Below are 113,429 nucleotides of genomic sequence, written 5' to 3' on the forward strand. Positions count from 1 at the left end.
GGAGAGGGTCAACCAACCGCTCCCTCTCCCCCTGGGGAGAGGGCTGGGGAGAGGGGTATCGGCACAAGGCCAGACTTCCCTCTCCCGGTCCTTCGGACCACCCTCTCCCTGAAGGGAGAGGGTCAACCAACCGCTCCCTCTCCCCCTGGGGAGAGGGCTGGGGAGAGGGGTATCGGCGCAAGGCCAGACTTCCCTCTCCCGGTCCTTCGGACCACCCTCTCCCTGAAGGGAGAGGGTCATCAGATGCGCCTCTGCTGAGGCGCGCTTTTAAAGAGATGCGTATTTCTTGCGCAGGCGCTGACGGATCAGCTCGGCCAGGGTGTTCATGATGAAGGTGAAGGTCAGCAGTACCAGGGCCGAGAGGAACAGCACACGGTAGTGGGTACCACCGACTTCCGACTCGGGCATTTCCACCGCCACGTTGGCGGCCAGGGTGCGCATGCCTTCGAAGATGTTCACTTCCATCACCGGGGTGTTGCCGGTGGCCATCAGCACGATCATGGTCTCGCCCACGGCGCGGCCGAGGCCGATCATCAGGGCCGAGAAGATGCCCGGGCTGGCGGTGAGCAGGACCACGCGGGTCATGGTCTGCCAAGGCGTGGCGCCCAGGGCCAGGGAGCCGTAGGTGAGGCTGCGGGGTACGCTGAACACGGCGTCTTCGGCGATGGAGAAGATGTTCGGGATCACCGCGAAGCCCATGGCCAGGCCGACGATCAGGGCGTTGCGCTGGTCGTAGGTGATGCCGAGGTCATTGCTGATCCACAGGCGCATGTCGCCGCCGAAGAACCAGCTCTCCAGCATCGGGCTCATGCCCAGGGCGATCCAGCCCACCAGACCCACGACCGGAATCAGGATGGCCGCTTCCCAGCCGTCCGGCACGCGCAGGCGGATGGACTCGGGCAGGCGGCTCCAGATGAAGCCGGCCAGCAGGATACCGATGGGGGTCAGCAGCAGCAGGCTGAAGATGCCGGGCAGGTGGCCTTCTACATAGGGCGCCAGGAACAGGCCGGCGAAGAAGCCGAGGATCACCGTCGGCAGTGCTTCCATCAGCTCGATCACCGGTTTGACCTTGCGGCGCATCGACGGCGCCATGAAGTAAGCGGTGTAGATGGCCGCGGCGATGGCCAGCGGAGCGGCCAGCAGCATGGCGTAGAAAGCTGCCTTGAGGGTACCGAAGGTCATCGGCGCCAGGCTCAGCTTGGGCTCGAAGTCGGTGTTGGCGGCGGTGGACTGCCAGACGTACTTCGGCTCGTCATAGCTCTCGTACCAGACCTTGCCCCAGAGCGCGCTCCAGGACACTTCCGGGTGCGGGTTGCTGAGGCGGAAAGGCATCAGCTGACCACCTTCCTCGACCACGACGCGGTTGGCGCGCGGCGACAGGGCCAACAGGCCGGAACCATCGGTCACCGGTTCCACCAGCAGGGTGCGGTTGGCGGTGCTGTGGAACACACCGAGGTGGCCGGTAGCGTCCAGGGCGACGAAGCCCTTGCGGCGCTCTTCGGCGGTGATCTGCACCACCGGGGCGGTGCCCAGCTGGAAGTCGCGGATGTGCTTGAGGCGCGAGGAGCCGTCCGGGTCGCGGGCCATGAACCACTGGGCGATGCCGCCCTTGGAGTCGCCCACGATCAGGGAGATGCCGCCCAGCAGCATGTTGCTGGCGGTGACTTCGCGCTCGCCGTCTTCCAGCAGCTTGTAGCGGCCGTTCAGGGCGTGCTCGCGCAGGCTGAAGACGTCGGCCTGGGCACGGCCATTGAGCACGTAGAGCCACTGGTGGCGCGGATCGATGTAGATGGCCTTGATTGGTTCGACCATCTGCGGCAGCTCGACGCTGCTCTGCTCCTGGGTGGTCTCGCCGGTCAGCATGTTCTCTTCGCTGACCACCTGCTGCACGTGCAGCTGGTTGCCGGTGGAGCCGGCCAGCACCAGGGTCTCGTCATTGATGCTGAGGGCGATGTGCTCCAGGGCGCGGCCCTGGGCGTCCAGCGCCATGGGCGCATCACCGTAGGGGAAGCTGACCTGGGGCTCGATGGTCTTCTTGTTGTCCGGGTAGGTGACCTTGTAGCTGTGCTTGAAGATCAGCGCCTGGCCGTTGGACAGGCCCAGCACCACCAGCGGGCTGCCAGGCTGGTCCTGGCCGATGGACGCCACGCTGACGCCGGCCGGCAGCGGCAGTTGCTGGCGTTTCAATAGGCTGCCGTCCTTCACCGAGAAGAACTGCACTTCGCCCTTGTCGGCGACGCGCATGCCCACCATGTTCTGTTCTTCGAGCGCCAGCAGCAGCGGTTTGCCGGCGTCCTGCTGCAGCCAGGCCGGATTCTGCACCTTCCGCGCCGTCAGTTCGCCGCCCTGGAACAGCGGCACCACCACATAGGCCAGGTAGAAGAAGATCAGGGTGATGGCCCCGAGCACGGCGAGGCCGCCAACCAGCACGTACCAGTGGGTCAGGCGGTCCATCAGCGCGCGCATCTTGCGCTTGCGCTGCATCGCCGGCGTGTTGAAGTCAATGCGGGCGGGAGGGTTCTTCGAAGTTGTGAGGGAGTTGGCCAGGTCAGTCATGGATTCGGGCTCTTGCCACAGTCAGCGCGCGGGCTTTTACGATGGGCGCACAGCCTACGGTCTTCGTGTGACAGAAAGATTACAGCGAGTTGACGTGGCGAAGCCCGCCCGGAGGAGGCCTCGGGCGGGCTTCTGCGACGGGGGTCTCCCGTCACCCTTGCGTCCTTGCGGAGCGGCGCGCACCTGGCCGCCGCTCCCTTATCCGGCCTGGATTACAGGCCCAGTTCCTTCAGGGTCTTCTCGGCGACTTTCGCCGGGACCGGGATGTAACCGTCCTTGACGACGATTTCCTGGCCCTGCTTGGACAGCACCATCTTCACGAACTCGGCTTCCAGGGGAGCCAGCGGCTTGTTCGGCGCCTTGTTCACGTAGACGAACAGGAAGCGGGACAGCGGGTAGCTGCCGTTCAGGGCGTTCTGCTCGTTGTCTTCAACGAACTCGCCGCCTTCCTTCTTGGCCAGGGGCACAGTCTTCACGCTGGAAGTCTTGTAGCCGATGCCGGAGTAGCCGATGCCATTGAGCGACTGGCTGATGGACTGCACCACGGAAGCCGAACCCGGCTGCTCGTTGACGTTGCCCTTGAAGTCGCCTTTGCACAGGGCTTCTTCCTTGAAGTAGCCGTAGGTGCCGGATACCGAGTTACGACCGAACAGCTGGATCGGCTGGCTGGCCAGATCGCCGGTCACGCCCAGCTCACCCCAGGTCTTGATGTTGCTGGTGCCACCGCACAGGCGGTTGGCGGAGAAGATCGCGTCGACCTGCTGCATGGTCAGGCCTTTGATCGGGTTGTCCTTGTGCACGAAGATCGCCAGGGCGTCGACGGCCACCGGAACGGCGGTCGGCTTGTAGCCGTACTTCTCTTCGAAGGCCTGCAGCTCGACGTCCTTCATCTTGCGGCTCATCGGGCCCAGGTTGGCGGTGCCTTCGGTCAGAGCCGGCGGCGCGGTGGAAGAACCGGCGGCCTGGATCTGGATGTTCACGTTCGGGTACTCGCGCTTGTACGCCTCGGCCCACAGGGTCATCAGGTTGGCCAGGGTGTCGGAACCTACGCTGGAGAGGTTGCCGGACACGCCAGTGGTTTTCTGGTAGGCCGGGATGGACGGGTCGACAGCGGCGACCGCGCTGGCGGTGGCAACGCCGGCGGCGACGAAGGTCAGGGCCGCCATCAAACGCTTCAGTTTCATGCCTTGCTCCTAAGCAGGACGAGGGGGTTGAATGCTACGGGGGCCAGTATCGAGAGGCCGTATGACCACTCTATGAATTGATTGTGACAATTGGATGAATGGCCACCATCGCTTGTCCAAGGGTGGATCAAGCTCGAAAAACCACCTGGAGACATCCCCATGAAGCGCCACCCCCTGCTGCCCATCGCCCTCCTGGCGCTGTGCACAGCGTGCAGCGAACAGGCCACGCTGCGGGTCGAGGACGGTATCGGACCCAATCCGCAACTGCCCGCACCGAACAAGACCTTCATCCCCACGGTCAATGTCGCCCCCGTCGTCGGCTGGGCGCCGGGCACCATGCCAGTGGCCGCCGCCGGCACCCGGGTGAATGCCTTCGCCGAGGGCCTGCAGCATCCGCGCTGGCTCTACGTGCTGCCCAATGGCGACGTGCTGGTGGCCGAAAGCGCCGCGCCGGGCACCGACAAGCCGGCCGGCATCAAGAGCTGGGCGGCGGGATTCCTCATGAAGCGTGCCGGCTCCCAGGTGCCCAGCGCCAACCGCATTTCCCTGCTGCGGGATATCAATGGCGATAGCGTGGCCGACCTGCGCAGCACCTTCCTCAAGGGCCTCAACTCACCCTTCGGCATGGTGCTGGTGGGCAAGGACCTCTATGTCGCCAACGCCGACGCCCTGATGCGCTTTCCTTATGTAAAAGGCACCACTGAAATCAACGAGCCGGGGACCAAGGTCACCGACCTGCCCGCCGGCCTCAATCACCACTGGACCAAGAACGTCATCGCCAGCCGTGATGGCCGCAAGCTCTATATCACCGTCGGCTCCAACAGCAACGTCGGCGAGAACGGCATGGAGGCCGAGGAAGGCCGCGCCGCCATCTGGGAACTGGACCGCGCCAGCGGCAACAAGCGTCTGTTCGCCACCGGCCTGCGCAACCCCAACGGCCTGGCCTGGGAACCCCAGACCGGCAAGCTGTGGACGGCGGTGAACGAACGCGACGAACTGGGCAGCGACCTGGTGCCGGACTACATCACCTCGGTCAAGGATGGCGGCTTCTATGGCTGGCCCTACAGTTACTTTGGCCAGCACGTCGACGATCGGGTCCAGCCGCAACGCCCGGACCTGGTGGCCAAGGCCCTGGTGCCCGATTACGCCCTGGGCCCGCACACCGCGTCCCTCGGCATCGCCTTCGCCAAGGGCAGCAAGCTGCCGAACTTCAGGAACGGTCTCTTCGTCGGCCAGCATGGTTCCTGGAACCGCAGGCCCCACAGTGGCTACAAGGTGATCTTCGTGCCCTTCAAGGGCGGCAAGCCCAACGGCGAGCCGGTGGACGTGCTGACCGGTTTCCTCGACGAACAAGGCAACGCCCAGGGCCGGCCCGTGGACGTGAAGCTGGACAGCAAGGGCGCCCTGCTGGTGACCGACGATGTGGGCAACAAGGTCTGGCGGGTGAGTGCGGCGAAGAAGTGAGCCGCCGTAGGTTGGGCTGAGCCAAGCGAAGCCCAACGCAGGGCTGCCGGTTGTTGTGCGGGCATGAAACTGTAGGAGCGAGCTTGCTCGCGAAGCACTGCGCGGAGCTGTTCGCGAGCAAGCTCGCTCCTACGTCCGCTCGCCGATCAGCGCTTCTTCCCGATCAGGAATAACCCGATCAGCATCGCCACACCGCACAGCGTGCCGACGTAGTACGCCGGCCCGAGGCTGTCCCACTTCATCAGCAGCGACACCACCATGGGCGTCAGGCCGCCGAAGATGGCGTAGGCCAGGTTGTAGGAGAACGACAGCCCGGAGAAGCGCACCACCGCCGGGAAGGCCCTGACCATCACATAGGGCACCGCGCCTATGGTGCCGACGAACAGGCCGGTCAGCGCATAGAGCGGGAACAGCCAGTCCGGGTTGGCCTTGAGGCTGGTGTAGAAGGTCCAGGAGCTGGCCGCCAGCAGCAGGCCGCCGATCAGCAGGACACGCCCGGCGCCGAAGCGGTCGGACAGCACGCCCGCGGCGACGCAGCCGATGGACAGCAGGACAATGGCCAGGCTGTTGGCTTTGAGCGCGGTCGCGGCCTCGAAGCCGTAAACCGTCTGCAGCAGGGTCGGGGTCATCAGGATCACCACCACAATGGCGGCGGACAGCACCCAGGTCAGCAACATGGACAGCACGACGGCACCGCGATGACCGCGCAGCACGGTCTTCAACGGCACCTCGTCGGCCAGTGCCTTGCGCTGCTGCAGCTCGGCGAACACCGGGGTCTCATGCAGCCACTGGCGCAGGTAGACGGCGAAAAACCCGAATACGCCGCCCACCAGGAAGGGCAAGCGCCAGGCCCAGTCCAGCACTTCGGCGGGGGTATAGAGGCTGTTGATCAGGGTCGCCATCAGCGAACCCAGCAGGATGCCGGCGGTGAGGCCCGAGGTCAGGGTGCCGCAGGCGTAGCCGATATACCGCGTCGGCACGTGCTCGGAAACGAAGACCCAGGCACCCGGCACTTCGCCGCCGATGGCCGCGCCCTGCACGACGCGCATCAACAGCAGCGCGATCGGCGCCCAGATGCCGATCTGCGCGTAGGTGGGCAGGAGCCCCATCACCAGGGTGGGCACCGCCATCAGGAAGATGCTCAGGGTGAACATGCGCTTGCGCCCCAGCAGGTCGCCGAAGTGCGCCATGACGATGCCGCCCAGGGGACGCGCCAGGTAACCGGCGGCGAAGATGCCGAAGGTCTGCAGCTGGCGCAGCCATTCCGGCATCTCGGCAGGGAAGAACAGCTTGCCCACCACCGCGGCGAAGAACACGAAGATGATGAAGTCGTAGAACTCCAAGGCGCCGCCGAGGGCGGATAGCGACAGGGTCTTGTAGTCGCTGCGGGTCAGCGGACGCGAGGCGGGCGCCTCGGAGGCGAGCACGGAAGCCATGTTAGGGAATCTCGTCTGGGGCGGGCAGGACGTTTGCCGCTACGTGGGCGGAAAATCGCTTGGCAACATAGCAAAAAGCGTTAAATGTACACAGTGTCAGCCACAAAACCGCCGGCGGCGCGCTGCGGCGGTCGTCTCGTGGCGCCCGGTGGCTATATACTGCGCGCTGTTCAGCGCAGGTCGGCATGCAGTGGGTCGGCTGGCGCACAGGGAGGAGCGGGGCATCGCCCCTTTCCAGGCATCGGCGCCACACACACGAAACAGGCAGTCCCGGCATGATCGACATAGAAGAAGAAAACCTCACCCCGCAAGGCGACCTGGCCCTGCAGCTCACCGCGCTCCCGCGGGAAACCAACGGCTTCGGTGATATCTACGGCGGCTGGCTGGTATCCCAGATGGACCTGGCGGGCACCGCCATGGCCAGCAAGGTAGCCGCGGGCCGCGTGGCCACGGTGGCCATCGACCGCATGGCCTTCCTGGTGCCGGTGGCCGTGGGCGCCCAGCTCTCCTTCTATACCCAGACCCTGGAGATCGGCCGCAGCTCGATCCAGATGCTGGTGGAAGTCTGGAGCGACGACCCGCTCTCCAGCGAATGGCGCAAGGTTACCGAGGCGGTGTTCGTCTTCGTCGCCATCGACGGCAGCGGCCGCACCCGCCCGGTCCCGCAGCGGCGCGGCTGAGGGTTTTTTCACAGGGGCCGCTACGCGCCCCTTTGGCGATTTGATTCGCTCCCGAAACCCTGACCCGGATCTCGTTTCGTAGGTTGGGCAGAGCGAAGCGAAGCCCAACGCGGAGCCCGGAGACGCATTCGTTGGGCTTCGTCGAACTCAGCCCAACCTACGAAAGACCTCTACTCCAGCCGCAGCGCATCCACCGGATGCAGCTTCGCCGCGCGCCGCGCCGGCGCCAGCCCAGCGCCTATTCCCACCAATGCCGAGAGCAGCAGCGCCAGCAGCACCAGCAGCGGGCTCAGGCTCAGGGGTAGCCCCGGCACCAGCCAGTGCAGCAGCACCAGCAGCACGCCGACCACCAGCAGGCCGAGCAGGCCGCCCAGCAGCGAGAGCAGCGTCGCCTCCGCGAGGAACAGCGCCAGCACCTGGCGCGGCGCGGCACCCACCGCTCGGAGCAGGCCGATCTCGGCAGTCCGCTCGCCGACCGTGGTGGTCATGATGGTGAGGATGCCCACCGCCCCCACCAGCAATGAAATGCCACCCAGGGCGGTGATGCCCAGGGTGAGGGTGGCAAGTATCCGGTTGAGGCTGCCCAGCAGGTCGCTCTGGGAGGTCAGGCGGAAGTCCTCGCGACCATGCCGCTGCACCAGCAGCCGGCGCACCTGCCCGGCGAAAGCCTCGGCCGGGGTGCTCTGGTCGAACAGCACATGGATCTTCACCAGGCCAACGCGATTGAACAGGCTCTCCGCCCAATCGACGGGTATGTAGGCGATATCGTCGAGATCGAAACCCAGCAGGTTGCCCTTGCTCGCCATCACCCCGATCACCCGGAAGCTCATGCCCCCCACCCGCACGCGCTGGCCCACGGGGTTGGCCTTCCCGAACAGTTCCTCTCCCAACTTCGAGCCCAGCACTACATAAGGTGGCGTACGGCCGTCCCGCGAGGGCGGCAGGAACTGCCCCTGGGCCATGCGCACGCGCCAGGCGGCGGCCAGTTGCGAGCCGCTGCCGAGTATGTCCACCCGCCGCTTGCGGGCACCGGCCTGGATATCGCCATTGCCCTGGATGATGGGCACCACGGACTCCGCGTGGGGCAGGCGGCCGAGGGCATCGGCGTCGGCGATGGACAGCGGCCGCGCACTGGCGAGGATGCCGCCGATACCGCCGGTGGGCAGGGTGCCGGGACGCACCGTGACCACCCGCGTGCCGAACTGGGCGAAGCTGTCCAGCACCCGATCACGCAGGCCTTCGCCCATGGCCGTGAGCAGCGCCACCGCGGCGATGCCGATGGCCACCCCGAGCAGGGTCAGCAGACTGCGCAGGGGCTGGCTGGTGAGGGCCGAGCCGCACAGCGCGAGGCCGTCGCGCCAGCGCATCAGCGGCCGCCCTGCGGGCGCAGCGCCTGCACCGGTGCCTGGGCCGCAGCGTGGTTGGCCGGCAGCCAGGCGAACAACAGCGCCGCGCCCAGGGCCAAGGCCGGTGCGCCCAGGCGCGCCCACCAGGGCGCATACAGCGGCAGGTCGCTGGCCAGCCTTCCGACCCAGAGCAGCAACTCACCCAGCCCCAGCCCCAGCCCGGCGCCGAGCAGCGCCAGCAGCGCCGCCTCACCGAGGAACAGCAGGCGCACCTGGGCCGAGCTGGCGCCTATGGCCTTGAGCAGGCCGATCTCGGCGGTGCGCTGTAGCACGGCGATCCAGGTGACGTTCATGATCAGGATGCCGGACACCAGCAGGCTGATGGCGGCGATGCCGGCCAGCGCCAGGGTCAGGCCGTCGAGGATGCCGTCGAAGGCGGCGAGCATCGAATCCTGGCTGAGCAGGGTGACGTCTTCCTCACCCTGGTGCCGCTCCGTGAGGGTCGCCAGTACCTGCCGCCGGGCGCTGGCCATGTAGCTGGGGCCACGCACTTCGACGAAGACGCGGAACAACCCATCGCGGTCGAACAACACCTCGGCGCTGGCCACCGGGATGATCAGCGCCTCGGAGAAATCCATGCCCAGGGATTCGCCGCGCTCATCCAGCACCCCCACCACCCGGAAGCGCCGGTCGCCGGCACGCAGCCACTGGCCCAGAGCCGGAGCATTGCCGAACAGGTCGCGGCGCAGGCGGCTGCCGATCACGCAGACCTCCTCCGCCTGCCCCGGCTCCAGCTCCGGCAGCGCGCGCCCCTGGGCGAGATGCAGTTGGCGGATGGCGAAGAAGGCGCGGGTGGTGCCCAGGGCCAAGATCTCGCGGTTGCGGTTGTCGCGGCTGACCTCCAGTTGCCCGGCATGCAGCGGCGCCACCCGGCGCACCGCCGGCAGGCGGCCGAGCGCCGCGGCGTCGGCCTGGGTCAGGGACCGTGGAGCCATGCCGGTGATGGGCGGCATGCCGCCGGTGGTCTCGTTACGCCCCGGCAGGACGATGAGGATGTCGCGCCCGAGCAGGGAAAACTCCCCCAGCACATAGGCCCGTGCACCCTGCCCCAGGCCACCCAGCAGGGTCACGGCGAACACGCCGATGGCGATGGCCAGCAAGAGCATGGCGCTGCGCGATCGGTGTCCACGCAGGGCGCCGAACCAGAGCTGGCAGGCGTCCAGCGGATCCATCAGGCCGCACCCTGGCGGCGATCACAGAAGATGCGCCCGTCGCGCATCTGCACTTGGCGGCGGGCGCGGGCGGCATGCTGGGCGTCGTGGGTGACCAGGATCAGGGTCAGCCCCTCGGCGTTCAGCTCCTCCAGCAGGTCCACCACCTCGGCGCCGGACTGGCTGTCGAGGTTTCCGGTGGGCTCGTCGGCCAGCAGCAGCCGAGGCTGCATCACCATGGCGCGGGCGATGGCCACCCGCTGGCGCTGGCCGCCGGACAGCTCGGCCGGATGGTGCCGCAGGCGCTCGCCCAGCCCCAGGCGCTCGGCCAGATGCAGGCCGCGCCGGCGCCGTTCGGCGGGATCGATGCCGGCCAGGAGCATGGGCAGCTCGATATTCTCGAAGGCGGTCAGCCGCGGGATCAGGTGGAAGGACTGAAAGACGAAGCCGATCAGGCGGCTGCGCAGGGCGGCACGGCGTTCCTCGCCGAGGCAGGCGGTTGCTTCCTCGTCCAGCCAGAACTCGCCACTGTCCGGCGCATCCAGCAGGCCGAGGATATTCAGCAGAGTGGACTTGCCGGAACCGGAAACGCCGGTGACGGCGAGGTACTCGCCATCAGCCACCTCCAGGTCGAGGCAATCGACGCCCCGCACCCGCTGCTCGCCCAGCTGGAAGCAACGACTGATCTGGTGCATGAGGATCACGGCGCGCGCTCCGCGGATTCGCCGCTGGGGCTGACCACGCTGCCATCGACCAGGCCTTCGTGCTCCAGGCTGGGGATGATCCGATCGCCGGCTGCCAGGCCACCCTTGACCTCGCTCCAGCGCCAGTTGGCCAGGCCGATTTCCACTTTCTGCTCATGCAAGTGGCCGTTGCTGGGGTCATAACGCAGCACTTTGCCGCCCTCCAGCAGGCTCTCGGTCGGCACCCGCAGTGCCTGCTTGCGCTGCGCCAGGAGGATTTCCACATCGGCGCTGTAACCGCTGAGCAACATCAGGTCCCGAGGCACCCGCTCGAACTTCACTTCGATGTCGACGGTGCGCGCCTGCTTCTCCAGCTCGCGGACGAAGGGCGCGATGCGGCTGACCCGGCCCTCGAAGCTGCGTCCGCGGAAGGCGTCGAGAGTGATGCGCACAGGCATGCCGGGCCGCACCAGGGCGGCGTCCACTTCATCGATGGGCGCTTCGACATAGAGGCACTGGTCGTCGATCAGGTCCACCGCCGCCGGCGTCGGTATGCCCGGCGGCGACGGGGTGACCACTTCGCCCAGTTCGCCGTTGATTTCCGCCACTATGCCGGCGAAGGGCGCCCGCAGGGTGGCCTGGTCCAGCTGTGCCCGCTGCAGGTCCAGACTGGCTTCGGCTTCGCGGATCTTCGCTTCGCCGCTACTGCACAAGAGCTGCGACAGACGCGCGCGGGTGGCGCTCTGGTCGAGCACGTCCTGGGCGGCCAGCTTGCGTTCGGCCAGGCGATCGAGACGCTGCAGGTCGCGCTGGTCCTGGCTGGCCTGGCTGCAGCTCTGCTCGCGCAGGTTGCGCTGCGCGTCGAGGCGCGCGCGGGCTTCTTCGACCCGCGCCTCCAGGTCGTCCTGACGCAGGCGCATGAGCACGTCGCCGGCCTGCACCCGTTGTCCGGCGTGGATCAGCAGTTCGCTGACCTGGCCGCCGGTCTTGAAGGAAAGGTGGGCACGCCTGCACGCCTTCACGGTACCGGCACGGGTATTGGCCACCAGGGTTTCCACCGCACCATTGGCCACTTCCACCAGTTGCACGGGAATCGGGTCGGGGCGCACCCAGAATCCCGCCAGCAGCATCAGAGGGACAAAAATAGGAATAATTATCAGTAGCTTGCGCATGGAACCGCTCCACTTGTGAGTGGCTAAGTAGAGTCTAGGTCGGTCGCTATGGCTGCTTTCGGCACCAACGTCCCGCTGTCTCCGGCCCCTTCCCAAGGAACGCCCTTAAATCACGACCTTAGCGACACCTCGCAACTGGGCCTGGAAATTGGCCTCCTGACCATCAATGTCAAAATGCCGACAAGTGGCCTCGCACTTGCGAGCGCCAAATGAGAACGCGTCAAAATCAGGTCGCTCGCAACCTGGAAACCGGTACTTGGTCGAATGCTGTGAAAGCCCTTGCCGCGTCTGCCATGCTGGTTCGAAATAGCAGATGGCGCCCCGGCGACTCGAAAGCACAGCAAGCGGAGACTGCGATGTACAACGAAACCCTGCCCACCGTGGAACAGCTGGTAGTGGATGAACTGGTCTGCTGGCGAGTGCACACCCGCCACGCCGAACTGCTGGTGGCCCAGCAAGGTGCACAGGTGCTGAGCTATCAGCCCCATGGTGAGGAGCCGGTGATCTGGCTGAGCGGCCAGGCCGGCTATCAAAAGGGCAAGGCGGTGCGCGGCGGCGTGCCGGTGTGCTGGCCCTGGTTCGGCGACCTGCGACGCAATCCGGCGCAGGTCCAAGGCATGCACCAGGGTGGACCGATCTGCCCGGCCCACGGCCTGGTACGCGAACTCGAATGGGAACTGCTGAACATCGACACCGACGGCCCCGCCGTCCACCTGGCCTTCACCCTCGACAGCCGCAGCCCGCTGCTGCCCGGCTGGCCCCATGCCGCGAAGCTGCGCCTGGACATCCGCCTGGGCGAGCAACTGCAACTGACGCTCTCCACCCATAACCTGGGCGACTCGCCCCTGGCCCTGAGCCAGGCGCTGCACAGCTATTTCGCGATCAGCGACATCCGCGAAGTGGAAGTGGAGGGCCTGGACGGCTGCCGCTACATCGAGACCCTGGAGGACTGGCAGCAACGCAAGCAGCAGGGAAATATCAGGTTCAGCGGCGAAACCGACCGCATCTACCTGGATACGCCCCGGCGCATGAGCATCCTCGACCGCACCTGGAAGCGTCGCATCGAGCTGGACGTCAGCGGCTCATCCTCGGCCGTGGTATGGAACCCCTGGATCGACAAGTCCCGGCGCCTCAGCCAGTTCGACGGGGACGCCTGGCAGGGCATGCTCTGCATCGAGACCGCGCGGGTGATGGATGATTTCCTGGTGCTCAAACCGGGCGACGAGCACCGCATGGAGCTGAAGGTCAGCAGCAAACCGCTGTGAACAGGGCACGCCAGGGGCAGGCTTTTCTGTAGGGGCGAATTCATTCGCCAAGCAGGCCGGAGGCCTGCCCTTGAAGTCCGAGCAAGACTGGAACATCCCTCACCCCAGCCTCTCTCGGAGCGAGAGGGGCTAAAGCTGCGGGAAAGATTGAAGGATCACAGGTCCTCCTCCTCCACCAGCCTCACCTGCCCCGCATCCAGGGCATAGGCGGCGTCCGCCAGGTCATTGCTGACCTGCTCGACCTTCAGTTTGCCGTCCACCCAGATGGGCGCGTAGATGTCGTCCAGGGCGATGCCCTTGGGGTAGCGCACCAGCACTATCTGGTTCGGCGGCGGCGGCGGGACATGGATGCAGGCGCCGGGATAAGGCACCAGGAAGAACAGGGTGCTACGGCCCTTGGCATCGCTTTCCAGGGGTACCGGATAGCCGCCTATATGGATCTCCTTGCCATTCAGGGCGGCCACCGTCCGGGTCGAATACATCACCGCCGGCAGGTCCTTCTGCTGCCTGAGCCCACCCTTCTGGCTGAAGGAGCCGTCGGCCTCGGGGCTGTCGTGGCTGATTTCAGGCATTTCCTCGAGGGCCTTGCGGTCCTCGGGCGGCATCAGTTCAAGCCAGTCGGTTTCGGGGAGTTCGGCGCGGGCGAGGGAGCAGCAGAACAGCAGGAGCAGGCAGGCAAGACGGTGCATGGAATGACTCGTGGAAGCGGGGCAGGAACGTCTGGTGCCAAGATTAACCGCGCGCCCGAGTGGTTCCCAGCCCCACTGGGCGGCGCCTAGCTTTTCCTGACGAGGCCGTAGATCACCAGCAACACCACAGCGCCTATCACCGCGCCGATGAAGCCCGCGGCCTGCCCGGCCTGGTAAATACCCAGGGCCTGGCCGCCATAGGTGGCCGCCAGCGAACCGCCGATGCCGAGCAGGATGGTCATGATCCAGCCCATGCTGTCGTCGCCAGGTTTGATGAAGCGAGCGACCAGACCGACGATCAGGCCGATGATGATGGTGCCGATGATGCCCATGACATTCCCTCCGAGGTGGTTGGGGTATGCCTGAGCCTAGTAGTGCGGGGTCTTTCGTGCCATCGGCCGCCCTCCCGAAGGAAGGCGGCCGGCGGACGGTCAGTCCTTGGCGATCAGCGCTTCCACGGCCGCGATCTGGCGATCGAGGGTGGCGCGGTCGGCGCAGCGCAACGTGGCGTGGCCCACCTTGCGGCCGGCCTTGAAGGCCTTGCCGTAGTGATGCAGGTGACAGTCGGCGACAGTAACGACCTTATCCACAGCCGGCACTTCGCCGATGAAGTTGAGCATGGCGCTCTCGCCCAGCTTGGCAGTGGAGCCCAGCGGCAGGCCGGCAACGGCGCGCAGGTGGTTCTCGAACTGACTGCACTCGGCGCCTTCGATGGTCCAGTGGCCGGAGTTGTGCACGCGCGGGGCAATTTCGTTGGCCTTCAGGCCACCGTCCACTTCGAAGAACTCGAAGGCCAGCACGCCGACGTAGTCGAGCTTGGTCAGCACACGGCCAACGTAGTCCTCGGCCAGCGCCTGCAGCGGATGCTCGGTGCTGGCGATGGACAGGCGCAGGATGCCGTTCTCGTGGGTGTTGTGCACCAGCGGATAGAAGCGGGTCTCGCCATCACGGGCACGCACCGCCACCAGGGACACTTCGCCAGTGAAGGGCACGAAACCTTCGAGGATGCAGGGCACGCTGCCCAGCTCGGCGAAGGCGCCGGCCACGTCCTCGGGCTTGCGCAGGACTTTCTGGCCCTTGCCGTCGTAACCCAGGGTGCGGGTCTTGAGCACGGCCGGCAGGCCGATGCTGGCGGCCGCGGCGTCGAGGTCGGCCTGGGACTGGATGTCGGCGAAATCCGGGGTCGGAATGCCCAGGTCCTTGAACATGGACTTCTCGAACCAGCGGTCGCGGGCGATGCGCAGGGATTCGGCGCTCGGGTAGACCGGCACGAACTGGGAGAGGAAGGCTACGGTCTCGGCCGGAACGTTCTCGAATTCGAAGGTCACCAGGTCCACTTCATCGGCCAGCTGGCGCAGGTGATCCGGGTCGCCGTAATCGGCGCGGATGTGCTCACCCAAGGCGGCGGCGCAGGCGTCCGGTGCCGGGTCGAGGAAGGCGAAGTTCATGCCCAACGGGGTGCCCGCCAGGGCCATCATGCGGCCGAGCTGGCCGCCACCGATTACGCCGATCTTCATGACTCAGGCCTCACGCGGGTCCGGGTTGTCCAGGACCATGTCGGTCTGCTCGCGGCGGAAGTCCTTCAGCGCCACGTGGTATTTGGGGTACTTGCCGCCGAGGATGCTGGCGGCCAGCAAGGCGGCGTTGATCGCACCGGCCTTGCCGATGGCCAGGGTGGCGACCGGGATGCCGGCAGGCATCTGCACGATGGACAGCAGGGAATCGACGCCCGAGAGCATGGACGACTGCACCGGCACGCCGAGCACCGGCAGGTGGGTCTTGGCGGCGCACATGCCCGGCAGGTGGGCGGCACCACCGGCACCGGCGATGATCACCTCGATGCCACGGCCTTCGGCCTCTTCGGCGTATTGGAACAGCAGGTCCGGAGTGCGGTGGGCGGAAACCACCTTCACTTCATAGGGAATGCCCAGCTTTTCCAGCATGTCGGCGGTGTGGCTGAGGGTGCTCCAGTCGGACTTGGAGCCCATGATCACGCCTACCAGTGCGCTCATCGTCGTGCCTCTCGTGGTGCGCCTGACGGCGCGTCAAAAACCAACAAGCCACGCAATGGCGTGGCTTGTCTGCGATGGGGGCCTGGCTGCGGGGCGCGCTGCCGGCCGAAGGCCGCGCAGTATAACGCAAAGCCGCGCCCGGCGTGCAGTTGCGCTTACCGCTCGTCCAGTGCCCTGCTCCAAGGCTCGCGGACGCGGCCAAACTTTGCTCCAGCGCAATGCTCGCAAGAGGTAGCGGCGCAGAATCGTAAACCTCTTCCAAGGAGGTGCTAGCCATGAACCAAACCATGAAAGCTGCGGTTGTCCACGCCTTCGGCGAGCCGCTACGGATCGAGGAAGTGAAGGTTCCCCTGCCCGGCCCCGGGCAGATTCTGGTGAAGATCGAAGCCTCGGGCGTGTGCCACACCGACCTCCACGCCGCCGAAGGCGACTGGCCGGTGAAGCCCAGCCTGCCCTTCATCCCCGGCCATGAGGGTGTGGGCTACGTGGCGGCGGTGGGTGCCGGTGTCACACGGGTCAAGGAAGGCGACCGCGTCGGCGTGCCCTGGCTCTACACCGCCTGCGGCTGCTGCGAGCATTGCCTCACCGGCTGGGAAACCCTCTGCGAGAGCCAGCAGAACACCGGCTACTCGGTGAACGGCGGCTATGCCGAATATGTGCTGGCCGACCCTAACTTCGTCGGAGTTCTGCCGAAAAACGTCGAATTCGCCGAGATCGCGCCAATCCTTTGCGCGGGCGTCACCGTCTACAAAGGCCTCAAGGTGACTGGCGCGCGGCCCGGCCAGTGGGTAGCCATTTCCGGCATCGGCGGCCTCGGCCATGTGGCGGTGCAATACGCCCGCGCCATGGGCCTGCACGTGGCCGCCATCGATGTGGACGACACCAAGCTGGAGCTGGCCCGCAAGCTTGGCGCCGGCATCACCATCAACGCCCGCGACGAAGACCCCGCAGCAGTCATCCAGCGGGACATCGGCGGCGCGCACGGGGTGCTGGTGACGGCGGTGTCCAACAGCGCCTTCGGCCAGGCCATTGGCATGGCGCGACGTGGTGGCACCGTGGCCCTGGTGGGGCTTCCGCCGGGGGACTTCCCGACGCCGATCTTCGATGTGGTGCTCAAGGCCATCAGCATCACCGGCTCCATCGTCGGCACCCGCGCCGACCTGCAAGAAGCCCTGGACTTCGCCGAGGAAGGCCTGGTGAAAGCCACCATCCACCGCGACAAGCTGGACAACATCAACGGCATCTTCGACCAGATGCGCGCCGGCAAGATCGAAGGCCGTATCGTCGTGGAAATCTAGGCAACCCGGAACCCGTAGGAGCCAGCTTGCTGGCGAACAGCCCTCCCCCCTTCGCCAGCACGCTGGCTCCTACAAGATTTGCGGTTTCCCGTGGCGATGCCCCCTTTCAAGCTTGCGCGCCCGAGCGCGTCGGTCTCCGAGCGAGTTCCCTTACAAACATTCAAGCAACATCCCACAAAGGGACTGCTGGCATCCCAAACCCCTATCCCGCCTGGCCCACTAGAATGTGGGCCCAATTGAAACAGCCAATCTGCCCAACGCCATCAGCCCTTCCGGGACATTTTCTGTCTGCCTGCGGGAAGTGCCGTCACGGGCGAAGGCAGGATATGGACGGTTCAACGGCGATGGCAAACCAGACTCCAAACCCTTTATCCAATCCAGAACGCCCACGGCGTTTTACCGCGCCTGCGCCGGCTACAGCGCTCGAACGGGCGCCGAGAGGGCGAGGCTGCACAGCCAGGTGCCTCCTCGCGACTGTCGCCTGCATCCTGCTGGTGTTGACGATCAGCGCCAACGCATGGGCCGATATCAGCTTCGATGGCCCCACCCGCTTCATCTTCGAGGGCGACCAGGAGCAACTGACGGTGGTTATCGTCAACGAAGGCGATGAAGTCGCTCTGGTTCAAGTGACGCTCGGCTGGGGGGATGGACGCGACTCAGCCGAACTGCCCATGGCCATTTCCCGGCCACTGCTGACGATCCCCGCCCATGGCAAAGCCTCGGTGGACATCCTCTACCAGGGTCAGGGGCTTCCCGTTGACCGGGAGTCCTACTTCTTGCTCAGTGTGCTGGAAGTCCCCAGACAAGCATCGGCAAAAAACGTCATCCAGATCGCCCTGAAACACAGCCTGAAGCTGTTTTATCGCCCCAAGCTGCCAGGTACGCCGTTGGCAGCATCGGAATCGCTTCGCTGGACCCGTGCAACTGGAGCCGGATCCGCCCGGCTGAAGGCTCACAACGACTCCCCGTATTACATGACCCTGACCGACATCGACCTACAGGACGGGCAGGGCAACGCCTGCGGAACCCAGACAAAACACCTGATGATCGCCCCGTTCTCCACCCTCGACCTGTCCGTTCCCGATTGCTGGGAAGCAGTGACCACGCTGACTTACAGCTACATCGACGACGGCAACATTGCCCACCCGCACCACGCGCCCATCAATGCACATTGATATTTGCCGAGGCCGCTTTCAATGAGACTCACGTTATTCGCCATCACCGCATTGTTCGCCTGCTGGTACACCCCTGAAAGCCATGCATATCCATGGTCCCCGTACACCTGTGACACCTCCTGGGGTAGTTGGAATGTCCAGGAACTGGGCATTGATGACAGCGTCCTCGTTCCCAAATCCGTTCCGGCCGGCACCATCTTCTGGCGTTCACCTGAACAACGCCTCGATTACAACTGCTGGCTTGGCCCCACAAGTTTCGCGGTCTACTTCTTCCTCAATCCAAACAACACGAACCTTGGCCCCGATGTTGATGTGGGCGTCACCCTCGATGGCAGGGATTACCTCACCTCCAGCAAGCAAAAGGTGCATTCATACACTTTTTCAGCCAACAATAGCCTTCCTGGCCAGATCAGTCACAACGACGGCAGGTCCTACACCGTTTCCGTGTATCTGGTGAAGAAATCAGCGGCCGGCTTGCCGGAGAAAGACACAAAGGTCTCACTCAGCAATTTCACGCTGTTTCGGATCGGCAAAGAAGACAGGCCGATTGCCCAATCGCTTTCCGTGAAGCCCGGGCGGTTGGACACAGGCGTCATCCCTTGCCAATCCACGGTCAGCATCAGCCCTACGACGATCGATTTCGGTAGCGTCAGCTCGTCCAACGCAACGGCGGGACAAGAAATCGCTCGAAGAACCTTTCGCATCGCCGAGCAGCGAACCTGCACCAGCCCGACCATTTATGGCCTCAATGGCATGCTGACGCCGACGGGCAATGCCACCCTGGCGGATAACCAGGGCACTCTGGTGCCGAACGACAATAGCTCGGTGGGCATCTCCATCTTCGATCAGGAAAGCCAGAACCCGATTCCTTTCCAGCGCCAGTTCACGATCACCCCGAGCGTGGATACCGCCGGTAATGTCCGCGAATTCGACGCCAGCCTGAAATGGCGCACCAGCACGCCCAAGCTGGGCGAATTCAACGCGGGTGCAGTGCTCGAAGTGTTTTACCGCTAACTCAGTCCTCGCTGCCCAGACCCGCCTCCAGCTTGCGCCAAAGCAGGCGCACAGCCGCCTTGCGCACCAGGGCGCAACGGTACATGCGGATTTCCAGTGGCACATGCCACTGGCTGCCGCCGCACACCACCAGGTCTCCGCGACACGCTGGACAACATCAACGGGCATCTTCGACCAGATGCGCGCCGGCAAGATCGAAGGCCGTATCGTGCTGGAATTCTGATCCCTCCCCCTCTCGATAACGCCATGCAGCGAGCGACGCAGTCGCCCGCTGTATTGGCGCGACTTCGTAACCTTTGTCCGAGATAAGTGCGAGCACCCCCTCTGGACAGGCTGCATCTTACATTTTTATCGGAATCGACTTACCCCCACGAAATATGACTTCCGATTTAAGCATTTAATTAAACAACTAATATATTCCCCGGCCACACACCGGACATTCAGCGTCAAATAGCTGCATCAGCCACCAGGCAATTAATTGAAATCGAAAATGATCAATTAATTGCGCGCCCGAATGTATATCTCCTCGGAATCATTGAGCATCAACACTCAATAACTCAAATTCCAGAAAACCCCAAAGCGCGAAAAATGAAACTTACAACTGTTTTCTCGAAATTGGCCGTCGTCCTGATCACGTTTTTGAGCAGCAATGTTTGGGCGGACATCAATTTCGACGGTTATACACGTTTCATCTTCGAAAGCAGCCAGAAGCAACTGACTTTCAATGTCGTCAATGAAGGCAATGAGGTGGCGCTGGTGCAAGTGACACTCGATTGGGGAGACAAGAGAAGTTCGGCATATATGCCCATGGCCGTGTCCCGACCATTGCTGAAGATTCCTGCCAACGGCAAAGCATCCGTGGACGTTCTCTATCAGGGCACCGGCCTGCCCGACGACCAGGAGTCATTCTTCCGATTGAGCGTGCTGGAAGTACCGAAAAAGCCAACAGAGGGGAATGTTGCCCAGATTGCCCTGCAACATAACCTGAAGTTTTTCTATCGACCGAAGCTGCCTGGCAACCCACAGAAGGCAGTCGAGGAATTGCATTGGACCGGAGCGATTGTCGCCGGATCGATGCAACTCAAGGCCCATAACAACTCGCCTTATTACCTGACCCTTACGGAAGTTCGCCTGCTAGACCGGCAGGGCCTGGCCTGCGGCGCCCAGGCCGAGCATCTGATGGTTGCACCCTATTCCACCTACAACCTGAACGTGCCCGGTTGTGGAAAACAGGCCACCCAAATTGCCTACACCTTCATCAGCGACGGCGGATTTGGCCACCCGCATATCACTGATGTAAGCACTCATTGAAAAAGTTGAGGATTGAAAAATGAAACAAAAGATACTCGCAATAATTGGCCTGGCGCACATTTTTATTCCTCTAGAAAGCTCTGCGGGACAGTGGTCCGACCCTAAGGCAAACTATTGCAAAAGCTCATTGAGCGATTCTCTTGCAGATACTATTACGATAGATACGATTGTCATTCCTCCCTCCCTCCCTGCGGGAAGCATTGTCTGGCGGCAGCCGGAACAGGAGTTTAGCTATAGCTGCAGGAGAGGCCCCGGCATGTTTTGGCCCGAAATGTTCATCAGTCAACTTAGCATCGTTCAATCTCCCGATCTGGAGTTGGGAATTATCTATAATGGCAAAGAATATATCCCATCTGCGATGAACCCCAACGGCTTTCGGTACCCTACAGGGCACTCTATACCGCCCCAGCCGGCCGAGATTGAAGAGACTATTATAGAGACAAGAAAATTTACATTATCAGTGTTCTTGAAAACGCGAGCACGTGCCAACCCTGGGGAGGCAAAGCTACCCTCAATATTCACCGCCCTCACGATAGGCGGCATGGCTCCTGGACAAGCCTATGATACGTATCGAATAGATTTAGTAGGAATGAATAATATTAGTCAACTCCCCTGCGCATCGACCGTCAGCATAATCCCCAGCACAATTGACTTCGGCAGTATCAGCTCTTCTGATGCCCATGCCGACAAAGAAATAAAGCGCATTCCATTCAGCATTGTCGACCAACGAACCTGCGAGAAACCCACCCCTTACAGCCTCAAGGGCTACCTCAGACCGCTGGATAATTCAGCTGTGATAGACAGTCGTTACACCCTCGTTCCATTAGATAACTATTCCGTAGGCATCAACATCTTCGAAACTGAAGGAAACAAGAGCGTCCTTTTCAACGAAGAGTTCGAAATCTCCCCGAAGGTAAACTTACCGATCTACATCAAACCATTCGAAGCCCGCCTGAAATGGCGAACCAGCACGCCCAAATTCGGCAAGTTCAATGCCGGCGCCATTCTCGACATCGATTACAAGTAACCTGTAGATCGCAGCGGCAATCAGCCCTCGCCACTGCCCATCCGGCCTTCCAGCTTGCGCCAGAGCAGGCGCACCGCCGCTTTGCGCACCAGGGCGCAGCGGTACATGCGAATTTCCAGTGGCACATGCCACTGGCTGCCGCCGCACACCACCAGGTCACCGCGCGCCAACTCGGCCTGGGCACTGAAACGTGGCACCCAAGCCACCCCCAGGCCTTGCAGGGCCATGCTCTTCAAGCTGTCGGCCATGGCCGTCTCGTAGACGGTGGTGGAGCGCAGCGCCCGCTGGCGCAGCAGGAGGTTTACCGACCGGCCGAGGAAGGCGCCGGCGCTGTAGGCCAGCAGCGGCACGCTCTGCCCGCTGTCCAGTTCGTAGAGCGGCTTGCCATCCGGGCCCACGGCGCAGACCGGCAGCATCTCGGTGCGCCCCAGGTGCATCGACGGGAAGATTTCCGGGTCCATCTGCAGGGCCGCATCCGGGTCGTAGAAGGCCAGGATCAGGTCGCAACCGCCTTCCCGCAGAGAGTGCACCGCTTCACCGACGTTGGTGGCGATCAGTCGGCTGGCAATGTTCAGCCCTTCGGCGCGCAACTGTGCAATCCACTGCGGGAAAAACCCCAGCGCCAGGGAGTGCGCGGCGGCGAACTGCAACACCTCACCCTGCTGGCCTTCCACGTGATGCAGGTGGCGCACCACCTCACCAAGCTGTTCCACCATGCTGCGCGCGGTGACGAGGAACAGTTGGCCCGACTCGGTGAGTTCTACCGGCGTGCGGGAGCGGTTCACCAGGGTCAGCCCCAGCGCCGCCTCCAGGCTGCGGATGCGTCGGCTGAAGGCCGGCTGGGTGACGAAGCGCCGCTCGGCGGCCTGGGAAAAGCTGCGGGTGTTGGCCAGGGCGACGAAGTCTTCCAGCCATTTGGTTTCCAGGTTCATGGGAAATTTCCGGACTGCTCGATTTTGGTGCACACGTTCGCAGGCGAACCCGCGTCACTCGGACATTATGCCGATTGTGCATAGCCCAGCGAATAACAGCATTGGCCGACAAATGGCCAGAGGCCTAGATTATTGGGCATCGCGGCACTGGCCGTGTTCCCCCAGAGATGAATTACATCATGTCCTCCGCTGCATCCTCTCGCATCGAAAAAGACCTGCTCGGCACCCTCGAAGTCCCCGCCGAGGCCTATTACGGCATCCAGACCCTGCGCGCAGTCCACAACTTCCGCCTCTCCGGTGTGCCGCTGTCGCACTACCCGAAGCTGGTCGTCGCCCTGGCCATGGTCAAGCAGGCTGCCGCCGATGCGAACAAGCAGCTCGGCCACCTCAGCGCCGAAAAACACGCCGCCATCAGCGAAGCCTGCGCTCGCCTGATCCGCGGTGACTTCCACGACCAGTTCGTGGTGGACATGATCCAGGGGGGCGCAGGTACCTCCACCAACATGAACGCCAACGAGGTGATTGCCAACATCGCCCTCGAGGCCATGGGCAAGCAGAAGGGTGAGTACAAGTACCTGCACCCGAACAATGACGTGAACATGGCGCAGTCCACCAACGACGCCTACCCCACCGCCATTCGCCTCGGTCTGCTGCTGGGCCACGATGCCCTGCTGGCCAGCCTCGACAGCCTGATCCAGGCCCTGGCTGCCAAGGGTGAAGAATTCGGCCACGTACTGAAAATGGGCCGCACCCAGCTGCAGGACGCGGTGCCCATGACCCTGGGCCAGGAATTCCGCGCCTTCGCCACAACCCTGGGCGAAGACCTTGACCGCCTGCGCCGTCTGGCACCCGAGCTGCTCACCGAAGTGAACCTGGGCGGCACCGCCATCGGCACCGGCATCAACGCCGACCCGGGCTACCAGCACCTGGCCGTTGAGCGCCTCGCCGCCATCAGTGGCCAGCCAGTCGTACCGGCCGCCGACCTGATCGAAGCCACCTCCGACATGGGCGCCTTCGTGCTGTTCTCCGGCATGCTCAAGCGCACCGCCGTGAAGCTGTCGAAGATCTGTAACGACCTGCGCCTGCTCTCCAGCGGCCCGCGTACCGGCATCAACGAGATCAACCTGCCGCCGCGTCAGCCGGGCAGCTCGATCATGCCGGGCAAGGTCAACCCCGTTATCCCGGAAGCCGTCAACCAGGTGGCCTTCGAAGTCATCGGCAACGACCTGGCCCTGACCCTGGCGGCCGAAGGTGGCCAGCTGCAGCTGAACGTGATGGAGCCGCTGATCGCCTACAAGATCTTCGACTCGATCCGCCTGCTGCAACGCGCCATGGACATGCTGCGCGAGCACTGCATCGTCGGCATCACCGCCAACGAAGCGCACTGCCGCGCCCTAATGGAGAACTCCATCGGCCTGATCACCGCGCTGAACCCCTACATCGGCTACGAGAACGCCACCCGCATCGCCAAGCTGGCCCTGGAAAGCGGCCGCGGCGTGCTGGAACTGGTCCGCGAGGAGAAGCTGCTGGACGAATCCATGCTGGCCGACATCCTCCGCCCGGAGAACATGATCGCCCCGCGCCTCGTACCGCTGAAGGCCTGATCACGCAACGAACTCACCAGGAGGGGCTTCGCCCCTTCATCCTTCGAGGATGGCGCCAGCCATCCTTTTTTTTTGCCTGCGGAAAGGAGTTCAGCCCCGCACGGAGCGATCGTAGGTTGGGCAGAGCTACGCGAAGCCCAACGAATTGAGCCTGGGGCTTGTTGGGCTTCGCTTCGCTCAACCGCAACCTACAGGAGCCAGGCCTTCCTGAGCGCCCGGATCGCCTCGGCGATCTGCGCCTCCGGCACGGCGGCGAAGCCCAGCACCAGCCCGGCGCGGTTATCCACAGGCTCGGCGCTTTCGTCCAGCCAGTATTCACTGAGGCCGTTGAGCTCCACGCCCACGGCGCGGGCGCTGGCCAGCAGCTCCTGTTCGCGGGCCAGGCTCTCCACCCGCACGCAGAGGTGCAGCCCGGCATCCACCTGCGGCATCGGCGAGCAGCCGGGAATCGCCTCCGGCCAGTCCTGCAGCAGGGCGTCGCGGCGCGTCCGGGCGGCCAGGCGCATGCGCCGCACATGGCGCTGGAAGTGGCCGGCGGCGATGAACTCTGCCATCACCGCCTGGGTGCCGATCTCCGAATGGCGCATGTCCAGCGCACGCCGCTGGGCAAAGGACTCAGCCAGCGCCGGCGGGAGCACCATGTAGCCCAGGCGCAGGGCTGGGAAGGTGATCTTGCAGAAGGTGCCGACATAGATCACCCGCCCCTGCCGGTCCAGCGCCGCCAGGGGCGCCAGCGGGGTGCCGCTGTAGCGGTACTCGCCGTCGTAGTCGTCTTCGACGATCCAGCCATCGCGGCGCTCGGCCCACTCCAGCAGCTCCAGGCGCCGCGCCAGGGACAAGGTGACACCCGTCGGGTACTGGTGCGAGGGCGTGACATAGACCAGCCGGCAGTCCTCCAGCCGCGCCAGCGCCGCGCTGTCCAGGCCATCGTTATCCACAGGCACGCCGCACAGCTGCGCGCCGGCTACCGCGAAGGCATGGCCGGCGGCGCGATAGCCCGGGTTCTCGATGGCGACCCGGTCGCCGGGCTGCACCAGCAACTGGGCGCAGAGGCTGATGGCCTGCTGCGCGCCGCAGGTGATCACCACCTGCGCCGGGTCACAGGCCAGTCCCCGGCTGCTGCGCAGGTAGGCGGCCACCAGTTCGCGCAAGGTCCAGTCCCCCGCCGGGTCGCCGTAGCCCAGGCGCGCCGGCGAAGGCTTGCGCCAGAAACGCGCCTGCAGCCGCGCCCAGGTGTCGAAGGGGAAGAGGTCGAAGGCCGGCACACCGATGCGGAAGGCCCGTGGCGCTCCAGTCACCGGCGGCGGCAGGTGATGGCTGCGCAGCCGCTGCAGCGCCGGGCCCGGGGCCGGGCCGGCGGGTGGCTGGGGCACGGGCCGCGCTGTGGATAACTCGGCCACGTAGGTGCCATCGCCCACCCGCCCTTCCACATAACCCTCGGCGTAGAGCTGGTCGAAGGCGCGGGTCACGGTATTGCGGGATATCCCCAGCAGCGCCGCCAGGTCGCGGGTTGCCGGCAGACGCGTGCGGCTGCCCAGGCGACCGTCGAGGATGCGCTCGCGCAGGGCCTGGTAGAGCTGGCGCGCCAGGCCCTGTTGCGGGTCCAGGCGGATGCCGGAAAGGTCGACGGGAAGAGGGGGCGTGGCTGGCATCTTCGGACCCTGATTGGCTCTATCAAACTGGCGGTAAATGGATCTTACGGAAGGCCAATATCCTGCCTAGCATGGAACCATTCCGCCAGGAGCACCACCATGTACCTGCCCTCCTCCTTCCGCCAGGACGACCTCACCCAGCTCCATGCCCAGATGCAGGCCACCGGCCTCGCCGTGCTGACCAGCGCCGGCACCCAAGGCCTCATGGCCAGCCACCTGCCCCTGCTTCTGGAACCCGGCGAGGGCGAGTTCGGCACGCTTTACGGCCACTTCGCCCGCGCCAATCCGCACTGGCGCGAACTGGCCAACGGCGCCGAGACCCTGGTGGTGTTTTCCGGCCCGGATGCCTATGTCAGCCCTGCCTGGTACCCGGCCAAGGCCGAGCACGGCAAGGTGGTGCCCACCTGGAACTACATCGCCGTTCATGCCTATGGCCAAGCCGAGGTGTTCGACGACCCGGAGCGCCTGCTCCGCCTGGTCAGTCGTCTCAGCGATCGCCACGAAGCCGGCCGCGCACAGCCCTGGTCAGTGGACGAAGCACCCCGCGACTACCTCGACAGCATGCTCCGCGCCATCGTCGGCTTCGCTCTGCCGATCCGTCGCCTGGAAGGCAAATGGAAGCTCGGGCAGAACCGCTCCGCCGCCGACCGGACCGGGGTACGCGAGGGCCTGAGTGCCTCCGCCAACCCACGCGACCACGAACTGGCCGCACGCATGACCGCTATCGACTGACCCACCACAGGAAGGTACCCATGTCCGCCGCATCGCTCGAAATCCGCCCGGTCAGCGCCGCTGACCACGCCGCCTGGCTGCCCCTCTGGCACGGCTACCAGCGCTTCTACAAGACCGAGATAGCCGAGGCGACCACTGCCGTCACCTGGCAGCGTTTCCTCGATCCGGCCGAGCCGATGTACGCGGCGCTCGCCTGGCAGGACGGCGCGGCCTTGGGGATGGTGCACTACATTTTCCACCGCAGCTGCTGGACCACCGGCGACTACGTCTACCTGCAGGACCTCTATGTCGAAGAAGGCCTGCGCGGCGGCGGCATCGGCCGCCGTCTGATCGAGCACGTCTATGAACAGGCCCGCGCCGCCGGCGCCTCGCGGGTGCACTGGCTGACCCATGAGACCAATACCGATGCCATGCAGCTCTACGATCGGATCTCCGATCGTTCCGGCTTCGTCCAGTACCGCAAGATTCTCTGACCGGAGTGCGCCATGACCGCCCAAGACCTGAGCCACTGGCAGCCCCGCCCTGCCCCCGCCCATACCCCGCTGCCGGGCCGTTTCGTGCGTCTGGAAGCACTGGATGCCGCGCGCCACGGCGATGACCTCTGGCATGCGCTGCAAGGACCTGACCCGGCACTCTGGGACTACCTGGCCTACGGCCCCTTCGCCAGCCGCGAGCCCTTCGACGCGTGGCTGGCCGGCAATGCTGCCAGCGCCGACCCGCTGTTCTATACGGTGATCGACCTCGCCAGCGGCCGGGCCGTTGGAGTTCTCAGCTACCTGCGCATCACGCCGAAGGACGGCGTCATCGAAATCGGCCATATCGCCTTCGGCAAGGCCATGCAGCGCACGCCGGGCTCCACCGAGGCGGTCTGGCTGCTGGCCCGCCACGCCTTCGACGACCTCGGCTACCGCCGCCTGGAGTGGAAGTGCAACGCACAGAACGCCCGCTCCATGCGCGCCGCCGAGCGCCTGGGCTTCAGCTACGAAGGGCTGTTCCGCCAGCACATGATCGTAAAGGGCCGGAACCGCGACACCGCCTGGTTTTCCATCATCGATGGCGAATGGCCGAAGTGCCGCGATGCCTTCGAGCGCTGGCTGGCTGTGGATAACTTCGATGGTGAGGGACGGCAGAAGCGGCGACTGGAGGAGCTCAGGGGCTAAACGGGGTTTTCTCCGGGGCACATGTTGCCTGTGGGGGTGAATTCATTCGCCAAGGGCGGCGCAGCTGCCCCCAGTGGGATCACTCCGTAGGGTGGATGGCGCTCTTCCATCCACCAACGAAGTCCAGCCGGCCCCCGATGGTGGACCGGTGGAGCGTGGTCCACCCTACAAAGGTAACGGACACCTTCACTCGATCTCGAACAACCCGTTCTTCAGCGGGGCGACATCCAGGCGCTGGCGCACGTCGTCGTCGATGCGCGGATCATCCGGGCGGTAGAGCTTTACCTGACGGTAGGCGGCGACGCGGTTGATCTCCGGACCGAGGAATTCCCAAACCACGCGGGTGCAGGCCGGGTTACGCCGGTCGCCGCTGGAGACGCCGGTCTTCAAGCCGTTGAGGCGGGTGATGCGGCTCTTGTAGCTGGGAATGAGGATGGTCTGGCTCATCTCGTTGAGCGTGAGCGACTCGTAGTCCACCAGGAACAGCCGGTCCTGCAACTGGAAGGCCGCGCCCCGGTAGCAGCAGCGCACCCAATCCTCGGCCTCCACGTTGGTGCTGCTGGATCGCTCCTGCCGCTCCTGGCGCTCGAAGAGGAAGTTGCCGTCGTCTTCCCACAGGCGCACGAGGGACAGCAGGACGGTGCCAGGCACCGACATGCAGTTGGAGTATTCGAAGTAGAAGCCGCAGTAACGCGACAGGTCGCCGGATTGTTCGCGCAGCGGAGCGAGCAGCTCCAGCAGCGGGTCGCTACGGCTGGAGGAATCCTGGCCCGGAGCGCGCGTTCCCAGCAGGCGGGCGAACGGCTCCGGCGGCAGCGCCAGTTCGTAGTCCTCGACGCCGAAGAAATCGCAGATGCGCTTGAGGTTGTAGGTGGTCGGCCGGCTTTGCCCGTTCAGGTACTTGTTGAACTGGGCACGATTGATTCCGAGTTTGCGACAAACTTCCGCGATCGAGCGGTAATGGCTGCAAAGCAGCTTGAGATTGTTGCCGAGATACTCCGCCATGCCACCGTCCTGCCTGATGCGAGTGGCGCGACTATAGCATCAACTCGCGCCACGTCGAATAAAGCCGCGAAATTGTCTGATATGTCGTATTCGCCCACCCTGCGCGACCACGGCCGAGCCCTGCCCGCTCGAAGCCGTTCGTCCATCACGCGAACAATAAGAATCGAGGTCTCACTCATGCTTGAAGTGATCAACGATTTCCTCTCGGGGAAAGTGCTCATCGTGCTCATCGTTGGGCTCGGCACCTATTTCACCCTCCGCTCCCGCTTCGTCCAGTTCCGCCACTTCGGCCACATGTTCGGCGTGTTCAAGGAATCCATCCGTGGCCAGGCCGGCCAACTGAGCTCCTTCCAGGCCTTGATGTTGAGCCTCGCCGGCCGCGTCGGCGCCGGCAACATCGCCGGTGTGGGCATTGCCGTGACCCTGGGTGGCCCGGGCGCGGTGTTCTGGATGTGGGTGACTGCCCTGGTCGGCATGTCCAGCAGCTTCTTCGAGTGCACCCTGGCCCAGGTCTACAAGCGCGCCGACGGTGACGGCCTGTACCGCGGCGGCCCGGCCTACTACATCCAGCACGGCCTGAAGCTGCGCTGGATGGCCATGGTCTTCGCGGTATTGCTGCTGGTGACCTACGGCTTCGCCTTCAACGGCCTGCAGTCCTTCACCGTGACCCACTCCCTGGAAAACGCCTTCGGCCTCCCGGTGCAGTACACCGGCATCGGCCTGGCCGTACTCCTGGGCCTGGTATTCATCGGCGGCATCAAGCGCATCGCTTCGGTGTCCGACCTGCTGGTACCGGTCAAGACCCTGGCCTACATCGGCGTCACCCTGTACGTGATCGCCACCCAGATCGAGTTGGTCCCCGGCATGCTGGTGACCATCGTCAAGAGCGCCTTCGGCCTCGAACCTGCCTTCGCCGGCCTGCTCGGCAGCGCCATCGTGATGGGCGTGAAACGTGGCGTGTTCGCCAACGAAGCGGGCCTGGGCAGTGCGCCCAACGTCGCCGCCGTTGCTGCCGTCAAGCACCCGGCCTCCCAGGGCGTGGTACAGGCCTTCAGCGTGTTCCTCGACACCTTCGTGATCTGCACCTGCACCGCGCTGCTGATCCTGCTGTCCGGCTTCTACACCCCGGGCTTCGAAGGCGACGGCATCGTGCTGACGCAGAACTCCCTGGCCGCCGTGGTCGGTGACTGGGGCCGGATCTTCGTCAGCGTGGCGCTGAGCCTCTTCGTCTTCACCTGCATCCTCTACAACTACTACCTCGGTGAGAACGCCCTGCAGTTCCTCGCCGGCCGCAGCCGCGCCGCTCTGCTGGGCTATCGCGGCCTGGTCCTGGCGCTGATCTGCTGGGGTTCGATGCAGAACCTGGGCACCGTGTTCGCCTTCGCCGACATCACCATGACCTGCCTGGCCTTCGTCAACCTGGTGGCCCTGGCCCTGCTGATCAAGGTCGGCCTGCGGGTGATGCGCGACTACGACGAGCAGCGCCAGGCCGGCATCGAGCAGCCGGTGTTCGACGCCGCCAAGTTCGCCGACCTGGACCTGGACCGCGCCGCCTGGCCGACCAACCCGGCCCCTGAGGCGCCCGCCTCCATCCACGCCACAGGCCTGGCGCAAAGCCATCGCTGATCGCGCTATCCGGTAGTACCTGGTGCCGCTCCACCGCTGATGCGGGGAGCGGCACCGTCGTTTCTGCACCTGAATTTCCTGAGTTATCCACACCCATGAATGCTGTGAAGAACCTCTTCGTGCTCTACACCGGCGGCACCATCGGCATGCTGCAGACCTCCGAAGGCCTGGCTCCGGCCAGCGGCTTCGAGGCCCGCATGCGCGAGCAGCTGGACGGCCAGGGAATGGCACTGGATTGGCACTTCCAGGAACTGCTGCCGCTGATCGACAGCGCCAACATGCGCCAGGCCAACTGGCTGGCCATGCGTGACGCCATAGTCGAAGCGGTGGCGCGTGGTCACGACGGCGTGCTGCTGCTGCACGGTACCGATACCCTGGCCTACAGCGCCGCCGCCCTGAGCTTCCTGCTGCTCGGCCTGCCGGTGCCCGTGGTGCTGACCGGCGCCATGCTGCCGGCGGGCGCCGAGGGCAGCGATGCCTGGCCCAACCTCTGCGGCGCCATCGAGGCCCTGCGCCAGGGTGTCGCGCCGGGCGTGCGTCTCTTCTTCAACGACCAGCTGTTGCATGGCGCCCGCGCCAGCAAGCTGCGCTCGGAGGCCTTCGACGCTTTCGCCGAACTGCCGCGCCCGCGGGGCGGCGAACGCGCCACGGCCATCCCCGTCGGCCTCGACTACCGCACCCCGCGCCAGCCGGTGAACCTCGCCGTACTGCCGTTCTTCCCCGGTATCCAGGCCAGCCAGGTGCAGGCGCTGCTGGACAGCGGCGTGCGCGGCCTGCTGCTGGAGTGCTACGGCAGCGGCACCGGCCCGGCGGACGACACGGCCTTGCTGGACATTCTTCGCGCCGCCCACCAGCGCGGCGTGGTGCTGGCCGCCAGCAGCCAGTGCCCGGCCGGCCATGTGCAGGCCGGTGTCTACGCTGCCGGCAGCCAATTGCTGGCCACCGGCCTGGTGCCCGCTGGCGGCATGACCCGCGAGGCGGCCCTGGGCAAGCTGTTCGCCCTGCTCGGCGCAGGGCTGCGGCAGGAAGAGGTGGAGCAGTGGTTTGCGGTCGATCTGTGTGGGGAGCTGGTGGACTGAGCGCCTGCTACGAATCCTCCAGTGGGGGCTTTTCTTGTGGGGGCGAATTCATTCGCTTAGGGCAGCAAAGCTGCCCCCCTCGAGGGTCCGACGGGCACGCCTTCGGCCTGCTTAGCGAATAAATTCGCCCCCACAGTTACCGCAGCCCGCCGATCGGACAGCCATGCGGACATAAAAAAGGGGAGCCTTGCGGCTCCCCACAGGGACTATCGCCGGAGCAATCAGGCGATTTCGATCAGCACTTCGCTCGGGTTCACCCGGTCGCCCTTGGCGACGTGGATGGCCTTGACGGTGCCGGCGATGGGCGCCTGGACCTCGGTCTCCATCTTCATCGCCTCGGTGATCAGCACGGCCTGGCCAGCCTTGACCTGGTCGCCTTCCTTCACCAGCACGTCGACGATGTTGCCCGGCATGGTGGTGCTGACGTCGCCCGGCGCGCTGGCGCTCTTGCGCTTGCTGCCCGAACCCGCGACGAACTCGTTGAGGGGCTCGAACACCACTTCTTCCGGCATGCCGTCGATGGACAGGTAGAAGTGACGCTTGCCGTCGGTCTTCACGCCAACGCCGGTGATGTCGACGCGGTAGCTCTCGCCATGTACGTCCACCACGAACTCGGTGGGTACGCCTTCACCGCCGGCTGCGGCGACGCCGTTACCGGTGGGGATCGGCAGCAGTTCTTCGGGTTTCAGGGTGCCGGCGGCACGCTCTTCGAGGAACTTGCGGCCGATGTCCGGGAACATGGCGTAGGTCAGCACGTCCTCTTCGGACTTGGCCAGGTTGCCGATATCGGCGCGCAGCTTGTCCAGCTCGGGCTTGATCAGGTCGGCCGGGCGAACGTCGATCACTTCCTCGTTGCCGATGGCCTGGCGACGCAGCTGTTCGTTGATCTCGCCGGCGGCCTTGCCGTAACGACCTTGCAGGTAGAGCTTCACCTCATTGGTGATGGTCTTGTAGCGCTCGCCGGCCAGCACGTTGAAGAAGGCCTGGGTACCGACGATCTGCGAGGTCGGGGTCACCAGGGGCGGGAAGCCGAGGTCGGCGCGCACGCGCGGGATCTCTTCCAGCACTTCGTTCATGCGGTTGAGCGCGCCCTGCTCCTTGAGCTGGTTGGCCAGGTTGGAAATCATGCCCCCCGGTACCTGGTTGACCTGCACGCGAGTGTCGACGCCGGTGAAGGCGCTCTCGAACTGGTGGTACTTCTTGCGCACGGCGTAGAAGTAGAGGCCGATTTCCTGGATCAGCTCCAGGTCCAGGCCGGTGTCATAGGGCGTGCCGCGCAGGGCCGCGACCATGGACTCGGTGCCCGGGTGGCTGGTGCCCCAGGCCATGCTGGAGATGGCGGTGTCGATGTTGTCGGCGCCATTCTCAACGCCCTTCAGCTGGCACATGCTGGCCACGCCGGCGGTGTCATGGGAGTGGATGAACACCGGCAGGCTCAGCTCGGCCTTCAGCGCCTTCACCAGTTCGCCGGTGGCGAAGGGGGTCAGCAGACCCGCCATGTCCTTGATGGCGATGGAGTCGACGCCCATGGCGGCCATGGCCTTGGCCTGGGCGACGAAGGCGTCGATGGTGTGCACCGGGCTGGTGGTATAGCAGATGGTGCCCTGGGCATGCTTGCCGGCGGCCTTCACCGCTTCGATGGAGACGCGCAGGTTACGCACGTCGTTCATGGCGTCGAAGATGCGGAACACGTCGATGCCGTTGACCGCCGCCTTGGCGACGAAGGCGCGCACCACGTCATCGCTGTAGTGGCGGTAGCCGAGCAGGTTCTGCCCGCGCAGGAGCATCTGCAGGCGGGTGTTGGGCAGGGCGGCCTTGAGCTGGCGCAGGCGCTCCCAGGGGTCTTCCTTGAGGAAGCGCACGCAGGCGTCGAAGGTGGCGCCGCCCCAGACTTCCAGCGACCAGTAGCCGACTTTGTCGAGTTTGTCGCAGATCGGCAGCATGTCTTCCAGGCGCATGCGGGTGGCCAGCAGGGACTGGTGCGCGTCGCGCAGGATGGTGTCGGTGACGCCGATTTTCTTCGCTTCGATGGTATTGCTCATGTTCTGAATCCTTCCCCTACAGGCCGGCGTGGGCGGCGATGGCGGTGGCGATGGCGATGGCCAGGTGCGACGGGTTGCGCTTGATCGAGTACTGGGTCAGCTCCGGATGGCTCTCGACGAAGCTGGTGTTGAACTCGGCGCTGCGGAACTCGGGGTCGCGGAGGATTTCCTGGTAATAGGCGGCGGTGGTCTTCACCCCTTGCACGCGCATGTCATCCAGGGCGCGCAGGCCACGGTCCAGGGCCTCTTCCCAGGTCAGTGCCCAGACGATCAGCTTCAGGCACATGGAGTCGTAGTACGGCGGGATGGTGTAGCCGGTGTAGATCGCGGTATCGGTGCGAACGCCGGGGCCGCCGGGAGCGTAGTAACGGGTGATCTTGCCGAAGGACGGCAGGAAGTTGTTCTTCGGGTCCTCGGCGTTGATGCGGAACTGCAGGGCGAAGCCGCGATGGATGATGTCGTCCTGCTTGATCGAGAGCTCCAGGCCCGAGGCGATGCGGATCTGCTCGCGGACGATGTCGATCCCGGTGATTTCCTCGGTGATGGTGTGCTCCACCTGGACCCGGGTGTTCATCTCCATGAAGTACACCTCGCCCTCGGCGAGGAGGAACTCCACGGTACCGGCGTTCTCGTAGCCCACGGCCTTGGCCGCGCGCACCGCGAGGTCGCCGATGTAGGCGCGCTGCTCGGGGGTAAGCTGCGGGCTGGGGGCGATCTCGATGAGCTTCTGGTTGCGGCGCTGGATCGAGCAGTCGCGCTCGAACAGGTGCACGGTGTTGCCGAAGCTGTCGGCCAGCACCTGGGCCTCGATGTGCTTGGGATTGACGATGCACTTCTCGAGGAAGACTTCTGCCGAGCCGAAGGCCTTGGTGGCTTCGGAAATCACCCGGGGGTAGGCCTGCTCCAGTTCCTCGCGGCTGTTGCAGCGACGGATGCCGCGACCGCCACCGCCGGAGGTGGCCTTGAGCATCACCGGGTAGCCGATGCGCTCAGCTTCGCGCAGCGCTTCGGCGAGGTCGGCGACGTTGCCCTCGGTGCCGGGGGTGACCGGCACGCCGGCCTTGATCATGCTGCGGCGGGCTTCGGTCTTGTCGCCCATGCGGCGGATCACTTCGGCGCTGGGTCCGATGAACTTGATCCCGCGCTCGGCGCAGATATCCGCCAGCTCGGCGTTTTCGGAAAGGAAACCGTAGCCCGGATGCAGGGCGTCGCAGCCGGTCTCGACCGCCAGGTTCACCAGTTTGCGCGGGTTCAGGTAGCCGGCCAGGGGCTCGGCGCCGATGCTGTGGGCTTCGTCGGCACGTTTGACGTGCAGGGCGTGCCGGTCGGCATCGGAGTAGATGGCCACCGAGCGGATGCCCATCTCGGCGCAAGCGCGCACGATGCGGACGGCAATCTCACCACGGTTGGCGATCAGGATTTTCTTGATCACGAGTTGTCCCTCGGCCAAGTGAACAGGCGAACGGCTGGGCCGGTCGTTGGGTGACCGCTGATCGTGTTGCGGTCGCGTCATTACCCTACGCCGCGAGCTGGAATAACCCCAATCAATAATTATTGGGGTATCCATTAGGATCAGCTTATAGTCAGCAACCGCCCCCCATTCCACGAGACCAAAAACGATGCGCAAAACCCTGCTGCGCATGACCCTGCGCCAGCTCCAGGTGTTCCGCGCCGTGTTCGAAAGCCGCTCGTACAGCCGCGCGGCAGAGGAAATGGCGCTGACCCAACCGGCCGTCAGCCTGCAGATCCGCCAGCTCGAAGAACTGGTGGGTCAACCCTTGTTCGAGTACGTCGGCAAGAAGCTCTACGTGACCGATGCCGCCGAGGCGCTGATGCGCGCCAGCAGCGATATTTTCCAGCGCCTGGCCAGCCTCGACATGCAGCTGTCGGACCTGCAGGGTTCGCTGCAGGGCCAGCTGAACCTGGCGGTGGAATCCAGCGCCAAGTACTTCGTGCCGCACCTGTTCGCCGCATTCCGCGAGCAGCATCCGGACGTCAGCCTGCACCTGGCGGTGGTCAACCGCGCCCAGGTGATCAAACGCCTGTCGGACAACCGCGATGACCTGGTGATCATGTCCCTGGTGCCCCAGGACATGGCCCTGGAGTTTCTGCCCTTCCTGAACAACCCCATAGTCGCCGTGGCGCCGCCCAGCCATTCGCTGTGCAAGGCCGCCAAGCTGGCGCTGAAGGACCTGGAGCCCTATCCGCTGCTGGTGCGCGAAGCCGGTTCCGGCACCCGCAAGGCCTGCGAGGAATACTTCCAGCAGAAGCGCGCGCACTTCGCCCAGGCCATGGAAGTGGCCTCGCTGGATGCGCAGAAGGAATGCGTGGTCGCCGGCCTCGGCCTGGCCTTGCTGCCGCGCCATGCGGTGAGCCTGGAGCTGGCCACCGGGCTGCTGCGGGAACTGCCGGTGGAAGAGCTGCCGCTCTATCGCAGCTGGTGCGCGGTGCACGCCAAGGGCAAGCGGCTGTCTCCGGTCGCCCAGGCGTTTCTAGCCTTTATCCGCGAAGAACGTGCACAGATCAGCGCACTTTCCCACCGCTTTTCCGGCGCACTGCCTTTGACGACAACAGGTAGTTAGCGGCGATCAGCTCGGGGTAGTCCGACATTTCCAGCTGCAGGCGGCGCTGCTCGCAGTGGTCCTCTATCGCGCGGCGGAACTGCATGCGCCGCTGGTCTTCCAGTTTGCGCCGGGTCTTGCTGTCCAGATGGGTGGTTTCATCGTGAAAGCGCTGCATGGCATGTCTCCCTGGGTCGGGTGCGGTAGCCGCAGCATCGCCCGGGGCTGTGACGCTTTCGCGGCAGCTCGATGAATCTGTGGTGAAGACGGGGTTTCAGGGTATTGCAGCCAGGGCGGCTGCAGCAGGCGCCATGGCCTGTGGCGTTCTTGTAGGAGCGAGCTTGCTTGCGAGAGCAAGCCCGCTCCTACGGGAGGATGGCCCTCGGATGGCTCAATCCTCGGCGGCCTTCACCGACTTGGGCGACAGGCGCAGGCTGCGCAAGCTGCGCTTCACGCTCTTCAAGTGGTTGACCAGGGTCGGCCCGCGGGCCATCGCCACGCCCATGGCCAGCACGTCGATCACCACCAGGTGGGCGATGCGCGAGGTCAGCGGGGTGTAGATCTCGGTGTCTTCCTGCACGTCGATGGCCAGGTTCACCGTGGCGAGGTCAGCCAGCGGGGTCTGGCTTGGGCAGAGGGTGATCAGGGTGGCGCCGGCTTCACGCACCAGGTTGGCGGTGATCAGCAGGTCCTTGGAACGACCGGACTGGGAAATACAGATGGCGACGTCCGAGGGCTTCAGGGTCACTGCCGACATCGCCTGCATGTGCGGGTCGGAATAGGCCGCCGCGGTGAGCAGCAGGCGGAAGAACTTGTGCTGGGCATCGGCTGCCACAGCGCCGGAGGCGCCGAAGCCGTAGAACTCCACCCGCTGGGCCTGGGCGCAGGCTCCAATGGCGCGCTGCAGGGCTTCCGGGTCGAGCTTCTCGCGCACTTCCATCAGGGTGTGCAGGGTGGTGTCGAAGATCTTCAGGCTGAAGTCCGCCACCGAGTCGTCCTCGTGGATGGCGAACTGGCCGAAGCTGGCACCGGCGGCCAGGCTCTGCGCCAGTTTCAGCTTGAGATCCTGGAACCCGCCGCAGCCGATGGCGCGGCAGAAGCGCACGATGGTCGGCTCGCTGACGCCGACGCCCTGGGCCAGGTCGGCCATGGAACTGTGCATGACCGCGGCGGGATCGAGCAGGACGTGGTCGGCGACTTTCAGTTCCGACTTGCGCAGCAGATGGCGCGACTGGGCGATATGTTGCAGCAGATTCACAGGGCAGGCTCTGTCTGAAAAGGGGGTTTCGCCGGCGTCTTCCGTCATGCGCCGAGCCTTGACTCGGTTATGATCGGGGCACCCTGGCTGTAGTGACCTTGTAGTTATACTACATGAGCCGCTTTTCCGCCCAGTTGAACCACCCAATATCAGACTGCAAGGAAGGAGAGCGCCCTTGACCAGCTCCTGCGACATGCTCGTCTTCGGCGGCACCGGTGATCTCGCGCTGCACAAGCTGCTCCCGGCCCTCTATCACCTCCACCGCGAAGGACGCCTGCATCCGCAGATGCGCATCCTCGCCCTGGCCCGCAACACCCTCGACCGCGATGGCTACCGCGCGCTGGCCGAGCGCCGCTGCCGGGCACAAGTGGCCCGTGCCGACTTCACCCTCGAGGCCTGGCGCGGCTTTTCAGAACGCCTCGACTTCTTCGCCATGGACGTCTCCCAGAGCGCCGACTTCGGCCGCCTGGCGCGCCACCTGGGGCCCGATCCGGGCTGCGGACGGGTGCACTACCTGGCCACCGCGCCGGACCTGTTCGAGGACATCGCCGCCAACCTGGCCATTGCCGGGCTGTCCGGCCCGCAGTCGCGCATCGTGGTGGAGAAGCCCATCGGCCATTCGCTGGAGTCGGCCCAGGCGATCAACGCCGCGATCGGCAAGGTGTTCGACGAATCCCAGGTGTTTCGCATCGACCACTACCTGGGCAAGGAAACCGTGCAGAACCTCATGGCCCTGCGTTTCGCCAACGGCCTGTTCGAGCCGATCTGGCGCGCCGGGCACGTCGACCATGTACAGATCAGCGTCTGCGAGACCCTGGGCGTGGAAAACCGTGGCGCCTACTACGACCGCTCCGGCGCCATGCGCGACATGGTGCAGAACCACCTGCTGCAGCTACTCTGCCTGGTGGCGATGGAAGCGCCGGTACGCTTCGACGCCGAAGCGGTGCGTAACGAGAAGGTGAAGATCCTCGAGGCACTGAAACCCATCTCCGGGCAGGACGTGCGCGACAAGACGGTGCGCGGCCAGTACAGCGCCGGCAAGATCGGTGGCCACGACGTGACGGCCTACTACTTCGAAAAGAACGTCGACAACGACAGCGACACCGAAACCTTCGTCGCCGTGCAGGCGGAGATCGACAACTGGCGCTGGGCCGGCGTGCCCTTCTACCTGCGCACCGGCAAGCGCCTGGCGCGCAAGTACTCGGAAATCGTCATCCAGTTCAAGCCGGTGCCCCACCGCTTGTTCGCCGACGGCGAAGCCAACCGCCTGCTGATCCGCCTGCAGCCGGAGGAGCGCATCAGCCTGCAGCTGATGGCCAAGTCCCCGGGCAAGGGCATGCGCCTGGAGCCAGTGGAGCTGGATCTCAACCTGGCCCAGGCCTTCAGTCACCAGCGTCGCTGGGACGCCTACGAGCGCCTGCTGCTGGACGTGATCGAAGGCGACTCGACGCTGTTCATGCGCCGCGACGAGGTGGAAGCGGCCTGGCGCTGGGTCGACCCGATCCTCGCCGGCTGGCACGAGCACTACCTGAGCCCACGCCCCTATCCCGCCGGTTCCACCGGACCTGAGCAGGCCCACAGCCTGCTGGAGCTGCACGGGCGACAGTGGCACGAGTAAACATGCCATCAGCCCACCGTTCATAACCCAGCTGGGCTCCGATGGTGGATGTAAAAAGCGACATCCACCCTTGCGAGGCCAGCCCGTTCCGTAGGGTGGACCACGCTTCACCGGTCCACCATTCGTGGCCCGGCAAGGCTCCGATATTGCTCCAGCTCAATACCTCGCCAAGGCGGCCTCCCTAGAATCGCGCGTCCATCGCCTACCCCCGCGAGCCGCGCCATGCACCGTCCCGAATTGCTCTCCCCCGCCGGCACCCTCAAGGCCATGCGCTACGCCTTCGCCTATGGCGCCGATGCGGTCTACGCCGGCCAGCCACGCTACAGCCTGCGGGTACGCAACAACGAGTTCGACCACGCCAACCTGGCCCTCGGCATCGCGGAAGCCCACGCCGCCGGCAAGTCCTTCTATGTGGTGGTGAACATCGCTCCGCACAACGCCAAGCTGCGCACCTTCCTCAAGGACCTGGAACCGGTGGTAGCCATGGGGCCGGATGCCCTGATCATGTCCGACCCTGGCCTGATCATGCTGGTGCGCGAGCACTTCCCCGAGATGCCGATCCACCTCTCGGTGCAGGCCAACGCAGTGAACTGGGCCAGCGTGAAGTTCTGGCAGCAGCAGGGGCTCAGTCGGGTGATCCTGTCCCGCGAGCTGTCCCTGGACGAGATCGGCGAAATCCGCCAGCAGGTGCCGGGCATGGAGCTGGAAGTCTTCGTCCACGGCGCACTGTGCATGGCCTATTCCGGGCGCTGCCTGCTGTCCGGCTACCTCAACCACCGCGACCCCAACCAGGGCACCTGCACCAACGCCTGCCGCTGGCAGTACGGTGCGAAACCGGCGCAGCAGGACGAGCTGGGCCACCTGGTGCCCACCCTGGGCTGCGGCGCGCCCAGCGGACGGCTGTTCCTGCTGGAGGAGGCCAATCGCCCCGGCGAGCTGATGTCCGCCTGGGAGGACGAGCACGGCACCTACATCATGAACTCCAAGGACCTGCGCGCCGTGCACCATGTCGAGCGGTTGCTGCGCATGGGCGTGCACTCGCTGAAGATAGAGGGCCGCACCAAATCCCACTTCTACGTGGCGCGCACTGCCCAGGCCTATCGCAGGGCCATCGACGACGCCCAGGCCGGGCGCCCCTTCGACCGCTCGCTGATGGACGACCTGGAGTCACTGGCCAACCGTGGCTACACCGAGGGCTTCCTGCGCCGCCACGTGCATGACGAGTACCAGAACTACGAGCACGGTTACTCCCTGGCCGAGCGCCAGCAGTTCGTCGGCGAGCTGACCGGGGTGGTGCGCCAGGGCCTGGCGGAGGTACGGGTGAAGAACCACTTCGCGGTGGGCGACCGCCTGCAGCTGATGACGCCGAAGGGCAACCTGGACTTCCGCCTGGAAGCCCTGGAAAACCGCTTCGGCGAACGCAAGGTGATCGCGCCGGGGGACGGCCATGTCCTCTACCTGCCTGTGCCGACGGACCTTCCCCTGGAGAACGCCCTGCTGCTGCGCTGGTTCAGCACCGGAAACAGCCGGACGACGGCAAGCGCCTGAGGGGAGCCCCGGGCCGCCGCTTCGCGTTTTCTCCCGTAGGGTGGACCACGCTTTACCGGTCCACCAGCGGAGTCATGCTGAGCAGCGTTGGTGGATCAGAAAAGCGCGATCCACCCTACCAGAGCCAGCCACTTTCATCGCCAAAGCGCCGTGGCCTGCTCCTCGAGCAGGCGAGCGAACTGCGGCGCCTCCACCGGCGGGCTGATCAGGTAGCCCTGGATCTCGTCGCAACGCTGGCTGCGCAGGAAGTTCAGCTGCTCCTGGTTCTCCACGCCCTCGGCCACCACCTTCAGCTCCAGGCTGTGGGCCATGGCGATGATGGCGCGGGTGATGGCGGCGTCCTCGCTGCCGGCGGAGAGGTCACGGATGAAGGTCTGGTCGATCTTCACGTAATCCACCGGGAAGCGCTTGAGGTAGCTCAGGGACGAATAGCCGGTGCCGAAGTCGTCGATCGCCAGCTTCACCCCCAGTTGGCGCAGCTGGTGGAAGGTGGCGATGACGTTCTCGACGTTTTCCAGCAGGTGGCTTTCGGTCAGTTCCAGTTCCAGCAGGCGCGCCGCCAGGCCGGACTCCTCCAGCACCTGGCGCACCAGGCTGACCAGGTTGCCCTGGCGCAGCTGGTGCATCGACAGGTTCACCGAGACGCGGATGTCCGCCAGGCCCTGGCGCTGCCATTCGCGGGCCTGCTGGCAGGCCTGGCGCAGCACGAACTCGCCGATGGGGGCAATTAGACCGGTCTCCTCGGCCAGGCCGATGAAGTCCCCCGGCGGCACCAGTCCCTGCTGCGGATGGCGCCAGCGCACCAGCGCCTCGGCGGCGTTCAGGCCGTTGTCGGCCAGGCCCAGCTTGGGCTGGTAGAAGACTTCCAGCTGGCCTTCCTCGATCGCCTTGCGCAGCTGGTTCTCCAGCTGCAGGCGCTCCAGGGTGCAGGCCTGGAGGTTGTCGGTGAAGAACTGGAAGGTGTTGCCGCCCAGGTGCTTGGCATGCTGCATGGCCATGTTGGCCTGGCTGATCAGCGCGGTGATGTCGCGGGCGTTGTCCGGCAGCAGGCTGATGCCCAGGGAGCCGCCGATCACCAGCTCGTGGCCGCCCACGGTCATGGGCATGCGCAACTTGCCAAGCAGGCGGCTGGCCTGGCGCGCCAGACTGGCGAGGCTGCCATAGGCGTCGAGGATCAGGGCGAACTCGTCGCCGGCCAGGCGCGCGATGGTGTCGGCTTCCGGCACCGCCTGGGTCAGGCGGCGGCTGACCTGGCGCAGCAGCTGATCGGCCACTTCATGGCCGAGGCTGTCATTGAGCACCTTGAAGCGGTCCAGGTCGATGTGCAGCAGCGCCAGGCTGCGACCGCTCTGCCGCGCGCGCTGGCTGGCCTCGTGCAGGCGGTCCTTGAACAGGGTGCGGTTGGCCAGGCCCGTGAGCTCGTCGTAGCTGGAGAGGTAGCGCAGGCGCTCCTCGGCCTCGCGGCGCGCGGTGAGGTCAGCGAAGAAACCGACTATGTGGCTGACCTGGCCCCGCGAATCTCGCACCACATTGAGCTGCAGCCACTGCGGGTAGAGCTCGCCGTTCTTGCGCGTGTCCATCAGCTCGCCCTGCCAGCTGCCGCTCTGTTCCAGTTCTTCGCGGATCAGGTGGTAGCGCCGACGGGCCTCGCGATTGCCGAGCAGGGTGGCGACGCTGCGCCCCATGACTTCGTCCTGGCGGTAGCCAGTGACCTGGCTGAAGGCCGCGTTGATCTGGATCACCCGGTATTCCGGGTCGAGGATGACAATGCCTTCGCTGGCCGCCTCGAACACCGTGGCCGCCAGCCGCTGCTCCTCGTCCCGGGCCTTGCGCGCAGTGATGTCGCGACGGGTGCCGAGCATGCGCAGCACCTTGCCCTGCTCGTCGCGCTCCACCACCCGGCCGCGGTCTTCCACCCAAACCCAGTGGCCGTCGTTGTGGCGCACCCGGTAGTCGATGGAATAGCCGTCGGTACGGCCCTTGAGGTGTTCCACCAGGGCGCGGCGCAGCAGGGGCAGGTCGTCCGGGTGCAGGCGCGGCTTGAGGTCACTGAGCACGCGGGTAATGTCCTCGGCCTCGATACCGAAGATCGCCTTGAGCTGGGAGTGATGCACCTCGTCGGATTCCAGGTTCCAGTCCCACAGCCCCAGCTCGCTGGCCTCCAGAGCCAGTGCCAGGCGCGCCTCGCTCTTGGAGAGAGCGTGGCTCGCGTCGGCCAGCTCCAGGGTGCGCTGGGCCACGCGCATCTCCAGTTCGCCGTGGGCCCGGCGCAGTTCGCGTTCGGCGCGGCGGCGCTGTTCGACCTCGCGCTCCAGCTCTTCGTTGAGGCCTTCGGTGCGGCCCTTGGCCTGTTCGAGATGGCTGATCAGCGCCTGGTTCTGGAAGCGCTGCAACAGGCTGCGCTGCACCAGCCGGTTGACCTGCCAGGCCACCACCATGAGCGAGACCAGCAGGATCAGGCCGAGTACGCCCCAACCCTGCAACAGGGTCGTGTCGCTTAGTAGCAGGTAGGTGATGGAGGGCAGCAGACAGGGCAAGGCAAAGGTGAGGAAGGCTGAAAGGCTGACTGCGTAGGCGACACTGGCGGAGAGGATGGCGGCGGCGATCAGGCCGTAGACCAGCGCCTGCTGCAGGAAGGCATCCGGCGGCACCAGGGCCACGGCGGCAAAGGCCAGGGTCAGGCCGGATGCCCCAGCGCCGAAGAGGAAAGCCCGGCGCCAGCGCGGGCAGGCCTGTTGCGACGGCTCGGCGTGCTTGAAGGCGGCCACCTGGGTCAGGCGCAAGACCGCCAGCAGCACCAGCCAGGCGAGCCAGCCGCCGAGCAGCAGACTGTTGCCCGGCCCCCAGAGCAAGTAGGCGCAGGCCAGGCCGTTGAGCAGCATGAACAGGGTGGGAACCTGCGAACCCTGGTAAAGCAGGCGGGTGCGTTCGGCGGCGATGTCGGTGGCGAACAGGTGGCGGATCTCGCGGCTGTCGGCAAGCGAGAGGGTCCGGCCGACGGGCGTGGAATTGGCGGTCATAGGCGCTTTTTTGTATTGGTCTGCCTAAGCGAGCCCGGAGCTTACCCGAGCGGAAGTGGCTGTCCATAGCTTTATGTGCGAGGTTCCGGACAAGCGCGCCCCTACTTTCGGAGGGTCTCTGACGCGGGGATCGGCAACCGTCCGGCCGACCAGCCGGTCGTCGGTTTGCCCTCCCCAACCCGCGCCCCTAGAATGCCGCGATGCGCGACGATCTCTCCCTCCTCCTGAACTCCCTCAACGACGCTCAACGCCAGGCCGTAGCGGCCCCGCTGGGGCGTCAACTGGTGCTTGCCGGCGCCGGTTCCGGCAAAACCCGCGTGCTGGTGCACCGCATCGCCTGGCTGATCCAGGTGGAGCAGGCCTCGCCCCACTCGATTCTGTCGGTGACCTTCACCAACAAGGCCGCCGCCGAGATGCGCCAGCGCATCGAGCAGCTGCTGGGCATCAACCCGGCGGGCATGTGGGTCGGCACCTTCCACGGCCTGGCGCACCGCCTGCTGCGGGCCCATTGGCAGGAAGCCGGCCTGGCCGAGAACTTCCAGATCCTCGACGGCGACGACCAGCAGCGCCTGGTCAAGCGGGTGATCCGCGAACTCGGCCTCGACGAGCAGCGCTGGCCGGCGCGCCAGGCCCAGTGGTTCATCAACGGCCAGAAGGACGAGGGCATCCGCCCACAGCACATCCAGGCCGGCGGCGACCTGTTCCTCGGCACCATGCTGAAGATCTACGAAGCCTACGAAGCCGCCTGCGCGCGCACCGGGGTGATCGATTTCTCCGAGCTGCTGCTGCGCGCCCTTGACCTCTGGCGCGACAGACCGAGCCTGCTGGAGCACTACCAGCGGCGCTTCCGCCATGTACTGGTGGACGAGTTCCAGGACACCAACGCCGTGCAGTACGCCTGGCTGCGCCTGCTCGCCAAGGGCGGCCAGAGCCTGATGGTGGTGGGCGACGACGACCAGTCCATCTATGGCTGGCGCGGCGCGCGGATCGAGAATATCCAGCAGTTCTCCAGCGATTTCCCCGACACCGAGGTGATCCGCCTGGAGCAGAACTACCGCTCCACCGCGGGAATTCTCAAGGCCGCCAACGCCCTGATCGCCAATAACCAGGGCCGCCTCGGCAAGGAACTCTGGACCGAAGGCGAAGACGGAGAGCCCATCGGCCTCTACGCCGCCTTCAACGAGCACGACGAAGCCCGCTACGTGGTGGAAAGCATCGAGAGCGCCCTGAAGGACGGCATGGCACGCAGCGAGATCGCCATCCTCTACCGCTCCAACGCCCAGTCGCGGGTGCTGGAAGAGGCCCTGCTGCGGGAGAAGATTCCCTACCGCATCTACGGCGGCCAGCGCTTCTTCGAGCGCGCCGAGATCAAGAACGCCATGGCCTATCTGCGCCTGCTCGACGGCCGCGGCAACGACGCGGCGCTGGAGCGGGTGATCAACGTGCCGCCGCGCGGCATCGGCGAGAAGACGGTGGAGAACATCCGCGAGTTCGCCCGCGTCAACGAAGTCGCCATGTGGGAAGCGATGCGCCTGATGATCGCCAACAAGGCCCTGGCCGGCCGCGCCTCCAGCGCCCTGGCGGCCTTCATGGAGCTGATCGAGAACCTCGCCGCCAAGGTGCTGGACATGCCGCTGCACCTGATGACCCAGACCGTGATCGAGCAGAGCGGCCTGGTGGCCTATCACAAGGACGAAAAGGGCGAGAAAGGCCAGGCCCGGGTGGAGAACCTGGAAGAACTGGTCAGCGCCGCCCGCGCCTTCGAGAACGAAGAAAGCGAGGAAGACCTCACGCCGCTGCAGGCCTTCCTCAGCCATGCCTCGCTGGAAGCCGGCGAGACCCAGGCCGACGCCTTCGAAGACAGCGTGCAGCTGATGACCCTGCACAGCGCCAAGGGCCTGGAATTCCCCCTGGTGTTCCTGGTGGGCATGGAAGAAGGCCTGTTCCCCCACAAGATGAGCATGGAAGACCCGACCCGCCTGGAGGAAGAACGCCGCCTGGCCTATGTCGGCGTCACCCGCGCCATGCAGCGCCTGGTGCTGACCTACGCCGAGACCCGCCGGCTCTACGGCAGCGAGACCTACAACAAGGTCTCGCGCTTCGTCCGCGAAGTGCCGCCGCAGCTGATCCGCGAAGTGCGCCTGAACAACAGCATCAGCCGCCCCATGGGCGCCGGCAGCCGGCACGGCTCGATCTTCGATGGTGCCGCCGTGCCGGAAACGCCCTTCTCCCTCGGCCAGCGTGTGCAGCACTCGTTGTTCGGCGAGGGCACCATCCTCAACTTCGAAGGCGCCGGCGCCCAGGCGCGGGTGCAGGTGAAGTTCGAGAACGAAGGCAGCAAGTGGCTGATGCTGGCCTACGCCAAGCTGCAGCCACTGTAGGGGCGAATTCATTCGCCAAGGTCAGCGCAGCTGCCCCAAGCACGCCTGAAGGGCGAACCTGCGGTTCGCCTGGCGATTGAAATCGCCCCTACAACAGCACAGCCGGCGGGCTCGCATCGTTCCGCCCGTCCGATCCACCTGTCACTCGCGCAAGCTTGGCCATACTGACTGGCGGAGGTAAGTCCATGCCCCGCTCGCCCAGCGCCCAGCAGATACTCGATTGCGCCCTGAACCTCGCCGATACCTGCGGCTGGGAAAGGCTGCACCTGTTCGAGGTGGCCAAGGAACTCGGCGTCGATCTCGACGCCATCGCCAAGCACTACAAGCAGAAGGACGACTTGGTGGAAGCCTGGTTCGACCGTGCCGACCAGGCCATGCTGGCCCGTGGCCGGGGCGGCGACCTGGAAGCCCTGAGCGCCGAGAAACGCCTGGAGGAACTGCTGATGGCCTGGCTCGCCGGCCTGTCGGCACACCGCTCGGTAACCGGGCAGATGCTGCTCTACAAGCTGGAGCCCGGCCATTTCCACCTGCAGGTGCTGGGCCTGTTGCGGGTCAGCCGCACCGTGCAGTGGTGGCGCGAGGCGGCGCAGCGGGAAACCCTGCACCTGCGCCGCATCGCCGAAGAAAGCCTGCTCACCGGCGCCTACCTGCGTACCTTCATCCACTGGCTGCGCCACCCGATGGAAGACGAGGCCGACCTGCGTGCCGTGCTGCGCCAGCAGTTGCGTTGCGGGCCGCTGGTATTCCTGCTGCGCAGATGAACGGCATGCTCGGATAAGGCCGGCGGACCTGTCCGACAAAATCCCGAAACACTCTCCCCCTAGCTATAGTCGGCGCGACTGTGCAGCATGGCGCGCGTAGATTCATAACCAAGAGAAGCCTCTGATGCGCCGATTCCTCAGTATTGCCCTGGCCCTCTGCGTCGGCCTGACGCTCAGCCTGGATGTCAACGCCGCCAAGCGTATGGGCGGCGGCAAGTCCTTTGGCTCCGCGCCGACCCACCAGACCCGCCAGGCTGCCCCCGCCCAGCAAACTCCGAACACCGCCGCCCCTGCCACCGCCGGCAAACCGGCCGCCGCAAGCGGCGCCTCCCGTTGGCTCGGCCCGCTGGCCGGTATCGCCGCCGGTGGCCTGCTCGCCTCCATGTTCATGGGCGACGGCTTCGACGGCATGCAGATCTTCGACTTCCTGATCATCGGCCTGATCGCCTTCCTGATCTTCCGCTTCCTGGCCGCACGCAAGCGCGCCCAGCACCAGGGCCAGCCGGCCGTGGCCGGCCACGCGCCCTTCCAGCGTGAAATGCCGCAGCAGCAGGCGCCGATCTTCGGCAGTGCCGCTCCGGCGGCAGTCCAGCCGGCCATCAATGCCCCGAGCTGGTTCAACGAGCAGCGCTTCATCGAAGCCGGCCGCGAGCACTTCATGGCCCTGCAGCAGCACTGGGATGCGGCCGAGATGGACAAGATCGCCGAGTTCGTCACCCCGCAGATGCTCAGCTTCCTCAAGGAAGAACGCGCCAGCCTGGGCGATGCCTACCAGTCCACCTACATCGACAACCTGCAGGTGCAGCTGGACGGCATCGACGAACTGGCCGACAAGACAGTCGCCACCCTGACCTTCAACGGCGTTTCCAAGTCCTCGCGCTTCGACCAGGGCGAGGCGTTCAGCGAAAGCTGGCGCATGGAGCGCGTGCATGGCGACAACCAGCCCTGGCTGGTGGCGGGCATCCGTCAGAACTGATCGACCCCGTAATGAAAAACCCCGGGCTTGCCCGGGGTTTTTCATTGGCGCCGACCGCCACCCCGCCGCCAGCGGCGGCGGGCGATGGAACGGCGGAACCAGAAGGGTGGCGGCTGCGGCAGCCGCGCGGGCCCCTTAGTGGCAGAGCTCGCAGACTTCGGCATCGGGCACCAGCTTGAGGTATTGGTCCATGCGCATGTGCACCAGGTTCTCGTGGTCCCCGGCTTCCAGGTAGATATCCCGCTGCCGCGTCAGCTGCGGGTCGACCAGCATCTTCATTCCGTAGGACTGGCCCAGCGCCGGCAGCGCGCCGAGTTCACAGTCTTTGAACAGGCCGGCGAGGGTCGCTTCGTTGGTGAGCTGCCAGTCCTTGGCATCCTTGCGCACCTTGCCCACATCCAGGTGGCGGCTGGCGGGCACCACCGCCATGAGGAAATGGCCTTCGCGGTCATCGAGTATCACCGGCTTGGCCAGGCGTTCCGCCGACACGTTGGCCACCCGCGCAGCCTCCAGGCTGGTGGCCGAGTGCGGGTGCGGGACCAGGTCGTACTGGGCATGCGCGCTTTCCAGACTGCGCTGCAGGGTTGCTGCCATTCTCATGATGCACCTCCCAAGGAGTGCGTGATTTCGGACTGCTCTGAGCAGAAACGTCAGTGCTCAAAGTTTAGACAGCGCAAAGGGTCCGGGCTGAAGCACTTGGTGCTGAAAAAGCGCCGCCACTGCCAGGACGGGCTTAAGCCAGGGCAGTCTGGGCCCCGCTCTTGCCCGCGCATCTACCCATGCTTTTTTCTTCCCGCCTCAGGCTACTGTATAAAGCGCATCCCAATGCATGAGGGCCTGCCGCCATGGAAGAAGTCATCGAACAGCTGCGCGAACTCAACGAACCGGTGCCGGTTCCCTTGGAGCTGCCCGACGAGGAGCTGCTGGTGGAGATCGAAGAGCAGCTGCTGATCAACCTGCCCTTCGAGCTGCGCGAGTTCCTGCTCAAGGTCAGCGACGTGGTGTATGGCCGCCTGGAGCCGGTGACCGTCACCGACCCGCAGTCCCATACCTACCTGCCGGAAGTCGCCGCCGTCGCCTGGGATCTGGGTGTGCCGCGCGACCTGGTGCCGCTCTGCCAGGACGGCCGCGACTACTACCTGGTGGATGGCGAAGGCGAAGTGCTGCTCTGGTCCGGCGACGAGGAAGAGCTCACCGACGAAAGCTGGGACTCGGTCTGGCACTGGGCACGGGACGTCTGGCTGACCAGCTGAACCCCATTGAACCCGGGAGGCGAGAGCAACGTCGTTGCCCGGTAGGGTACGCCATGCGCACCAGCGATTGAACACCGCGCCAGAGCCGATTCCGCAGGCGGTGCGCGCAGCGTACCCTACGGCGTGCGTCTCGCGTCGTCCCTCAGCGGTGATCATCCTGGCCCTGCTCCAGGGTCTCCATCAGGGCGATCTGCATTCGCGAATGCACGCGGATCAGCCAGCGCCAGAGCAATGCGCTGACGCCCGCCGCCAGCAGGGCGATGAGCACCAGCAGTTCCAGCGTGGGCAGGATGCTCGCCGACAGCGCCATCAGCAGTAGCATGATGCCCAGCAGCGAGAGCAGCGGGATCACCTCGGCTATCACCTTGCGCACCCGCTCGGTGTGGCGCCCGGCTTTGTCCGGGCTCACGCCCATCTCCGCCAGCAGCATGGACAGGGCCTTGAGCTTGCGGTAGGCAGCGATCAGGAAGGGCAGCGAAAGCAGCAGCGCGCCACCCCAGATCAGTGCCTTCTGCAGGTTGGGCGAAGCCACCCAGTCGCTCAGGTAACCGGCCAGGGTGCCGGCGAAATAGGCGCTGCCAAGGAAGATCGCCACCACCAGTGCCAGGTTCACCAGCACCTGCAGCAGGATCTTGCGGATCATCTTCGCCAGTACCGCGCTCTGGCCCTGGGGCTGGATGCTGCGCAGCCACTCGCCGTAGAGGCCGAACACACGCGACAACGGACGCGGCATCGCCTGTGCCAGCGTGATGGAAAGTGGGTCGGCGGCGCGGATCAGGTAGGGCGTCAGCAGGGTGGTGATGGCCGATACGGCGACTGCCACCGGATAGAGGAAGTCGCTGGTGACCTGCAGGGTGATGCCCAAGGCGGCGATGATGAAAGAGAACTCGCCGATCTGCGACAGGCCCATGCCGACCCGCAGCGAGGTGCGGCCGTCATTGCCGGCGATGAAGGCGCCGAGGCCGCAGGAAACCATCTTGCCCAGCACCACCGCGACCGTGATGACCGCGATCGGCCAGGCGTATTCCACCAGCACCTTGGGGTCGATCAACAGGCCGATGGCGACGAAGAAGATCGCGCTGAACATGTCGCGCACCGGCTCGATCAGCCGCTCGATCTGCACCAATTGGCGCGACTCGGCCATGATCGCGCCGATCAGGAAGGCCCCCAGCACCATGCTGTACTCCAGCTTCACCACCAGCAGGCAGAAGCCGAAGCACAGGCCGAGCACGGTCACCAGCAGCATCTCGTTGCTCTCGAACCTGGCCACGTAGGCCAGCAGGCGCGGCACCAGCAGGATGCCGACGACCAGGGCGACGATCATGAACAGGCTGAGCTTGCCCACGGTGGCGAACACTTCGCCGGTCTCCACCGAACCGCTCACGGCGATGCCCGACAGCAGCGCGATGATGCCGATGCCGAGGATGTCCTCGACTATCAGCACGCCGAAGATCAGTTGGGCGAAGCGCTCGTTCTTCATCTTCAGGTCGCCGAGCGCCTTGACGATGATGGTGGTGGAAGAAATCGCCAAGATCGCACCGAGGAACAGCGAATCCATGGTGCTCCAGCCGAAGTAGCTGCCAATCTCGTAGCCGATCCAGATCATCAGGATGATTTCCAGGAAGGCGGCAATGAAAGCGGTGGCCCCGACCCGGAACAGCTTGGCCAGGCTGAACTCGAGCCCCAGGCAGAACATCAGGAAGATCACCCCCAGCTCGGCGAGGATCTTGATGGTTTCCTCGTCGTGGATCAGCTCGAAGGGCGGCGTGTGCGGACCGATGATGAAGCCGGCGACTATGTAGCCCAGCACCACCGGCTGTTTAAAGCGGTGGAAAAGGATGGTCACCATGCCCGCGACCAGCATGATCACGGCGAGATCCTGGATGAAAGCGATGGCATGCATGGCGCGGACTCCTTTTCTGCAATGCGCGGCGCGGCGGGCCCGCGCGCGGGCTTCTCGCTCGGTTCCTGTGGAACCATGTAGGAAATAGGGAAGTTGAAGCTAAGAACTTTCGCAGGTTATCACTGCGCCTGGCAGCGCCAGACGGGCGCAACATACCGAAACATTTGCCGGCGGCCTGCAGCAGCGGGCACGGCTCGCTGCTGCAGGCACAGCGCCCCGCTCAGCCGCTGCTGCGGGCCTGGGCGAAGTCCAGTTCCAGGAGATTGAGGAGGAACTGGCCGAAGTAGCTCAGGTCCTGCTCGATGGCGAAGCGCGCGGCCTTGCCGTCACCGGCCAGCAGCGCCTTGAAGGCGTCCTCGTGGAAGTCGTTGAGACGCAAGGAGAGATCCGCCTCGGTAAACAGTCGGTTGAAGAAGGGGCCGACCTGTAGCCAGAGGGTCTCGATAGTGCGCAGCAGGATGGGATTGCCGCAGGCACGGTAAAGGGTCAGGTGGAACAGGCTGTTATCGGTCAGGTAACCCTGGACGTCACGCTGCAGGATGGCGGCGTCCATGCGTTCCATGCAGCCGCGCAGGTCGTCCAGGTCAGCTGTGGATAACTTGCCCGCTGCCGCTTCCACCGCCATGCCTTCCAGCGCCATGCGCACCTGGAAGATCTGCTTGAAGCGCTCGCGGGTCATGGGCGGCACACGCACCGAGCGCTGCGGCTCGCCCTCCAGTGCGCCTTCGGCCACCAGGCGCTGCAAGGCGGCACGCACCGGCATCGGGCTGGTGCCCCAGGCGGCCGCGAGATCACGGATCTTCAAGCGCTCGCCGGGTTTGAACTGGCCTGCCAACAGGCCCTCGCGTAGTCGTAGGTAAAGCTGTTCCTGCAGGTTCTCGGCCATGGGCATGTCACCGTGCAAGGGCCGGCGGCGCCGGCAGTTGGTTCAGGGTCAGGCTGCAGTTATGCATGGTTGGGTCGCCTTGTTCTCGAAAATATTGTCCGGGCTGGCGCCTACGCTTTCATGGGCGTGAGCGGCGGCGGAGTGTATCGCGGCGCCCGGCTCCGGTTCCGCTGTGCTTTCGGCTTACGCGGAGGGGCGCCACAGGCCCGTGCTGGACCAGCGGAACCGTTCCACCTGGCCACTCACTCGATCCTGTGATCACAAATACGGTTCCAAGTTAATTTTCAGCGGCTTTTTTCGCAAGCCTTGACAGAATTGTGATCACAAAACAGGATGTGCAAAAAAACGAACGAGGTGTTCAGACATGACTTCCAGTGGCATCGCCGAAAGCGCCGTGGCAACCCTGGCCGCCCGCGAGCGCGAGCGCTTTGTGCAGCAGAATCCGAAGTCCATCGCCCTGGCCGAGCGCGCCCGCCATTCGCTATTCGGCGGCGTGCCCATGCACTGGATGAGCGACTGGTCCACGCCCAGCCCGCTGTTCGTGAACCGCGCCAAAGGCGCACGCTTCCATGACGTGGACGGCCACGAATACGTGGACTTCTGCCTGGGCGACACCGGCAGCATGTTCGGCCACTCCCCCGAGCCCATCGCCCGCGCCATCGCCGAACAGGGCGCCAACGGCCTGACCACCATGCTTCCCGGCGAAGACGCCGTGGTCGCCGGCGAGCTGCTGGCCGAGCGTTTCGGCCTGCCCTACTGGCAGGTAGCGACCACCGCCACCGACGCCAACCGTTTCGTGCTGCGCTGGGCCCGCGCCATCACCGGGCGCAAGGTGCTGCTGGTGTTCGACGGCTGCTACCACGGCACGGTGGACGACGTCATGGTGCGCTACCGCGAAGGCCGCACCGTGCACCGCTCCGGCCTGATCGGCCAGGCCTACGACCTGACCCGCTACAGCCGCTCGGTCCCCTTCAACGACCTCGCCGCGCTGGAAGCGGCCCTGGCCCAGGGCGACGTCGCCGCAGTGCTTTGCGAGCCGGCGATGACCAATATCGGCATGGTCCTGCCCGAGCCCGGCTACATGGAGCGCCTGCGCGAACTGACCCGCAAGCACGGTAGCCTGCTGATCATCGACGAGACCCACACCATCTCCACCGGCCCCGGCGGCTGCACCCGCAGCTGGAACCTGGAACCGGACTTCATCACCCTCGGCAAGCCCATCGCCGGCGGCGTACCCTGCTCGGTCTACGGCTGCAGCGCGGAAATGGCCCAGGCCATGCAAAGCGTCCGCCGCCATGCCAGCGAGAACAGCCATGGCCACGGCCACAGCGGCATGGGCACCACCCTCTCGGCAAACGCTCTGGCCATGCATTGCATGCGCGCCCACCTGGAGTCGGTGATGACCGAGGCCGCCTACGCCCACATGCTGCCGCTGGCCACACGCCTGGCCGATGGCTTCCGCGGACTTATCCACAAGCACCGCCTGAACTGGTCGGTGACCGAGCTGGGCGCACGCTGCGAATTCCAGTTCTGCGCCACGCCGCCGAAGACTGGCGCCGAGGCCGAGGCGGCCTTCCACGACAGCCTGCAGATGGCCCTGCACCTCTACCTGATCAACCGCGGCATCCTGATCACCCCGTTCCACAACATGACCCTGTGCTGCCCGGACACCTCGGCGGCCGACGTCGACCGTCTGATCGCGACCCTCGACGACGCCCTCACCGAGCTGCTGGCCATCCCCGGCGCTCGTCAATGACATATGACCTGTAGGAGCGAGCTTGCTCGCGAACCTTCGGGCTATTCGCGAGCAAGCGCCTACAGGGACGATGCCAACATTCCGCGCCGCAAAAGGCGGCCCAGAGGTTCACCATGCGATTCGCCGATATCCAGGAAGCCCGTGACTTCCTCGAACACCACCCTGAGGTGCGCAGCCTCGAACTCTTCCTCATCGACGCCAACGGCGTGCCGCGCGGCAAGCTGCTGCACCGTGACGAGCTGCTGGCCATCTACGAGAACGGCCGGCCCCTGCCCAGCTCCATCCTCGCGCTGACCATCCAGGGCGAAGACGTGGAAGGCACCGGGCTGGTCTGGGAGGTGGCCGACGCCGACTGCTGGACCTATCCCCTGCCCGGCAGCCTGACCCTGCAACCCTGGCGCGCGACGCCCACCGGCCAGTTGCAGGTCAGCATGCACCCCAGCCAGGGCCTACCGGCCACCCCGGCCGACCCGCGTCACGCCCTGGTGCGGGTGATCGACCGCCTCAAGGCCGACGGCTTCCACCCGGTGATGGCGGTGGAGCTGGAGTTCTACCTGCTGGACAAGCAGCGCGATGCCAGCGGCCGCCCGCAGCCGGCCCTGCAGATGAATGGCGTCCGCCCGGAAGCACCACAGGTCTACGGGGTCTATGAGCTGGAGCAGCTGCAACCCTTCCTCGACGACCTCTACGCCGCCTGCGAAGTCCAGGGCCTGCCGGTGCGCACGGCGATCTCCGAGTACGCGCCGGGCCAGGTCGAGCTGACCCTGGAACACCGCTTCGACGCGCTCCAGGCGGTGGACGAAGGCGTGCGCTACAAGCGCCTGGTCAAGGGCGTGGCGAACCGGCACGGGCTGCAGGCCTGCTTCATGGCCAAGCCCTTCGGCGACCGCGCCGGCAGTGGACTGCACATGCACGTCAGCCTCGCCGACGCCGAGGGCAACAACCTGTACGCCAGCAAAGACCCCCACGGCACGCCGCTGCTGCGCCACTCCATCGGCGGCATGATGACTACCCTGCTGGATTCCCTCGCCATCTTCTGCCCCAACGCCAACTCCTTCCGCCGTTTCCAGGCCAACAGCTACGCGCCGCTGGCCAAGAGCTGGGGAGTGAACAACCGCACCGTGTCCTTCCGCGTGCCGGGCGGGCCGGCGAAAAGCCGGCACATCGAGCACCGCATCTGCGGCGCCGACGCCAACCCCTACCTGGCTGCCGCAGCGATACTCGCCGGCATCCACCACGGCATCCGCGAGCAGATCGACCCGGGCGTGCCTATCAGCGGCAACGGTTATGCACAGGCCAAGGAGTTTCTTCCCACCGACTGGCTCAGCGCCCTGCGCGCGCTGGAAGAGTCGACCTGGGCCCGCGACGCCCTCGGCGAGGATTTCCTCCGGGTGTTCCTGGCGATCAAGCAGGAGGAATACCGCCAGTTCATGGGCGAGGTGGGCGAGCAGGACTGGCGCTGGTACCTGACCCACGCCTGAGGATCGGCTAGGCTCAGTGGCAAAGCCCCTCTCCCGCCAGGCCCTCCCGATGAAGGCTGCCATCCTTGCGCTGCTGCTGTCTTTCCTCAGCGTTTGCGAAGCGGAGCTGTTGCGTGTGGGCCTGGAAAGCCAGGACTACCTGCCCTACTACCGCGCCCTCCCTGGGCGCCCCGCCGAAGGCTATGCCATCGACTTGCTGCAGCGCTTCGCCAGCAGCCAAGGCATGTCCCTGGAGCTCGAAGCGCTGCCGATCAACCGGCTGCACCGCAACCTGCAGACCACCGACCGGCTGATGCTGGTATTTCCGGACAATCCCGCCTGGTCGCGCCAGCTCAAGGGCGACGTTCGCATACACTACAGCCGCCCGGCGGTCCGTATCGTCGACGGTAGCCTGGTGCTGCGCGAACACCTGGGACGCGGCATGGCTGCGGTGCGCCGACTCGGTACGATACGCGGCTTCACTCCCGAGGCCTGGCTCCAGCGCCTGCAGGGCGGCCAGGTGCAACTGGTGGAGGCCAGCGATATCGGCAGCCTGGTGCGCATGCTGCTACGCCAGCGCATCGATGCCCTCTATGCCAACCCGGAAGTGCTGCGTTACTACCTGATCGAACACACTGACCTGGGTGGCGACCGCCTCCAGCTGGACCCTGAACTGCCCCAGGCTCAGACCGCCTTCCATGCCAGCAGCCTGAACCACCCGGAATTGCTCGAAGCCTTCGACCGCTTTCTCGCCGATCAGGCCGCGGAGCTGGCTCAGCTCCGCCGCGAGTATGGCCTGGCCTGCGGGCCCAGTGACCGGGTGGAGGCCCTGCCGGCCTGCAACCAGGCAGCCGGGGCCCCCTGACGCCAAGTTACCCACAGGGCCGCGTTCGTCGATTGCATGGGGCCGCCACTGTGGCGCCCCGCCTCCAGCCTGCGTCTACCCCAGACAGACCCCATACCGACGAGGCCAGCATGGAACCCGGAACCGCACAATTGTCGATGACCGTACTCATGACCCCTGACATGGCCAACTTCTCGGGCAATGTCCATGGCGGAACCTTGCTCAAGTACCTGGACGAAGTGGCATACGCGTGCGCCAGCCGCTATGCCGGTCGATACGTAGTGACCCTCTCGGTGGACCAGGTGATCTTCCGCGAGCCCATCCATGTCGGCGAGCTGGTCACCTTCCTCGCCTCGGTGAACTACACCGGCAACACCTCCATGGAAGTGGGCATAAAGGTCGTCACCGAAAACATCCGCGAACGCTCGGTGCGCCATACCAACAGCTGCTTCTTCACCATGGTCGCCCTCGATGACGAGCGCCGCCCCGCGCAGGTGCCGCCCCTGCAGCCGCAGAGCGCCGACGAGAAGCGCCGCTATGCCCAGGCCCAGCAGCGTCGACAGATCCGCCAGGAACTGGAACAGCGCTACCAGGAAATGCGCGAGGGCAGCTGAGCCCTCGCTTCCACTTTGCTCCTAGATTCAGTGGATGGTGCTGTGGGTAACTTGTAGAGCAAGTACTACAGCCCAGCCCCCATGCGTCCGCCCGCCTTTCGAGCATTTTCTGAACGACTTCAGGCACTTGGGCTTTGCATTGCGCACAGATACTGTGTAGCCAACTGTGGATAAACTGTGCAGCTACAGCTGTATGCCTTGCCAGCTGTGGCTTTCATAGAACTGATCACTTTCTATCCAGCTCGCCTTAGCGACCTCTCGCTTTGCATAAGCCAATGCACCTCCGAGCCCGTGGAGCGAATTCATTCGCGAATGGCCCGTGTCCGTAGGTTGGCGCAGAGCGAAACGAAGCCCAACAGCGCCGGCCCAACATACGATCAACACGCACCTGGCAGATCTGTTCACAGCCTGGACGTATGCTCCCGTTCTTTTACCCAAATCCCGTGGACGCATCTGTGGATAAGCTGTAGTTCGAAGGCTGCAGCCAAGACCGGACGCGGATCTATGCCACTTGTACATTTTTCGTTCTACTTCAACTACTTACGAGCGAACTTCCGCACATAATCTGTGCAGCCAACTGTGGATAAACTGTGAGGCCACGGCTGCAGGCCTTGATAGTCGCGGCACCCACGGAATTGATCATTTTCCATCCAGCGTAATCGAGCGGTCCTTGCGCTGTGCATAACCCTCCGATCCGTCGGACCGAATTCATTTGCGCAAGGCCAAGCCTGTAGGGTGGATCACGCTTAACCGATCCACCATGGCGTGCATCCGGCCCTCGATGGTGGAAATGAAGAGCGATTTCCACCCTGCATCGCCCCCGGATCAGTGCACACGAGGCTGATCTGTTCACAACCGGAGCCTACGCTCCCGTGCTTTTACCCAAATCCCGTGGACGCATCTGTGGATAAGCTGTAGTTCGAAGGCTGCAGCCAAGACCAGCCGTGTATCTTCGTCACTTGTGCATTTTTCGTTCTATTTCAAGCACTTGTGAGCGCACTTCCGCACATTATCTGTGCAGCCATCTGTGGACAACCTGTGCGACCAATGCTGCAAGGCCCGCCGACCGTGGTTTTCAGTGAACTGATCACTTTCCATCCAACCCAGTAACGCAGCCAGCTCCCTGTGCACAACCTGAGCGACCTCTCCCCCCCGTGGGGCCAATTCACTGGCGAAAGACTACTCAGCCCTGCAGCGCCGACCAAGTAACCCACAGGCCGTGACCGTTTATTCCCGCCTTGTGCCCAATAATAGTGGAAGACCTTGTGGATAAATTGTCCATGAATGGCCAGGGGCCAGAGAAGCCGCGGGCTGCGGGATTCTGGGTGTTTTTCGAGCAAATTCAACAAGATAGTCTGCCTGCTGCACACAGAATCTGTGCAGCAGGCTGTGGACAAACTGTGCGGTCAACGCTGCAGGCCAGGGATGGCGGGGCCTTTGCCAGACTGGTCAGTTTCTGCGCAGCCGCTGTAGCCTGTGGTTATCCACCGCAACAACCGCAGACGGACATGGTCCCCGGTTCTGTGGTCTTCCAGTTCCCATTCCAGCCACCCTGGCTGTTGCAGACTTTCGGGCAGACTTCGGCGGCCTGGGTATTGTTGAAAATGGGCCCGGCCTGCACGTCGGAGGGCGAGCTGCACTGGCCCTTCATCACGTCGTCGAAGATGTGGCTGAGCGAAGCCCAGGGAATGGTGTTGCTCTTCCCGCTGCCGTTGAAGTTGTGGCACCCGAAGCAGTTGGAGATGAAGGACTGGGTCGGATCCACATACTGGAAGGTGGTTTCCATCACCGAGTTGGCCAGGCGCATGGACCCGCGCTGGTTGGAAAAGGTGGAAGAGGGCTGGGTGACATCGTTCTCCCAGAGGGCGCCGACGTTCATATAGTTCTGCCAGACGGCCATGGGGCTGTCGCCCGGCAGCGCGGTCAGGAAGCCCTGCAGCTGGCTGTTCAGGCTGTCGATATCGGCGATGTTGTCGGCCGCCTCGTGATCGGAGGGGTCGGTGCCGTCGTGGTAGACCCGGCAGATTTCCGAAGGCGTGCCGGTCAGGTTGGGACTGGGCGCGGCCTTGTTGATATTGCAGGTGGATGGCGGGTTATCCACAGCACAGGTGGCGCTGGTAAAGGACCAGCCGCTGGGCGGCGCGGTACCTGGGTTGCTGCATTCCGGCACATTACTGCGGTGCTCGAAGGTGGCCCAGATGAACTCCGGATGCAGTGCCGTGGCGATCGCCATGTGGAAGCCGACCAGACCGAGCAGTTCGGTGCCCGGCACGCCGTCCACATCCGCTTCTATCCAGAAATAACTGGGCTGCTCGGCCTGGGTGATGATGCGCCAGGCGGTCTTCAGCTCGGTGGTGCCGGCCGGAAAGTTAAGTGCGCTCTGGATCTGCGGCACATTGCACAGGCTCTGGCTGAAGCGGATCTCGTAGAACACCACGTTGCCGGCCTGATCGAAGATGGTGTCACCGCCGCCGGCCTGGCCCGTGCGGTCCGGCAGGGTGAAAGGCGTATCGGCGGCGGGGGATTTCTCCCGACGGACGAACATCACTTCGGCCTGCTTGGCGGGGTCGCAGGAATTGGTGCCAGTAGCCTGTAGCACCGGGTAGTTGGAGTTGACCTGGAAGTTGCGCAGGCTCGGGTCGCTCTGCGATGGGCTGACCAGTTGGAAGAACCATTGCCAGGCGAACTGATAGAAGTCGCAGAAGTCGGCGTTGCTGCCTTCGGGTATTTCGCTGGGTGGGGCGGGGCTGCTGATCCAGTTCTGCTCGGCCATACAGGCGGGCGTAGCCGCATGCGCCTGCCCGGAAGGCAGCAGCGGGCCGGCGAGGAGCAGCGACAACAGGAACAACCAGGCGACGCGGAATGTCCTTGAACCCTTCATCTTCCCTCTCCTTGTCTCATCAGGGCGCGGGCCATCCGGGCTCCACGGCATGCGGAAAGCCCTTGGCCCGATGCTGCGCATCGTCAAGAAACAGAGGGGCAGATGATTGATTCGCGGGGACGGGCTTCCTGCCGGCGGGTGCTCCTTGCGATGGATTGAGGCTAGAAGACCCGGTAATCACCGGCAAACCGGGCCGCCGAACGGCCATTGTGGATAACATGCTCCTACCGTCAGCGGACGAAGCAGGCAGAACTCGGCCGCGAAAGCGCCGGCCGAGTCCTGTGCATAACCTCAGTGTTGGTGCTCATTGGCGCCGCCTGGCGCCTGCTTCTGCACATGGATTTCCACTTCCAGGTCACCGGCCTTCTGGAAATGCAGGGTCAGGGGGAACTTGTCGCCATCGTTCAGCGGCTGCTTGAGGCCGAACATCATCAGGTGATAGCCGCCCTGCTCCAGCCGCACCTCGCCACCGGCGGGGATGTCCAGGCCACCTTCGACCTGCTGCATCTTCATCAGGCCGTCCTTGTGCAAATGCTCGTGGATCTCGGTCTTGCCAGCGCGGGCGGTGTTGGCGCCAAGCAGCTTGTCGGCCTGCTCGCCCTTGTTGTGGATAACCAGGTAGGCGGCGCCATTGGGCGACACCGCGGGTACCGCCATCGCCCAGGGATGCTCGATGTGCAGCGAGCCGAGGTTGTTGTCATGGGCGGCCAGGGTGCCGGAACAGCTCAGCAGGGCCCCCAGGGCCAGCAGTGTCTTGCGCATATGTGAACTCCATTCGTTCGATTGTCTGGCGCCCACTCCCGGCAGGCGCCGATTGCTCTCCATTTGCGAGCTAGCCCGCAACCACCTTGCTGCCGCCGATGCGCGACAGCACCAGCCAGTCCAACGCCCAGACCGCCAGCAGGGACATTCCCACCAGCGGGAAGGCGATGCCGAGGCCGATCATGATCACCACCGCGGTTTTCCACAACGGCAGGTCGTGCCGCAGCGGCGGCACACCGAGGCTGCCCTGCGGGCGGCGCTTCCACCACATCACCAGGCCGCTCACGGCACTGAGCAGGATCAGCAGGCAGACGCCGAACATCAGCAGCTGGTTGAGCAGGCCGAAGAATTTGCCTTCGTGCAGCACCACGCCCATTTCCACGCTTTTGGCCACCAGGCCGTAGTCCTGCCAGCGGATGTCGGCCAGCACCTTGCCGCTGTACTGGTCCAGGTGCAGGGTGGCGTCGTTGCGCGGGTCGTCGGCGAACACGGCGATGCTGAAGACACCCTTCTCGTCGGCCGGCAGGGTGATGCTGTAACCCGGCACCACCCCACGTTCACGGGCCGTGTCCACCACCTGCTGCAAGCTCATCTGGCTGGCGCTCGCGGTCATGGCCGAAGTGCCGTGGCCCTTGTGCGCGGCATGCGGGTCGGACACCGGCAACGGCGTGTTTTCCACAGCCCAGGCCACGGTCTGGTCGGCGGCAGTGTTGAGGCTGCGGGCCTGTTGCTCGGACTTGGGCACCTCGTTCCACATGGCGGCCGGAAAGCGGTTCCAGACATCGGCGAATTTCTCGCCCCAGAAGCCCGTCCAGGTCATGCCGGTGAGCAACATGAACAGCAGCAGCAGCGACCCCCAGAAGCCGGTCACCGCATGCAGGTCGCGCCAGAACAGACGCCCGCGATTGGCCAGGCGCGGCCAGAAAACGCCGCGCATGGACTGGCCGCTCGGCCACCAGAGGTAGAGCCCGGAGACCACCAGGACAATGGCCCAACCGGCGGCCAGCTCGATCAGGCGGTCGCCAACTGTGCCGATCAGCAGCGTGCCATGCAGCGAACGAGAGATCGCCTGCAGATTGTTCTCCGCATCCTGGGTGCCCAGCACCTGGCCGCTGTAGGGGTCGAGGAAGAGGTTGGTCTTGCGGCCGTCGAGGCTGACCACGAACTGCGCGCTGCGCCCTGCATCCGCCGGTGGCAGGTACTGGCTGACGGCCGCTTGCGGGTAGGCCTGGCGGACCTTTTCCAGCTGCTGGTCAGCCGTGAGCGCCCGGGTGCTGGGGCGAACCTGCATCAGGTCGCTGTAGAGCAGGTTGTCCAACTGTGGCTTGAACAGGTAGATGCTGCCGGTGACCGCCAGCATGATCATGAAGGGGATGACGAAGAGTCCGGCGTAGAAGTGCCAGCGCCACGCCAGGTTGTAGAAGGAGACAGTGCTCTTGGACATTGTCGTGCTCCCTGATGAGCCAATGATCCGCGCACGCGCGCGGCGGAATCGGCCGGCGCTATGCAAGATGCGGAAGGGAAATTGCGTGGGATCAGGAAAGCGCGGTGGGGGGCGCGCGGGTCAGGGCGCCGGGAAACACCGTCTGCGCGGCATGGCCGGCCTGTGGCGCGGGTGCCGCTTGCGGGCTGGCGAGGTCGCCAAGGGCCAGTCCGTGCAGCGCGGCCGGGCTCAGGGCGGGCGAGTTGAACAGCAGGGTGCAGTAGCCGCACTTCGCCCAGGACAGCTCGTGACCGGGCATGGCCGGTTGCAGGCTAGAGGCACCGTCTTCCGTGGAGCAGGCCAACTCGCCCATCCAGGCCGGCACACCGGGTTGCCCTATGCCCTGGGCCTGGGAAACCAGGGGGCCGACAAACAGCAGCAGCATGGCCATTAGGCCAAGCCAGGCGCCGCGTTGTCGTGCTCTGCCGTAGATCACAGGAGGGGTCCGGGTCGGTGGAACGAAGGGCGCCTATGCTAGCCAGACGCCTGCTTGGGTAGAAGCCTAGCCGCTGGGACAGAAGGCCGCAGGGCCGGAAACACCGGTTTTCGCACCGTTCGGTAACGGGACGGAGGCGGGGCCGTCAGTCTGTGCGAATCCGCGTCTATCCGGCCAGCTGAAATCCTCTGCGGATGGGTTAAGCTTGGTCCTATGTTTCCGGAGTCATCATGCTGAGCCTGGCTGACGTTTTCCTGCTGATGTTGTTCGCCACCGGTGCGGCCTGGTTGTGGCGCGGCCATGGTGTGCGCGAGCGCGCCCTGGCGCTGGCCAAGCAGCACTGCGCGCGCCTCGATGTGGAGTTGCTGGATGGCAACGTCGCGTTTCGCCGCCTGGCCCTGGTACGGGATGGCAAGGGCAATCGCCGCCTGGCGCGCATCTACGACTTCGAATTCACCGTCACCGGCGAGCAGCGCCTGACCGGCAGCATCCAGATGTTCGGCAACTACCTCGGCCGCATCGACCTCGAAGCCCACCCCTTCCAGGCCCAGCCCCAACATGAGGGCAAGGTTATCCACATGACCGAGTGGCGGCGTAACCATCCGAAGCCGGATGAACAGCGCCGGGTGGACTGAACCCGCTCTGCCGCTTTCCGGCGACCAGCCTGTTCAAATGCCTTTCTCGCGCAAGAGTCGAACTTTGTGGATAACCGCTGGCGTGCAGTGGCTTCGCCAGGTGGTCGAGGCTCGCGCCATCCAGCTTGCAATCCAGCCAGAGCTCGGAAAGCGCCAGCCAGACGGCTTCGCGACCCGATGGCTCACGCCCGGCGCAGCAGGAAGTCTGCCGTGCGCTCGGCGCTGACCTGGGGAAATTCCTGCATGAAACAGTGACCGCCCTCCACCACCTGGGCGCTGACATGGCCGTTGAGGGCAGTCAGGCGCGCCACCGACTTGGCGACGAAGGGGTAACTGTGCTGGCCGTGGAGGATCAGGGTCGAGGCGGTGATCCGCCCAAGGGATGGCCACAGACGCTTGGGAAAGGAACTGAAGATCTCCGCCTCGCGGCTCGGCCGGCACTTGAGCTCGACACCGTTATCCACAGTCTTGAGGGCATGGTCCACGTAGGCCTGCAAGGCTTCCTCGGTCCACCCCTTGAAGATGCCGCGGCCATGCAGGCCGTTCCAGACAGCTTGACGGTCGGCCCAGTGATTGCGCCGGGCCCGCGCCCGAGTGGCCATGGTCGTGCGCCGGTGCAGGCCGAGCACCTCGGAGAAGGCCATCACGCCCACCATGGCCGGGGTGAAGATCACCGGATCGAGCAATACGGCGCGGCTGAACAACTCTGGATGCCGGGCCAGGACCAGGCTGGTCAGGACCCCACCGAAGCTGTGGCCGACGGCCAGCCGTGGCACCCCGCCGAACTGCCCACGCCCCACTTCGAATGCCTCCACCGCCAGCTCGGCGTTGCGGTTCCAGCCGAGGAAGCGGCCGCCATGGTCGCTGTCGCCGTGGCCCTGGACGTCGCACAGCCAGAGATCGAAATCCTCAGCCAGCCGCTGCAGCAACGGCGTATAGGCGCGGCCGCAGAAGCCGTTGCCATGGAGGAAGTGCAGCAAGGGTTTGCCGGAGGCCGGGCTATGCCAGCCGCGCAGGGTAAAACCGGCGGAAGTCGAGTGGGACCAGGGAATCAATTGCATCGAACGTGCCTCGAAAAGACTGGGCGCAGTGTATCTGCTGCCATGCCTCCAGAGCAGGGGGGCCGGGCCAGCCGTGCTATCGTCGACGCCTTCGAACCACGGATTTCACGCCTTGATTCCCCGCCCGCTGCGCATCGTCCTGCTGATCCTGCTGCTGCTCGCCGGGCTGTTCCTGGCGATGCACCTGTCCGGCCGCCAGGCCGAGCGCCAGGCCCTGCGCGACGAAGGCGAGCAGGCCCGCGAGCAGCTGACGCTCTACGCCGGCAGCTTGCGCACCCTGATCGACCGCTTCCGTGCCCTTCCCGCCGTGCTGGCGCTGGACCCGGAAGTGCGCGCCACCCTCCAGGGGTCTGTGGATAACAGCGAGCAGACACAGCTCAACCTCAAGCTGGAGCAGATGAACCGCGCCGCCGGCTCCACCACCCTCGAGCTTCTGGACCGCGATGGCCTGGCGGTGGCCGCCAGCAACTGGCGCTTACCCACCAGCTTCGTCGGCCACAATTACGGCTTCCGCCCCTACTTCGCCGAAGCCCGCAGCCACGGTAGCGGACGCTTCTATGCGGTAGGCGTGACCAGCGGCATTCCCGGCTACTTCCTCGCTAGCGCAGTGCGCGGCGGGAAGGACGAGTTCATCGGCGCCATCGTGGTGAAGCTAGAGTTCCCCGAGCTGGAGCAGGAATGGGGCCAGCGCCCGGATATCATCCTGGTCAGCGACGCCCGCGGCGTGGTGTTCATCGCCAACCAGCCGGGCTGGCGCTACCGTGAACTTCAGCCCATCTCCGCCGAGGGGCGCGCCGAGATGGCCGCCACCCGCCAATACGACAAGCAGCCCCTGGCGCCACTTATCCACAGCACACTGCAGGATTTTGGCGAGGGCAGCAGGCTGGCCCGGGTCGAGGGGCCCGGCGGCCGCGCCGACTACCTCTGGGAAAGCCTTCCCCTGCCCAGCGAAGGCTGGACGCTGCACCTGCTGCGCGCCCCACAAGAGGCCGCCAGCAGCGCGCGCAACGCCAGCCTGGCCGCCGCCGGCGCCTGGCTGGCGCTGTTCTTCCTCGCCCTGTTCCTGCACCAGCGCTGGCGGCTGGCGCGCATTCGCCAGCGCAGTCGGGAGGAACTGGAGCAATTGGTCGAGCAACGTACTGCCGCCTTGCGCACAGCCCAGGACGGGTTGATCCAGGCCGCCAAGCTAGCCGCCCTGGGGCAGATGTCCGCCGCCCTGGCCCACGAGATCAACCAGCCATTGACCGCCCTGCAGATGCACCTGGCCAGCCTGCGGCTGATGCTCGACAACGGCCAGCTGGAGCAGGCGCGCAAGGCCCTCTCGCGGCATGACGAACTGCTGCAGCGCATGGCGGCTCTCACCGGCCACCTCAAGACCTATGCGCGCAAGACCCCCGGCGGGCTGCGCGAATGCCTGGAGCTCGGCAGCGTTGTGGATAAATCCCTGCAACTGCTGGCGCCCAACCTGCGCGACGCGAAAGTCGAAATCAGCCAGGAGCTCTGTATACCCGCCTGGGTCTCGGGGGATGCCATCCGCCTGGAACAGGTGCTGGTCAACCTGCTGCGCAATGCCCTGGATGCCGTGGCGGACAAGCCGGCTCCGCGCTTGTGGATAACCCTGCAGAGGGAGGCTGGCCACTGGCTGCTGAGTGTCGCCGACAATGGCGGAGGCATCGCCGAAGAGGACCTGCCGCGGGTCTTCGATCCCTTCTTCACCACCAAGCCGGCGGGTGCCGGCCTGGGGATCGGACTGGCGGTGTCCTACGCCATCGTCCATGAACTGGGTGGTAGCCTTGCCGCCGCCAACCAGGGCGAAGGCGCCGTATTCAGCCTGCGCCTGCCCGTGGACAAAGCCAGAGAGGAATAGCCATGACAGCCCAGGTGATCTTCGTCGACGACGAGGCGGCCATCCGCGAAGCCGTACGCGAGTGGCTTGAGCTTTCCGGCTTCGAGGTGCAGGTGGAATCCAGCGCCGAAGGCTGCCTGAAGCGCCTCGACGCCGACTTCCCGGGCGTGGTCATCAGCGACCTGCGCATGCCCGGCATGGATGGGATGGCCCTGCTCCAGGCCGTGCAGGCCATCGACCGCGAGCTGCCCTTCCTGATGGTTACCGGCCACGGTGACGTGCCGCAGGCAGTGGAGGCCATGCGCCTGGGCGCCTATGACTTCATCGAAAAGCCCTTCACCGCCGAGCGGCTACTGGACAGCCTGCGCCGCGCCCTGGAAAAACGCCGCCTGGTACAGGAGAACCGCCGCCTGCGGGTCCAGGTCGACCTCAAGGACCAGCTCGACGGCCGCCTGCTTGGCGTCTCCCGGCCCATGCTGCAATTGCGCCGCCAGGTCCTGGAGCTGGCCCGCACCCCGGTGAATACCCTGCTGCGCGGGGAAACCGGCAGCGGCAAGGAAATGGTCGCGCGCTGCCTGCACGACTTCGGCCCGCGCGCGGAAAGGCCCTTCGTGGCACTGAACTGCGCGGCCATTCCGGAGAATCTCTTCGAGAGCGAGCTGTTCGGCCATGAAAGCGGAGCCTTCACCGGCGCCCAGGGCAAACGAATCGGCAAGATCGAACACGCCCACGGCGGCACCCTGTTCCTCGACGAAATCGAAAGCATGCCCCTCGCACAGCAGGTGAAGCTGTTGCGTGTGCTGCAGGAACAGCGCCTGGAGCGTCTCGGCTCGAACCAGAGCATCACCGTGGATATCCGCGTGGTCGCCGCCACCAAGCCGGACCTGCGCGAGGAGGTGCGCGCCGGACGCTTCCGCGAGGACCTGCTCTACCGGCTGAACGTGGCCGAGCTGCAGCTGCCGGCCCTGCGCGAGCGGCGCGAGGACATCCCGCTGCTGTTCGAGCATTTCGCTCGGCAAGCCAGCGAGCGCCTGGGCCGGCCGCAGCCTTCCCTGACCCCCGCCGAACTGGCGCAGCTGCTGGCCCACGGTTGGCCGGGCAACGTCCGCGAGCTGGCCAATGCCGCCGAGCGCCATGTGCTGGGGTTATCCACAAGTGCGGCGGAACGGGGCGAAGGCGAGCCCTCGCTGGCCGAACTGATGGAAGCCTACGAGGCGCAATGCCTGCGCCAGGCCCTGGCGCGCAGCCAGGGCGATATCAAGGCGGTGATGACCCTGTTGCAACTGCCGCGCCGCACCCTCAACGAGAAGATGCAGCGCCATGGCCTGGCGCGCAGCGAATTCCTGCGCGGCGAGGATGATTGAGTTCGCAAACGCTGTCGTAGGTTGGCGCTGAGCGAAGCGAAGCCCAACAATCCCGGCATAGGTTCATCGTTGGGCCTCGCAGGCTCGGCACCAACCTACAGAAGCGCCCGGCATCAGCGGAATCTTGCTCATCGCCTGTCCGGCATCGGCAGGATTCCGCGCATATTTCCTACGTGATTCCAACGTAACCCCTCTATTCCGCGCCTTTCCTCCCCTGGCACAGCTCCTGCTATGTGCGTGGTGCACAAGCGCAGCCTCAAAGCCGCGCCCACAACAACAACTACGCGTCGAGGAAAGATGATGGATAGCTCCAGCACCCTGACTGCCTCTGCAGCACCCCGCACGACATCGCAACGCATCAAGTCCATTTTCAGTGGCTCGGTCGGCAACCTGGTGGAGTGGTACGACTGGTACGTATACGCCGCCTTCTCGCTGTACTTCGCCAAGGCCTTCTTCCCCCAGGGCGACATGACTGCCCAGTTGCTCAACACCGCTGCGATCTTCGCCGTGGGCTTCCTGATGCGCCCCATCGGCGGCTGGCTGATGGGCATCTACGCCGACCGCAAGGGCCGCAAGGCGGCTCTGCTGGCCTCGGTCCTGCTGATGTGCTTCGGCTCGCTGATCATCGCCCTGACCCCCAGCTACGAGACCATCGGCGTCGCCGCGCCGGTAATGCTGGTGGTAGCGCGTCTGCTGCAGGGTCTCTCGGTCGGCGGTGAATACGGCACCTCCGCCACCTACCTGTCGGAGATGGCGACCAAGGAGCAACGCGGCTTCTTCTCCAGCTTCCAGTACGTGACCCTGATCTCCGGCCAGCTCATCGCCCTGGCGGTACTGATCGTCCTGCAGCAGACCCTGACCACCGAGCAGCTGGAAAGCTGGGGCTGGCGTGTACCCTTCGTGATCGGCGCCCTGTGCGCGGTGGTTGCCATGTTCCTGCGTCGCGGCATGGAAGAAACCGATTCCTTCACCAAGAAGAAGGACAAGCCCAAGGAAAGCCTGCTGCGCACCCTGATGCGCCATCCCAAGGAAGTGTTCACCGTGGTCGGCCTGACCATGGGCGGCACCCTGGCCTTCTACACCTACACCACCTACATGCAGAAGTACCTGGTGAACACCGTGGGCATGAGCAAGGGCGACTCGACCATGATCTCGGCCGCCACCCTGTTCCTCTTCATGCTGCTGCAGCCCATTGTCGGCGCGCTTTCCGACAAGATCGGCCGGCGCCCGATCCTGATCGCCTTCGGCGTGATGGGCACCCTGTTCACCTACCCGATCCTCAGCACCCTGCATAGCATCGAGACCTGGTGGGGCGCGTTCTTCCTGATCATGGCGGCGCTGATCATCGTCAGCGGCTACACCTCGATCAATGCCGTGGTGAAGGCCGAGCTCTTCCCCACCGAGATCCGCGCCCTGGGCGTGGGCCTGCCCTACGCACTGACCGTATCCATTTTCGGCGGCACCGCCGAGTACGTGGCGCTGTGGTTCAAGAGCATCGGCATGGAAAGCGGCTTCTACTGGTACGTCACCGCCTGCATCGCCTGCTCGCTGCTGGTGTACGTGTTCATGAAGGACACCCGCACCCATTCGCGGATGAACCAGGAATGATCGAGCGCTGAACCGCGCCTTCATTACAACGGGCCCTTCAGGGCCCGTTTTCGTTGGTGGGTAGATTGGATCGGCGCGAGGGAACAGCCCTTGTAGGGGCGATTTCAATCGCCAAGCGGACCGCAGGTTCGCCCTTCACCCTGTCAGGGGGCAGCTCCGCCGCCCTTGGCGAATGAATTCGCCCCTACAGGAAAGCACGCACCTCCAGCCCCGACGTAGCCGTTCGGCCAACGTTCTGAATGAGTTCGCCCCTGCGCGCGTCGCAGCATCAGCCGGGAAGCCGGAGTCGCTCCTCTCACTCCAGCCGGCAGGCTTCCATCCCCGCCGTCAGCGCGGCTTCGTCCTGAGGCCCGGCGAAGATCAGCTCCAGACGCGAATCCTTGCGCCATTCGCTGGCCTGCCAATGGATCGGCGCGCCATCCAGGGCATTGCCCGAGAGCCAGCCGGCATTGGTCCGCAGCACCAGCTTGGCGCGGCGCCAGGGCAAGCCGGCGAGCCACAGCTGCACGCGCACCAGCTCGAGCTGCTGGCTCGGATGCCAACGCCAACCGATGCTCCAACCTTCGTTACCGGCCTGAATTTGGCAGATCGGTTCAGCCGGATTCCTCCACAGAGCCGGATGTTTATCCACACCTGTTGGTAACTTGTCGATATCAACAGTTTTTCCAGAGTGTGAATGAATGCCTGGAAGCTTCTCGATATCGAGCCTGCCCTGTGTCGTCCACAGCACGTTGGAGGCAGGCAATTGCGCGGAAAGTTGTTCACATGTGGACAAATCGAGGTTTTCCGACTTATTCAGTAGCACAAGGCCAGCACCAGAAAGTGCCTCCCGCTGGCTGTCCGGCAGGGGCTGGCCCGTAGCCAGCGCCGCCGCGTCCAGCACCACGACGCTTGGCTGTAGCGCCAAAACGCCCTCCCAGGGCGGTTCGCGGAGCTGTCGCAGTAGCTCGACCGGATGTCCGAGTCCGGAGGGCTCAATCAGTAGCCGGTCCGGCCGCGCCTTGCGCAGTAGACGGGCCAGGCCGACCTGGAAGGGCGCGCCGTTGACGCAGCAAACGCAGCCGCCCGCCACTTCGGCGAGGCTGATGCCGTCGTCACTACTGGTCAGCAGGGCGGCGTCCAAGCCGATCTGGCCAAATTCGTTGATCAGCACCGCCCAGCGTTCATGGTCGGGCCGCTGCGCCAGCAGCTGGCGGATCAGGCTGGTCTTGCCGGCGCCCAGGGGCCCGGCGATCAGATGGGTAGGGATATGAGTAAGCATGGACCTATGGTGCTGCTTCACAGCCGGCCAGGAAAGCGCCGTGCTAGAGTCGCGTCCTTCATTGCCTGGAGACCTCCCATGCGTGCCTGGTTACTACCCGCGCTGCTGTTGCTGTCCGTCGAAGCCCACGCCGAAGCCTGCGTGGTGCACAGCCAGGGCGAACGTCTGGAAGTGAAGCTCTGCCAGGAAAACCGTAGCATTCCGACGCAGCTGTTTCGCGAAGGTTTCTGCCAGCCGCAGATGCAGGGGCAGAAGGTGGAAGTGGCTTTTGTGGATAACTGCCCAGCCGGCGCCTTCGGCGTCTGCCGCAACGCCAAGGTCAGCAACCAGCCCTATCGCCAGGATATCCACTACTACGGCGTGGCCAGCGATGCGCGTTACCTCAAACCCTTCTGCGAGGCACAGAGCCAGGGCAAGTGGGAGTAGCGCCCCCACAGGACAGCTTCCCGTCAGCCCAACCAGTCCAGCGTCAGCAGCAGCCGGCCTTCTCCCGGTGCGGGCTGCGGCGACCTGTGGATAATGCCCCGGCCTTCATTCCCCAGCCATTTCTCGCCCTTGAACAGGGCCACATGCCCGGCCGCCAGCTGCTGGTTATCCACAACCACGCCCGGTTCCACGGTCCAATCGCCCAGACGCGCTCGCGGCATCTGGCCTTCCTGCAGCCACTGGCTGCCTACGCCGGCGTAGGTGGTGATCAGCCGCAGCGGCACATGGTCGACGTGAAAGCGCGGGCACATGGCCTTGTCCAGGCGCCGCAGGCGCAGGCCGATACGCCGGGCGTCCAACAAGCAGGCAAAGGCGCGGACCAGCCAGCCGACATCGGCGATGAAGCCCTGGTAACCCTCCAGGTCGGCGAAGCCGGACGCCAGGCCCTCGAGTTCCGGTTCGGAATCGGCACCAGTCAACTCCAGGGTCAGGGATTCGCTCAGCGGATCACCCAAGGCCAGCAGGCTGTTGGCGAAGCCTTCGATGTGCAACGGCAGGCGCCGTTGCCAGACCGCCAGATTGACCCCATCGCGCAGGGCCTCGGCCAGTACCTCCGGGCTGTCGCCCCGGACCTGGCGGGGCGCAAGTTCCACTTGCGGCGCCAGCATCAGGCCGCCACCTCTTCTTCATGCCAGGGTCCGAAGGGGTCGGGGAGCTGCGCCCAGGCGTCTGGCCCCTGAGCCATCTCGGCGTCGTCCAGCAGGCAGGCATCCAGCTCGCTGCGAAGCAGGGCGAAGTCGATGTCCTGGCCGATGAACACCAGTTCCTGGCGGCAGTCACCGACCTCGGCCGTCCAGTGCCGCATGACGGCCTGCTGGCCCTCCGGGTCCTGGGGCCATTGCTCGCGAGGGACGAAGCGCCACCAGCGACCGGCCAGTCCGTGGCGCATCAGGCCACCGGCCTGGGACCAGTTGCCGGCTTCCCTGGGCTTGCTGGCCAGCCAGAAGAAGCCCTTGGAGCGCAGCAGCCGGCCATTGGTCCACTCGCGGTCGAGGAAGCTGAAGAAGCGCTGGGGATGGAAGGGCCGCCGGGCGCGATAGGCCGTCGAAGCGATGCCGTAGGTATCGGTCTCCGGCGCATGCTCGCCGCGCAGTTCCTTGAGCCAACCGGGGGCTCGGGAAGCGCGTTCGAAGTCGAAGCGTCCGGTGTCGAGTATCTGCTCGAGCTCGACCTGGCCCATGACCATGGGCAGGATGCGCGCTTCCGGATTGAGCCGCTGGAGGATGGCGGACAGTTCTTCGCGCTCACTTGCTTCGATCAGATCGACCTTGCTAACCAGCAGGACATCGGCGAACTCCACCTGTTCGATCAGCAGTTCGCTGATGCTGCGCTGGTCATCGCTCCCCAGGGATTCCCCATGGCTGGCCAGGTCTTCCGCGGCCTGGTAGTCGCGCAGGAAGTTCACGCCGTCGACCACTGTGACCAGGGTGTCCAACCGCGCCAGATCGGCAAGGCTCTGACCCTGCTCGTCGCGGAAGGTGAAGGTCTCGGCCACCGGCAGCGGTTCGGAGATCCCGGTGGATTCGATCAGCAGGTAGTCGAAGCGCCCCTCGCGGGCCAGCCGGCTGACCTCTTCCAGCAGGTCCTCGCGCAGGGTGCAGCAGATGCAGCCGTTGCTCATCTCCACCAGCCGTTCCTCGGCGCGGTTCAGGCTGACGTCGCGCTGCACGTCGCTGGCGTCGATGTTGATCTCACTCATGTCGTTGACGATCACGGCCACTCGCAGATTCTCGCGGTTTCTCAGCACATGGTTGAGCAGGGTGCTCTTGCCCGCGCCGAGGAAGCCGGACAGCAGGGTGACGGGTAGGCGTGCGTGCATGGGTATTCCTCTCAGGCTTGGCGCAGGTGGCGCTCTCGTTGTTCCTGGCGTTGCTTGGCTTCGATGCAGAGGGTCGCGGTGGGACGCAGCAGCAGGCGGCGCAGGCCGATGGGCTCGCCGCTTTCCGCGCACCAGCCGTACTCGCCGCGAGCGAGCCGTTCCAGGGCTTGGTCGATCTTGTCCAGCAGCCGCTTCTCCCGCTCCAGCAGGCGCAACTGCCACTGGCGCTGTTCCTCGCGGCTGGCGAGGTCGGCTTCGTCGCTGACCGGCTCGAAGTCACGCAGGGCACCGAACTCACCGTCGATGCGCAGGCGTAGCTCCTGCCGCTGAGACTCGAGCAGGGCACGGAAGAAGGCCTGCTGGGCCGCATTCATATAGGCCTCGGCGGGCTGGGCGAGGAGTTCTTCGTGGTTGAGGAGGGCTTCGGGCATGGCGGCGATCGCTTGGTGTGTTATTTGTTATAACATAACAATATCCATCAATTACAAGAGCCCCTCCGATGAACGCCATCAACCTCCCGGATATCGCCTCCCAATCCAGCGCCCAAGCCATGCCCCTGGACTGGGTCGGCATGTGTGGGATCGCCCTGCCACTGTTGCTGAACAGCCAACGCATAGCTGCCCGCGCCGATGTCGGCGTCAGCCTGGATGAGGCCAGTGCGCGGGGCATCCATATGTCCAGGCTCTATCTGGCGCTGGAGGAGTTGGAACAGGAAGAGCTGGCGCCGGCCTTGCTGCATCGGGTACTGACACGCTTCCTCGATAGCCATGAGGGTCTGTCCAGCAGCGCCAGCTTGAAGCTGCGCGGCGAGGTCCTGTTGCAACGTCCAGCGCTGGTCAGCCCGCTGGCAGGATGGAAGGCCTACCCCTTCGAGGTCATCGCACGCCAGGATCGGCGGGGGTTTCACGTGGAACTTCATCTGCAGCTGGCTTATTCCTCCACCTGCCCTTGCTCCGCAGCCCTCGCTCGCCAACTGATTCAGCAGCGCTTTGCCGAGGACTTCGACGGGCGGCCGCTGGAGCAGCCCCGGGTGCTGGACTGGCTCGGCAGCAGCAAGGGCATTGTCGCGACACCCCACAGCCAACGCAGCCATGCCCAGCTGTGGGTGCGGCTGGGGCGTACCGGCGCCCTCGCCTTGCGCCACCTGGTCGACCTGGCGGAACAAACCCTGGGCACTGCTGTGCAGACCGCCGTGAAACGTGCGGACGAACAGGCCTTCGCCCTGGCCAACGGCCAGAACCTGATGTTCTGCGAAGATGCGGCACGGCGCCTGAGCGGCGCCTTGCGCGAGCAGGAGTGGCTGGAGGGCTTCAAGCTGAGGGTCGTGCACGCGGAGAGCCTCCACGCACACGACGCCGTGGCCGAAAACAGCTGGAACTGGGCGGCCTGACTAGCGGTATAGGTCGGCACGGCTCCATGGCAGCTCATGGGAGCCGTCCGCACGCGGCTTGAGCGCGAGGATCTGGTGCAGGTTGATCCAGCCCTTCTGGAACCCGTGGGCGCAGCCGGCCAGGTAGAGCCGCCAGATACGCAAGGCCTGTTCTGGTATCAGCTTGGCCGCCTTGGCCAGGTTGGCCTCCAGGTTGGCGCTCCAGAACTCCAGGGTACGCGCGTAGTGCAGACGCAGGCTCTCCACATCCACCACTTCCATGCCGGCCAGGCTCAGCTGGGCAACCATGGTCGACAGGTGGGGCAACTCGCCATGGGGGAAGACAAAGCGGTCGATGAACTCGCCGGCGCCCCGCCCCACCGGGCGTCCGTCCGGATGACGGGCGGTGATGCCGTGGTTCATGATCAGTCCGCCATCGCGAACCGCCCCGTACAGGCGCTTGCAATAGACCGGCAGGTTGGCATGCCCGACATGCTCGAACATACCGACGCTGATCGCTTTGTCGAAGCGACCGTCCTGAGGCAGGTCGCGATAGTCCAGCAGCTGCAGCTCCACCTGGCCACCCAGGCCATCGGCCTTGACCCGCTTGCGGCCCAAGGCCAACTGCTCGCGGCTGAGGGTGATGCCGAATACCCTGACGCCATACTCACGGGCTGCGAAGCGCGCCAGCCCTCCCCAGCCACAGCCCACGTCCAGCAGGTACTCACCGGACTTCAGCCGCAGCTTGCGGCAGAGGTGGTGCAGCTTGGCCTGCTGGGCGCTATCCAGGTCTTCGGTGCCGGTGGGGAAATAGGCGCAGGAATAGACCATTTCGCGGTCCAGCCAGAGCGCATAGAAATCGTTGGACAGGTCGTAATGATAGGAAATAGCGGCGGCGTCGGTGTCCTTGTCATGAGCCTGGCGCTCAGGGACGACCTCTTCGTCGTCTCCTGCCAGGGCCGCGCTCAGCGCATCGCCGACCCGGATCACTTCGAGTATCGGTCCCGCGAGCTCCAGGCGCCCTTCCACATAGGCGGCACCCAGGGTGTCCAGGCTTGGCCGCGCCAGCAGGGATACCAGGCTGGGATCCTTGACCGTCATGGTCACGGTCGGGTTCGGACCGAGCTCGATCTCCTTGCCGTCCCACAGCAGCAGGCGTAGCGGCAGTTGCAGATCGCGGAGGACCGGGGGAAGTTGCGCAAGCATAAGAACTCCTCCTTCACCAAGGACACTGCAAAGGTAGACCACCTTAGGCAATTGTATGGCTATAGGCTCAATAGTTCTGCGCTATGCGAACGGCAAAAAGCCCGGCGTACCGGGCTTTTTTCACACGGGCACCTGGTTATTCGACAGTCACTGACTTCGCCAGGTTTCGCGGCTGATCCACGTCCGTGCCCTTGAGCACGGCCACGTAGTAGGACAGCAGCTGCAGCGGGATGGTGTAGAGGATGGGCGCCAGGGCGTCGTTAATGTGCGGCATGGCCACCATGTGGGTGCCCTCGCCATTCTCGATGCCGGCCTCGCGATCAGCGAAGACGATCAGCTGGCCGCCGCGGGCACGCACTTCCTGCAGGTTGGACTTGAGCTTCTCCACCAGCTCGTTGTTCGGCGCCACGGTGACCACCGGCATGTCGCTGTCCACCAGCGCCAGCGGGCCATGCTTGAGCTCGCCTGCCGGGTAGGCTTCGGCGTGGATATAGGAAATTTCCTTGAGCTTCAGCGAACCTTCCATGGCCACCGGGTACTGGGCGCCACGGCCGAGGAAGAGGGTGTGGTGCTTTTCGGCGAACAGCTCGGCGACCTTCTCCACAGTCTTGTCCATGGCCAGGGCTTCGCCCAGGTGGGTCGGCAGGCGCCGCAGGCCTTCCACCAGACCGGCTTCGACGCCCGCCTCGAGGGTGCCGCGTACTTGGCCCAGGGACAGGGTCAGCAGCATCAGGCCTACCAACTGGGTAGTGAAGGCCTTGGTGGAGGCGACGCCGATTTCCGGGCCGGCCTGGGTCAGCAGGGTCAGGTCGGATTCGCGTACCAGCGAGCTGGTACCGACGTTGCAGATGGCCAGACTGGTCAGGTAACCCAGTTCCTTGGCATTACGCAGGGCGGCCAAGGTGTCGGCGGTCTCGCCCGACTGCGAAATGGTGACGAACAGGGTGTCCGGCTGCACCACCACCTTGCGGTAGCGGAACTCGCTGGCCACCTCGATCTGGCAGGGAATGCCGGCCAGGCCTTCGAGCCAGTAACGGGCCACCATGCCGGCGTGATAGCTGGTGCCGCAGGCGACTATCTGCACATTGCGCACCTTGGCGAACAGCTCGGCGGCGCGCGGGCCGAACGCATTGACCAGCACGTGGTCGTTGCCCAGGCGGCCTTCCAGGGTGCGCTGCACCACCTTGGGCTGCTCGTGGATTTCCTTGAGCATGAAGTGGCGGTATTCGCCCTTGTCGGCGGCCTCGGCGCCTTCGTGGTACTGCACCTGCTCGCGCTGTACGGAGCGGCCCTGCTGGTCCCAGATCTGCACGCTGTCGCGGCGGATCTCGGCGATGTCGCCCTCTTCCAGGTAGACGAAACGGTCAGTGACCTGGCGCAGGGCCAACTGGTCGGAGGCGAGGAAGTTCTCGCCCAGGCCAAGGCCGATCACCAGCGGGCTGCCGCTACGAGCAGCTACCAGGCAGTCCGGCTGTTTGGCGCTGATCACGGCCAGGCCATAGGCGCCGTGCAATTCGGCCACGGCAGCCTTGAGCGCGCTGGTGAGGTCGCCCAGCGCGGCCAGCTTGTGGTCCAGCAGATGGACGATGACCTCGGTGTCGGTATCCGAGGTGAAGACGTAGCCCAGGCCCTTGAGCTGCTCGCGCAGGGCGTCGTGGTTCTCGATGATGCCGTTGTGCACCACGGCCAGCTGCTCGCCGGAGAAGTGCGGGTGGGCATTGCGCTCGCAGGGGGCGCCATGGGTGGCCCAGCGGGTGTGGGCGATGCCCAGCCGGCCGGCCAGGGGCTCGCCCAGCAGCGCCTGATCCAGTTCGGCGACCTTGCCGGCGCGGCGGCGGCGTTCCAGCTTGCCTTCGTGGCTGAATACGGCCACGCCGGCGCTGTCGTAGCCCCGGTATTCGAGGCGCTTCAGGCCCTCGACCAGGATCGCGGTGATATTACGCTCGGCGATAGCGCCAACAATGCCACACATGGTTGTTCTCCTTTCTCAATCAATGCTCGCGCAGATCAGCTTGATCCCGCGCGCGGCCAATTGTTCGCGCGCTTCCGGGGCAAGGCGCTCATCGGTAATCAGGGTGTCGATACTGCTCCAGGGCAGTTCGAGGTTGGGGATGCGCCGGCCGACCTTATCGGACTCGGCCAGAACTATCACTTCGCGGGCGACCTCGGCCATGACCCGCGAAAGGCCCAGCAGCTCATTGAACGTGGTGGTGCCACGCTGCAGGTCGATGCCATCGGCACCGATGAACAGCTGGTCGAAATCGTAGGAGCGCAGGACCTGCTCGGCCACCTGGCCCTGGAAGGACTCCGAGTGCGGGTCCCAGGTGCCGCCGGTCATCAGCAGCACCGGCTCATGTTCCAGCTCGCGCAGGGCATTGGCGACGTTGAGGGAGTTGGTCATCACCACCAGGCCGGGCTTGTGCCCCAGCTCCGGAATCATGGTCGCCGTGGTGCTGCCGCTGTCGATGATGATGCGCGCATGCTCGCGGATACAGCCGACGGCAGCACGGGCGATGGCCAGCTTGTAGGAGGACACCGGCTGGCTGACCTCGCCTATCAGCTCCTGGGGCATCGGCACGGCGCCCCCATAGCGGCGCAGCAGCAGGCCGTTCTTCTCAAGGGCGGTGAGGTCCTTGCGAATGGTCACTTCGGAGGTGGCGAAGGCCTTGGCCAGCTCGTCGACGCTCACCTCGCCCTGCTGGTCGAGCAGCGCGAGGATCGCATGGCGGCGTTGGGGCGTATTGCGTTTCGTCATCAACGAAAGTTTCGATTCGAAAGATAATGGCGCGAATCAAAACCTAACGAAGGCATCGCGTCAACCCCGAAAACGACAAAAGGCGGCCTTGGCCGCCTTTTGGGCTGGGCCATGGGTTATCCACAGCCCGGGTTATGCACAACCTTACTTCTTGATCTTCACCGGGCGCTTCCAGCCTTCGATATTGCGCTGTTTGCCACGACCGACGGCCAGGGCGTGGGCCGGCACGTCCTGGGTGATGGTCGAGCCGGCACCGGTGGTGGCGCCGTCGCCCAGGGTCACCGGCGCTACCAGGGCACTGTTGGAACCGATGAAGACGTCCTCGCCCATGACGGTGCGGAACTTGTTGGCGCCGTCGTAGTTGCAGGTGATGGTGCCAGCGCCGACATTAGTGCGCGCACCGATCTCGGCATCGCCCAGATAGGTCAGATGACCGGCCTTGGCGCCCTCGCCCAACACAGCGTTCTTCAGTTCGACGAAATTACCCACATGGGCCTTGGCCCCCAGCACGGCACCGGGACGCAGGCGGGCGAACGGACCGCAGTCGGCACCCTCCCCCAACTCGGCGCCTTCCAGGTGGCTGCTGGCCTTGACTACGGCGCCACGGCGCAGAGTGCTGTCCTTGATCACGCAGTTCGGGCCGATTTGCACGCCGTCCTCGATCACCACGCGGCCTTCCAGGATCACGTTCACGTCGATCAGCACGTCGCGGCCCACTGTCACTTCGCCTCGCAGGTCGAAGCGCGCCGGGTCCAGCAGGGTGACTCCCTGGGCCATCAGGCGGCGAGTCGCGCGCTTCTGGTAGTGGCGCTCCAGTTCGGCGAGCTGGATGCGGTCGTTGGCGCCCTGCACTTCCATGGCGTCATGGGGCTGCTCGGTGGCCACCACCAGGCCATCGGCCACGGCCATGGCGATCACGTCGGTGAGGTAGTACTCGCCCTGGGCGTTGTTGTTGGACAGGCGCCCCAGCCAGTCCGCGAGGCGCTTGCCGGGCACCGCGAGGATGCCGGTATTGCCTTCGCAGATGGCGCGCTGCTCGGGGGTCGCGTCCTTGTGCTCGACGATGGCCTTCACCACGCCGGCAGCATCGCGAACGATCCGGCCATAGCCAGTGGGGTCGATCAGGTCCACGGTGAGCAGGGCGAGCTGGTCATCCTTCACCTTTTCCAGCAGGCGCTGCAGGGTTTCCACCTCGATCAGCGGCACGTCGCCATAGAGGATCAGCACACGCTCGGCATTGAGCTGCGGCAGCGCCTGGGCGACGGCATGGCCGGTGCCCAGCTGTTCGGCCTGCAGCACGAAGCCGAGATCGTCCGCGGCCAGACGCTCGCGCACTGTTTCGGCGCCATGGCCGATGACCACGTGTATGCCCTGGGGGGCGAGCTTGCGGGCAGTGTCGATGACGTGGCCGAGCATGGCCTTGCCGGCCACCGGGTGCAGCACCTTGGGCAGGGCCGAACGCATGCGCGTGCCCTGGCCAGCGGCGAGGATGACGATATCGAGGGACATTGAGGGAATCACCAAATCAGGCTGTAGACGAAATCCGGAACGCCGGAAAAGAAAAAGGGTAGCCAAGGCTACCCTTTAACTTGTCTGCAATGAAGCCTTTGGCCTTAGCCGCCGAACTTCTTGCGGATCTGTTGGACGGTACGCAGCTGGGCCGCGGCCTCGGCCAGACGAGCGGAAGCGGTGGAGTAGTCGAACTCCGCGCCTTTCTCGTGCAGGGCCTTCTCAGCAGCCTTGAGGGACTCCTGAGCAGCAGCTTCGTCCAGGTCGCTGGCGCGCAGCACGGTGTCGGCAAGGACCTTCACCATGTTCGGCTGGACCTCGAGGAAACCGCCGGAGATGTAATACACCTCCTGCTCACCACCCTGCTTGACCAGGCGAATGGGGCCCGGCTTGAGGTCAGTGATCAGCGGGGCGTGGCCCGGCGCGATACCCAGGTCACCCAGGTTGCCGTGCGCAATCACCATCTCCACCAGACCGGAGAAGATCTCCGCTTCGGCGCTGACGATATCGCAATGGACAGTAATAGCCATACGCTTGCCTCACGTAAGCGCCCGTTGCCGGGCGCTCAGGGGGTTACAGTTTCTTCGCTTTCTCGATGGCTTCTTCGATGCCGCCGACCATGTAGAACGCCTGCTCGGGCAGGTGGTCGTAGTCGCCGTTGAGGATGCCTTTGAAGCCAGCGATGGTGTCTTTCAGCGACACGTACTTGCCCGGGGAGCCGGTGAAGACTTCCGCAACGAAGAACGGCTGGGACAGGAAGCGCTGGATCTTACGAGCACGGTTAACGAGCTGCTTGTCCGCTTCGGACAGTTCGTCCATACCCAGGATCGCGATGATGTCCTTCAGTTCCTTGTAACGCTGCAGAACGTACTGGACGCCACGAGCGGTCTCGTAGTGGTCCTGACCGATCACCAGCGGGTCGAGCTGGCGGGAGGTCGAGTCCAGCGGGTCCACGGCCGGGTAGATACCCAGCGAGGCGATGTCACGGGACAGTACGACGGTGGCGTCCAGGTGGGCGAAGGTGGTCGCCGGGGACGGGTCGGTCAGGTCGTCCGCAGGAACGTATACGGCCTGGATGGAGGTGATCGAACCGGTCTTGGTGGAGGTGATGCGCTCTTGCAGAACGCCCATTTCCTCGGCCAGGGTCGGCTGGTAACCCACAGCGGACGGCATACGACCCAGCAGCGCGGACACTTCGGTACCGGCCAGGGTGTAACGGTAGATGTTGTCAACGAACAGCAGGACGTCACGGCCTTCGTCACGGAACTTCTCGGCCATGGTCAGGCCGGTCAGTGCAACGCGCAGACGGTTGCCCGGCGGCTCGTTCATCTGGCCGTATACCAGGGCCACTTTGTCCAGAACGTTGGAATCCTTCATCTCGTGGTAGAAGTCGTTACCCTCACGAGTACGCTCACCCACGCCGGCGAACACGGAGTAACCGCTGTGCTCGATGGCGATGTTACGGATCAGTTCCATCATGTTCACGGTCTTGCCCACACCGGCGCCACCGAACAGGCCTACCTTGCCGCCTTTGGCGAAGGGGCAGACCAGGTCGATTACCTTGATGCCGGTTTCCAGCAGCTCGTTGCCACCCGCCTGTTCGGCGTAGGACGGAGCGTCGCGGTGGATGACCCAGCGCTCTTCTTCGCCGATGGGGCCGGCTTCGTCGATGGGGTTGCCGAGCACGTCCATGATACGGCCCAGGGTCGCTTTACCGACCGGGACAGCGATGGCAGCGCCAGTGTTGGAGACGTCCAAGCCACGCTTGAGGCCTTCGGTCGAACCCATTGCGATGGAACGAACCACGCCGTCGCCCAGCTGCTGCTGAACTTCGAGGGTGGTTTCGACGCCGCTGACTTTCAGCGCGTCGTAAACGTTCGGCACCTGATCACGCGGGAATTCCACGTCGATAACGGCGCCGATGATTTGAACGATACGTCCGCTACTCATATCTGGTTCCTCTAAATATATGAACCGGTCTTAAACCGCGGCAGCGCCGCCGACGATTTCCGAGATCTCTTGAGTGATCGCTGCCTGACGCGCCTTGTTGTAGATCAGCTGGAGGCTGCTGATCAGGTCACCGGCGTTGTCGGTGGCATTCTTCATCGCGATCATCCGTGCCGCCTGCTCGCAGGCGTTGTTTTCAACCACGGCCTGATACACCTGGGATTCCACGTAACGCACCAGCAGCCCTTCGAGGAGCTCCTTGGCGTCGGGTTCGTAGAGGTAGTCCCAGTGATGCTTCAGCTCTTGATCCGGGTCGGCCACCAGCGGAACCAGTTGGTCCACGGTCGGCTTCTGCGTCATGGTGTTGACGAACTTGTTGGAGACCACGAACAGGCGATCGATACGGCCTTCCAGGTATGCATCGAGCATGACCTTGACGCTGCCGATCAGGTCGTTGATCGAGGGTTCCTCGCCGATGTGGCTGATGGCTGCAACGACGTTACCGCCGTAGTTGCGGAAGAAGGCCGCACCCTTGCCACCAATCACGCAGAGGTCGATCTCCACGCCTTGTTCGCGGTAACCCGCCATGTTCTTGATCAGGGCCTTGAACAGGTTGACGTTCAAGCCGCCACACAGACCACGGTCGCTGCTCACCACGACATAGCCGACGCGCTTTACTTCGCGGTCGATCATGAACGGGTGGCGGTACTCCGGGTTCGCGTTGGCCAAATGACCGATCACCTGGCGGATGCGCTCCGCGTAGGGGCGGCTGGCAGCCATACGCAGTTGAGCCCTGCGCATCTTGCTGACCGCCACCTTTTCCATGGCGCTGGTGATCTTTTGCGTGCTTTTGATGCTCGCAATCTTGCTGCGAATCTCTTTTGCGCCTGCCATGTAACACCTATCGGGTTAGCAGGCGGGGGGTCTTGCGACCCCCCGCTGCGGCTTACCAGGTTTGGGTGGCCTTGAACTTCTCGATACCAGCCTTGATGCCGGCGTCGATTTCGTCGTTGAAGTCACCCTTCTCGTTGATCTTCGCCAGCAGTGCGGCGTGATCACGATTGAAGTAAGCAATCAGGGCCTGCTCGAAGGCGCCGATCTTGACCAGCTCGATGTCCTGCAGGAAGCCACGCTCGGCGGCGTACAGGCTCAGCGACATGTCGGCGATGGACATGGGCGCATATTGCTTCTGCTTCATCAGCTCGGTAACGCGCTGACCGTGCTCGAGCTGCTTGCGGGTAGCCTCGTCCAGGTCGGAAGCGAACTGCGCGAACGCAGCCAGTTCACGGTACTGGGCCAGGGCGGTACGGATACCACCGGACAGCTTCTTGATGATCTTGGTCTGGGCCGCGCCACCCACACGGGATACCGAGATACCGGCGTTGACCGCCGGACGGATACCGGAGTTGAACAGGGCGGATTCCAGGAAGATCTGACCGTCGGTGATGGAGATCACGTTGGTCGGAACGAACGCGGAAACGTCACCAGCCTGGGTTTCGATGATCGGCAGGGCGGTCAGGGAACCGGTCTTGCCTTTCACGGCGCCGTTGGTGAACTTCTCGACGTACTCTTCGGAAACGCGGGAAGCGCGCTCCAGCAGACGGCTGTGGAGATAGAACACGTCGCCCGGGTAGGCTTCGCGGCCCGGCGGGCGGCGCAGCAGCAGGGAGATCTGGCGGTAGGCTACGGCTTGCTTGGACAGGTCATCATAGATGATCAGGGCGTCTTCGCCGCGGTCGCGGAAGTATTCGCCCATGGTGCAGCCAGAGTACGGAGCGATGTACTGCAGCGCAGGGGATTCGGAAGCACTGGCGGCCACGATGATGGTGTTGGCCAGGGCGCCGTTCTCTTCCAGTTTGCGAACCACGTTGGCGATGGTCGATTGCTTCTGACCGATGGCAACGTAGACGCAGCGGATGCCGCTGTCTTTCTGGTTGATGATGGCGTCAACGGCCAGGGCGGTCTTGCCGATCTGACGGTCGCCGATGATCAGCTCGCGCTGGCCACGGCCGATCGGGATCATGGCGTCAACGGCCTTGTAACCGGTCTGCACCGGCTGGTCTACCGACTTACGCCAGATCACGCCCGGCGCTACTTTTTCCACCGCGTCGGTGGCAGCAGCGTTGATCGGACCTTTGCCGTCGATCGGGTTGCCCAGGGCGTCAACGACGCGGCCCAGCAGTTCCGGACCAACCGGGACTTCCAGGATGCGGCCGGTGCACTTGGCGCTCATGCCTTCGGCCAAACCCTGGTATTTGCCCAGGATCACGGCACCAACGGAGTCTTGCTCCAGGTTCAGCGCCATACCGTAGACGCCGCCCGGGAACTCGATCATTTCACCGTACATCACGTCGGCCAGGCCGTGGATGCGAACGATGCCGTCGGATACGGAGACGATGGTGCCTTCGTTACGGGCTTGGGAAGAGACGTCGAGTTTCTCGATACGTCCCTTGATGATTTCACTAATTTCGGAAGGATTGAGTTGCTGCATTGCTCTGCTGCCCCTTCAAACTCAAGATTTCAACGCTTCGGCCAGTTTCGCGAGCTTGCCGCGAACCGAGCCATCGATAACCAGGTCGCCGGCGCGGATCACGACACCGCCAATGAGGCTGGAGTCTTCCGCGGCGTGCAGACGCACTTCCCGGCTGAGCCGTGCGCTGAGAACCTTGGCGAGTTTGTCTTGCTGTTCATCGCTCAATGCGAAGGCACTGGTGACCTCCACGTCTACCGACTTCTCCCGCTCGGCCTTGAACAGCTCGAACAGTTCGGCGATTTCCGGCAGCAGCACGAGGCGGCCGTTCTCGGAAACAACGTGGATGAAGTTCTGTGCCTGGGCGTCGAACTTGTCGCCAACCACCTCGATGAAGGCGTTGGCTTTCTCTGTGCTCGTCAAACGCGGGGCTTTGAGCACGCGCTGCATGGTGTCGTCCAGCGACACCGCAGCGGCCAGGCCTAGCATGGCCGACCAGGCGGCCAGCTGCTGATGGGCCTGGGCGTACTCGAAAGCAGCCTTGGCGTAAGGTCGGGCCAGCGTGGTCAGTTCTGCCATGATCGCCCTCGCTTAAATTTCGGCAGCCAGTTTGTTAACCAGCTCCGCGTGCGCGTTTTGATCGATAGTGGCACCCAGGATCTTCTCGGCACCGCCGACGGCCAGGCTACCCAGTTGGGCGCGCAGCGCGTCTTTGACGCTGTTCAGTTCCTGCTCGATCTCGGCCTGAGCCTGCGCCTTCAGGCGCTCGCCTTCGGCACGTGCCTGATCGCGAGCTTCGTCGACGATCTGGGTAGCGCGCTTTTTGGCTTGCTCAATGATTTCTGCCGCCTGGCCTTTGGCTTCGCGCAGTTGCTGACCCACTTTTTCGTGGGCCAGCTCCAGGTCACGAGCTGCACGGCTGGCAGCGTCCAGGCCATCAGCGATCTTCTTCTGACGTTCACGCAGAGCAGTGATGACCGGAGGCCACACGAACTTCATGCAGAACAGTACGAAGATGAAGAAGGCAACGGACTGGCCGATCAGGGTTGCATTAATGTTCACGCCAACACCTCGCTCGTTCGTTGTCAGTCGAATCCTCGAAAATCGAGGATTACTGGGCTACCTGAGCAATGAACGGGTTAGCGAAGGTGAAGAACAGGGCGATACCAACGCCGATCATGGTTACGGCGTCGAGCAGACCGGCCACGATGAACATCTTGACTTGCAGCATCGGAACCATTTCCGGCTGACGCGCAGCGCCTTCCAGGAACTTGCCACCCAGCAGACCGAAGCCAATGGCGGTACCCAGGGCACCCAGGCCAATCAGCAGAGCTACGGCGATCGCGGTCAGACCTACTACAGTTTCCATTTTTCCTCCCGACTTTATGTCGTGTTGGTTAAGGGTTAAGTGAAGCGGTAAAGCGAAATCGTTTTGTTCCCACTGCCCTTGCGGGCTTTCCCGTGCCTTGCGGCAAGGGGCCACCAATCACTCGACAAGCACCCTCTTCCGCCCTTCGGGCACCTTCTCCCTGAAGGGAGAAGGTCATCAGGTGCGCTGCGCGTTCTTAGTGGTTGTCCTCATGCGCCATCGACAGGTAGACGATGCTCAGCATCATGAAGATGAAGGCCTGCAGGGTGATGATCAGGATGTGGAACACGGCCCACGCCCACTGCAGTGCGATACCCAGGCCGCTCAGAGCCAGGATGCCGGCGCCGAACATCACGGCGATCAGGATGAACACCAGTTCGCCGGCGTACATGTTGCCGAACAGACGCAGGGCCAGGGAGATAGGCTTGGCCACCAGGGTCACGAACTCGAGCAGGAAGTTCACCGGGATCAGGATGATCTGGACCAGGATATTCTTGCTGCCGAAGGGGTGCAGGGTCAGTTCGCCGAGGAAGCCGCCGATGCCCTTGACCTTGATGCTGTAGAAGATGATCAGGGCGAAGACCGACAGGGACATGCCCAGGGTGGCATTCGGGTCGGTGGTCGGCACGGCGCGGAAGGCCAGGTGTTCGTTGCCGGTGATAGTGGCGGCCAGGACCGGGATCCAGTCCACCGGCACCAGGTCGACGGCGTTCATCAGGAAGATCCAGACGAAGATGGTCAGCGCCAGCGGGGCGATCAGCGGGTTGCGACCGTGGAAGGTGTCCTTCACGCTGCCGTCGACGAAGTCGACCATCACTTCGACCAGGTTCTGCAGGCCGCCGGGCACGCCGGAGGTGGCCTTCTTGGCCGCAGTGCGGAAGAGCAGCACGAACAGCAGGCCAAGACCGATGGACCAGCCCAGGGTGTCCACGTGGAAGGCCCAGAAGCCCATTTCCTTGGCTTGTTCGGCGCTGTGGGCGAAGCCCCATTCGCCAGTCGGCAGACGACCGAAGGTCAGGTTCTGCAGGTGATGCTGGATATAGCCCGAAGCGGTTTGCTCTGCCATGTTTGCCTCAAACGCCCTAAGGTTTCGAAAATCTTGTTTTCATCAGCAGGGGAGCGAACCAGCTGACCGACTGGGTCAGCATGAAGACGCCGAATACCGCCAGCGCATCCAGGGGTTTCACACCTGCGAACGTCAGTGCGAACAGCACTGCCGTCAGAATCAACTTGCCCATCTCGCCCGCGTAGAAAGAGCGGACTATCGCCTGGGCTGCTCGGGCTCCGCTGAAACGGAACGCCTTGCGGGCGAAATACACGTTCGGCAACCAGGCGATCAGCCCGCCGCACAAGCCAGAGTATCCAGCCACCGTGCCACGCCACTGCCATAAAACGACGGCGGCGAGCAGCAAGACGACCAGTTGGGTCAGCAGGACCGGGAAAACCGGAATTCGATGGAAGGGCAAGCGGTTTTGCGTGCGGATATCCATCGCAGCTGTTCCTCTGGCGTCGGCCTCTTGAATCAACGACTTGGCATACTTTGTGCCGACAAAATTGCGCGCAGAGTATAGGGTGGCAACCCACCCCGTTCAACTGCCGGGTAGTGAAATCCGACCGTCGCTACAGCGCCTTTAGTGTCAGCGAATGTGGGCCAGGACGCCCTGTAGTTCGTCGAGGGAGTTGTAGCGGATCACCAGCTGACCTTTGCCTTTCTGGCCATGCTTGATCTGCACCGGAGCGCCCAGCCGCTCTGCCAGGCGCTGTTCGAGGCGGCTGATATCCGGGTCGGATTTGACCGGTTCGACAACTTTCTCCTTGCTGCTCAGCCAGTGTCGGACCAGTGCTTCGGTCTGGCGCACGGTGAGCCCCCGTGCGACAACATGTCGCGCCCCTTCCACCTGCCGCTCGAGGGGCAGGCCGAGCAGGGCACGGGCATGCCCCATCTCCAGATCGCCATGGGACAGCAGGGTCTTGATCTCTTCCGGCAGGCCGATCAGGCGCAGCAGGTTGGTGATGGTGACCCGCGACTTGCCAACGGCTTCAGCCACCTGTTGCTGGGTGAGCTGGAATTCCTGCTGCAGGCGCTGGAGGGCGATGGCCTCCTCGATGGGATTGAGGTCCTCGCGCTGGATGTTCTCGATCAGCGCCATGGCAATGGCAGCTTCGTCGGGCACCTCGCGGACCATGGCCGGAATCTTTTCCAGCCCGGCCTGGTGGCTGGCACGCCAACGGCGTTCGCCGGCAATGATCTCGTAGCGGCCTCCGCCGATGGGACGCACCACGATGGGCTGCATCACGCCCTGGGCCTTGATCGACTGGGCCAGTTCCTCGAGGGCGGTGGGGTCCATGTCGCGGCGGGGCTGGTACTTGCCGCGCTGGATCAGGTCCAGGGGCAGGTGCTGGAGCTCGCGGGTGTCGACCTGGACGGCTTCTTCTTCAAGCGTGGCGACGGTACTGCCGGCCAGCAGGGCGTCCAAGCCACGGCCCAGACCTCGTTTCTTCGCGGCCATGCGGATTCCTTATGCGGTAGCGGTTTTGGCGTTCGCGCGCTGGCGGCGGACCAGTTCGCCTGCCAGCGCCAGATAGGCGACGGCGCCACGGGATTGCTTGTCGTAGACCAGGGCAGGCATGCCATAGCTGGGGGCTTCGGCCAGGCGCACGTTACGCGGGATGACAGCGTCGTAGAGCTTGTCGCCGAAGTGCGTCTTGAGCTGGGCCGAGACTTCGTTGGTCAGGCTGATGCGCGGGTCGTACATGGTGCGCAACAGGCCTTCGATCCTGAGGCTCGGATTCAGCAGCTGGCCGATGCGTTGGATGCTGTTGACCAGGTCCGACAGGCCTTCGAGTGCGTAGTACTCGCACTGCATGGGAATGATCACGCCGTCGGAAGCGACCAGGGCGTTGATCGTCAGCATCGACAGCGAAGGCGGGCAATCGATGAGGATGTAGTCGTAGTTTTCGCGGATCGGCGCGAGGGCCTCGCGCAAGCGATGCTCCTTGCTCGGCATGTCCAGCAACGCCACCTCCGCCGCGGTGAGATCGCGGTTGGCCGGCAGCAGCTGGTAGCCGCCATGCTCGGAGAATTGCATGGCGGTCGCCAGATCGCATTCGCCGGTTAGTACGTCGTAGACGGAGTGTTCCAGGGCGAGCTTGTCGACACCGCTGCCCATGGTGGCGTTGCCCTGGGGATCGAGATCGATCAGCAGCACGCGGCGCTTGGTGGCGACCAGCGAGGCCGCCAGGTTGACACAGGTGGTGGTCTTGCCGACCCCGCCCTTCTGATTGGCGATTGCGAATACCTTGGCCATGGCTGCCCTTCCCCCTTATAGCGTGCGGCGCAGTATCAGCAGATGGCGCTGACCTTGGCAACCAGGAACCACCAGCTCATGCGCCGACTCGACGTGGAAGTCCGCGGGCAGTGCCTGCAGCTCGTCGTTCGGGTGCAGGCCCTTCATGGCCAGCCAGCGAGTCTCGCCGTCCCCCAGGTGGCGGGTCCAGTTGCTGAAATCCTCCAGCGAACTGAAGGCACGGGACACGATGCCGCTGAATGGTTTTTCCGGGGCGAAGGCTTCGACCCGGCTGTGGACAACCTCGAGATTGGCAAGTTTCAGTTCCAGCTTCACCTGGGTGAGGAAACGGGTCTTCTTACCGTTGGAGTCGAGCAGAGTGAAGCGTCGCTCCGGGAACAGGATGGCCAGCGGAATGCCAGGCATGCCGCCGCCGCTTCCTACGTCAAGCCAGTCATCCCCAAGGGCGGCCACATGGGACACCACGCTAAGGCTGTCCAGCAGGTGGCGCGACACCATTTCGTCCGGGTCGCGCACCGCGGTCAGGTTGTAGGCCTTGTTCCATTTGATCAGCAGGGCCAGGTAGGCGAGCAGTTGCTGCTGCTTCTCCGGCGCCAGTTCGACAGCGAGCTGTTGCGCGCCACGGGACAGTTCATCGGCGTGGCGTTGGGTGACGAGGGACATCAGGCGGTCTGCTCCAGCTGACGGCTGGCGCCGCGCTTCTTCAAATGGATCAGCAGCAGGGAAATGGCCGCCGGGGTCACGCCGGGGATACGCGAGGCCTGGCCCAGAGTCTCCGGGCGGGACTGGCCGAGCTTGTGCTGGATCTCCTTGGACAGGCCGGAGATGGTGGCGTAGTCCAGGTCGGCGGGCAGGCGGATGTCCTCGCTGGCGCGCAGACGGGCGATCTCATCCTGCTGGCGGTCGATGTAGCCGGCGTACTTGGTCTTGATCTCGACCTGTTCGGCCACCTGCGGGTCCTCGGCACCGCCCCCGGTCACGTCGACCAGGCCGGCATAGTCGATTTCCGGGCGGCTCAGCAGGTTGAGCAGGTTGTATTCATGGGCCAGGGGGGTGCCGAAGCGCTGGGCGATGGCATCGCCTTCCGGCGTACCGGGGCGCACCCAGGTGCTCTTCAGGCGCTGCTCCTCGAGGGCGATGCCTTCGCGCTTGGCCTCGAAGGCGGCCCAGCGCTGGTCGTCCACGAGGCCCAGCTCGCGACCTTTCTCGGTCAGACGCAGGTCGGCGTTGTCCTCGCGCAGGATCAGCCGGTATTCGGCGCGCGAGGTGAACATCCGGTAAGGCTCCTGGGTGCCAAGGGTGATCAGGTCGTCCACCAGAACGCCGATGTAGGCCTCGTCACGGCGCGGGCACCAGGCTTCCTTGCCCTGGGCGCGCAACGCGGCGTTGGCGCCGGCCAGCAGGCCCTGGGCACCGGCTTCTTCATAACCGGTGGTGCCATTGATCTGGCCGGCGAAGAACAGGCCGGAGATCACCTTGGTTTCCAGGCTGTACTTGAGGTCGCGCGGATCGAAGTAGTCGTACTCGATGGCGTAGCCGGGACGCACGATGTGGGCGTTCTCCATGCCACGGATGGAGCGGACGATCTCTAGCTGCACATCGAAGGGCAGCGAGGTGGAGATGCCGTTGGGGTACAGCTCATGGGTGGTCAGGCCTTCCGGCTCGAGGAAAACCTGGTGGCTCTCCTTGTCGGCGAAGCGATGGATCTTGTCTTCGATGGACGGGCAGTAGCGCGGACCGATGCCTTCGATCACGCCCGAGTACATGGGCGAGCGATCGAGGTTGCTGGCAATGATCTCGTGGGTACGCGCATTGGTATGAGTGATCCAGCAGCTCACCTGGCGCGGGTGCTGTTCCTTGGAACCGAGGAAGGACATCACCGGGATCGGGGTATCGCCGGGCTGTTCGGTCATCACCGAGAAATCCACTGAACGGCCATCGATGCGCGGCGGGGTGCCGGTCTTCAGGCGACCGACACGCAGGGGCAGCTCGCGCAGGCGCTGGGCCAGGGCGATGGAGGGCGGATCGCCGGCGCGTCCGCCGGAATAGTTCTGCAGACCGATGTGGATAAGTCCGCCGAGGAACGTGCCGGTGGTGAGCACCACGGATTCCGCGTGGAAGCGCAGCCCCATCTGGGTCACTACGCCCCTGACCTGGTCGTTCTCGACGATCAGGTCATCGCAGGCCTGCTGGAATATCCACAGGTTCGGCTGGCTCTCGAGGATTTCGCGAATCGCCGCCTTATAGATAACGCGGTCGGCCTGGGCGCGCGTAGCGCGTACGGCCGGGCCCTTGCGGCTGTTGAGGACACGGAACTGGATGCCGCCAAGGTCGGTGGCGGTCGCCATGGCGCCGCCCAGGGCATCGATTTCCTTGACCAGGTGGCTCTTGCCGATACCGCCAATGGCCGGGTTGCAGCTCATCTGCCCGAGGGTTTCGACATTGTGGGTCAACAGCAAGGTCTTCACGCCCATGCGTGCGGCCGCGAGTGCGGCCTCAGTGCCGGCATGGCCGCCGCCGATCACGATCACGTCAAAACGGGAAGGGAAGTCCACCACGCACCTCGTGCCTGTCCAGGCATGGGAAATAGAGAAAGCCGCACAGTATAGGGGAAATTTCCTATTCGCATGAAGCCGTCTGGCCAAAAAGTAGCCAACCCTCAGGTCAGCCCTTTCCAAGGAAAGTTATCCAGAATGGGAAAGGACCTGTGGGTAAAGAAAATAAGAGAGAAGAATTTCTTAAAAAGCTTGTTCTTATGTTTATACATTGGGGAATGGAGTTTCTGTGGATAAGCGACCGTAGCCCAGTAATCACAGGGATTCCAGCGAATGATAAACCTGTGGCGTTCCTGCCCGTAGCCGCTGTGTAAGCCGTCAGCAAGCTGTGCATGCAATGTGATGTTATGCACAGGGGATTTATCCCTTGGCTTTTCACCAGGGTTATGGACTGGGTTAAAGGCAACTTATCAACAGGGTTCAGGCGAGGCTATTTGTGAAGGACGGACAAGCAGAAACGGACCGCCTGGGAACCAGGCAGTCGCGTCCTTTGTGGATAAGTAAGGGGCGCGGCTTATTTGCCGATGCAGAAACTGGAGAAAATGCGTCCGAGCAGGTCGTCGGAGCTGAAGGCGCCGGTGATTTCCCCCAGCGTTTGCTGTGCCTGGCGCAGGTCTTCCGCCAGCAGTTCGCCGGCACCCGCCAGGGTGAGCTGGGAGCGGCCGTGATCAAGGAAGGCACCTGCCTGGCGCAGGGCTTCCAGGTGACGACGACGGGCGCTGAAGCTGCTCTCGGCGGTCTGTTCAAAGCCCATGCAGGCCTTCAGGTGCTCGCGCAGGAGTTCCAGGCCGTCGCCAGAACGTGCGGAAAGGCTCAGGGTCGCGTGACCGTCATCGCTGATCTCCAGGCCTGTCGCCTCGCCGCTGAGGTCGGCCTTGTTGCGGATCAGGGTGACCTTGGCCGGGTCTGGCTTCTGGTCGAGGAACTCCGGCCAGAGGGCGAAGGGATCGGCCGCCTCGGGCGCCGTGGCGTCCACCACCAGCAGCACGCGGTCGGCTTCGCTAATGGCCTTGAGGGCGCGTTCCACGCCAATCTTTTCCACATGGTCGTCGGTATTGCGCAAGCCGGCGGTATCCACAACGTGCAGGGGCATCCCGTCGATGTGGATATGTTCGCGCAGCACGTCGCGGGTGGTGCCGGCGATTTCGGTCACGATGGCTGCCTCACGTCCGGCGAGGGCATTCAGCAGGCTGGACTTGCCCGCATTGGGGCGACCGGCGATTACCACCGTCATGCCGTCTCGCAGCAGCGCGCCCTGGCCCGCTTCGCGCATAACTGTGGATAAGTTTTCGCGTACGCCGTCCAGCAACCCCAGTACATGGCCATCGGCGAGGAAGTCGATTTCCTCCTCCGGGAAGTCGATGGCGGCTTCCACATAGATGCGCAGCTCGATCAGTTTCTCGGTCAGGGCATGCACGCGCCGGGAAAACTCGCCTTGCAGCGAGCGCAGGGCATTGCGCGCGGCCTGTTCGGAACTGGCCTCGATCAGGTCGGCGATGGCTTCGGCCTGGGCCAGGTCGAGCTTGTCGTTGAGAAAGGCGCGCTCGCTGAACTCGCCCGGGCGCGCCTGGCGTGCGCCCAGTTCCATGCAGCGGCGCAGCAACAGGTCGAGGACCACGGGGCCGCCGTGGCCCTGCAGTTCGAACACGTCTTCGCCGGTGAAGGAGTTCGGGCCGGGGAAATACAGGGCTATGCCCTGGTCCAGGGTCTGTCCGGTGCCATCCAGAAAGGACCCGTAGTGGGCGAAGCGCGGCTTCGGTACCCGGCCGCTGATGGCCTCGGCTATCCGCGCGGAAAGTGGCCCGGATACGCGGACTATGCCCACCCCGCCACGGCCCTGGGCGGTGGCAACGGCGGCGATGGTTTCACGGACAGGATTCATCTGTGGATACCTTGAGGTCTGCGGATTGCGGATAGCAAGACGCCCCACAGAGGGGGCGTCTTGTTCAATCAGTATGGCGCTTCTGTCAGGCCGCGGCTTTCTTGGCGGCCGACTCGATCTGCCGGGTAATGTACCACTGCTGGGCGATCGACAGGACGTTGTTGACTACCCAGTACAGCACCAGGCCGGCCGGGAACCACAGGAAGAAGAAGGTGAAGATGATCGGCATCAGCTTCAGCACCTTGGCCTGCATGGGGTCCGGCGGAGTCGGGTTCAGCTGCTGCTGAATAAACATGGTGGCGCCCATGATGATCGGCAGAATGAAGAACGGATCCTTGATCGACAGGTCGGTGATCCAGAACATCCAGGGTGCCTGGCGCATTTCCACGCTTTCAAGCAGTACCCAGTAGAGGGCGAGGAAGACCGGCATCTGCACCAGGATCGGCAGGCAGCCGCCCAGCGGATTGATCTTCTCCTTCTTGTACAGCTCCATCATTGCCTGGGACATCTTCTGGCGATCGTCACCGAACTGTTCCTTCAGGGCCTGCAGCTTCGGCGACACGGCACGCATGCGTGCCATGGACTTGTAGCTGGCGGCGGACAGCGGGAAGAAGGCGCCTTTGATTAGGATGGTCAGGACGATGATCGACCAGCCCCAGTTGCCCAACAGGTTGTGGATATGTTGCAGCAGCCAGAAGATCGGCTGGGCGATGAACCAGAGGAAGCCGTAGTCGACGGTCAGTTCCAGGCCCGGGGACAACTGCTTCAGGTGTTCCTGGATCTTCGGACCGGCGTAAAGGGTTGCGGAGGTCTCGGCCTGGGCGCCGGCCGGCACGTTCAGCGCGGAGCCGACGAAACCGACGATGTAGTTGCCCTTGGAGTCCTTGCGGGTCTGGATGGCGTTGTTCTGATCCTTGTCGGCAACCCAGGCGGTCACGAAGTAGTGCTGCAGCCAGGCGACCCAGCCAGCCTGCACGGTTTCCTTGAAGGGCTGCTTGTCCATGTCGCCCATGGACACTTTCTTGTATGGCTCATCCGGGGTCCAGACCGCGGCGCCCAGGTAGGTGGACACGCCGGTGGCGGTGTTGGAGGACGGGTCGGAGCTAGCATCACGCTTGAGCTGCGCGTACATGCTGCCGGTCCAGGGCTGGGCGCCCTGGTTGTCGATCTTGTACGACACTTTCAGATCGTACTTGCCGCGGGTCAGGGTGAAGCGCTTGGTGTAATTGACACCGGCTTCGCTGAAAGTCAGGTCGACCACCAGCTGGTCCTGGCCGTCGGCCAGCTTGAATTGACGCTGGGTCGCGCTGTAGAGCGGGCGGCCGTTGGCGCGGGCGTCCGGGCCATTGGCGCCGACGAGACCGCTCTGGGCCTGGTACAGGCGTTCGCCGCCGTTGTCGAACAGCTGGAAGGGCACCTCCGGATGGTCCTGGCGACGCGGGTACTTCGGCAGGGTCAGCTGGACGATGTCCCCGCCGTTCGGGTCGATGGCCAGGTTGAGGACGTCGGTTTCAACGCGGATCAGGTCGCTGCTGGGCGCTACCTGTGCGGCTGCCGGCTCGGTGCGCTCTGCGCTTGCGGTCGGCACGTCGTCGCTGGACTTGGCGGTTGCGGTGTTGTCCGGCAGGGTCGCTTGTGCACTGCTGGCGCTGGTGCCTGCAGTCGGCAGGGCGGCTTGACCGTAGTCCTGGTTCCATTGGAGAACCATCAGGTAGGACACGATTGCCAGGGCGACGATCAGGATCGAGCGTTGAATATCCATGATTACTCGGCCATCGAAGGGGGTTGGGAAGTGTTGGCGGGTGGCACCGGGTCATAGCCGCCCGGATTCCACGGATGACAGCGGCCGAGCCGACGCAGGGTCAGCCAGCCACCACGCAGGACGCCATGCTGTTCGATGGCCTCCTGCGCGTAGCAGGAACAACTGGGATAGAAACGACAGTGACTGGCCATCAGCGGGCTGATGGCGTAGCGGTAGAACTGGATCGGAACGAGGGCCAGTTTACGCATGGGGACTGTCGGACACCCCTGATCCGGTTTGTTCTGGGGCCCGGCTGCGCGCGAGGCGCTTCCAGAGTTTGCCGAACTGATGCCTCAGCTCGGGGTTCTCCAGGTCGCCAATGCCTTTACGCGCCACGATGACGATATCCCATCCGGCCAACGACTCGAGGTTGTGGCGGAAGGATTCGCGAATCTGGCGTTTGAGGCGATTGCGCTCTACGGAGAGCTTGACGCTCTTTTTGCCGATCACCAGACCTAGGCGGGGATGATCGAGGCCGTTGTCGCGCGCGAGGAGCAGGACGTGCTTGCCGGGAACCTTCCCGGTTGGTGAGTCAAAGACTGCCTTGAATTGTCGAGGAACCAGCAGACGCTTTTCCCGACCGAAGCCCTGACTCACCACCCGTTCCGGATAAATCAGACGGTCAGGCGCTTGCGGCCCTTGGCGCGACGACGCGACAGGACTGCGCGGCCGTTCTTGGTGGCCATGCGGGCACGGAAGCCGTGGGTGCGAGCGCGCTTGAGGGTGCTGGGTTGGAAAGTGCGTTTCATGATGCTTTACCTGGTGGTCACTACGGGCCGGAAGTGGCCCCCGTTTAAAGAGACCGGCAATTCTAGAGAAACGGGGCGGGCAGGTCAATTTCCAACCAGTACCGTCGAGCAAAAGAAAATAAAAGGAAAGGAAATCTAGAAAAGCTTGGCTGTGTTTATTAATGCTGTGTGACTGGTCGGCCTGTGGAAAACCTTCTAAAGGCCACGTACAGCCTGGCTTTCCGGAGCCTAACAACCTTGTCGACAACGGGTGACCTGGCTGTGGGGGAGCTGGGCAGAAGCTGGGGGCGGATTGGCACTTTACCCACAGGCGGAATATCCAGATGGTTTTCCCCAGGGAGGAAAGGGGGGTTATTGCATGGTTATCCACAAGATTCATGCCAACCACATCGCTCTCCGGAGCGGTGAATAACATCTTGATTTTATTCAACCATTGGCTCCTTTTCGTGTGGATAACTCTTTCGGCGGCGGCTACAATGACGGCTGTTTTTTGCGTCCGGCACCTTTCCGACTTGGGGGATATCCGTGTCAGTGGAACTTTGGCAGCAGTGCGTGGAGCTCCTCCGCGATGAGCTGCCTGCCCAGCAATTCAACACCTGGATCCGCCCATTGCAGGTTGAAGCCGATGGAGACGAACTGCGCGTCTACGCGCCCAACAGGTTCGTGCTCGATTGGGTCAACGAGAAGTACATGGGCCGACTCCTCGAGTTGCTTGGCGAACGGGGCAATGGCCTGGCGCCAGCCCTCTCCTTATTAATAGGCAGCAAGCGCAGCCCGGCACCGCGAAAGGCACCTCCGCCCCCGCCGCCGGTCATGGCGCCGCCGCCCCCTGCTCCCGCACCCGTGCAGATGCGTATCGAGACCGTGGAAGAAAACCGCGACAATCTCGACCCGCTTGCATCGGTGGTGCCCGCGCCGGCAATCCGTACCGAGCGCTCGGTGCAGGTGGAAGGCGCGCTGAAGCACACCAGCTACCTGAACCGCACCTTCACCTTCGAGAACTTCGTCGAGGGCAAGTCGAACCAGCTGGCTCGAGCAGCCGCCTGGCAGGTGGCCGACAATCCGAAGCACGGATACAACCCGCTGTTCCTTTATGGCGGCGTCGGCCTCGGCAAGACCCACCTGATGCATGCTGTGGGTAACCATCTGCTGAAGAAAAATCCGAATGCCAAGGTGGTTTACCTGCATTCCGAACGCTTCGTCGCAGACATGGTGAAAGCCCTTCAGCTGAATGCCATCAACGAGTTCAAGCGCTTCTACCGATCCGTGGACGCATTGCTGATCGACGATATTCAGTTCTTCGCGCGCAAGGAGCGTTCGCAGGAGGAGTTTTTCCACACCTTCAACGCCCTGCTCGAAGGTGGTCAGCAGGTGATCCTTACCAGCGACCGCTACCCGAAGGAGATCGAGGGTCTGGAAGAGCGCCTGAAATCCCGCTTCGGTTGGGGGCTCACGGTTGCAGTGGAACCGCCGGAGCTCGAAACCCGTGTCGCGATCCTGATGAAGAAAGCCGAGCAGGCCAAGGTCGATCTGCCTCACGATGCCGCGTTCTTCATCGCCCAGCGTATTCGTTCCAACGTTCGCGAACTGGAAGGTGCGTTGAAGCGGGTGATCGCCCATGCCCACTTCATGGGGCGGGACATCACCATCGAACTGATCCGCGAGTCGCTCAAGGACCTCCTGGCCCTGCAGGACAAGCTGGTCAGCATCGACAATATCCAGCGCACGGTAGTCGAGTACTACAAGATCAAGATGTCCGACATGCTCTCCAAGCGCCGTTCGCGCTCGGTGGCGAGGCCTCGACAGGTCGCCATGGCGTTGTCCAAGGAACTGACCAATCACAGCCTGCCGGAAATCGGCGATGCCTTTGGCGGACGAGACCACACCACGGTGCTCCACGCCTGTCGTAAGATTGCGCAATTAAGGGAATCCGACGCGGACATTCGCGAGGATTACAAGAATCTGCTGCGTACACTCACCACCTGATCGCAGCCCAAGAGGCAAGGGACTAGACCATGCATTTCACAATTCAACGCGAAGCCCTGTTGAAACCCCTGCAACTGGTCGCCGGCGTAGTTGAGCGCCGCCAGACCTTGCCGGTCCTCTCCAACGTTCTGCTGGTAGTCGAAGGCCAGCAGTTGTCGTTGACCGGTACCGACCTCGAGGTCGAACTGGTCGGGCGCGTTGCCCTGGAAGAGCCGGCCGAGCCTGGTGAGATTACTGTACCGGCACGCAAGCTGATGGATATCTGCAAGAGCCTGCCCAGCGATGCGTTGATCGACATCCGCGTCGACGAGCAGAAGCTGCTGATCAAGGCCGGCCGCAGCCGTTTCACCCTGTCCACCCTGCCGGCGAACGACTTCCCCACGGTCGAGGAAGGCCCGGGTTCGCTGAACTTCAGCCTGGTGCAGAGCAAACTGCGCCGTCTGATCGAACGCACTAGCTTCGCCATGGCCCAGCAGGATGTGCGCTACTACCTCAACGGCATGCTGCTGGAGGTGAATGCCGGGATCCTGCGCGCCGTCGCCACCGATGGCCATCGCCTGGCGATGTGCGCCATGGATGCTGGCATCGAAGGTGTCGAGCGCCACCAGGTGATCGTGCCGCGCAAGGGCATTCTCGAATTGGCCCGCCTGCTTACCGAGCAGGACGGTGAAGTCCGCATCGTACTCGGCCAGCACCACATCCGTGCTACCACTGGCGAGTTCACCTTCACCTCGAAGCTGGTGGATGGCAAGTTCCCGGACTACGAGCGTGTCCTGCCCCGTGGCGGCGACAAATTGGTCGTGGGCGATCGCCAGGCACTTCGTGAAGCCTTTAGCCGGACCGCGATTCTGTCCAACGAGAAGTACCGCGGTATTCGCCTGACTCTGGCTTCCGGCCAGCTGAAGATCCAGGCCAACAACCCGGAGCAGGAAGAGGCGGAAGAGGAAGTGGCCGTGGACTACAACGGCAGCAATCTGGAGATCGGCTTCAACGTGAGCTATCTGCTCGACGTGCTGGGGGTGATGTCCACCGAGCAGGTTCGCCTGATCCTGTCCGATGCCAATAGCAGCGCGTTGGTGCAGGAAGCCGACAACGACGACTCTTCCTACGTCGTCATGCCGATGCGCCTGTAACCACTCGATGTCCCTCAGCCGTATCTCGGTCACCGGCGTGCGCAACCTGCACCCGGTGACCCTCTCCCCCTCCCCCCGCATCAACATTCTCTACGGCGCCAACGGCAGTGGCAAAACCAGCCTGCTGGAAGCCATCCACCTGTTAGGCCTTGCCCGCTCCTTTCGCAGCACTCGCTTGCAACCGGTGATCCAGTACGCGCAGCCAGCGTGCACGGTATTCGGTCAGGTCAGCCTTGCCGAGGGTGGGCAATGCAATCTGGGGATATCACGAGATCGCCAGGGGGAATTTCAGATTCGTATCGATGGGCAGAATGCCAAGAGCACAGCGCAATTGGCTGAAGCCCTGCCGCTACAATTGATCAATCCGGACAGTTTTCGCTTGCTGGAAGGGGCACCGAAGATTCGCAGACAGTTCCTGGATTGGGGAGTGTTCCACGTGGAACCTCGATTCCTTCCCGCGTGGCAAAGGCTGCAGAAGGCCCTGCGGCAGCGGAACTCGTGGCTCCGGCATGGTACACTGGACGCCGCTTCGCAGGCGGCTTGGGACCGGGAATTATGCCTGGCCAGTGATGAGATCGATCAGTATCGACGGGCCTACATCCAGGCATTGAAACCGGTATTCGAGCAGACGCTCGCAGACCTGGTTGAACTCGATGGGCTGACACTCAGTTACTACCGTGGCTGGGACAAGGATCGGGAGCTGTCCGAAGTGCTGACGACTTCCCTCCTCCGCGACCAACAGATCGGACATACCCAGGCAGGTCCGCAACGCGCCGACCTGCGATTGCGCTCAGGTGCACACAACGCGGCAGACATACTTTCGCGGGGACAGCAGAAGCTGGTGGTTTGCGCATTGCGCATTGCCCAAGGCCATCTGGTGAACCATGCGAAGCGAGGCCAGTGCATCTATCTAGTTGACGACTTACCGTCGGAATTGGATGAACAGCATCGGCAGGCACTTTGCCGATTGCTGGAAGGTTTAGATTGCCAGGTGTTCATCACCTGTGTTGACCATGAATTTCTGAGGGACGGCTGGCATAGGGATACGCCGGTCGCCATGTTCCACGTGGAACATGGCTGTATCAGCCCCACGATCATCGGGAGTGAAGCATGAGCGAGAACAGAACGTACGACTCTTCCAGCATCAAGGTGCTGAAGGGGCTGGATGCCGTACGCAAACGCCCCGGTATGTACATCGGCGACACCGACGATGGCACCGGTCTGCACCACATGGTGTTCGAGGTTGTCGACAACTCGATCGACGAAGCGCTCGCCGGCTTCTGCTCGGAGATCAGCATCACCATCCATACCGATGAGTCCATCACCGTGCGCGATAATGGTCGCGGCATCCCGGTGGATATCCATAAGGAAGAAGGGGTTTCTGCCGCCGAGGTCATCATGACCGTACTGCACGCCGGCGGTAAGTTCGACGACAACACCTACAAGGTATCCGGCGGTCTGCACGGTGTGGGGGTGTCGGTAGTGAACGCCCTTTCGGAAGAATTGCGCTTGACCATTCGCCGCGCTGGCCAGGTTTGGGAACAGATCTATCGCCACGGTGTTCCACAGTTTCCCCTGCGCCCGGTCGGCGAGACTGAAGGTACCGGAACCGAGGTGCACTTCAAGGCTTCGGCAGAAACCTTCACCAACATCCACTTCAGCTGGGACATCCTGGCCAAGCGCCTGCGTGAACTGTCGTTCCTGAACTCGGGCGTCGGCATCGTGCTGCGCGATGAGCGCAGTGGCAAAGAGGAGCTGTTCAAGTACGAAGGTGGCCTCAAGGCTTTTGTCGCGTACCTGAACACCAACAAGACGATCGTCAACGAAGTCTTCCACTTCAACATCCAGCGTGAAGAAGACGGCGTGGGCGTCGAAGTGGCTCTGCAGTGGAACGACAGTTTCAACGAGAACATCCTCTGCTTCACCAACAACATTCCCCAGCGAGATGGTGGTACTCACCTGGCAGGCTTCCGCTCTGCCCTGACCCGTCATCTGAACAACTACATCGAGCAGGAAGGCCTGGCGAAGAAGTACAAGATCGCCACCACCGGTGACGACGCCCGTGAAGGCCTGACCGCCATCATTTCGGTGAAGGTGCCAGATCCCAAGTTCAGCTCCCAGACCAAGGACAAGCTGGTTTCCTCCGAGGTGAAGACCGCGGTGGAGCAGGAGATGGGCAAGTACTTCTCCGACTTCCTGCTGGAGAACCCCAACGAAGCCAAGGCAGTGGTCGGCAAGATGATCGACGCTGCCCGTGCCCGTGAAGCCGCGCGCAAGGCCCGCGAGATGACCCGCCGCAAGGGCGCCCTGGACATCGCCGGCCTGCCGGGCAAGTTGGCGGACTGCCAGGAGAAGGACCCTGCCCTCTCCGAACTCTACATAGTGGAGGGTGACTCTGCGGGTGGCTCGGCCAAGCAAGGCCGTAACCGCAAGACTCAGGCGATCCTGCCGCTCAAGGGCAAGATCCTCAACGTGGAAAAAGCCCGATTCGACAAGATGCTTTCCTCGCAGGAAGTCGGCACCCTGATCACCGCGCTCGGTTGCGGTATCGGTCGCGAGGAATACAACATCGAGAAGCTGCGCTACCACAACATCATCATCATGACCGACGCCGACGTCGACGGTTCGCACATCCGCACCCTGCTGCTGACCTTCTTCTTCCGGCAGATGCCTGAGCTGATCGAGCGTGGCTACATCTATATCGCCCAGCCGCCGCTGTACAAGGTCAAGAAGGGCAAGCAGGAGCAGTACATCAAGGACGACGAGGCCATGGACGAATACATGACCCAGTCGGCTCTGGAAGACGCCAGCGTGCATGTCAACGAGAACGCCCCGGGCCTCTCCGGCGAAGCGCTCGAGCGCCTGGTGAATGACTATCGCGGCGTGATGCGTATCATCAAGCGCCTGTCGCGCCTGTACCCGCAGGACCTGACCGAGCACATGGTCTACCTGCCGCGCGTGTCCGTAGAGCAGCTCGCCGACCAGACCGCCATGCAGACCTGGCTGGAAGGCTTCCAGGCGCGCCTGAAAGGCGCCGAAAAGTCCGGCCTGACCTATAGCGCCAGCCTTCGCGAGGATCGCGAGCGCCACCTCTGGTTGCCGGAAGTGGAACAGACTGCCCACGGTCTGTCCCACTACATCACCTTCAACCGCGACTTCTTCGCCAGCAACGACTACCGCCAGGTAACCGAACTGGGCGATCAGCTCAACAACTTGCTGGAAGAAGGTGCCTTCGTCCAGCGTGGCGAGCGCAAGAAGCCGGTAACCAGCTTCAAGGAAGCCCTCGCCTGGCTGATGACGGAAAGCACCAAGCGTCACACCATCCAGCGCTATAAAGGGCTGGGTGAGATGAACCCTGAGCAGCTGTGGGAAACCACCATGGACCCGAACGTCCGTCGCATGCTCAAGGTCACCATCGAAGACGCTATCGCAGCCGACCAGATATTCAACACGCTGATGGGCGATGCCGTGGAACCACGTCGTGACTTCATCGAAAGCAACGCGCTGGCAGTGTCCAACCTGGACGTCTGAGTGGAGCGGGAAATAGTTAATGTCCACTGCGGACAAAGTTAACTTCCTTCCCTTTCCTTGATACAAGCCCCGGTAGATCGAGAGGTCTACCGGGGTTTTTCATTCTGATGGAGGAGGACCTATTCCACTCCGGTCTCCTACTATCGAGCCAACGACATTCTGGATATCGGCTACGGCAGCCATGCACCAGGGCTGGCACCTGGGCTTGGCCGGCCTAGCGCATCACACCAGGTGACTCGCTGAATTCGGACAATCAGGAACTCGAACAGCTGGAGGATCTTCGGAGAGCTTGGACCGATCAAGGGGACCCTCGGGCAAGACTCGCCGAGTTGAATCCACCTTGGGAGTACCTTCATGAGGAGCGTTTTACACGGAAGCATTGCGCGTCTGTCGCTACTACGCTCTGCGCCTGTGTCGCGCTGGAGATGCTACCTACCCACGCAACATGGATGGCTGACGCGGAACGGCAGACACCTGCGCGGGCTCGGGCGGCTGAGGTGATCTAGGGCCTGAAGGCCCAGGAGCAGTCTGGTCGGGTTATTCCCCCTGTCATGATTCCATTGCCAGCCCTTCCATCGACCCATGTGCCAGAGGCTGTGGAAACACCTTCACTCCCGCTGCGGGAACCAGAGGTTGTGGCAACTGTTCCCCAGGCAGAGCCCGTTCAGGTTAACTGGGCTGCGCCGACACCTCCGGCGTTTCCGAATGACTCCCAGTTACCCTCGCCAGAGGTGGCCATCACAGCGCCGGCAAAGGTTTGGCGCCGCGCGTCTCTTGAGGGCACCTAGGCCATCGAGGATGGCAGCTACTCGATGGACATCGAACAGGACGGAGACGATCTGGTTGCCGTCGACTCGAACAAGCGGTCGATCTAAAAGAAGCAAGGTGGCGGCAGTTACCAGTTCTATAATCCGAATACCGGTTCCACGTTCTCGCTGCGCTTCCTCGACGAGCGCACAGTTGAAGCGGATCCTGCGCCGTCTGCCGGCACGCCCAGCATCTTGAAACGGGCGGAGGGGCAGGCCGCAGCTGAGTCTTCGACTGTGAACGAAACCTATGCGGCAATCGCGTAGCGCTACAACGAGTTGGCTCAGAGCGATACAGATAACGCGCAGGCTTGGACGATGTGCTCAGCGGTAGCGTTCAAGCGCAGCCTGTCCGCTGGGGAAGACTCCTTCTGGTAAGTCGAAGTCACCCACAGGAACCTGGGGAGCGCTGGGCCTTACCTCTCCAGATCGGGGCCGCTGCTGGAGGTAACAGGATGTGTGACACAGAGTGTTACCTTGTCCTTGCCCCAGGATTGGCCATGCGAGTCGTAAGGGAACAGTTTCGTACCCTGGTCAGGGCCTTCAGAGCATGATTATTTTATAAATCATTGATTTATAAAGGTTTTGTATTTTATGGCACGACTCATGCTCTATATATGGGACAACAACAACAAAAAGCTTCAAGAAGAAATATTTCGACTCTGACAAAACAAAAACAACAGGCCAGAGAAGAAGCAAACCGATTTTTTTGGAAAGGGTGTGCCATTCCGCACCCGGTGACTGGAGCAACATAACAATAAAACTACCTCAAGGTAGCGGCGCTCTGGTTGGTTCAATTGATGACGATGGCATGATCAGCGTCCAAAAAAATCTGTTTGCCCTGGATCCATTTGGGATCAGCCAATTCTGGCTCGCTAGCAGCCAGTAGCGAAGAACAACAACGAACACTCGAATAAGAACAACAACAATAAAGAAGAAACATTTGAGGGGAGCTTAGGCTCCCCTCAGTGCTTTCCGCCTCCCGCAAATTCGTGACTTCCAGTCTTCCTCTTCTCGGTCCCAGGGCACGCTGGCGCGCGTTTGTCGTGTGACCATGGGGGGGTGGCCGCCATTACGTGGGAATCGTAGTCTGGGAGCGATCCATGGGCCCTGTAGGGCCTGCCGAGGAGCAGGATGATGGAAGAGAACAATGAGCAGTCTGCGATCTCCGATGAGGAGATCAGCGCCTACATGATGCGTCAGCTACGTTCCGGCCGGGTGAAGCCCGCAGTGCTGGTGGTGCTGACCGAGAAGACCTTTCCCGACGTGGAGCGCGAGCGGATCATCCGCTGCTTCAACGCCCTGGATTCCAGGTATCTGAAAGGTTGAGCCAGGACGCCGGCGGGAAATCGTTATGCACTTTTTCGCTTAGCCTTAGCGCGATTTACAAAGCCTTGTAAATCAGCGCTTTAACCGGCATTTTTGGCAGTTCGCCAAAATCTTGTTAACAGTTTATCCACAGATCAGGCCGGTTGGTCGACGGTCGCTGCGGATTGCGGGCCTTCCAGTTCGCGCTGAGCTGCTTCCACCCAGGCGAAGGCGCGGTCGTTCAGCGCAGCGATGGCGCGTGGGCCCTCCCCTTCGGCATACATCGGCGGGCCGATGATCACCTGGATGGTGCCCGGGTGCTTGGCCCAGCCTTCCTTGGGCCAGAAGGTGCCGGCGTTGTGGGCCACCGGTAGTACCGGAAGCTGGGCATTGACCGCCAGTGCGGCGCCACCACGGGAGAATTTGCCCATCTGGCCAGCCGGCACGCGGGTCCCTTCGGGGAAGATCAGTACCCAGGCTCCCTGCTTGAGGCGCTCATCCCCCTGGCTGGCAAGCTGCTTGAGGGCAGCCTTGGGATTGCTGCGATCGATGGCGATGGGTTTCATCAGCGCCATGGCCCAGCCGAAGAAGGGCACGCGCAGCAGTTCTCGTTTGACCACCTGGCTGAGGGGCTCGAACGCTCCGGAGAGGAAGAAGGTCTCCCAGGTGCTCTGGTGCTTGGCAAGGATCACGCAGGGCCGCTCCGGCACGTTTTCCAGGCCCTTCACCTCGTAACGGATGCCCACCATCACCTTGGCCAGCCAGACGGCGAAACGGCACCAGCGCCAGACGATGAAGCGGTAGCGGGCGCGGAAGGGCATGAAGGGTGCGAAGAAGAGACTCAACGTGCCCCAGATGAATGCGCTCAACGATAGCAACAGGTAAAAGAGGAAAGTTCTGGTGGCCTGCACTGTCGTCATGGGAGCTGTTGACCTTATTGAAGGAGATGCGCGGCGACCGCCGCCAGATCGTCGAATACCAGGGTGCCCGCTGGCAAGGGCTTGGCCAGGGTCCGTTCGCCCTTGCCGGTCTTCACCAGAACGGGCTGACAATCGACGGCAAGCGCGGCGTCCAGGTCACCACTGCTGTCGCCGACGAACCAGATACCAGCAAGGTCCACGCCATAGTGCTCGGCAATACGCTTGAGCATACCGGGGCGCGGCTTGCGGCAGTCGCAGCCATCGTCAGGACCATGCGGGCAATGCACGATCAGGCCGATTTCGCCGCCCTGCTCTGCCACCAGTTCACGCAGGCGTGCATGCATGGATTCCAGGGTGGCCAGGTCGTAGTAACCGCGTGCGACGCCGGACTGGTTGGTGGCCACGGCCACGGTCCAGCCGGCCCGGCTCAGGCGGGCGATTGCGTCGATAGAGCTGGGAATGGGGATCCACTCTTCGAGCGATTTGATGTACTCGTCGGAGTCCAGGTTGATGACACCGTCGCGATCAAGAATCAGTAGTTTCATTCGAACAGAGCCTGAAGCCGGAAAACTGAAGCTGGAGGCCGGGCATACCCGGTCTCCAGCTTCCTGCTTTCAGCCTGGGTTCAACCCAGTACCGAGATATCCGCTACGCCCAGGAACAGGCCGCGCAGCTTGGCCAGCAACGCATAACGGTTGTTCCGTACTGCGGCATCTTCGGCGTTGACCAGCACCGCTTCGAAGAAGCTGTCCACCGGCTCGCGCAGGCTGGCCAGGCGCTCCAGGGTTTCGCGGTAACTGCCGGCGGCCGCCAGGGCCTGCTCGGCGTCGGCCACGGCGTTGGCCAGGGCCTGTTCTGCGGCTTCCTGCAGCAGCGTGCTGTCGATGCTGGCCGGTACGGCCCCGTCGGCCTTGCTCAGCAGGTTGGAGACGCGCTTGTTGGCAGCGGCCAGGGCAGCGGCTTCCGGGAGCTTGCGGAAGGCCTGCACGGCCTGCACGCGCTGGTCGAAGTCCAGCGCCGAGGACGGCTGCAGGGCACGTACCGAGAGGTATACGGCCACGTCCACGCCTTCATCCTCGTAACGCGCGCGCAGGCGGTCGAAGACGAAGTCCAGAACCTGGTCGGCCAGGCCTTCGGCCTTGACCTTGGCGCCATAGAGATCGATGGCGACGGCGACGGCGGCGGCCAGGTCGAGGTCCAGTTGCTTTTCGATCAGGATACGCAGCACGCCCAGGGCCTGGCGGCGCAGGGCGAAGGGGTCCTTGCTGCCGGTGGGCAGCATGCCGATGCCGAAGATACCCACCAGAGTGTCCAGCTTGTCGGCCACGGCCACGGCGGCGCCGGTGAGGGTCTGCGGCAGCTCAGCGCCAGCGCCACGGGGCATGTACTGCTCGTTAAGCGCCTGGGCGACGTCTTCCGCCTCGCCGTCGTTGAGGGCGTAGTAGTAGCCGGCGATGCCTTGCATCTCGGGGAATTCACCGACCATTTCGGTGGCCAGGTCGCACTTGGCAAGGATGCCGGCGCGAGCAGCGCGAACCGGGTCGGCTCCGATCTGCTCGGCGACGAAACCGGCCAGGCGGGAAACCCGTTCGGCCTTCTCGAACACCGTGCCGAGCTGGGCCTGGAACACCACGTTCTTCAGGCGCTCGTTGAAGCTTTCCAGCTTCTGCTTCTTGTCCTGCTTGAAGAAGAATTCGGCGTCGGTGAGGCGCGGACGCACCACCTTTTCGTTGCCGGAAATGATCTGCGCCGGGTCCTTGCTGACCACGTTGGCCACGGTGATGAAGCGCGGCAGCAACTTGCCGTTGGCATCCAGCAGGCAGAAGTACTTCTGGTTGTCCTGCATGGTGGTGATCAGGGCTTCCTGCGGCACCTCGAGGAAGCGTTCCTCGAAGGAGCACACCAGCGGCACCGGCCACTCGACCAGGGCGGTCACTTCATCCAGCAGGTCGGCGGGGACCACCGCGGTGCCTTTCTGCTCGGCGGCCAGTTCGGCCACGCGCTTGGCAATGATCTCGCGGCGCTCGGCGAAGTCGGCCAGTACATGGGCGCTACGCAAGTCTTCCAGGTAAGTGGAGGGCTTGCTGATGCGGATGTTGTCCGGATTGTGGAAGCGGTGGCCGCGGGATTCACGACCGGCCTTCTGGGCAAGGATCACGCAGTCGATGACCTCTTCGCCGAACAGCATCACCAGCCACTGGGTCGGACGGACGAACTCTTCGCGACGGGCTGCCCAGCGCATGCGCTTGGGGATGGGCAGGCCGGCGAGGGAAGTTTCGACGATGCCGGGCAGCAGACCGGCAGCCGGCTGGCCCGGGATGCTCTGGCTGAACTTCAGCTTGGGGCCGCCCTTGTCGATCTGCTCCAGGTCGACACCGCACTTGCGGGCGAAGCCCAGGGCGGCCTGGGTCGGTTTGCCTTCGGCATCGAAGGCGGCCTGGATCGGCGGGCCGTCGAGGTTGACGCTGCGGTCGGGCTGCTGGGTGGCCAGTTGCTCCACCAGCACCGCCAGGCGGCGCGGGGCGGCAAATACCTGGGCCTTGGCATAGCCAAGGCCGGCGGCCTTGAGGCCCTGCTCGATGCCGGCGAGGAAGGCGTCACCGAGCGATTTCAGGGCCTTGGGTGGCAGCTCTTCAGTGCCCAGTTCTACCAGAAAATCTTGTGCACTCATGCTTGAGCCTCCAGCTTGGCCAGTACTTCGTCACGCAGTTCGGGAGTGGCCATGGGGAAGCCGAGGCGCGCGCGCGCCTGCAGGTAGCTCTGCGCCACTGCGCGGGCCAGGGTGCGCACGCGCAGGATGTAGCGCTGGCGCTCGGTCACCGAGATGGCGCGGCGGGCGTCCAGCAGGTTGAAGGTGTGGGAGGCCTTGAGGACCATCTCGTAGGTCGGCAGCGGCAGCTCCAGCTCGATCAGGCGGTTGGCCTCGCTTTCGTAGAAGTCGAAGAGCTCGAACAGCTTCGGCACGTTGGCGTGCTCGAAGTTGAAGGTGGACTGCTCCACTTCGTTCTGGTGGAACACATCACCGTAGGTGACCTTGCCGAAGGGGCCGTCCGTCCAGATCAGGTCGTAGACCGAGTCGACGCCCTGCAGGTACATGGCCAGGCGTTCCAGACCGTAGGTGATCTCGCCGGTGACCGGGAAGCACTCGATGCCGCCGACCTGCTGGAAATAGGTGAACTGAGTGACTTCCATGCCGTTAAGCCAGATTTCCCAGCCCAGGCCCCAGGCGCCAAGGGTCGGCGATTCCCAGTTGTCCTCGACGAAGCGGATGTCGTGCACCAGCGGGTCGATACCAATGGCTTTCAGCGAGCCGAGGTACAGCTCCTGGAAGTTTTCCGGGTTGGGTTTGAGCACCACCTGGAACTGGTAATAGTGCTGCAGGCGGTTGGGGTTCTCGCCGTAGCGACCATCGGTCGGGCGGCGGGACGGCTGCACGTACGCGGCGTTCCACGTCTCCGGGCCGATGGCGCGGAGGAAGGTGGCGGTGTGGAAGGTACCGGCGCCCACTTCCATGTCGTAGGGCTGGAGCACCACACAGCCCTGCTCGGCCCAGTACTGCTGCAGGGCGAGGATCAGGTCTTGGAAGGTGCGCACGGCGGGCGTAGTCTGGCTCACGAATTTCACCTGTGCTGGGTCTTCGACGGAAAATGCCGGAGTATACCCGATCCGACCCGCCGCCACCGCATGGAAAGCCTTATGCCACGCTGCTTCTGGTGCAATGACGACCCCCTCTACATCGCCTACCACGACACCGAATGGGGCGTACCGCTGAAGGACCCGGCGGCGCTCTTCGAACTGCTCCTGCTGGAGGGCTTCCAGGCCGGCCTGTCGTGGATCACCGTGCTGAAGAAGCGTGAGCGCTACCGTGAAGTCCTGTTCGGCTTCGACCCGCAGCGCCTGGCGCGGATGAGCGACGAGGAGATCGAGCAGCGGATGCAGGACCCAGGCATCATCCGCAACCTGCTCAAGCTCAAGGCCGCGCGGCAGAACGCCCAGGCCTGGCTGCGACTGGACGACCCGGCGGTGCTGCTCTGGTCCTTCGTCGGCGGTGCGCCCAAGGTCAATCACTTCAGCGAGCGGGGCCAGGTGCCGGCGGTCACTCCCGAAGCCGAGGCCATGAGCAAGGCACTCAAGAAGGCCGGCTTCACCTTCGTCGGCCCGACCATTTGCTACGCCTTCATGCAGGCCGCCGGCATGGTCATGGATCACACCATCGATTGCGATCGCTACCGCGAACTGACTGCCTGAGGCGGGATTCCGCTGCCTGGCGAGGGTAGAATGCCCCCTTTTGAATCTCCTGGAGTTGCCTGTGGATAAGCTGAAAGGCGCGCTGGTCGTCGGTTTCCTGCGCCTCTTCGCCCTGTTGCCCTGGCGTGCCGTACAAGCGGTCGGCGCGACCATCGGCTGGCTGATGTGGAAGTTGCCCAATCGTTCCCGTGACGTGGTGCGGATCAACCTGTCGAAGTGCTTCCCCGAATGGTCGCCGGCCGAACTGGACCAGCGCGTGGGCCAGAGCCTGAAGGACATCGGCAAGACCTTAACCGAAAGCGCCTGCGCCTGGATCTGGCCGGCGGAGAAATCCATTGGCCTGGTGCGCGAGGTGGAAGGCCTGGAAGTGCTGCACGAGGCCCTGGCCAGCGGCAAGGGCGTGGTCGGTATCACCAGCCACCTGGGCAACTGGGAAGTCCTCAACCACTTCTACTGCGCCCAGTGCAAACCCATCATCTTCTACCGCCCGCCCAAGCTGAAGGCGGTGGACGACCTGCTGCAGAAGCAGCGGGTGCAGTTGGGCAACCGCGTGGCACCTTCCACCAAGGAAGGCATCCTCAGCGTCATCAAGGAAGTGCGCAAGGGCGGAGCCGTGGGCATCCCCGCCGACCCGGAGCCGAGCCTGTCGGCCGGCCTGTTCGTGCCCTTCCTCGGCACCCGTGCGCTGACCAGCAAGTTCGTTCCCGGCATGCTCGCCGGCGGAAAGGCGCGCGGTGTGTTCCTGCATGCCCTGCGACTGCCCGATGGCTCGGGCTTCAAGGTGATCCTGGAAGCCGCGCCCGAGGCGATGTACAGCGAGGACCTGGAAGAGGCCGTGACCGCGATGAGCCAAGTGGTGGAGAAGTACGTGCGGGCCTACCCCACCCAGTACATGTGGAGCATGAAACGCTTCAAGAAGCGGCCCGAGGGCGAGAAGAAGTGGTATTGACGAAGAAGGCGCCGGAAGGCGCCTTTTTCATGCCTTGTGGGTTCGAATTCATTCGAAAAGCAGGCCGAAGGCCTGCCCGGCGAGCTATCCCAGCTCCAGAGGGGTTGTGCCGATCCGCGAATAGCCTTATTAACGGCAGCAGAAAAATTGGCTCAGGATGGCGCGATCCCATGGCAAACCAGCGGCAATTTCCCCGAACTCCGATGAAGTGCCGGATCAAGATCAGCCACCCGAGCTTCGGTGAGCTGATCGCCCAGACCCGCGATCTGTCCGATGGCGGGGTCTATGTCCGGCATCCCGACCTGGCGGCCCTGCCACTTGGCAGCTTGGTTCGCGGCCAGGTGCAGGACCTGCCGATGGAGGCACCCATCCTGGAAATGGAAGTGACGCGGGTGGATGCCGAAGGCGCCGGCCTCCGCTTCCTGTCGGGCGACTGATTGCCTCTGCGTTCACTCCGCAATCGCAGCCTTCAACGCAGCGTATAGCCGCTGTCCACCACCAGATCCTGCCCGTACAGGCCGCGCGCGGCCGGCGAAAGCAGGAAGAGGATGACTTCGGCCACCGCTTCCGGCTCGAGGAAGCGGCCGCCCAGCAGGCGCTGGTTCACCGTACCGGCCACCGCGCCAAGCTGGTCATCGTCCAGGCCAAGGCTCGACCAGATGGGCGTGGCGGTGGGGCCGGGCGATACCAGGTTCAAGCGCACACCGCGCTCGGCCATTTCCACGGCCAGGGTGCGCACCTGCGCCTTCAACGCGCTCTTCGAGGCGATGTAGGCGGCGAGCCCGGGGAAGGTCACCTGGGCGAGGAAGGTGCCGATGAACACCACCGAGGCCGATGGCGCCAATTGATCACGCAGTGCTGCGAGGGTGTCGAGGGCGCCGGCTCCGTTGACCGCCCATTGCGCGGCGAAGGCGGCAGTGTCCAGGCCGTCGGCCAGACGCGCGATGCCGGCGTTCGGCACCAGACAGTCCACCGGGCCCAGACTGCGTGCCACAGTCGCCAGGGCCGCGAGGTCGGCGGCACGGGTGACATCGCCGGGCTGCCAGCGCAGGGCGGCGCCGAAGCGTGCTTTCAGATCGTCCAGCCCGCCGACGCTCCGGCTCATGGCCAATACGCGGGCACCACGGTCGAGCAACTGCTCGACGAGGGACAGGCCGATACCGGAGCTGGCGCCGGTGACTACGGCAAGGCGATTCTCGAATGTTTCCTGGGGCATGACAGGGGTCCTGTTGTGAAGGGAGTCGTCGGGCTCAGCCACGACGCTCTGTCAGAAACAAGAACCGCGCCAAAAATAAAAGGCTTATAAATCAATAATTTGAAAGCGTTGATGTCCGTATGACTGCAAATATTTGCGGTCATACGGACACAGATTGCGGTCATTATGACTCACGTCAGTTGGCTTTCTTGACCGTGCTGAGGAAGCAACGGGTGCGCTCTTCCCGTGGGTTGCCGAAGTGCTCTTCCGGAGCGCCCGCCCTTGCGGCGGGGCTCCTTCGCAGGCCCGCAAGGTGGGCTGAAGTCCACCCTACCGGTTCAACCTATGAACGCTTGTCCAGCCGCTTCAGGAATACCGTCATCTCCTTCTCCGCCTGCTTGTCGCCATGGGCGCGGGCGGCGTCCAGGCCCTGGGTCCAGGCTTCTCGCGCCGCGGCATGCTCGCCCTGGGCTTCCAGGGCCTTGCCCAGCAGTTTCCAGGCGGCCGAATACTTGGGGTCGAAGACCACGCACTGACGCAGGTGTTCGACGGCCTTCGGGTGGTCGCCCTGATCCAGGTAGCCCTTGCCCAGGCCGAAGCGCAACAGGGCGTTGTCGACGCCCTTGGCCAGCATTTTTTCCAGTGACTCGATCATGCCCTGCTCTCCTGCCAATCGCGTTCGTCATTGTGCCAGCTAGAAGCGCCAGAAGGCCGGGGTGAGAAGGATCAGCGGGGAAAATACCTCCAGCCGGCCCAGCACCATGGCCAGGCTCAGCACCAGCTTGGCGCTGTCGGGCAGGTTGGCATAGTGCGTGGCGTCCTCGCCCAGGGCGGGGCCGAGGTTGTTCATGCAGGAGGCCAGGGCGGAGAAGGCGGTCAGCTGGTCCAGGTCCAGGGCGAGCAGGATCAGCAGGAGGACGCGGCCGGAATGGTCGGAGAACTGTCCGAAACCATTCCCGCGCCGCGGTGCGGCCGACCTAGAAGAAGGTCAGGCCGACCTGGAACAGGCGCTCGGCATCGCGGATGTACTTCTTGTCCACGAGGAACAGGATCACGTGGTCCCCCGATTCGATCACCGTGTCGTCGTGGGCGATCAGCACTTCCTCGTCGCGGATGATGGCGCCGATGGTGGTGCCCGGCGGCAGGGCGATGTCCTCGATCATCTTGCCCACCACCTTGCTCGACTTCGCGTCGCCATGGGCGATGGCTTCGATGGCCTCGGCCGCGCCGCGGCGCAGGGAGTGCACGCTGACGATGTCGCCGCGGCGCACGTGGGTCAGCAGGGTGCCGATGGTGGCCAACTGAGGGCTGATGGCGATGTCGATGTCGCCGCCCTGCACCAGATCCACGTAGGCCGGGTTGTTGATGATGGTCATCACCTTGCGCGCGCCCAGGCGCTTGGCCAGCAGCGAGGACATGATGTTGGCCTCGTCGTCGTTGGTCAGGGCGAGGAAGATGTCCGCGTCGTTGATGTTCTCCTCCACCAGCAGGTCGCGGTCGGAGGCGCTGCCCTGCAGGACGACGGTGCTGTCCAGGGTCTCCGAGAGGTGTCGGCAGCGCGCCGGGTTCATCTCGATGATCTTCACCTGGTAGCGGCTCTCGATGGCTTCGGCCAGGCGCTCGCCGATATGGCCGCCGCCGGCGATCACCACCCGCTTGTAGTTGTCCTCAAGGCGCCGCAGTTCGCTCATCACCGCGCGGATGTGGGCCTTGGCGGCGATGAAGAAGACTTCGTCATCGGCCTCGATAACCGTGTCGCCCTTGGGAATGATCGGCCGGTTGCGGCGGAAGATGGCCGCCACGCGGGTGTCGACGTTCGGCATGTGCTGTCGGATCTGGCGTAGTTCCTGGCCCACCAGCGGGCCGCCGTAGTAGGCCTTGACCCCCACCAGCTGGGCCTTGCCCTCAGCGAAGTCGATCACCTGCAGGGCGCCGGGGTACTCGATCAGGCGCTTGATGTAGTTGGTCACCACCTGTTCCGGGCTGATCAGCACGTCCACCGGAATGGCCTCGTTATCGAACAGGCCGGCGCGGGTCAGGTAGGCCGCCTCACGCACCCGGGCGATCTTGGTGGGGGTGTGGAACAGGGTGTAGGCCACCTGGCAGGCGACCATGTTCACCTCGTCGCTGTTGGTCACCGCGACCAGCATGTCGGCGTCGTCGGCGCCGGCCTGGCGCAGCACGGTGGGGAAGGAGCCACGGCCGTGCACGGTACGGATGTCGAGACGGTCACCGAGGTCGCGCAGGCGGTCGCCGTCGGTATCGACCACGGTGATGTCGTTGGCTTCGCCCGAGAGGTGTTCGGCCAGGGTGCCCCCCACCTGGCCGGCGCCGAGAATGATGATCTTCACTGCTAGCTCCGTTAGCCGCGCGCTGAGGCGGCGATCTTGATCAGCTTGGCATAGTAGAAACCGTCATGACCGTCTTCCTGCGCCAGCAACTGGCGGCCATGGGGTTGTTTCAATCCGTAGGGGCCGGGGATGTCCAGCTCGCGGGCGCCAGGCGTGCGGGCGAGGAAGGCGGCAATGTTGTCGCTGTTTTCCTGTGGCAGGGTCGAGCAGGTGGCGTAGAGCAGCACGCCGCCCACTTCCAGCGTC

100 protein-coding genes and 2 pseudogenes (1 of these 102 running past the window's edge) are annotated in these 113,429 nt (G+C 64.1%); 39 read left to right on the forward strand and 63 right to left on the reverse strand.

Annotated elements, in window-relative coordinates; translation table 11 throughout:
- Positions 1-267: 267 nt before the first annotated feature.
- On the reverse strand, positions 268-2,253 hold the full coding sequence (locus E8F12_RS18370; protein ID WP_280326821.1) for an ABC transporter permease subunit: 1,986 nt from the start codon (positions 2,251-2,253) through the stop codon (positions 268-270).
- 515 nt (positions 2,254-2,768) lie between these two features.
- Positions 2,769-3,740, reverse strand: coding sequence for a phosphate ABC transporter substrate-binding protein PstS family protein (locus E8F12_RS18375; protein WP_280326645.1), 972 nt, complete (start codon positions 3,738-3,740; stop codon positions 2,769-2,771).
- 159 nt (positions 3,741-3,899) lie between these two features.
- Here E8F12_RS18375 and E8F12_RS18380 point away from each other — a divergent pair, with 159 nt between their 5' ends.
- Positions 3,900-5,204 (forward strand): sorbosone dehydrogenase family protein, encoded by a 1,305-nt coding sequence (locus E8F12_RS18380; protein WP_280326646.1) that lies wholly within the window; start codon positions 3,900-3,902, stop codon positions 5,202-5,204.
- A gap of 146 nt (positions 5,205-5,350) precedes the next feature.
- On the opposite strand, the gene E8F12_RS18385 is transcribed toward E8F12_RS18380, so the two are convergent.
- The gene (locus tag E8F12_RS18385; RefSeq protein ID WP_280326647.1) at positions 5,351-6,640 is read right to left on the reverse strand and encodes an MFS transporter; all 1,290 of its coding nucleotides are present in this window, start codon (positions 6,638-6,640) and stop codon (positions 5,351-5,353) included.
- Positions 6,641-6,915: 275 nt separating this feature from the next.
- On the opposite strand from E8F12_RS18385, the gene E8F12_RS18390 reads away from it, so the two are divergent.
- Positions 6,916-7,320, forward strand: coding sequence for an acyl-CoA thioesterase (locus E8F12_RS18390; RefSeq protein WP_280326648.1), 405 nt, complete (start codon positions 6,916-6,918; stop codon positions 7,318-7,320).
- Between the two features lie 170 nt (positions 7,321-7,490).
- Here E8F12_RS18390 and E8F12_RS18395 read toward each other — a convergent pair whose 3' ends face one another.
- From E8F12_RS18395 to E8F12_RS18410, 4 genes are read right to left on the reverse strand one after another with little or no spacing between them, the layout of a single operon-like run.
- A complete protein-coding gene (locus E8F12_RS18395; protein WP_280326649.1) occupies positions 7,491-8,687 on the reverse strand; it encodes an ABC transporter permease in 1,197 nt (398 codons plus the stop codon).
- The gene (locus tag E8F12_RS18400; RefSeq protein ID WP_280326650.1) at positions 8,687-9,898 is read right to left on the reverse strand and encodes an ABC transporter permease; all 1,212 of its coding nucleotides are present in this window, start codon (positions 9,896-9,898) and stop codon (positions 8,687-8,689) included. Before E8F12_RS18400 ends, E8F12_RS18395 begins: the two co-directional genes overlap by 1 nt.
- A complete protein-coding gene (locus E8F12_RS18405) occupies positions 9,898-10,572 on the reverse strand; it encodes an ABC transporter ATP-binding protein (RefSeq protein WP_280326822.1) in 675 nt (224 codons plus the stop codon). The genes E8F12_RS18400 and E8F12_RS18405 overlap by 1 nt, the downstream gene beginning before the upstream one ends.
- A 5-nt stretch (positions 10,573-10,577) precedes the next feature.
- Positions 10,578-11,732 (reverse strand): efflux RND transporter periplasmic adaptor subunit, encoded by a 1,155-nt coding sequence (locus E8F12_RS18410; protein ID WP_280326651.1) that lies wholly within the window; start codon positions 11,730-11,732, stop codon positions 10,578-10,580.
- Positions 11,733-12,088: 356 nt separating this feature from the next.
- Here E8F12_RS18410 and E8F12_RS18415 point away from each other — a divergent pair, with 356 nt between their 5' ends.
- Positions 12,089-12,997, forward strand: coding sequence for a D-hexose-6-phosphate mutarotase (locus E8F12_RS18415; protein ID WP_280326652.1), 909 nt, complete (start codon positions 12,089-12,091; stop codon positions 12,995-12,997).
- A 155-nt stretch (positions 12,998-13,152) separates the two neighbouring features.
- On the opposite strand, the gene E8F12_RS18420 is transcribed toward E8F12_RS18415, so the two are convergent.
- The 4 genes from E8F12_RS18420 to purE form a co-directional block, all read right to left on the reverse strand.
- Positions 13,153-13,686, reverse strand: coding sequence for a DUF3299 domain-containing protein (locus tag E8F12_RS18420; RefSeq protein ID WP_280326653.1), 534 nt, complete (start codon positions 13,684-13,686; stop codon positions 13,153-13,155).
- An 86-nt stretch (positions 13,687-13,772) separates the two neighbouring features.
- A complete protein-coding gene (locus E8F12_RS18425; RefSeq protein ID WP_280292004.1) occupies positions 13,773-14,018 on the reverse strand; it encodes a GlsB/YeaQ/YmgE family stress response membrane protein in 246 nt (81 codons plus the stop codon).
- 99 nt (positions 14,019-14,117) lie between these two features.
- Entirely contained in the window at positions 14,118-15,203 is a 1,086-nt protein-coding gene (locus E8F12_RS18430; RefSeq protein ID WP_280326654.1) for a 5-(carboxyamino)imidazole ribonucleotide synthase, read from the reverse strand.
- 3 nt (positions 15,204-15,206) lie between these two features.
- Entirely contained in the window at positions 15,207-15,698 is a 492-nt protein-coding gene (gene purE, locus E8F12_RS18435; RefSeq protein WP_151138478.1) for a 5-(carboxyamino)imidazole ribonucleotide mutase, read from the reverse strand.
- 275 nt (positions 15,699-15,973) lie between these two features.
- Between purE and adhP the strand changes: the two genes are divergently transcribed.
- From adhP to E8F12_RS18450, 3 genes are all read left to right on the forward strand, one after another.
- Complete coding sequence (gene adhP, locus E8F12_RS18440; protein WP_280326655.1) at positions 15,974-16,996, forward strand: alcohol dehydrogenase AdhP; 1,023 nt, start codon at positions 15,974-15,976, stop codon at positions 16,994-16,996.
- A gap of 494 nt (positions 16,997-17,490) precedes the next feature.
- Positions 17,491-18,171, forward strand: a complete 681-nt coding sequence (locus tag E8F12_RS18445; RefSeq protein ID WP_280326656.1) for a molecular chaperone — start codon at positions 17,491-17,493, stop codon at positions 18,169-18,171.
- Between the two features lie 21 nt (positions 18,172-18,192).
- Positions 18,193-19,185: a fimbrial protein gene (locus E8F12_RS18450; protein WP_280326657.1), complete on the forward strand. Its 993-nt coding sequence runs from the start codon at positions 18,193-18,195 to the stop codon at positions 19,183-19,185.
- Position 19,186: 1 nt separating this feature from the next.
- On the opposite strand, the pseudogene E8F12_RS18455 reads toward E8F12_RS18450, so the two are convergent.
- Positions 19,187-19,327, reverse strand: a pseudogene (locus E8F12_RS18455) (LysR family transcriptional regulator); the annotation flags it as partial.
- Between the two features lie 446 nt (positions 19,328-19,773).
- On the opposite strand from E8F12_RS18455, the gene E8F12_RS18460 reads away from it, so the two are divergent.
- On the forward strand, positions 19,774-20,496 hold the full coding sequence (locus E8F12_RS18460) for a molecular chaperone (RefSeq protein ID WP_280326658.1): 723 nt from the start codon (positions 19,774-19,776) through the stop codon (positions 20,494-20,496).
- Between the two features lie 19 nt (positions 20,497-20,515).
- Complete coding sequence (locus tag E8F12_RS18465; RefSeq protein WP_280326659.1) at positions 20,516-21,523, forward strand: fimbrial protein; 1,008 nt, start codon at positions 20,516-20,518, stop codon at positions 21,521-21,523.
- Between the two features lie 20 nt (positions 21,524-21,543).
- Here E8F12_RS18465 and E8F12_RS18470 read toward each other — a convergent pair whose 3' ends face one another.
- On the reverse strand, positions 21,544-22,455 hold the full coding sequence (locus E8F12_RS18470; RefSeq protein ID WP_280326660.1) for a LysR substrate-binding domain-containing protein: 912 nt from the start codon (positions 22,453-22,455) through the stop codon (positions 21,544-21,546).
- Between the two features lie 179 nt (positions 22,456-22,634).
- Between E8F12_RS18470 and E8F12_RS18475 the strand changes: the two genes are divergently transcribed.
- The gene (locus E8F12_RS18475) at positions 22,635-24,059 is read left to right on the forward strand and encodes an aspartate ammonia-lyase (RefSeq protein WP_280326661.1); all 1,425 of its coding nucleotides are present in this window, start codon (positions 22,635-22,637) and stop codon (positions 24,057-24,059) included.
- Positions 24,060-24,247: 188 nt separating this feature from the next.
- Here the strand turns inward: E8F12_RS18475 and E8F12_RS18480 are convergent, their stop codons facing one another.
- Complete coding sequence (locus E8F12_RS18480) at positions 24,248-25,711, reverse strand: PLP-dependent aminotransferase family protein (protein WP_280326662.1); 1,464 nt, start codon at positions 25,709-25,711, stop codon at positions 24,248-24,250.
- 99 nt (positions 25,712-25,810) lie between these two features.
- On the opposite strand from E8F12_RS18480, the gene E8F12_RS18485 reads away from it, so the two are divergent.
- From E8F12_RS18485 to E8F12_RS18495, 3 genes are read left to right on the forward strand one after another with little or no spacing between them, the layout of a single operon-like run.
- Entirely contained in the window at positions 25,811-26,443 is a 633-nt protein-coding gene (locus tag E8F12_RS18485) for an FMN-binding negative transcriptional regulator (RefSeq protein WP_280326663.1), read from the forward strand.
- Positions 26,444-26,463: 20 nt separating this feature from the next.
- A complete protein-coding gene (locus E8F12_RS18490) occupies positions 26,464-26,916 on the forward strand; it encodes a GNAT family N-acetyltransferase (RefSeq protein WP_280326664.1) in 453 nt (150 codons plus the stop codon).
- Positions 26,917-26,928: 12 nt separating this feature from the next.
- The gene (locus E8F12_RS18495; protein WP_280326665.1) at positions 26,929-27,603 is read left to right on the forward strand and encodes a GNAT family protein; all 675 of its coding nucleotides are present in this window, start codon (positions 26,929-26,931) and stop codon (positions 27,601-27,603) included.
- 186 nt (positions 27,604-27,789) lie between these two features.
- Here the strand turns inward: E8F12_RS18495 and E8F12_RS18500 are convergent, their stop codons facing one another.
- Positions 27,790-28,608 (reverse strand): helix-turn-helix transcriptional regulator, encoded by an 819-nt coding sequence (locus tag E8F12_RS18500; protein WP_280326666.1) that lies wholly within the window; start codon positions 28,606-28,608, stop codon positions 27,790-27,792.
- A 177-nt stretch (positions 28,609-28,785) separates the two neighbouring features.
- Between E8F12_RS18500 and E8F12_RS18505 the strand changes: the two genes are divergently transcribed.
- Positions 28,786-30,234 (forward strand): alanine/glycine:cation symporter family protein, encoded by a 1,449-nt coding sequence (locus tag E8F12_RS18505; protein ID WP_280326667.1) that lies wholly within the window; start codon positions 28,786-28,788, stop codon positions 30,232-30,234.
- 95 nt (positions 30,235-30,329) lie between these two features.
- Positions 30,330-31,313 (forward strand): asparaginase, encoded by a 984-nt coding sequence (locus E8F12_RS18510; RefSeq protein WP_280326668.1) that lies wholly within the window; start codon positions 30,330-30,332, stop codon positions 31,311-31,313.
- Positions 31,314-31,534: 221 nt separating this feature from the next.
- Here the strand turns inward: E8F12_RS18510 and oadA are convergent, their stop codons facing one another.
- Positions 31,535-33,355 (reverse strand): sodium-extruding oxaloacetate decarboxylase subunit alpha, encoded by a 1,821-nt coding sequence (gene oadA, locus E8F12_RS18515; RefSeq protein WP_280326669.1) that lies wholly within the window; start codon positions 33,353-33,355, stop codon positions 31,535-31,537.
- Positions 33,356-33,371: 16 nt separating this feature from the next.
- A complete protein-coding gene (locus E8F12_RS18520) occupies positions 33,372-34,787 on the reverse strand; it encodes an acetyl-CoA carboxylase biotin carboxylase subunit (RefSeq protein WP_280326670.1) in 1,416 nt (471 codons plus the stop codon).
- A gap of 202 nt (positions 34,788-34,989) precedes the next feature.
- On the opposite strand from E8F12_RS18520, the gene E8F12_RS18525 reads away from it, so the two are divergent.
- A complete protein-coding gene (locus E8F12_RS18525) occupies positions 34,990-35,937 on the forward strand; it encodes a LysR family transcriptional regulator (protein WP_280326823.1) in 948 nt (315 codons plus the stop codon).
- On the opposite strand, the gene E8F12_RS18530 is transcribed toward E8F12_RS18525, so the two are convergent.
- Together E8F12_RS18530 and hexR are read right to left on the reverse strand one after the other, a co-directional pair.
- Complete coding sequence (locus tag E8F12_RS18530; protein WP_280326671.1) at positions 35,879-36,094, reverse strand: transcriptional regulator; 216 nt, start codon at positions 36,092-36,094, stop codon at positions 35,879-35,881. The two genes, E8F12_RS18525 and E8F12_RS18530, sit on opposite strands and share 59 nt — an antisense overlap.
- A 213-nt stretch (positions 36,095-36,307) precedes the next feature.
- On the reverse strand, positions 36,308-37,174 hold the full coding sequence (gene hexR, locus E8F12_RS18535) for a transcriptional regulator HexR (RefSeq protein ID WP_280326672.1): 867 nt from the start codon (positions 37,172-37,174) through the stop codon (positions 36,308-36,310).
- Between the two features lie 193 nt (positions 37,175-37,367).
- On the opposite strand from hexR, the gene zwf reads away from it, so the two are divergent.
- Both zwf and yegQ read left to right on the forward strand, forming a co-directional pair.
- Entirely contained in the window at positions 37,368-38,792 is a 1,425-nt protein-coding gene (gene zwf, locus E8F12_RS18540) for a glucose-6-phosphate dehydrogenase (RefSeq protein WP_280326824.1), read from the forward strand.
- 222 nt (positions 38,793-39,014) lie between these two features.
- Entirely contained in the window at positions 39,015-40,340 is a 1,326-nt protein-coding gene (gene yegQ, locus E8F12_RS18545; protein WP_280326673.1) for a tRNA 5-hydroxyuridine modification protein YegQ, read from the forward strand.
- A gap of 134 nt (positions 40,341-40,474) precedes the next feature.
- On the opposite strand, the gene E8F12_RS18550 is transcribed toward yegQ, so the two are convergent.
- On the reverse strand, positions 40,475-43,360 hold the full coding sequence (locus tag E8F12_RS18550) for an EAL domain-containing protein (RefSeq protein WP_280326674.1): 2,886 nt from the start codon (positions 43,358-43,360) through the stop codon (positions 40,475-40,477).
- 200 nt (positions 43,361-43,560) lie between these two features.
- Here E8F12_RS18550 and uvrD point away from each other — a divergent pair, with 200 nt between their 5' ends.
- The 3 genes from uvrD to E8F12_RS18565 all read left to right on the forward strand — a co-directional run bounded on the left by uvrD (position 43,561) and on the right by E8F12_RS18565 (position 47,478).
- Positions 43,561-45,741: a DNA helicase II gene (uvrD, locus tag E8F12_RS18555; protein WP_280326675.1), complete on the forward strand. Its 2,181-nt coding sequence runs from the start codon at positions 43,561-43,563 to the stop codon at positions 45,739-45,741.
- Positions 45,742-45,926: 185 nt separating this feature from the next.
- A complete protein-coding gene (locus E8F12_RS18560; protein ID WP_280326676.1) occupies positions 45,927-46,502 on the forward strand; it encodes a TetR/AcrR family transcriptional regulator in 576 nt (191 codons plus the stop codon).
- Positions 46,503-46,626: 124 nt separating this feature from the next.
- Complete coding sequence (locus E8F12_RS18565; protein ID WP_280326677.1) at positions 46,627-47,478, forward strand: Tim44 domain-containing protein; 852 nt, start codon at positions 46,627-46,629, stop codon at positions 47,476-47,478.
- Positions 47,479-47,613: 135 nt separating this feature from the next.
- Here the strand turns inward: E8F12_RS18565 and E8F12_RS18570 are convergent, their stop codons facing one another.
- On the reverse strand, positions 47,614-48,078 hold the full coding sequence (locus E8F12_RS18570; protein WP_280292036.1) for a YbaK/EbsC family protein: 465 nt from the start codon (positions 48,076-48,078) through the stop codon (positions 47,614-47,616).
- Between the two features lie 245 nt (positions 48,079-48,323).
- On the opposite strand from E8F12_RS18570, the gene E8F12_RS18575 reads away from it, so the two are divergent.
- Positions 48,324-48,731: an SMI1/KNR4 family protein gene (locus tag E8F12_RS18575; RefSeq protein ID WP_280326678.1), complete on the forward strand. Its 408-nt coding sequence runs from the start codon at positions 48,324-48,326 to the stop codon at positions 48,729-48,731.
- A gap of 142 nt (positions 48,732-48,873) precedes the next feature.
- Here the strand turns inward: E8F12_RS18575 and E8F12_RS18580 are convergent, their stop codons facing one another.
- Complete coding sequence (locus E8F12_RS18580; protein ID WP_280326679.1) at positions 48,874-50,634, reverse strand: cation:proton antiporter; 1,761 nt, start codon at positions 50,632-50,634, stop codon at positions 48,874-48,876.
- A 220-nt stretch (positions 50,635-50,854) separates the two neighbouring features.
- The gene (locus E8F12_RS18585) at positions 50,855-51,520 is read right to left on the reverse strand and encodes a GntR family transcriptional regulator (RefSeq protein ID WP_280326680.1); all 666 of its coding nucleotides are present in this window, start codon (positions 51,518-51,520) and stop codon (positions 50,855-50,857) included.
- 364 nt (positions 51,521-51,884) lie between these two features.
- Between E8F12_RS18585 and E8F12_RS18590 the strand changes: the two genes are divergently transcribed.
- From E8F12_RS18590 to E8F12_RS18605, 4 genes are all read left to right on the forward strand, one after another.
- Positions 51,885-53,276 carry an aspartate aminotransferase family protein gene (locus E8F12_RS18590; RefSeq protein ID WP_280326681.1) on the forward strand — a complete coding sequence of 464 codons (1,392 nt, stop codon included), beginning with the start codon at positions 51,885-51,887 and terminating at the stop codon, positions 53,274-53,276.
- Positions 53,277-53,389: 113 nt separating this feature from the next.
- Positions 53,390-54,757: a glutamine synthetase family protein gene (locus E8F12_RS18595; RefSeq protein ID WP_280326682.1), complete on the forward strand. Its 1,368-nt coding sequence runs from the start codon at positions 53,390-53,392 to the stop codon at positions 54,755-54,757.
- A 49-nt stretch (positions 54,758-54,806) separates the two neighbouring features.
- Positions 54,807-55,601, forward strand: a complete 795-nt coding sequence (locus E8F12_RS18600) for a transporter substrate-binding domain-containing protein (protein WP_280326683.1) — start codon at positions 54,807-54,809, stop codon at positions 55,599-55,601.
- A gap of 110 nt (positions 55,602-55,711) precedes the next feature.
- On the forward strand, positions 55,712-56,194 hold the full coding sequence (locus E8F12_RS18605; protein ID WP_280326684.1) for an acyl-CoA thioesterase: 483 nt from the start codon (positions 55,712-55,714) through the stop codon (positions 56,192-56,194).
- A gap of 1,480 nt (positions 56,195-57,674) precedes the next feature.
- On the opposite strand, the gene E8F12_RS18610 is transcribed toward E8F12_RS18605, so the two are convergent.
- The 4 genes from E8F12_RS18610 to E8F12_RS18625 all read right to left on the reverse strand — a co-directional run bounded on the left by E8F12_RS18610 (position 57,675) and on the right by E8F12_RS18625 (position 61,756).
- A complete protein-coding gene (locus E8F12_RS18610) occupies positions 57,675-59,075 on the reverse strand; it encodes a mannan-binding lectin (protein WP_280326685.1) in 1,401 nt (466 codons plus the stop codon).
- Positions 59,076-59,366: 291 nt separating this feature from the next.
- Positions 59,367-59,837 carry a copper chaperone PCu(A)C gene (locus E8F12_RS18615; RefSeq protein ID WP_280326686.1) on the reverse strand — a complete coding sequence of 157 codons (471 nt, stop codon included), beginning with the start codon at positions 59,835-59,837 and terminating at the stop codon, positions 59,367-59,369.
- Between the two features lie 70 nt (positions 59,838-59,907).
- Positions 59,908-61,281, reverse strand: coding sequence for a PepSY domain-containing protein (locus E8F12_RS18620; protein ID WP_280326687.1), 1,374 nt, complete (start codon positions 61,279-61,281; stop codon positions 59,908-59,910).
- Positions 61,282-61,372: 91 nt separating this feature from the next.
- Complete coding sequence (locus E8F12_RS18625) at positions 61,373-61,756, reverse strand: DUF2946 domain-containing protein (RefSeq protein ID WP_280326688.1); 384 nt, start codon at positions 61,754-61,756, stop codon at positions 61,373-61,375.
- A gap of 230 nt (positions 61,757-61,986) precedes the next feature.
- On the opposite strand from E8F12_RS18625, the gene E8F12_RS18630 reads away from it, so the two are divergent.
- Complete coding sequence (locus tag E8F12_RS18630) at positions 61,987-62,391, forward strand: DUF3301 domain-containing protein (RefSeq protein ID WP_280326689.1); 405 nt, start codon at positions 61,987-61,989, stop codon at positions 62,389-62,391.
- A gap of 182 nt (positions 62,392-62,573) precedes the next feature.
- Here E8F12_RS18630 and E8F12_RS18635 read toward each other — a convergent pair whose 3' ends face one another.
- Positions 62,574-63,452: an alpha/beta hydrolase gene (locus E8F12_RS18635; RefSeq protein WP_280326690.1), complete on the reverse strand. Its 879-nt coding sequence runs from the start codon at positions 63,450-63,452 to the stop codon at positions 62,574-62,576.
- A gap of 112 nt (positions 63,453-63,564) precedes the next feature.
- Between E8F12_RS18635 and E8F12_RS18640 the strand changes: the two genes are divergently transcribed.
- The 3 genes from E8F12_RS18640 (at position 63,565) to E8F12_RS18650 (ending at position 68,270) form a co-directional block, all read left to right on the forward strand.
- On the forward strand, positions 63,565-65,319 hold the full coding sequence (locus E8F12_RS18640; RefSeq protein WP_280326691.1) for an ATP-binding protein: 1,755 nt from the start codon (positions 63,565-63,567) through the stop codon (positions 65,317-65,319).
- Positions 65,320-65,321: 2 nt separating this feature from the next.
- Positions 65,322-66,662, forward strand: coding sequence for a sigma-54 dependent transcriptional regulator (locus E8F12_RS18645; RefSeq protein ID WP_280326692.1), 1,341 nt, complete (start codon positions 65,322-65,324; stop codon positions 66,660-66,662).
- Positions 66,663-66,962: 300 nt separating this feature from the next.
- On the forward strand, positions 66,963-68,270 hold the full coding sequence (locus E8F12_RS18650; protein ID WP_280326693.1) for an MFS transporter: 1,308 nt from the start codon (positions 66,963-66,965) through the stop codon (positions 68,268-68,270).
- A gap of 295 nt (positions 68,271-68,565) precedes the next feature.
- On the opposite strand, the gene E8F12_RS18655 is transcribed toward E8F12_RS18650, so the two are convergent.
- On the reverse strand, positions 68,566-69,531 hold the full coding sequence (locus tag E8F12_RS18655) for a CobW-like GTP-binding protein (RefSeq protein WP_280326694.1): 966 nt from the start codon (positions 69,529-69,531) through the stop codon (positions 68,566-68,568).
- Between the two features lie 78 nt (positions 69,532-69,609).
- Here E8F12_RS18655 and E8F12_RS18660 point away from each other — a divergent pair, with 78 nt between their 5' ends.
- Positions 69,610-69,957 (forward strand): NADH:ubiquinone oxidoreductase, encoded by a 348-nt coding sequence (locus E8F12_RS18660; protein ID WP_280326695.1) that lies wholly within the window; start codon positions 69,610-69,612, stop codon positions 69,955-69,957.
- Positions 69,958-69,980: 23 nt separating this feature from the next.
- On the opposite strand, the gene E8F12_RS18665 is transcribed toward E8F12_RS18660, so the two are convergent.
- From E8F12_RS18665 to dksA, 3 genes are read right to left on the reverse strand one after another with little or no spacing between them, the layout of a single operon-like run.
- Positions 69,981-70,625: a DUF1826 domain-containing protein gene (locus E8F12_RS18665; protein ID WP_280326696.1), complete on the reverse strand. Its 645-nt coding sequence runs from the start codon at positions 70,623-70,625 to the stop codon at positions 69,981-69,983.
- Positions 70,625-71,836: a zinc metallochaperone GTPase ZigA gene (gene zigA / locus E8F12_RS18670; RefSeq protein ID WP_280326697.1), complete on the reverse strand. Its 1,212-nt coding sequence runs from the start codon at positions 71,834-71,836 to the stop codon at positions 70,625-70,627. Before zigA ends, E8F12_RS18665 begins: the two co-directional genes overlap by 1 nt.
- Before the next feature lie 11 nt (positions 71,837-71,847).
- Positions 71,848-72,267 (reverse strand): RNA polymerase-binding protein DksA, encoded by a 420-nt coding sequence (gene dksA, locus E8F12_RS18675; RefSeq protein WP_280326698.1) that lies wholly within the window; start codon positions 72,265-72,267, stop codon positions 71,848-71,850.
- Between the two features lie 68 nt (positions 72,268-72,335).
- Here dksA and folE2 point away from each other — a divergent pair, with 68 nt between their 5' ends.
- Positions 72,336-73,226: a GTP cyclohydrolase FolE2 gene (folE2, locus tag E8F12_RS18680; protein ID WP_280326699.1), complete on the forward strand. Its 891-nt coding sequence runs from the start codon at positions 72,336-72,338 to the stop codon at positions 73,224-73,226.
- Here the strand turns inward: folE2 and cfaB are convergent, their stop codons facing one another.
- The 22 genes from cfaB to rpmH all read right to left on the reverse strand — a co-directional run bounded on the left by cfaB (position 73,227) and on the right by rpmH (position 94,756).
- On the reverse strand, positions 73,227-74,411 hold the full coding sequence (gene cfaB / locus E8F12_RS18685; RefSeq protein ID WP_280326700.1) for a C17 cyclopropane fatty acid synthase CfaB: 1,185 nt from the start codon (positions 74,409-74,411) through the stop codon (positions 73,227-73,229). It lies immediately after the preceding gene.
- Between the two features lie 136 nt (positions 74,412-74,547).
- A complete protein-coding gene (gene glmS, locus E8F12_RS18690) occupies positions 74,548-76,383 on the reverse strand; it encodes a glutamine--fructose-6-phosphate transaminase (isomerizing) (RefSeq protein WP_280326701.1) in 1,836 nt (611 codons plus the stop codon).
- A 15-nt stretch (positions 76,384-76,398) separates the two neighbouring features.
- Positions 76,399-77,169 carry a DeoR family transcriptional regulator gene (locus E8F12_RS18695; protein WP_280326702.1) on the reverse strand — a complete coding sequence of 257 codons (771 nt, stop codon included), beginning with the start codon at positions 77,167-77,169 and terminating at the stop codon, positions 76,399-76,401.
- Positions 77,170-77,310: 141 nt separating this feature from the next.
- Positions 77,311-78,675: a bifunctional UDP-N-acetylglucosamine diphosphorylase/glucosamine-1-phosphate N-acetyltransferase GlmU gene (gene glmU, locus E8F12_RS18700; RefSeq protein ID WP_280326703.1), complete on the reverse strand. Its 1,365-nt coding sequence runs from the start codon at positions 78,673-78,675 to the stop codon at positions 77,311-77,313.
- 104 nt (positions 78,676-78,779) lie between these two features.
- Positions 78,780-79,205 carry a F0F1 ATP synthase subunit epsilon gene (locus E8F12_RS18705; RefSeq protein WP_280292062.1) on the reverse strand — a complete coding sequence of 142 codons (426 nt, stop codon included), beginning with the start codon at positions 79,203-79,205 and terminating at the stop codon, positions 78,780-78,782.
- 43 nt (positions 79,206-79,248) lie between these two features.
- Positions 79,249-80,625 (reverse strand): F0F1 ATP synthase subunit beta, encoded by a 1,377-nt coding sequence (atpD, locus tag E8F12_RS18710; RefSeq protein ID WP_280292063.1) that lies wholly within the window; start codon positions 80,623-80,625, stop codon positions 79,249-79,251.
- A 30-nt stretch (positions 80,626-80,655) separates the two neighbouring features.
- A complete protein-coding gene (gene atpG / locus E8F12_RS18715; RefSeq protein ID WP_280326704.1) occupies positions 80,656-81,516 on the reverse strand; it encodes a F0F1 ATP synthase subunit gamma in 861 nt (286 codons plus the stop codon).
- A 52-nt stretch (positions 81,517-81,568) separates the two neighbouring features.
- Positions 81,569-83,113 (reverse strand): F0F1 ATP synthase subunit alpha, encoded by a 1,545-nt coding sequence (atpA, locus tag E8F12_RS18720; protein ID WP_280326705.1) that lies wholly within the window; start codon positions 83,111-83,113, stop codon positions 81,569-81,571.
- Positions 83,114-83,134: 21 nt separating this feature from the next.
- Entirely contained in the window at positions 83,135-83,671 is a 537-nt protein-coding gene (locus tag E8F12_RS18725) for a F0F1 ATP synthase subunit delta (RefSeq protein ID WP_280326706.1), read from the reverse strand.
- Between the two features lie 12 nt (positions 83,672-83,683).
- The gene (locus tag E8F12_RS18730; protein ID WP_280326707.1) at positions 83,684-84,154 is read right to left on the reverse strand and encodes a F0F1 ATP synthase subunit B; all 471 of its coding nucleotides are present in this window, start codon (positions 84,152-84,154) and stop codon (positions 83,684-83,686) included.
- Between the two features lie 49 nt (positions 84,155-84,203).
- Positions 84,204-84,461, reverse strand: coding sequence for a F0F1 ATP synthase subunit C (gene atpE, locus E8F12_RS18735; protein WP_003457994.1), 258 nt, complete (start codon positions 84,459-84,461; stop codon positions 84,204-84,206).
- Positions 84,462-84,657: 196 nt separating this feature from the next.
- Positions 84,658-85,527: a F0F1 ATP synthase subunit A gene (atpB, locus tag E8F12_RS18740; RefSeq protein ID WP_280326708.1), complete on the reverse strand. Its 870-nt coding sequence runs from the start codon at positions 85,525-85,527 to the stop codon at positions 84,658-84,660.
- Positions 85,528-85,543: 16 nt separating this feature from the next.
- On the reverse strand, positions 85,544-85,951 hold the full coding sequence (locus tag E8F12_RS18745; protein WP_280326709.1) for a F0F1 ATP synthase subunit I: 408 nt from the start codon (positions 85,949-85,951) through the stop codon (positions 85,544-85,546).
- A 147-nt stretch (positions 85,952-86,098) separates the two neighbouring features.
- Positions 86,099-86,971 carry a ParB/RepB/Spo0J family partition protein gene (locus tag E8F12_RS18750; RefSeq protein ID WP_280292070.1) on the reverse strand — a complete coding sequence of 291 codons (873 nt, stop codon included), beginning with the start codon at positions 86,969-86,971 and terminating at the stop codon, positions 86,099-86,101.
- A gap of 9 nt (positions 86,972-86,980) precedes the next feature.
- On the reverse strand, positions 86,981-87,769 hold the full coding sequence (locus tag E8F12_RS18755) for a ParA family protein (protein WP_280292071.1): 789 nt from the start codon (positions 87,767-87,769) through the stop codon (positions 86,981-86,983).
- Positions 87,770-87,784: 15 nt separating this feature from the next.
- Positions 87,785-88,432: a 16S rRNA (guanine(527)-N(7))-methyltransferase RsmG gene (rsmG, locus tag E8F12_RS18760; protein WP_280326710.1), complete on the reverse strand. Its 648-nt coding sequence runs from the start codon at positions 88,430-88,432 to the stop codon at positions 87,785-87,787.
- Entirely contained in the window at positions 88,432-90,324 is a 1,893-nt protein-coding gene (gene mnmG, locus E8F12_RS18765; RefSeq protein ID WP_280326711.1) for a tRNA uridine-5-carboxymethylaminomethyl(34) synthesis enzyme MnmG, read from the reverse strand. The genes rsmG and mnmG overlap by 1 nt, the downstream gene beginning before the upstream one ends.
- A 514-nt stretch (positions 90,325-90,838) precedes the next feature.
- Positions 90,839-92,206 carry a tRNA uridine-5-carboxymethylaminomethyl(34) synthesis GTPase MnmE gene (gene mnmE, locus E8F12_RS18770; RefSeq protein ID WP_280326712.1) on the reverse strand — a complete coding sequence of 456 codons (1,368 nt, stop codon included), beginning with the start codon at positions 92,204-92,206 and terminating at the stop codon, positions 90,839-90,841.
- Positions 92,207-92,291: 85 nt separating this feature from the next.
- Complete coding sequence (yidC, locus tag E8F12_RS18775; protein WP_280326713.1) at positions 92,292-93,968, reverse strand: membrane protein insertase YidC; 1,677 nt, start codon at positions 93,966-93,968, stop codon at positions 92,292-92,294.
- A gap of 2 nt (positions 93,969-93,970) precedes the next feature.
- Positions 93,971-94,216: a membrane protein insertion efficiency factor YidD gene (gene yidD, locus E8F12_RS18780; protein ID WP_280326714.1), complete on the reverse strand. Its 246-nt coding sequence runs from the start codon at positions 94,214-94,216 to the stop codon at positions 93,971-93,973.
- On the reverse strand, positions 94,209-94,607 hold the full coding sequence (gene rnpA / locus E8F12_RS18785; RefSeq protein WP_280292077.1) for a ribonuclease P protein component: 399 nt from the start codon (positions 94,605-94,607) through the stop codon (positions 94,209-94,211). Before rnpA ends, yidD begins: the two co-directional genes overlap by 8 nt.
- Before the next feature lie 14 nt (positions 94,608-94,621).
- On the reverse strand, positions 94,622-94,756 hold the full coding sequence (rpmH, locus tag E8F12_RS18790; protein ID WP_137973924.1) for a 50S ribosomal protein L34: 135 nt from the start codon (positions 94,754-94,756) through the stop codon (positions 94,622-94,624).
- 525 nt (positions 94,757-95,281) lie between these two features.
- On the opposite strand from rpmH, the gene dnaA reads away from it, so the two are divergent.
- The 5 genes and pseudogenes from dnaA (at position 95,282) to E8F12_RS18815 (ending at position 103,541) form a co-directional block, all read left to right on the forward strand.
- Positions 95,282-96,742 carry a chromosomal replication initiator protein DnaA gene (gene dnaA, locus E8F12_RS18795; RefSeq protein ID WP_280292202.1) on the forward strand — a complete coding sequence of 487 codons (1,461 nt, stop codon included), beginning with the start codon at positions 95,282-95,284 and terminating at the stop codon, positions 96,740-96,742.
- A 29-nt stretch (positions 96,743-96,771) separates the two neighbouring features.
- Entirely contained in the window at positions 96,772-97,875 is a 1,104-nt protein-coding gene (dnaN, locus tag E8F12_RS18800) for a DNA polymerase III subunit beta (RefSeq protein WP_280292078.1), read from the forward strand.
- A gap of 7 nt (positions 97,876-97,882) precedes the next feature.
- Positions 97,883-98,982: pseudogene (recF, locus tag E8F12_RS18805) on the forward strand (DNA replication/repair protein RecF).
- Positions 98,983-98,985: 3 nt separating this feature from the next.
- The gene (gyrB, locus tag E8F12_RS18810) at positions 98,986-101,406 is read left to right on the forward strand and encodes a DNA topoisomerase (ATP-hydrolyzing) subunit B (protein WP_280326715.1); all 2,421 of its coding nucleotides are present in this window, start codon (positions 98,986-98,988) and stop codon (positions 101,404-101,406) included.
- Positions 101,407-103,349: 1,943 nt separating this feature from the next.
- On the forward strand, positions 103,350-103,541 hold the full coding sequence (locus tag E8F12_RS18815; protein ID WP_280326716.1) for a hypothetical protein: 192 nt from the start codon (positions 103,350-103,352) through the stop codon (positions 103,539-103,541).
- A gap of 134 nt (positions 103,542-103,675) precedes the next feature.
- Here the strand turns inward: E8F12_RS18815 and E8F12_RS18820 are convergent, their stop codons facing one another.
- The 4 genes from E8F12_RS18820 to glyQ all read right to left on the reverse strand — a co-directional run bounded on the left by E8F12_RS18820 (position 103,676) and on the right by glyQ (position 108,055).
- Entirely contained in the window at positions 103,676-104,440 is a 765-nt protein-coding gene (locus E8F12_RS18820; RefSeq protein ID WP_280326717.1) for a lysophospholipid acyltransferase family protein, read from the reverse strand.
- Positions 104,441-104,454: 14 nt separating this feature from the next.
- Entirely contained in the window at positions 104,455-104,985 is a 531-nt protein-coding gene (gmhB, locus tag E8F12_RS18825) for a D-glycero-beta-D-manno-heptose 1,7-bisphosphate 7-phosphatase (RefSeq protein ID WP_280326718.1), read from the reverse strand.
- Between the two features lie 80 nt (positions 104,986-105,065).
- Positions 105,066-107,111, reverse strand: coding sequence for a glycine--tRNA ligase subunit beta (glyS, locus tag E8F12_RS18830; RefSeq protein WP_280326719.1), 2,046 nt, complete (start codon positions 107,109-107,111; stop codon positions 105,066-105,068).
- Positions 107,108-108,055: a glycine--tRNA ligase subunit alpha gene (gene glyQ, locus E8F12_RS18835; RefSeq protein ID WP_280326720.1), complete on the reverse strand. Its 948-nt coding sequence runs from the start codon at positions 108,053-108,055 to the stop codon at positions 107,108-107,110. Before glyQ ends, glyS begins: the two co-directional genes overlap by 4 nt.
- Positions 108,056-108,136: 81 nt before the next feature.
- On the opposite strand from glyQ, the gene E8F12_RS18840 reads away from it, so the two are divergent.
- The 3 genes from E8F12_RS18840 (at position 108,137) to E8F12_RS18850 (ending at position 110,074) form a co-directional block, all read left to right on the forward strand.
- Positions 108,137-108,688: a DNA-3-methyladenine glycosylase I gene (locus E8F12_RS18840; RefSeq protein ID WP_280326721.1), complete on the forward strand. Its 552-nt coding sequence runs from the start codon at positions 108,137-108,139 to the stop codon at positions 108,686-108,688.
- Between the two features lie 61 nt (positions 108,689-108,749).
- Positions 108,750-109,637, forward strand: coding sequence for a lysophospholipid acyltransferase (locus E8F12_RS18845; protein WP_280326722.1), 888 nt, complete (start codon positions 108,750-108,752; stop codon positions 109,635-109,637).
- Between the two features lie 170 nt (positions 109,638-109,807).
- Complete coding sequence (locus E8F12_RS18850; protein ID WP_280326723.1) at positions 109,808-110,074, forward strand: PilZ domain-containing protein; 267 nt, start codon at positions 109,808-109,810, stop codon at positions 110,072-110,074.
- Between the two features lie 32 nt (positions 110,075-110,106).
- Here the strand turns inward: E8F12_RS18850 and E8F12_RS18855 are convergent, their stop codons facing one another.
- From E8F12_RS18855 to rsmB, 5 genes are all read right to left on the reverse strand, one after another.
- A complete protein-coding gene (locus tag E8F12_RS18855; protein ID WP_280326724.1) occupies positions 110,107-110,853 on the reverse strand; it encodes an SDR family oxidoreductase in 747 nt (248 codons plus the stop codon).
- 322 nt (positions 110,854-111,175) lie between these two features.
- Positions 111,176-111,487 carry a tetratricopeptide repeat protein gene (locus tag E8F12_RS18860; protein WP_280326725.1) on the reverse strand — a complete coding sequence of 104 codons (312 nt, stop codon included), beginning with the start codon at positions 111,485-111,487 and terminating at the stop codon, positions 111,176-111,178.
- Positions 111,488-111,526: 39 nt separating this feature from the next.
- Positions 111,527-111,745, reverse strand: coding sequence for a potassium transporter TrkG (locus tag E8F12_RS18865; protein WP_348532431.1), 219 nt, complete (start codon positions 111,743-111,745; stop codon positions 111,527-111,529).
- 64 nt (positions 111,746-111,809) lie between these two features.
- Positions 111,810-113,183, reverse strand: coding sequence for a Trk system potassium transporter TrkA (trkA, locus tag E8F12_RS18870; RefSeq protein ID WP_280292090.1), 1,374 nt, complete (start codon positions 113,181-113,183; stop codon positions 111,810-111,812).
- 11 nt (positions 113,184-113,194) lie between these two features.
- Positions 113,195-113,429, reverse strand: partial view of a 16S rRNA (cytosine(967)-C(5))-methyltransferase RsmB gene (gene rsmB, locus E8F12_RS18875; RefSeq protein WP_280326726.1) — the 3' portion only. Its footprint extends 1,079 nt past the window's final position; the window shows 235 of its 1,314 coding nt (coding positions 1,080-1,314); its start codon lies off the right edge, out of view; its stop codon occupies positions 113,195-113,197.

Origin of the sequence: Pseudomonas sp. BN102, assembly GCF_029871245.1 — a bacterium.
Lineage (GTDB): Bacteria > Pseudomonadota > Gammaproteobacteria > Pseudomonadales > Pseudomonadaceae > Metapseudomonas.

Bases quoted from the DNA above. Each gene is read 5' to 3' on its own strand.
- rpmH (WP_137973924.1), bottom strand. From the start codon at position 94,756: ATGAAACGCACTTTCCAACCCAGCACCCTCAAGCGCGCTCGCACCCAC.
- E8F12_RS18560 (WP_280326676.1), top strand. From the start codon at position 45,927: ATGCCCCGCTCGCCCAGCGCCCAGCAGATACTCGATTGCGCCCTGAAC.
- E8F12_RS18495 (WP_280326665.1), top strand. From the start codon at position 26,929: ATGACCGCCCAAGACCTGAGCCACTGGCAGCCCCGCCCTGCCCCCGCC.
- E8F12_RS18745 (WP_280326709.1), bottom strand. From the start codon at position 85,951: ATGGATATCCGCACGCAAAACCGCTTGCCCTTCCATCGAATTCCGGTT.
- zigA (WP_280326697.1), bottom strand. From the start codon at position 71,836: ATGCACGCACGCCTACCCGTCACCCTGCTGTCCGGCTTCCTCGGCGCG.
- E8F12_RS18405 (WP_280326822.1), bottom strand. From the start codon at position 10,572: ATGCACCAGATCAGTCGTTGCTTCCAGCTGGGCGAGCAGCGGGTGCGG.
- E8F12_RS18610 (WP_280326685.1), bottom strand. From the start codon at position 59,075: ATGAAGGGTTCAAGGACATTCCGCGTCGCCTGGTTGTTCCTGTTGTCG.
- folE2 (WP_280326699.1), top strand. From the start codon at position 72,336: ATGAACGCCATCAACCTCCCGGATATCGCCTCCCAATCCAGCGCCCAA.
- yidD (WP_280326714.1), bottom strand. From the start codon at position 94,216: ATGCGTAAACTGGCCCTCGTTCCGATCCAGTTCTACCGCTACGCCATC.
- E8F12_RS18385 (WP_280326647.1), bottom strand. From the start codon at position 6,640: ATGGCTTCCGTGCTCGCCTCCGAGGCGCCCGCCTCGCGTCCGCTGACC.
- E8F12_RS18465 (WP_280326659.1), top strand. From the start codon at position 20,516: ATGAAACAAAAGATACTCGCAATAATTGGCCTGGCGCACATTTTTATT.
- E8F12_RS18380 (WP_280326646.1), top strand. From the start codon at position 3,900: ATGAAGCGCCACCCCCTGCTGCCCATCGCCCTCCTGGCGCTGTGCACA.
- E8F12_RS18660 (WP_280326695.1), top strand. From the start codon at position 69,610: ATGCGTGCCTGGTTACTACCCGCGCTGCTGTTGCTGTCCGTCGAAGCC.
- E8F12_RS18860 (WP_280326725.1), bottom strand. From the start codon at position 111,487: ATGATCGAGTCACTGGAAAAAATGCTGGCCAAGGGCGTCGACAACGCC.
- yegQ (WP_280326673.1), top strand. From the start codon at position 39,015: ATGCACCGTCCCGAATTGCTCTCCCCCGCCGGCACCCTCAAGGCCATG.
- E8F12_RS18450 (WP_280326657.1), top strand. From the start codon at position 18,193: ATGAGACTCACGTTATTCGCCATCACCGCATTGTTCGCCTGCTGGTAC.
- E8F12_RS18615 (WP_280326686.1), bottom strand. From the start codon at position 59,837: ATGCGCAAGACACTGCTGGCCCTGGGGGCCCTGCTGAGCTGTTCCGGC.
- oadA (WP_280326669.1), bottom strand. From the start codon at position 33,355: ATGAGCAATACCATCGAAGCGAAGAAAATCGGCGTCACCGACACCATC.
- E8F12_RS18855 (WP_280326724.1), bottom strand. From the start codon at position 110,853: ATGCCCCAGGAAACATTCGAGAATCGCCTTGCCGTAGTCACCGGCGCC.
- E8F12_RS18705 (WP_280292062.1), bottom strand. From the start codon at position 79,205: ATGGCTATTACTGTCCATTGCGATATCGTCAGCGCCGAAGCGGAGATC.
- E8F12_RS18635 (WP_280326690.1), bottom strand. From the start codon at position 63,452: ATGCAATTGATTCCCTGGTCCCACTCGACTTCCGCCGGTTTTACCCTG.
- E8F12_RS18725 (WP_280326706.1), bottom strand. From the start codon at position 83,671: ATGGCAGAACTGACCACGCTGGCCCGACCTTACGCCAAGGCTGCTTTC.
- gyrB (WP_280326715.1), top strand. From the start codon at position 98,986: ATGAGCGAGAACAGAACGTACGACTCTTCCAGCATCAAGGTGCTGAAG.
- E8F12_RS18530 (WP_280326671.1), bottom strand. From the start codon at position 36,094: ATGCAGCGCTTTCACGATGAAACCACCCATCTGGACAGCAAGACCCGG.
- atpD (WP_280292063.1), bottom strand. From the start codon at position 80,625: ATGAGTAGCGGACGTATCGTTCAAATCATCGGCGCCGTTATCGACGTG.
- E8F12_RS18500 (WP_280326666.1), bottom strand. From the start codon at position 28,608: ATGGCGGAGTATCTCGGCAACAATCTCAAGCTGCTTTGCAGCCATTAC.
- E8F12_RS18575 (WP_280326678.1), top strand. From the start codon at position 48,324: ATGGAAGAAGTCATCGAACAGCTGCGCGAACTCAACGAACCGGTGCCG.
- E8F12_RS18750 (WP_280292070.1), bottom strand. From the start codon at position 86,971: ATGGCCGCGAAGAAACGAGGTCTGGGCCGTGGCTTGGACGCCCTGCTG.
- E8F12_RS18390 (WP_280326648.1), top strand. From the start codon at position 6,916: ATGATCGACATAGAAGAAGAAAACCTCACCCCGCAAGGCGACCTGGCC.
- E8F12_RS18815 (WP_280326716.1), top strand. From the start codon at position 103,350: ATGGAAGAGAACAATGAGCAGTCTGCGATCTCCGATGAGGAGATCAGC.
- atpG (WP_280326704.1), bottom strand. From the start codon at position 81,516: ATGGCAGGCGCAAAAGAGATTCGCAGCAAGATTGCGAGCATCAAAAGC.
- atpA (WP_280326705.1), bottom strand. From the start codon at position 83,113: ATGCAGCAACTCAATCCTTCCGAAATTAGTGAAATCATCAAGGGACGT.
- purE (WP_151138478.1), bottom strand. From the start codon at position 15,698: ATGAGCGCACTGGTAGGCGTGATCATGGGCTCCAAGTCCGACTGGAGC.
- E8F12_RS18565 (WP_280326677.1), top strand. From the start codon at position 46,627: ATGCGCCGATTCCTCAGTATTGCCCTGGCCCTCTGCGTCGGCCTGACG.
- E8F12_RS18580 (WP_280326679.1), bottom strand. From the start codon at position 50,634: ATGCATGCCATCGCTTTCATCCAGGATCTCGCCGTGATCATGCTGGTC.
- E8F12_RS18490 (WP_280326664.1), top strand. From the start codon at position 26,464: ATGTCCGCCGCATCGCTCGAAATCCGCCCGGTCAGCGCCGCTGACCAC.
- zwf (WP_280326824.1), top strand. From the start codon at position 37,368: ATGCTCGTCTTCGGCGGCACCGGTGATCTCGCGCTGCACAAGCTGCTC.
- E8F12_RS18415 (WP_280326652.1), top strand. From the start codon at position 12,089: ATGTACAACGAAACCCTGCCCACCGTGGAACAGCTGGTAGTGGATGAA.
- E8F12_RS18430 (WP_280326654.1), bottom strand. From the start codon at position 15,203: ATGAAGATCGGCGTAATCGGTGGCGGCCAGCTCGGCCGCATGATGGCC.
- E8F12_RS18475 (WP_280326661.1), top strand. From the start codon at position 22,635: ATGTCCTCCGCTGCATCCTCTCGCATCGAAAAAGACCTGCTCGGCACC.
- E8F12_RS18470 (WP_280326660.1), bottom strand. From the start codon at position 22,455: ATGAACCTGGAAACCAAATGGCTGGAAGACTTCGTCGCCCTGGCCAAC.
- E8F12_RS18460 (WP_280326658.1), top strand. From the start codon at position 19,774: ATGAAACTTACAACTGTTTTCTCGAAATTGGCCGTCGTCCTGATCACG.
- atpB (WP_280326708.1), bottom strand. From the start codon at position 85,527: ATGGCAGAGCAAACCGCTTCGGGCTATATCCAGCATCACCTGCAGAAC.
- E8F12_RS18570 (WP_280292036.1), bottom strand. From the start codon at position 48,078: ATGAGAATGGCAGCAACCCTGCAGCGCAGTCTGGAAAGCGCGCATGCC.
- cfaB (WP_280326700.1), bottom strand. From the start codon at position 74,411: ATGCTTGCGCAACTTCCCCCGGTCCTCCGCGATCTGCAACTGCCGCTA.
- E8F12_RS18370 (WP_280326821.1), bottom strand. From the start codon at position 2,253: ATGGTGGGCATGCGCGTCGCCGACAAGGGCGAAGTGCAGTTCTTCTCG.
- E8F12_RS18510 (WP_280326668.1), top strand. From the start codon at position 30,330: ATGAATGCTGTGAAGAACCTCTTCGTGCTCTACACCGGCGGCACCATC.
- E8F12_RS18755 (WP_280292071.1), bottom strand. From the start codon at position 87,769: ATGGCCAAGGTATTCGCAATCGCCAATCAGAAGGGCGGGGTCGGCAAG.
- E8F12_RS18655 (WP_280326694.1), bottom strand. From the start codon at position 69,531: ATGCTTACTCATATCCCTACCCATCTGATCGCCGGGCCCCTGGGCGCC.
- E8F12_RS18665 (WP_280326696.1), bottom strand. From the start codon at position 70,625: ATGCTGGCGCCGCAAGTGGAACTTGCGCCCCGCCAGGTCCGGGGCGAC.
- E8F12_RS18595 (WP_280326682.1), top strand. From the start codon at position 53,390: ATGCGATTCGCCGATATCCAGGAAGCCCGTGACTTCCTCGAACACCAC.
- adhP (WP_280326655.1), top strand. From the start codon at position 15,974: ATGAACCAAACCATGAAAGCTGCGGTTGTCCACGCCTTCGGCGAGCCG.
- E8F12_RS18410 (WP_280326651.1), bottom strand. From the start codon at position 11,732: ATGCGCAAGCTACTGATAATTATTCCTATTTTTGTCCCTCTGATGCTG.
- E8F12_RS18550 (WP_280326674.1), bottom strand. From the start codon at position 43,360: ATGACCGCCAATTCCACGCCCGTCGGCCGGACCCTCTCGCTTGCCGAC.
- E8F12_RS18400 (WP_280326650.1), bottom strand. From the start codon at position 9,898: ATGGATCCGCTGGACGCCTGCCAGCTCTGGTTCGGCGCCCTGCGTGGA.
- glmS (WP_280326701.1), bottom strand. From the start codon at position 76,383: ATGTGTGGCATTGTTGGCGCTATCGCCGAGCGTAATATCACCGCGATC.
- E8F12_RS18480 (WP_280326662.1), bottom strand. From the start codon at position 25,711: ATGCCAGCCACGCCCCCTCTTCCCGTCGACCTTTCCGGCATCCGCCTG.
- E8F12_RS18650 (WP_280326693.1), top strand. From the start codon at position 66,963: ATGGATAGCTCCAGCACCCTGACTGCCTCTGCAGCACCCCGCACGACA.
- E8F12_RS18420 (WP_280326653.1), bottom strand. From the start codon at position 13,686: ATGCACCGTCTTGCCTGCCTGCTCCTGCTGTTCTGCTGCTCCCTCGCC.
- E8F12_RS18600 (WP_280326683.1), top strand. From the start codon at position 54,807: ATGAAGGCTGCCATCCTTGCGCTGCTGCTGTCTTTCCTCAGCGTTTGC.
- E8F12_RS18505 (WP_280326667.1), top strand. From the start codon at position 28,786: ATGCTTGAAGTGATCAACGATTTCCTCTCGGGGAAAGTGCTCATCGTG.
- E8F12_RS18585 (WP_280326680.1), bottom strand. From the start codon at position 51,520: ATGGCCGAGAACCTGCAGGAACAGCTTTACCTACGACTACGCGAGGGC.
- gmhB (WP_280326718.1), bottom strand. From the start codon at position 104,985: ATGAAACTACTGATTCTTGATCGCGACGGTGTCATCAACCTGGACTCC.
- E8F12_RS18485 (WP_280326663.1), top strand. From the start codon at position 25,811: ATGTACCTGCCCTCCTCCTTCCGCCAGGACGACCTCACCCAGCTCCAT.
- yidC (WP_280326713.1), bottom strand. From the start codon at position 93,968: ATGGATATTCAACGCTCGATCCTGATCGTCGCCCTGGCAATCGTGTCC.
- E8F12_RS18375 (WP_280326645.1), bottom strand. From the start codon at position 3,740: ATGAAACTGAAGCGTTTGATGGCGGCCCTGACCTTCGTCGCCGCCGGC.
- rsmG (WP_280326710.1), bottom strand. From the start codon at position 88,432: ATGTCCCTCGTCACCCAACGCCACGCCGATGAACTGTCCCGTGGCGCG.
- dksA (WP_280326698.1), bottom strand. From the start codon at position 72,267: ATGCCCGAAGCCCTCCTCAACCACGAAGAACTCCTCGCCCAGCCCGCC.
- E8F12_RS18395 (WP_280326649.1), bottom strand. From the start codon at position 8,687: ATGCGCTGGCGCGACGGCCTCGCGCTGTGCGGCTCGGCCCTCACCAGC.
- E8F12_RS18620 (WP_280326687.1), bottom strand. From the start codon at position 61,281: ATGTCCAAGAGCACTGTCTCCTTCTACAACCTGGCGTGGCGCTGGCAC.
- E8F12_RS18605 (WP_280326684.1), top strand. From the start codon at position 55,712: ATGGAACCCGGAACCGCACAATTGTCGATGACCGTACTCATGACCCCT.
- uvrD (WP_280326675.1), top strand. From the start codon at position 43,561: ATGCGCGACGATCTCTCCCTCCTCCTGAACTCCCTCAACGACGCTCAA.
- E8F12_RS18425 (WP_280292004.1), bottom strand. From the start codon at position 14,018: ATGGGCATCATCGGCACCATCATCATCGGCCTGATCGTCGGTCTGGTC.
- atpE (WP_003457994.1), bottom strand. From the start codon at position 84,461: ATGGAAACTGTAGTAGGTCTGACCGCGATCGCCGTAGCTCTGCTGATT.
- glyS (WP_280326719.1), bottom strand. From the start codon at position 107,111: ATGAGTGCACAAGATTTTCTGGTAGAACTGGGCACTGAAGAGCTGCCA.
- mnmE (WP_280326712.1), bottom strand. From the start codon at position 92,206: ATGAATCCTGTCCGTGAAACCATCGCCGCCGTTGCCACCGCCCAGGGC.
- E8F12_RS18645 (WP_280326692.1), top strand. From the start codon at position 65,322: ATGACAGCCCAGGTGATCTTCGTCGACGACGAGGCGGCCATCCGCGAA.
- E8F12_RS18820 (WP_280326717.1), bottom strand. From the start codon at position 104,440: ATGACGACAGTGCAGGCCACCAGAACTTTCCTCTTTTACCTGTTGCTA.
- dnaN (WP_280292078.1), top strand. From the start codon at position 96,772: ATGCATTTCACAATTCAACGCGAAGCCCTGTTGAAACCCCTGCAACTG.
- E8F12_RS18630 (WP_280326689.1), top strand. From the start codon at position 61,987: ATGCTGAGCCTGGCTGACGTTTTCCTGCTGATGTTGTTCGCCACCGGT.
- E8F12_RS18840 (WP_280326721.1), top strand. From the start codon at position 108,137: ATGCCACGCTGCTTCTGGTGCAATGACGACCCCCTCTACATCGCCTAC.
- E8F12_RS18590 (WP_280326681.1), top strand. From the start codon at position 51,885: ATGACTTCCAGTGGCATCGCCGAAAGCGCCGTGGCAACCCTGGCCGCC.
- glmU (WP_280326703.1), bottom strand. From the start codon at position 78,675: ATGTCCCTCGATATCGTCATCCTCGCCGCTGGCCAGGGCACGCGCATG.
- E8F12_RS18850 (WP_280326723.1), top strand. From the start codon at position 109,808: ATGGCAAACCAGCGGCAATTTCCCCGAACTCCGATGAAGTGCCGGATC.